The sequence below is a fragment of the Paenibacillus sp. 2KB_20 genome, assembly GCF_052115765.1.
GTDB lineage: Bacteria > Bacillota > Bacilli > Paenibacillales > Paenibacillaceae > Paenibacillus_AQ.
Genome location: NZ_JBFRHH010000003.1, coordinates 402,503 through 517,845, shown reverse-complemented (window position 1 = coordinate 517,845; position 115,343 = coordinate 402,503). Strand labels below are relative to the sequence as shown.

Genomic DNA, 115,343 nt, shown 5'->3' with positions numbered 1-115,343 from the left:
GATTGAAATTGACCGTCATGCGAATGTGAAACTCAATGAAGAGTATGGAGCAGAGCCTTACGTAGACGACCATCAGGATGTTGCTGACAAGTCTTCCGAGACCTGCTGTTTGACCTTTAAGCCGAAGGGCTGACAGGAAAAAAGCCGGATAAAGTCCGGGTGCTGGGCACTTTAGGATGATGGAAATGGAGGAAGCACGTTTATGGATAAAAAACATCGCAAGCACAAAATGAAGGTTGTTGAAGGCAAGCGAAACAGGGTAGACTTCCCGCGCAAAGATCATCGTGAAGAATATGCAACTGAGGTTGCTCCCCCTATGGATGCCTCAACACGAAGAGCAGACGAGGATAAAGCAGACGTTTCTACCGGACGTACTGTCGGATATGTGGGCTTGGTATTGGGCATCGCCTCCTTGTTCATGTGGTCGGTTATCCTGGGGCCCATCGCAGCGGTTGTTGGATATTACGCGTACAGCAAAGGCAGCAGAACGACAGGCGCGTGGTCGATCGGACTCGGCATACTGGCAACGCTCAGTTATTTTATCTTGATTCCTTTCAGTAGGTAATTCATTTTGTAATGATGTGAATATGGGCGGGTCAACCAGTGAGTGGTTGATTCGCTTATTTTTTTGCCGAATAGGTCTAGCAGATTGTTCCAGTTCCATGATAAAATAAAGGACAAGTTTGAAATTTTGCTGCAGAAAGTGAGTTAAACGATGCAAATAGACCCGATATCATGGAAGCAAATGACGGATATACCACAGATGAATACGAATTCCACCGAGTCGGCAACCGGATTTGTCAATGTGCTGAGCAGCTTGCTTGCCGAAGATTCCACCTCCAAGCCGGTTGAACGTTCCATGACACAGCTTGCGCCGGGAGTAACCTTTAAAGATGGACTGTTGTGGCAGCAGCTAGGAGCTGTAGATGAATCCGCCTCGTCTATACCAATGGAGGGGGTCGTGCATGACACGGGGGCAACAAAGCCAACAACCTTTGAGGATTTAATTACAGCGGCAGGGGAACGGTATGGAGTGCCGGTATCGCTGATTAAAGCGGTCATCGATGCGGAATCCTCCTTTAATCCGAATGCGGTGTCCTCTGCGGGGGCCAAGGGCCTGATGCAGCTGATGGACGGCACAGCAAGGGGACTTGGGGTAAGAAACCCTTTTGATCCGGCTCAGAACATCGAAGGTGGTACTAAATATCTGTCCAATCTGATTCAGCGGTTTGGCGGAGAAAAGGCTATGGTACTTGCAGCGTATAATGCAGGTCCAACCCGTATCGCCAATATGGGTGTATCCAGTGATGAAGAGCTGATGTCTGTTGCTCATGAATTACCTGAGGAAACACAGGCATACATTAGTAAAGTCATGAACGCTCAATCAAAATACACTTTATAAACCCGCTTGGGGATAAATAGTAACCTGATAGAGGATCAAACGATAAGCGCCACTTTGTCCGATTTAAGATGGAGTGCGGCTTTACCGTTTGGTCTTTTTGTGTAAATATAAAGGTCTGGAATAATAAGTTCTACAACGTGCAATGCGTATGATGGAAAGGGGAATTTACCTTGATATATTGGGATCACGCTGCAACGACCCCTCCTTATGATGAAGTAGTGGACACAATGGCTGAAATCATGAAAATGCATTATGCTAATCCGTCAGCGCTTCATCGTTCAGGCGAGGCTGCCTCTAAACTGCTGAAGAAGGCAAGAGAGGTGTGTGCAGCCGCACTGGACGTTCAGCCTACGGAGATCGTATTCACATCCGGGGCAACCGAAGGCAATAACATGGCGATTAAAGGGGCTACGATGCAGTACAGCAGCCGGGGTCGGCATATCATCACGACCGGAACAGAGCATCCTTCCGTATTTGAATGCTGCAAACAGCTGGAAACGCTGGGATGGGAAGTGACCTATCTCCCGGTGGATGCCGCCGGCGTGGTGGATCTGGCTGCTTTGACGGAAGCTGTGCGCAAAGATACGGTGCTCGTCAGCATCATGCATGTCAATAATGAGACGGGGGCCGTCCAGCCGCTGGCTGAAGTGGGGCGTATCGTCAAGGAACGAAATTCACGAACGCTGCTGCATATCGATGGCGTACAGGGATTTGGCAAGCTGCCGGTTACTCTTTCCCAGTGGCAGGCCGACTTATACAGCCTGTCTGCACATAAATTCAATGGCCCGAGAGGAATGGGCGTGCTGTTCATTAAGCAAGGCGTGCAGTTGTTCCCGTTGGTATCGGGCGGATCACAAGAGAATGGGCACCGGGCAGGAACGGAGAATGTTGCTGGAGCCGTAGCGATGTCGAAGGCCATGCGGTTATCCAGAGAACGCCAGCCCGAGTTTTATGCAAGGATGACGGAATTAAGGGAGCTTCTGCTCCAGGGCATCGACAAAATTCCGGGATTGGTGTTAAACAGCAGTGAGCAGAGTGCGCCACATATCCTTCATTTTTCTTATCCGGGATTAAAACCCGAGGTGATGGTCCATGCTCTGGAAGAGATGGGCATGCTCGTATCAACCAAATCCGCTTGCTCCTCTAAATTAAGCGAACCCAGCCGGGTCCTGTTAGCGATGGGGAAGGACATGGACGTTGCTTCCTCCGGAATTCGTATCAGTCTTGGCAAAGAGCATCAGCTGGGCGATGCAGCGCGACTAGTCGAAGTCTTGGCAAAAGTATGCGGGAACCTGCGTCCCATTATAGAAAGAGAGGGTAACCGAAGATGACTTACGATAAACTGCTGCTTCGCTTTGGCGAATTTACCCTAAAAGGCAAAAACCGCAACCGATTCGAGAGATCGGTATTAAATCATATTCGAAGCGTGCTCAAACCGTTTCCGGGAGCAAAAATCGTAAAGGAATACGGCCGCTTGTACGTCGAGCTTAACGGGGAGTCACCCGAGGCTCTGATCCAAGTTCTAAAAAAAGTATTTGGTCTTGTTTCCATCAGTCCGGTTCGCGTATGCCCTTCCGAGCTTGACCGCATTATCGAAACAGCGATTGATTTTGTGGGACAGAAGGAACTGGCTGACCCGTCAACCTTCAAAGTCAATGCGAGAAGGGTGTGGAAACAATTCCCCCACTCCTCGCAAGAGATGAACCATTTCGTCGGATCGCCTTTGCTGCGAACATATCCACAGCTTAAAGTAAAGGTAAAGCAGCCCGATATGGAGCTTCGCGTGGAAATTCGGGAGAACGAGACGTATTTGTATTATGAAGTAATCCCAGGCGCCGGCGGGTACCCGATTGGTACGAATGGGAAGGCCATGCTGCTCCTCTCAGGGGGGATTGATAGTCCTGTAGCGGGCTGGTCGGCCATGCGCAGAGGCCTTGAAATTGAATGTGTACACTTCTACAGCTTCCCTTACACGAGCCAACTGGCGAAGGAAAAGGTAATGGAGCTAACCAGGCTGTTATCGGGCTTCACCGGCAAAATTAAGCTGCACCTGGTTCCGTTTACCGATGTACAGACTTCATTTGTCAGTATCGGCCAGGATAATCTGATCATTACGTTTATGCGCAGAGCGATGTTACGGATTGCTTCCTCGCTTGCGGAGCGGGAAGGCGCATTGGCTATCGTGACGGGAGACAGTCTCGGACAAGTTGCCAGTCAGACGCTGCCGAGTATGAATGTGATCGGCAGAGCCACCGAGCTGCCGCTGTTGCGGCCGCTCGTTATGATGGATAAGAACGATATCATCAATATCGCGATGGACATCGGCACATTCGAGACATCGATTTTGCCGTATGAGGATTGCTGTACGTTGTTTGTGCCTAAGTCGCCCACCACCAATCCGAATTTGAAGATCATCGAGAAGGTGGAGGCTTCCATTACCGAGCTACCTGCACGGATCCAAGTTGCGATTGACGGTACGGAGACTGTGATCATAACCCCGGAAAGCAAAATCGGCGAGCTAGGCGAGAAGCATGCGGGGGCCGTGGTAAACGAAGAATGGTTCTAATCGAGGTTCAAGCGAAGGTCAACATAAACAACACCCCAAAGCTTCTTGGAAGCCTTGGGGTGTTGTTTTTATCGCGCTTATGGAGTTTCAATTATGACTGGGTAGATGACTTGCGGCGCCCGGCAGATCTCTTTCTCAGATGACCTGCAGTCAGCACACCGATAATGATGGCAGCTATGAAGAGATATTTTATAAGCTGATGCGCTTCGAAATATCCCAGAAAATGCTTCTCTTCGGTAATCATGGAGGACGCCGTGTACGCAAGCACCGCAGAGCCTACATAGATAATCCATGGGAAACGGCTAATCAGTTTGATAAACAATGTGCTGCCCCATACCACGATGGGTACACTGATGAGCAGGCCTAGCGTTACAAGGATCACATTGTGTTTGGCTGCGCCTGCAACGGCAATGACATTGTCAAGACCCATAGCAGCGTCGGCTACAATGATGGTACGAATGGCAGCACCAAGGCTTTTGCCAGCTTTTATATTGTCGTGGTCATTATTGTCGTCGGTCATCAGCTTGTAGGCAATGCCAATCAGGAGTACACCTCCCACAAGCAGCAACCAAGGGATGTTAAGCAGCCAGACAACGAGGATGGTGGCAATGATACGAAGAATAACAGCTCCGGCAGTGCCGTAGATAATTGCTTTTTTCTGGGTTTCCTTCGGAAGATTACGTGCGGCAAGACCGATCACAATGGCATTGTCCCCGGCCAAGATCAGATCCAAAAAGACAATGTTGATTAATGCAAGAAAAAATTCAGCGGCTGTGGTTTCCATGAATGTCACTCCTCTTAGAATGCGGTTCCACCATTAAACAAAGTGGATTAATTATAGGCCTATTTTTCCCGTTGTGCAAGCATAGCCTGGACCATTACCACATATGTGTAGAGTGGGGGTGTTGTTCTAGTGGAGACGATTTTTTTATTGGGACAGATATTGATGATCAACCTTGTACTCAGTGGCGACAATGCCCTGGTTATCGCGATGGCCAGCAAAGACCTTCCCGAAATACATCGCAGACGGGCGGTCTGGATCGGGACTGCAGGGGCTGTTCTCTTACGGTGTATTCTGACTTTTTTGGCGGTGTTGCTGCTGAAAATCCCATTTTTGCAGGCTGGCGGCGCATTACTGTTGATCTGGATCGCAGTCAAACTCATGATGCAAAAGGAACATGACCGTGCAAGCTTGGCCAAAGCTTCAACGATATGGGCCGCTGTCAATACAATTTTGGTTGCCGATTTCGTGATGAGCCTGGATAATGTCTTGGCCATTGCGGGGCTTGCAAAAGGCGATCTTTCCTTGATTGTCATCGGAATATTATTAAGCATTCCCATCGTTGTATGGGGAAGCGGGATGATCTCAAACCTGCTTCACAAATTTCCCGTGCTGCTTTACATAGGTGCCGGCATTCTAGCTTTTACAGCAGGTGAAATGCTCATACAGGATTCTCGCGTAGGGCTGATTCTGGCTTACTGGATGCCTTATGCCCACAATCTGCTGCCCATTGTCATTGCAGGTGCTGTCGTACTCATTGGCGGATTACAGACAGTAAGACGGCCAGGTATGTAACGGGATTTTACTTCAACAGCCTATTCGCGTAAACGGGAGTGTTTAATCCAAAAATGGACGACTGTCTTGTGCAGTTGTCCATTTTTTGTTAGCTTCATGCAGGTATATGAGGCGGGCCTAGGTTATTTCAAGTGGAACAGCTCGGGATATGGTTTTTTTTGTCGGTTTGGGCTAAAATTAACGTAACTGCTTCTTTTAGAAACCGCTATTTTTGGTGATACATATATTGAAGAGAGGGTGATCAAATGTCCTCCAGAAAAGATTTGGCGTTGGGTATATTCATCGTTGTTGCTGGAGTCGTTATTTTGCTCGGTAAGCTTGGTGTGTTTGGATTTCTGGGAAGAACGTTATGGCCGCTCGTCCTGCTGCTGCCGGGTATTTTTTTGCATATCATGTTTTTTGGTCGCCGTGCATCTGCCGCAATTCTTATTCTAGGCGGTATTCTGACGGTATATGGCCTTCTGTTCTTCATATGTAATATCGGGGGATGGGGACTGATGGCTTCATTATGGCCTGTGTTAATTCTCGGTGTGGCTGTCGGCTTGTATGAATATTATCTGTACGAGAGCCCGCGACCTGGCGCAGCGCTGCCGGTTGCGCTTGGACTGACGATGCTTTCCGTTTTGATTTTCATCTTCACCTGGCTTGAGACAGGGGCGTTCTACATTATTGCCCTGATCTTAATCGCAGCGGGCATTTGGATGATCTTTGGCCGCAATCGTTCCGGGCGCAATAATAAATGGAGCAGAGGTTGGTAATTAGTAAGAGGTAAAAGTTGCTGGAAGTTTTCTGAAAAGACTTGATTTTCCCGCTCGTTTACCTATATTATAGGATGTATGTTGAAGCGTCGGCATGTCGTCCGGCGCTTTCTTTGTGGCTCATTCGAACAGAAGGGATTTGAGATATATTTATGCAATCAAGAGATCAGATTCGCAACATTGCCATTATTGCTCACGTTGACCATGGCAAAACAACACTTGTAGACCAACTGCTGCAGCAGTCCGGTATTTTCCGGGAGCATGAGACGCTGCAGGAACGCGCGATGGACTCCAATGATTTGGAGCGCGAACGCGGAATTACCATCCTAGCCAAGAATACGGCTATTACGTATAAAGATTTCTTGATTAACATTGTGGATACACCTGGACACGCCGATTTCGGTGGTGAAGTTGAGCGTATTATGAAAATGGTCGACGGCGTTCTGCTCGTTGTTGACGCTTATGAAGGATGTATGCCTCAGACCAAGTTTGTGCTAGGTAAAGCTCTTGCACATAACTTGACTCCAATCGTCGTTGTGAACAAGATTGACCGTCCGGCCGCCCGCCCAGCAGAAGTGATCGATGAAGTGCTTGATCTGTTCATTGAGCTTGGTGCGAATGACGACCAACTGGACTTCCCCGTTGTATATGCATCAGCCCTAAACGGTACTTCAAGTCTGGATCCGGAGAAGCAAGATGATAACATGCTTGCTCTTTACGAGACCATTATTGACCATATCCCTTCCCCTACTGAGAAAGTGGACGAGCCTCTTCAGTTCCTCGTCACCTTGATGGATTACAATGAATATCTGGGCCGTATTGCCGTCGGCCGTGTGAACCGCGGTATCATTAAGCAAGGCCAACCGGTTACCGTTATGCTTCGTGATGGTTCCACCAAGAGTGCCCGTATCGAGAAGCTGTTCGGCTTCCAAGGATTGAAGCGGATCGAGGTTGCTGAAGCAGGTGGTGGCGACATCGTGGCGATCGCAGGTATCAAAGACATTAACATTGGAGAGACCATTGCGGATCCACAGAATCCTGAGGCATTGCCTGTCCTTAAAATTGATGAACCAACCCTGCAAATGACGTTCCTTGTTAACAACAGTCCTTTTGCCGGACGCGAAGGCAAATGGGTAACATCCCGTAAGCTGCGTGACCGCCTCTTCAAAGAACTGGAAACGGACGTAAGTTTGAGAGTGGATGAGACGGAGAGCCCTGATGCCTATATCGTATCGGGACGCGGTGAGCTTCACCTCAGTATTTTGATTGAGAATATGCGTCGTGAAGGTTATGAGCTTCAAGTATCCAAACCAGAAGTTATCGTTAGGGAAATTGATGGCGTCAAAATGGAGCCGATCGAACGTCTTATGATCGATGTACCAGAAGAAAGCATGGGTTCTGTTATGGAAAGTCTCGGAACACGCAAGGCTGAAATGGTGAACATGGTGAATAACGGAAATGGTCAAGTGCGTTTGGAATTCCTGATTCCCGCTCGTGGACTTATCGGTTACCGTACCCATTTCCTGACCTTGACACGCGGTTATGGTATTATGAACCACGCATTCGACAGCTACGGTCCGCTTATTGGCGGTCAAGTGGGCGGACGTCACCAAGGTGTGCTGGTTTCCACGGAGAACGGATCTTCAACGTTCTATGGCATGATGTCAGTGGAAGACCGCGGTACCCTGTTCCTGGAACCGGGAACTGAGATTTATGAAGGCATGATTGTCGGGGAGCATACCCGCGATAACGATATTGTCGTAAATATTTGTAAAGAGAAGCAATTGACCAACGTTCGTTCGGCAACGAAGGACGACACGGTTAAATTGAAAACACCGATTATTTTCTCACTGGAACAAGCGCTTGAATACTTGAACGATGACGAGTATTGCGAGATTACGCCGAAGTCCGTTCGTCTTCGTAAGAAGATCTTGAACAAGAGTGAGCGCGAACGTGCAGAAAAGCATCGTAAAATGGCGCAAGCAAATCTATAATAGATAGAGATCTACTTGTCCAAAAGGAGTGAACCTATCATGCAAGAATGGTTTGCCTCGCACCCACTCATCTCTTATATCGTGATTTTTGTGCTGATCACCTACGTTTACAACAAGGTATTCCGGGTGAAGCAGAAGCTCCCTCTGTTGAAGGAGATTCTCCTGTATATCTTGATGGCCTTGGGTTCGGCGATACTGCTTGTGTTTCAGATTGATAAGCTGCCGATTATCCAGTGCTTGTTAGTAGCTGTGGCATTGATGCTGATGGTGCGTATTCGATATTTTGTTGAAGATCGTCAGAAGAAGAAGGCTCAAACCGAGCCGAAGTCATAAGCTTTGTAGAAATTTAGCAACTCAGGTAACAACCATACGGCAACTTTTTGTCAGTCCCCATCGTTTATAAGAGAGAGAAGTCAACCAAGGTCCGGTAAATGCTTCGAAATTTGAAGCGTTTATCGGACATTCATCTAATTTGAATGAAATAAGGTGTTATGATATGAAACCTACTCATACCAATCTCCCTCCGAGAGCCAAAAATGGGGGGAAGGGCAAGAAACAGCCAGTTCCAAAAAAGAAAAAAAGCGCATGGAAATCATTTTTTAAATTCATTCTTATCGTCTTGTTAATCGCAGTAATCTCTGCAGCAGGTTATGCCGGGTACTTGCTCTTGAAGGGTAATGAGATCATTGAGAAAAGCGGGATTGATAAACCTGTAGCTCCAGGACAATCTGCAAAAGAAAAACCGATTACGGTGCTTCTCTTGGGAACGGATCATCGCCCGGAGACGGGAACTTACTTGACGGATGTGGTCATGGTTGCCACCATGCATCCGGAAACTAATACGTCGACGCTGGTTTCCCTGCCGCGGGACACACTGATTGAACTCGAAGGATACAAAGCGAGTAAACTGAACGCGTATTACCCAAGGTTTAAAGCGGCCTACAATGCTGCGGAGAAAAAGGAACCGGGCAGCGGCATATCAGCTGAAGAAGAAATGAAAGTTATGATGAGCAAGTATCTTGGCGTTAATATCGACTATGTAACGGTTATCGATTTCCAGGGATTCCGTGATGTGGTGGACACATTTGGTGGCGTAGATGTTAACGTTCAATACAATATGTGTTACCGCGATACTGCCGACGGGACCGACATTAACCTCACTGTGGGTCCTCAGAAACTGGATGGCAAGAAGGCGCTGGATTATGTTCGTTACCGTAAATCGAGTAAAAGCTGTTCGCCGAAAACGAAGGAGTCAAGCGATTTTGAACGTAATGCTCGCCAAAGCGAAGTATTGCATTCCCTGCTCGATAAGATGAAGACGCTTGGAGGCGTTGCGAAGGTGGGCAATGCTCTAGATGCGGTCAGCGATAACATGACCACTGATTTCGAGCAGGAGCAGATTCGAAATTTGATTGCGACTTATTATGATATCGGAAAAGATGATGTGAAATTCATGCCGGTTACAGGCAATTGGAAGAGCCCTTATGTATATATAAGCAGCAGCGAACTGGATGCAGCTAGACAAGCGCTGAAAGACGAGCTTGCTGGCAAGCATAACGCCGGCGAGCAGGGGACAGAAGCGGATTCTGCAACAACTCCGTGACAATTGAAGGCAAGTTTTATTGTATGCTATAATACAATGTATCAGATGGAGATCATTGTACAGGAGGCCGAAGGCATGTCCTACCTTATGATGCATACGACACACCCATTGATCTGTAATCGGCAGACGGATAAACCTGCCCATGCATTTGTTCGAGCAGATTCCATTTGGGGATGGGAGCCTTTCAGATGTCATCCTTCTGATTCCATGTCTTCTCAGGCGTGTTCATTCGACATGGGTGTCAATTTCACACCAAACAGGCTACAGAACTCCGAATATGATACGGGTCATGTCACTGGCGAAGCAGAAATGCTCGTTAGTCGCGTTGTTATGACCTTAAAAAAAGCCCAGTGAGCTTCACTGGGCTTTTTTGTATGAAATTTGGGGTTAGGTGACAGGCAAACTCGGGTTATGACAGGATTTGTCTTATGCTGATTCGTGAGTTTACCTTCAAGAAGTTCTATTTATTATGGTGCGGGTTGGCTGGTGCATTCCCTCGGTTATTCGGTTTAACCGAGGGAGTACCCTTTTGCTGTACATTCCCGTCTCGCGGCGTTACATCTTTAGGCAGCTGAGGAATGATGCGACCTACGATGTCAGCAAGTTCACTGGCAAGTCCTGAAACAGGATGCCCCTCCTGAATATGCCGACCAAGATCGGCAATCCGGTTTGCAACGTCCACATCGGCCGTAACAAGTGCATTGGCACCTGCCGGATCGGCTTGAAGGGCTTCCGCGACTGTGTATTTTATGGTTCCGACTTCCGCACGATCTAAATTTCCATCTACATTAAGTCCAACAACAGCCGTTTTTCCCATGACAACACAGTTCGCGTTTTTAACGCCGGGCACCCTCTCGGCAAGTGATTTCAGGTGATTCGCGGTTGTAGCGTCGACTCGTCCGTTGTTATCATTTACGTTGCCAACTCGTCCCGTATTCGTGTTATCCGGAGTCCGGCCGTCTACATTGTTAGTGGTATAACCTCTGTTCCCGCTCATGTTGTGAACACTGTTAGCAGTAGTACCATTGGTTTTACCACGAGGAGAGGGTGATGCATTGTGATTGGCGGTCCCGCAGCCTGCGAGCAACAACACCGTTAGCATTATGGATAGAGCAGCTCTCATGGATTGATCTGTCCTTTCGTAGTAGAGTTCACTAAATGACTTCAGTCGCTACGCTTATTATGTCCGGGACAGAAAGGTTTATGTGTGTACCTGATGAAGAAGCAGTGGAGGGATAAGATGAAAAAAATATTTGTGCTGGATACGAACGTATTACTTCATGATCCTCAGTCGATTTATGCATTCGATGAGCATGAAGTCATCATTCCTGCGGTGGTTCTTGAAGAGATTGACTCGAAGAAACGAAATGCGGATGAAATCGGCCGCAACGCCCGTACGGTCTCCCGATTACTTGATGGTATAAGAGAACAAGGCCATCTTCATGACGGAGTTCTTTTGGAGAACGGCGGGACGTTGAAGGTCGAGCTGAATCATCGCAGCTTCGTCAAGGTACAGGAGTTATTTAGCGAAGCATCCAACGACAACCGGATTTTGGCTGTCGCGTTAAATTATAAATTGGAGGAGGAGCCGAAGGAGGGCGGAAGACCTGTCGTTCTGGTCAGCAAGGATGTGCTTGTTCGAATTAAGGCCGATGTGCTCGGATTAACGGCACAGGATTATCTATCGGACCGTACAGCCGATCCCAGTGAATTATATCCTGGATTCTCTACCTTAAAGGTTCACCCTTCGGTGATTGACGAATTCTACAGCTATCGTTATTTGCCGATTAAACCTCTTCAATTGTCTTATCCACTTTATCCCCATGAATTTGTTATCCTGAAGGATGAGATGGGGTCAGGAAAGTCTGCCCTCCTTCATGTAAATGAGGATGCAACTAGATTGGAGCCCCTTCATTTAAGCAATGAACCTGTTTGGGGCATCAGCGCCCGTAACGCCCAACAGCGTATGGCGATTGAGCTTCTTCTGAATGACGAGATTCCGCTAGTCACCATTACCGGGAAGGCCGGAACGGGAAAAACCTTGTTGGCTTTGGCAGCAGGCCTTTCCAAGGTGGAGGATGAGCATAAATACAAAAAACTGCTGATTGCGCGTCCGGTCGTTCCAATGGGGAAGGATATCGGTTATTTGCCTGGCGAAAAGGAAGAGAAATTAAGACCATGGATGCAGCCGATATATGACAATCTGGAATATTTGTTCGACACCAAAAAATCGGGTGATATCGATAAAATATTGATGGGGCTTGGCAGCATCCAGGTGGAGGCTCTGACTTATATCCGGGGCCGCTCGATACCAGGTCAGTTCATCATTGTGGATGAGGCCCAGAACTTATCCCGTCATGAGGTCAAGACGATTGTTTCCCGGGCGGGAGAAGGGAGTAAGGTGATCCTGATGGGAGATCCGGAGCAGATTGATCATCCTTACCTGGATGCTGTGAGTAATGGGCTAACCTATGTGGTTGAACGCTTCAAGCAAGAAAATCTGAGCGGGCATATTACGTTGACAAAAGGGGAACGATCCAAGCTGGCTCAGTTGGCTGCCGACTTGTTGTAATATATATTTCCCGAGAAATGATAACGCAAAGTAAATTGTATGATAAAGACTGTTCAAGACTCATAGGACAGTCTTTTTTCCTTCCCATCGTTAATTAGTAAAATATGGACTAGATAATTAACAAAAAAGATAGGACAAGAGCACTAGAAGTTTGGTAAAATAAGGGCGTGCGACTATTGAAGGAGTGAAGATGGGATATGAAGCGGAAGAAATATTGGTTCTTATTTGCCATTTTACTGTTGTCTTTATCCAGTTTATCTCCCAGCTTTGACTTCACTCACCATACTAGACGAGAGCCCCCGGGGGATGAACCGAAACCTCCGCAGCAAAGACCGGAGGTACCGGAGACTGATCTGGGCCCGATCAAGGTCGGTGTTCAGTTAAACCCGGATGAACTGAGACAACTTAAAGCTCTTAATGAGCTTTTTATGGAAGAGACCGGTGCTGAGATTGAAATCACGCCTCTGGAAACGAGTGAAACACAGAAAGAGTCGTTTCTGCTCGAGATGTCCCTTGGTGAAGGGCCTGATATTGTATTAACGGATTCACACCTTATTAAAGCGCTTGCAATGAGTGGCTGCTTACTGCCTGTTGATGCTTCTCAAGGCACAATGCCAGGCGAAGATATCTTGAATGGTCTTCTGCCGCCGCTGCAGTGGAACGGGTATCAATGGGGAATGCCGTTTGATATAGACCCCTATATTATGACTTGGCAGACCAAGGGAAAGGGCGGCGAACCATTTAAAGTGCCAGAGAGCCGTCAGGCGTGGCAGGAATATTTGGAGCGGCATAAGGTAAGCCCTGTCCTCTCATTTGACTGGAATGATCCTTATGCGTTCGGTGCGGCGGTTCATTTGCTCGAAGGTGATCCCTCCAAGCCGGATCAAGAGGTGCTCGATATGCTGATTCGCAATCATGGAAGAGTGACAGAATCAGCGCAAGGATCGACAGAGGCAGACGTTAATGGCGAAGAGTCGACCATCTCCGGTAAGGTGGAAGCAGCCGTGGTCATTGGGCCGTATTCGAGCTTTTCAGATCAAGAGGACGTTGGAGTGTCACTTGCATTGGCAATGGGGAAGGCGCATCTGGATACACCGGTTGTCCGAACTCGAAGTTTTGCGGTTGCCGCACACACGGAATCATCGGCGCTTGCCATGAAATGGATTACGTATATGACTGGCAAAGCGATGCAGCGTGAATGGAGCAGAGCGGCAGGAACGCTGCCCGTTATTTCCGAGTTGTATGTCATGGGTACAAACCTAAGTGATCGGGGCATTTGGCAAAAAGCGGCCGTTCCAGCCCAGGTGCTGCTCTCTCGAAATGAGCCGGCCGCTTTGAATTTTGGTGATTCGGAAGGTTTTCAAACATATAGCCAAGCAGCAAATCGATTGCTGCTTGGCGAAATCACGATCCAACAATATATGGAATTGTACTCGTCTCCTCAACCTTAAAAAAGCTGCCCAAGTGAAGGGCAGCTTTTTTCTATAAATCCAGCTCCATTTTGACCACTAATCTTTGATCTTGGCTGGATACCTGTGTTGCTTTTAAGAAAGACACCAACTGTTTAGGATAAAAATTCATGTCGAATTCGTCCTGCAGGGCTTTGCGCGTGGTGTCAGGCAATTCCAGTCGATTGAATACAAGTTTGTCGACTTGAAACATGATGGCATTCTCCGGTTCGTTGATCACGGTGTATTTTCCTTCAATCAGCAGCGACAGATTTCCGCTCTCACCCGAAGCTATTACTTTTCCATCGTTAAAATGGAAAGCAAAACTGTTAAAGATTTCATCTTCGGATCTTAAAAATGCGTTGAGATCGTCTTCATGGATATCGATGGTGTACTCCTTGCCGTTTGTTTTCAGCATATTCTTACTTCCTTGGACGAATTGCGGCAAGTTTTCCATGGCGTTAGCCAGAGCCTGGAAATGGCGCTTTACTTCGTACAGCCCCACGTTCTCCCAATAAAGGGTGAATTCCTCAATCAACTTCTTCATAGCATCCGGGTTGCCGCTGGCTGTCAGTGCTCCGTCAACCTGCTGTTCAAGCGCCAGCACTCGTTCACGCTGCTCGACAAGGCTGTCCTTTACTTCGGCGAGTTGAGCAGTATTGCGTGCCGCTTCAGCCTGAGCGGAGGCAAGGGAGCGATACTGATTGTTATATACCGCAAGTGTATCCCGGTCATTTTGAATGATCATATCGTAAAAGTCCATGATCCGGAATAAACCGGCTAAGTCTTTTGCAGACAACAGCATAAAGAATAAATGATCACGTTCACCCATGTAATAAGACCGAAGAACAGCTCCAGCCCGATCGCGCCGGTCTTCGATACGCAAGCCCATATCCTGAATTTTGATTTGCAATTCGCTCTGAAGTAGCTGCAATTCGGCGATGCGTTTGGTTATCCGTTCGATTTCATGGTCGATCTCCACGATGGAGAGACTGTCCTCCAGAAGTTTGCGTGCCTCTTCCGAATCAGGCATAACCGGGCTTACATCCTGCTCGGAATATACCAGAGCGGGAGTCCCTATGAAGCAGAATAACAGGGTTATACACAGCATGACCGGGAGGAGAGTTTTTTTTACTCGTACATTCAAACGGGAGTCCTCCTTGAATGGTTGTTAGTCGAAAGGATTCCAACCACTGTCTGTCCCTTCATTTTAACCAATATATGACGTATACGACTTAATTATCAACCTTCAGGCACTAAAAAAGCGATCTGGCCGCTAAAGCACCTGATCGCTCTTTTAAGTACTCTCGTTCTCTAATTGCAAGGAGAATCCACCAGCGGGCCTCTGTTTGTCCAGGTTGAGCGCCGGTGGATTTCAAGCATCGCTTGCACCATTTACCTATTAGAGTGGTTTGCCCATAATGAAGACCGTCCAATAGCTAAAGCCTGTGAAGGTCACGATCATATAAGCCCAGAAGAGAAGAATATAGGTTCTCTCCGTGAATTTCAAATATCCCAGGATCACGAAAAATGCAGTCTGCAGGAAGAAAAGCAGTGCCATTTCAATATGATCTCCGGCAAAGGCCATCAACCCGATAGTCAGGGTGAAAAAGCCAAGGACTCGAAACATCCGTGCCACGATTATATCCTCCTCTCGTATGTACGCACATAATGCTGCTATCAACATTATAGCGTTATGGCAAAAACGTGTAAACGCCTAACTCAAGAAAACCCTTTATTTTTTATTATTAACCAGAAGTAAGACATTGAATTCGTGAATAATTTGGACGAATCTCCCCCTTTTCCCTTCGTAAGAGTATGATCTGTATTCAAAATGGAAATACATTTTAGTATCAAATAGATTCTATGAACTCTATGAGAGGCATAGAAATGAATTAAGCAGTTTTTATACCCTATTCAGCAGCCGATTTACGGTATTGAAGACGGTTATTTTAGGATGTCGTTAGGAGGGTTTTGTGGTATGTCAGCAGTGAGACAGGATGCATGGAGTGCAGAGGACGACCTAATATTGGCGGAGGTGACTCTTCGTCATATTCGTGAGGGCAGCACCCAATTGGCTGCCTTTGAGGAAGTGGGAGAAAGAATCGGCCGGACATCGGCAGCATGTGGATTTCGTTGGAATAGCTGCGTTCGCAAGAAATATGAGGATGCTATTAGCTTGGCGAAATCTCAGCGTCAAAAGAGAAGTTATTATAAAAAACAGCCTTCGGTAAGTGGACCGCAGGTTGCCGGCTTGGCTGCTCCGGAACTGGAGCACGATGTCTATAAGAATGATGGTGCAAGTGAAGAAACACTGTCCATCGATGCCGTTATCCGTTTCCTTCGTCAGTGGAAGGGCGGGCTTCAGGAAAGTTCACGTCAGTATAAATTGCTTGAGAAGAACTTGCGTGAAAAAGAGGATGAGCTTTCAAGACTCCGCAGTGAGAATCAAAGGTTATTGAAGGAAGTCAGCGAAGTGAAAACGGACTATCATGTGGTCAATGACGATTATAAGGCACTGATTCAGATCATGGATCGGGCACGCAGACTTGCTTTCTTAAATGAAGAAGACGAGGAGCTTAAAACACGCTTCAAAATGGACGCAAACGGTAATCTGGAACGAATCGAATAGGTAAAGGTTATCTTGCTCTAGCCGTAACCCGCATTAGTGCATTCCATGCGCTTTGGCGGGTTATTTGTGCGTATCGAGGATTATTCTGATATATACTAGGACTAGTACTTCGTGGTTGATTACAATAATGGGGGATTATGATGAATATCCATATTATCGGAGCTGGCTCATTGGGGCTATTATATGCGGGTAAACTTGCGAATTCAGGGTGCCGTATCACGTTATGGTGCCGAAGCGAGGAGCAGGCGGACAAGCTTCGGGCTTCCGGCATAACCATCGAGGAGAAGGGGCAGCACCAGGTCGTTGACGCCCATGCGTTCTCGGTCTGTTCATGGTCAACCTTTGCGCAGTCGGGTGGCGCTGGCGATGCGGATTATCTTTTCCTCATGCTGAAGCAGCAAGGGATTGAAGAGATGGCAACGGAGATGCTGGCTCAATATGGTCAAGAACATCGGAGACTAATATGTTTTCAGAACGGTACAGGCCATTTGGAGCGGCTTCAAGACCTGCTGCCGGTATGGACGATCTACGCTGCCATTACTACGGAAGGGGCCAAGCGTTCAAGCAGCGTCTCTGTTTTGCATGCCGGTCATGGAACGACGACAATCGGCAAAATGATGCCCGCTGGGAGCCCATTAGATCCTTTCTCTCAAGAAAATCATGAAATTGAACTGGTTAAACAGCTGAATAGAGCAGGATTTGAAGCTTTTTTGTCGAATCAAATGGATGAGATGATTTATCGCAAGCTGTTGATGAACGCAGTCATTAATCCATTGACTGCATTGTGGCGGATTCCTAACGGAGCGCTGTTATCTTCCCCTGAACGAGTCAGGCTCATGAAGCAGTTATATCATGAAGGCATCGCCGTATATGAAGCGGGTGGAATTCCTTACGGAAGCGGGCTGTGGGAATGGGTTATATCCGTCTGCCAATCGACTTCAGGTAACACGTCCTCCATGCTTAAGGATGTAATGGACGGCAGAACGACGGAAGTTGCCTGGATTAACGGAAGTATTGTCCGTTTGGGCCAAAAATATGGCATTTCTGTTCCAACACACGAGCTGGTCACGCAGCTCATCGAGGGGATGAATACATAGGGGGTCTTAGCATGGGTTTCTTGCAGGGGCTGTTTCAAACATTAAGTTCTTTTCCGTTCATTCCGTTTTTACTGGTTTATTTCATTGTCTTGCAAAGAAATAAAAATCGAAAGCAAGCGCTGGAGCTGGCCATGGATGTTACCACATTTTTTATGCTGTTTTCGGTCTCCGCCTTGTTTAATAATATATTCCAGTCCAAATTCGGTTTCTATCTCATACTCCTCATGCTGCTCATTGCAGCGGGGCTGATCGGCAGTGCGCAGAACCGCTGGAAAGGCAAGGTTAATGGTAAAAGGCTGCTGCGCGCCGTGTGGCGCCTCGGGTTTGTCAGCATGAGTTTCGGGTATATCATATTCACATTTTTTGGTGTCCTCTCCTACATAATTAAGATGATGTAAGAATAATCTAATAACTAGAATTTTATGATAAATCTGTTTGATCTTTGGGTCAGGCAGATTTTTCAATTTATTGATTTCTGGATTTTTTTGACCACTGGTTGTATAATCGATAAGCATATACCTAAAATCTATGAGGGGGATACCGCAAGATGAAGAAACAAAAGAAATTAATGCTTCTTATGACGTTAATTCTTGCTTTCAGCTCAGTTTTAGCAGCATGTGGAGCTGACAAGAACGATGGCGCCAATAAAGGCGGAACGGCGGACAAGCCTAAAGAGCAAGTCTTCCGTATGAACCTTGCTTCCGACCCTCCTACATTGGATCCGGGCTTGGCTCAGGATAACACGTCGAATACAGTAATCAGTGCTGTGTTTGAAGGTTTGGTTCGGAAGGGTGCAGACGGCTCAGAAGAGCCTGGCGTAGCCGAAAAATGGGATGTTTCTGAAGATGGATTGAAATATGTCTTCACCCTTCGCAAAGATGCCAAATGGAGTAACGGCGATGCAGTAACGGCAAAAGATTTTGAGTATGCATGGAAACGCGTACTTGATCCGAACTTTACTCCAGCATCACCATATGCGTATCAGCTCTATTACATTAAGAACGCTGAAGCTTACAATCTTGGAGAGATCAAAGACGCCAACGAAGTCGGCGTAAAAGCAACCGATGATTATACGCTCGAAGTAACGCTGGCAAACCCAACGCCATACTTCCTCAGCTTGATGTCATTCCAAACCTACTTCCCGATTCACAACTCCGTTGAAGGTAATGCTTCTTGGGCAACTAAACCGGAAACATTGATTGGTAATGGTCCGTTCAAAGTTTCACAAATGACCAAAGGTCAAAAGATCGAGCTTGTGAAGAACGACCAATATTGGGACAAGGATGCAATCAAACTTGAAAAAGTTCAAATGAGTATCGTGAACAGTTCTGCAACTGAACTTTCAAGCTATCGTAACGATGAATTGGATTATGCAGGACATCCAACAGGGAATATTCCGACGGATCAGCTGAATGCGATCAAGAAGGAATTGGGCGATGAACTGATGATTAAAGGTATTTCATCGACGTATTTCTATATCTTTAACACAACAGAAGAACCATTTGACAATGTGAACATCCGTAAAGCTTTCGCAATGGCGATTGATCGTCAGGCGATCGTAGAGAAAATCACGCAAGGTGGACAACTTCCTGCACATGGTTTTGTTCCTCCTGGTATCAAGGGTGAGTCCGACGAGTACCGTAAAGAGGTACCGGATACTTACTTCGATGAAAATCTTGAAGAAGCTAAGAAACTGCTCGAGCAAGGTATGAAGGAAAAAGGCTATACCACATTACCGGAAGTTACTTTAATTCATAACTCCGATGACAACCATAAGAAAATTGCGCTTGCTATTGCAGATATGTGGAAGAACAATCTCGGCGTTAGTGTGAAGGTACAAAACCAAGAGTGGGGCGTATTCCTGAAGAACCGTGATGCTTTGAACTATCAAGTGGCACGATCCGGTTGGGGAGCAGACTATAACGACCCGATGACTTATATCGATATGTGGACATCCAACGGCGGCAACAATGACACTGGCTTCAAGAGCGAAGAATATGACCAGCTTGTGAAGGATGCTTATGCAACTAGCGATAACGCTAAACGCATGGAGCTGATGTCCAAAGCTGAGAAAATTCTCGTTGAAGACAACCAAGTTGTTATGCCGATCTACTACTACTCCAGTGTGTCCCTGGTTAAACCATGGGTGAAGAATCTTCATCTGGATTATAAGGGTGATATCGATTTCACACGTGCATATATCGAGTAGTCTTTTGTAAACCATTTATAAAAGACTACGGTTCGGGATATATATGTGGGGCACTTCAAACCTCATATATATCCCGATTTTTTTGTATGAGCACAAGGTTTCCAAATCTTGTGTCCGTTGGTGAAAGTTAAGGGATGCCAGTTCCGTTCTAGAATAATACAATTATATAGACGGCTTGGTTTAGAACAACTGATCAGGAGGCTAGCGAAATGCTGAGGTATGTGGCGAGTAAGTTTTTTTATATGCTTGTATCGTTGTTCATACTGATCTCAGCCACTTTTTTTCTTATGAAAGCCATACCGGGCGATCCGTTTATGGGAGAGAAAAAGCCATCGCCTGAAATTTTGGCGAGGCTGATGGAGCAGTATGATTTAGATAAACCGGTATTTCAACAATATACGAAATACTTGGGCAATATCGTTCAGGGTGACTTTGGTTTGTCTATGAAAAAACAGGGGCAATCCGTCACTGATATTATTGTTGATACATTTGGCCCTTCACTTCGATTGGGTCTTGTCGCGATCGTAGTATCTGTTATTGTGGGTGTCCTGCTGGGGATGCTTGCAGCTCTGTATCACCGCAAGCTGATTGACAACATCGCCATGATTATCTCGGTTCTCGGGATCGCGGTACCGAGTTTTGTACTCGCGTCATTGTTGCAATACGTTCTCGCAGAGAAAGCGGGCATTTTCAATGTTATGGGCTTTGAAGGACCGCTCGACTACGTGCTTCCTGTTATGGCTCTATCTGCTCAGCCGATTGCATTTATCGCGCGATTAACGCGATCCAGCATGCTGGAAGTACTGCATTCGGATTATATCAAGACGGCGAAGGCCAAGGGTCTTAACTGGTTCGCTATTATGTTCCGCCACGTGATCCGAAACGGGATATTGCCGGTCGTAACTTATGTCGGCCCAATGACAGCGAACATCATTACCGGTTCGGTCGTTATTGAACAGATCTTCGGTATTGGCGGCATTGGCAAGCAGTTTGTGGAAAGTATCACAAACCGCGATTATACAGTCATTATGGGGATTACCATATTCTACGGCATCTTGCTGATGCTGGCGCGTTTCATTACAGATATCGTATATGTATTTGTGGATCCACGCATTAAATTGACCGGCGGGAAGGAGGGGTAGACATGGAGAAAGAACAAAGTATGCCTCATCCTGCGGCACTAAACTTGAAGCCTGAAGATTTTCAGAAGATTGGTCCTGATGAGAAACAATCCGAGGTAATACAGCGTGAAAGTTTGTCCTCCTGGAGAGATTCATGGGAAAGATTGCGCAAGAACAAGCTTGCTATGTCCGGCTTGATTATTATGATCCTGATTGTCATCATGGCCATTATCGGCCCGATGATCTCTAACTATGATTATGAAACGAATGATTTGATGAATACGAATATGCCGCCTTCATCAGAACATTGGTTTGGAACCGACGATCTGGGCCGCGACGTTTTTGTTCGTACTTGGATGGGTGCTCGGATTTCCTTGACCGTTGGTCTTGCAGCAGCTGCGATTGACTTGATGATTGGTGTAATATATGGCGGCATCATGGGTTATTTCGGTGGCCGTATCGATGAGTTTATGAATAAGTTTGCCGAAATTTTGTATTCCATTCCGTACCTGCTCGTTACGATTTTGCTGTTGGTTGTATTTGAACCAAGTTTAGGAACGATCATACTCGCCTTAACCATCACCGGTTGGATTAACATGTCCTGGATTGTGCGGGGCGAGATTATGCAGCTTAAGAACAGAGAATATGTCCTCGCTTCACGTTCGATGGGTGCGGGAACCGGGCGCCTGTTGTTCCGGCATTTGATTCCGAATGCGATGGGTCCGATTATCGTTACCTTGACCCTGTCGGTTCCAAGTGCGATCTTTGCCGAGGCTTTCCTGAGCTTCCTTGGTCTTGGAGTTCAAGCACCAATTGCTTCATGGGGCTCCATGATTAATGATGCCCTGTCCGGATGGATGTACTATCCATGGCGGATGTTGTTCCCTGCTCTATTTATCAGCTTGACGATGTTAGCATTTAACATTTTCGGTGATGGATTGCGTGATGCGCTGGATCCGAAATTGAAAAAATAGGAGGTGGGAAGGTATGGAACCGATCTTGCAGGTAAAGGACCTCAACGTATCGTTTCGTGTTCGCGGCGGTGAAGTAAAAGCAGTCCGCGGCATGAATTTTGAAGTCGGCAAGGGGGAGACGGTTGCCATCGTCGGTGAGTCCGGAAGCGGTAAAAGTGTTACCGCCCAGACCATTATGCGATTGATTCCGTCCCCGCCCTCAGAAATAAAAAAGGGTGAGGTCATTTTCCAAGGACAAGACCTTCTCAAAAAAACAAATAAACAGATGGAAGCGATTCGCGGCAAGGATATCGGGATGATCTTCCAGGATCCAATGACGTCGCTAAACCCGACCATTCGAATAGGTAAGCAAATTACGGAGGTGCTGATCAAGCACCAGGGGATGTCTTTCTCCGAAGCCAAAAAACACGCCATAGAAATGCTGAAGCTGGTGGGTATCAAAAATGCGGAGGAGCGCTTCAATCAGTATCCGCATGAGTTCTCCGGCGGTATGCGGCAGCGTGCGATGATCGCCATTGCGCTTGCATGTAAGCCGACGCTGCTGATTGCGGACGAACCGACAACGGCACTCGACGTGACCATTCAGGCACAGATTATGGACGTTATGAAGGAAATGCAGGAACGCTTGGGCACATCGATCATTCTGATCACGCATGACCTCGGCGTTGTTGCCGGCATGTGTGACCGTGTCATCGTAATGTATGCAGGTGAAGTGGTGGAAACAGGAACGAAATGGGAGATTTTCAAAAATCCGCAGCATCCTTACACCAAAGGTTTGCTTCGCTCCATGCCTCGTCTGGATCAGAAGAAAGACGAACCGCTTATTCCGATTATCGGAACACCACCGGATCTGATCAAACCGCCTGTAGGCTGTCCGTTCGCCGCTCGCTGTGATGAAGCTATGCGAATTTGTGAACGGGTGGATCCGGGCGCAACGGAATTTAGCGACACGCATATGGCCCGCTGCTGGAATCTGCATCCGATGGCGAAGGAGGCGCAGGGTTCATGAAGGATAACCACTTGATTGAGGTAAAAGGCTTGAAGAAGTATTTTAACGTGGGCAAAGGCCAGATTCTTAAAGCAGTTGACGACCTGAACTTCTATATCCGTGAAGGCGAAACGCTTGGCATGGTGGGAGAGTCGGGTTGTGGTAAATCAACAGCAGGACGGACGATTCTTCGTCTCTATGAACCTACGGCCGGCAGCGTTAATTTTAACGGAACGGATATTTACAAGCTGTCTCCGGGCAAGATGAAGGCGATGCGCCGCGATATGCAGATGATCTTCCAGGATCCGTATGCCTCGCTGAATCCAAGATTCACGGTGTCGGATATTATCGGAGAAGCTTTGGATATTCACGGCATGGCCGGCAGCCGAGCCGAACGCAAGAAGCGGATTGAGGAGCTGCTGGATATGGTCGGCTTGAATAGTGACCACTCGACGCGTTACCCTCATGAATTCTCCGGCGGTCAGCGTCAACGGATCGGGATTGCTCGTGCTCTTGCGGTAAACCCTAAATTCATCATATGCGACGAGCCGATCTCGGCGCTTGACGTTTCGATTCAGGCACAGGTTGTCAACCTGCTCAAGGATTTGCAGGACCGTTTGGGCTTGACCTATCTCTTCATTGCGCATGACCTGTCCATGGTCAAGCATATCAGTGACCGGGTAGCGGTTATGTATTTGGGTAAAATGGTGGAGCTAGCAGACAGTGAAGAGCTGTATGCAAATCCGATCCATCCTTATACCAAGACCTTGTTGTCCGCAATTCCGATTCCGGATCCAGAAATTGAGGCAAACAAAAAGCGGCTCAAGCTGGAAGATGATATGCAGGGGCCGATTTCAGCTGCCAAAGGCGAAGACGGAACGGTTCAACTGGATGTGAAGGATTCGGAATTGGTCGAAGTGTCCAAAGGACACTGGGTTGCAAAAGCCTACGCTTGAACAACCGGACCTGAATATGAGAAAGCTGCTTCAAGAATAGCCGCTGGCATCGTGCCGGCGGCTATTCTTTTCCTTTGACGCAGAATGCCAACATTCGGTACAATCAAGAAAGGCAAAATGTTATAGAATAAATTAAATTTCATGCACAATCTAGATTTGGTTGCGACGTAGAATAGGAGGAATACCTCATGAATATCGTTCCGGAACCATTATCCCTCGCTTCGCGTCTCGCTCAGGATTATATTCATCACTTCGACCGGGTAAGCGGGTTCTACGGTGAAGATTACCGCGGCGAGCACAGCTATGCAGAGCGGGTACAATGGCTGGATCTTTCGGAAGACAAACGAATTCAGCGTAAAGCGCTGGCAGATTGCCTTCGGACGTATAATCAGAAACACAATGATCATCCCGCTGTACATAAATCACTCCAACTTTTGGAGCAGCCAGGAACGGTTACCATGGTTGGTGGACAACAAAGCGGTTTGTTCACCGGACCTCTGCTTGTCATATATAAAGCAATTACCGTCATTCAAGCGGCCCGCGAAGCGGAAGAGCGCTTGAATCGTCCTGTCGTGCCTGTATTTTGGATCGCCGGGGAGGATCATGATTGGGATGAAGTGAATCATACGTACTTGCTGAGTCAGGATCAGCAGCTTTCCAAGGTCAAGCTTGATGCCAAGGACGGACTCAGGACGTCGGTTAGTTATACTGACGTTGCTGAAGAAGATTGGAATGCAATGCTGGCAGAGCTCCAGATTCAACTGGCAGACAGCGAATATAAGGCGGATCTGCTGAAGATGGCCAGGGAATCGTTTGACGGTTTGGCTGGACTCAGCGAGGCATTTGCTAAACTCATCAGCTGTATGTTCGGCAAATATGGGCTAATACTCCTGGATTCTGCAGATCCGGGACTGCGGGCGTTGGAAGTGCCCGTATTCGAATCACTGATTACCCGCAACGAAACAATGGGACTTTCGTACCAGCAGGCAGCAAGGGATATCGCAGGTTTGGGTTATGAAGTGCAGGCTGATGTATCCGAGAATGGGGCCAACTTGTTCTACTTGCATGAAGGCAGACGCTTGCTGCTTTACCGAGAAGGACGTGTATTCTCAGACCGGAAAGGCATCATTACGCTCACGGAGGAAGAACTGCTTCGGGATTTGCATCAGCATCCTGAACGCTTCAGCAACAATGTGCTGACCCGTCCAATTATGCAGGATTCGCTGCTGCCCGTGCTCGGAACGATACTCGGTCCAGGCGAGATTTCTTATTGGGCGATTACGCGCTATGCATTTTCCGACTTAGGTTTGCAGATGCCGCTGATCATCCCGAGAATGTCATTCTCCATCGTTGATGGAACCGTCCATAAGCTTATGGAGAAATATGGATTGTCCTTCGAGGATGTTCACCTCCGTTTGTCTGAGAAGCGTGAGGCTTGGCTTGCCAGCAAGGATGAGTTGAATCTTGAAGAACGATTCAGTCAAACCCGGGAACAATTTGAAGCATTATATCAGCCTTTAATAGAAGATCTTGGCAAAATGCAAAGTGGACTGTTAAAATTAGGTCTAACCAATAAAGAAAAAATATTGGAGCAGATGGATTACCTGTTAAGTAAATCCCGGAATGCCTTGGAACAGCAGCATGAGGCCGCACTGGCACAGTGGAAACGCATTGAACAGACACTGATGCCGGAAGGGAAACCTCAGGAGAGGGTGTATAATATCCTGGAATACATGAATCGTTATGGATTGAATCTGGTGGATCGCCTGATGGAAATCCCATACGTTGCTTCGGGCATTCACAGGGTCGTTTACGTATAATGATCAGGAATTCAATCATCAGATCATAGGAGGCCGTTAAATGAGCTCATCATCAATACAAACCAGCAATATTACCGACTTGAAACTGGCACCGGAAGGTCATTTGAAAATTGATTGGGTGAAGGCGCATATGCCGGTATTGAACCGGGTGCGTGAACAATTCGAGAAAGAACAGCCATTCAAAGGGTTGAAAGTCGCCATCTCCTTGCATCTGGAAGCCAAGACCGCTTATCTGGCGAAAGTCGTTCAGGCTGGCGGAGCTGAAGTGACAATTACGGGCAGTAATCCGTTGTCTACTCAAGATGATGTGTGTGCCGCATTGGTAGAAGACGGGATCACGGTGTTTGCCAAGTATAACCCGGATCCTGCAGAATACAAGCAGCACCTCATTTCAACACTCGAGACCAGACCCGATCTGATCATTGACGATGGCGGGGATCTCGTAACGATCCTTCACTCGGAACGTACGGATCTGCTTGAAGGAATTCGAGGCGGTGCGGAAGAGACAACGACAGGCATCCTGCGCCTGAAATCTTTGGAGAAGGAAGGCTCTCTGAACTTCCCGATGGTTGCCGTGAATGATGCATACTGCAAATACTTATTCGATAACCGTTATGGTACTGGACAATCGGTCTGGGACGGAATTAACCGGACGACCAACCTGGTGGTTGCAGGCAAGACCGTCGTTGTCGTAGGGTATGGCTGGTGCGGGAAGGGCGTCGCTATGCGTGCCAAAGGTCTTGGTGCCAACGTCATTGTGACCGAGATTGATGCAATTAAGGCCGTTGAAGCTTATATGGACGGCTTCCGCGTCATGCCAATGCACGAAGCAGCCAAATTGGGAGACTTCTTTGTCACCGTCACGGGTAACCGCGATGTCATTAGTGGGGAAGACTTTGATGTCATGAAGGACGGTGCCATTTTATCCAATGCCGGTCACTTCGATGTGGAAGTCAATAAACCGGATTTGTCAGAACGGTCTCAATCGGTTCGGACGGTTCGGCGGAATATTGAAGAATATCATCTGAAAGATGGTCGTAAGATTTATTTGCTAGCCGAAGGCCGTTTGGTGAATCTGGCGGCAGGTGACGGACATCCGGCAGAAATTATGGATATGACGTTTGCGCTTCAAGCTTTGTCTCTCAAACACGTGAATGATCAGTACAAGAACATCGGTAACCACGTAGTAAATGTTCCTTACGAATTGGATGAACAGGTTGCCTTATATAAACTGGAAAGTCTAGGTATTACAATCGACAGTCTGAGCGCTGAGCAAAAGTCTTACTTGGACAGCTGGGCTCAGCACTAAACAGCAGCAGCTTTAGATCATTTGCAAACCTCCTTTCCATCCCCGAGTGGGATGAAAGGAGGTTTTTTGTGCGAATGTCCTGAGAGAAAGTTCCAAAAAAACAAATGCTCGTTAGAAGGTATTTGATTCTTGACGCCGAATCTATTATCCTAAAGTGGTGGAAAGTGGTGCAAAGTGGGGAATCGGGGTTAAGGGGTGGAGTGCCTGATGTTCATGGGGGAGTTTCAACATAGCATCGACGATAAGGGGAGAATCATCATCCCTGCTAAATTTCGTGACCTCCTGGGCACCTCGTTTATCGTAACCCGCGGATTGGACAATTGCCTCTTTGTATACCCCAAAGATGAATGGGCCATCATGGAGCAGAAGCTCAAATCCCTGCCACTCATGAAGTCGGATGCACGCGCATTCACTCGGTTTTTTTTCTCCGGGGCGACGGAATGTGAATGGGATAAACAGGGAAGGGTAAATTTGCCGGGCAATTTGCGCGAGTTCGCCAAGCTCGAGAAGGAATGCGTTGTCATCGGCGTATCGAGCCGAGTGGAGATCTGGAGCAAGGAGCAGTGGCAGAATTACTATCAGCAGTCGGAGGAAGCATTCAACGACATTGCTGAGAAGCTGGTAGACTTTGATTTTGATTTATAACCAGCTAGGAACAACGTATTGAAATGGACAAGTTACACTTAAAAATCATGAATGAGACACAATGGAGGGCTGCAGCTTTGTTCCATCACATCACAGTGCTTAAGCAAGAAGCAACAGAAGGGCTGCGCATCAAACCAGACGGTATATATGTTGACTGTACGCTCGGGGGAGCAGGGCACAGCTCGCTTATTGCTTCCCAACTAAGTTCGAAGGGCCGGTTAATCGCACTGGATCAGGATGACTGGGCATTGAATAATGCCCGGGAAGTCATGAAGCCTTATGTGGACCGGATCACTCTTGTCAAAACCAATTTTCGTGATTTGGAGGAGGTGCTCCGAAACGAAGTGGAGGTTGACGAGAACGGGCAGCCGCAAGTTGACGGTATACTGTTCGATTTGGGCGTATCCTCTCCGCAGTTCGATGAAGGGGAGAGAGGCTTTAGTTACAACCATGATGCCCCGCTTGATATGCGGATGGATCAGTCCGCTGAGCTTACCGCAGCCAAGATTGTAAACGAATGGCCAGAACAGGAAATCGCACGAATATTGTATGAATACGGCGAAGAGAAATTTTCAAGACGAATTGCCAAGGTCATTGTTGAAAGAAGGGCACAGAGTCCTATTCAAACAACGGGTGAGCTTGTCGAAATGATTAAGGAAGGGATTCCGGCCGCAGCTCGGAGAACGGGCGGCCATCCGGCGAAACGAAGTTTTCAAGCGTTTCGGATTGCGGTAAATGATGAGCTTGGCGCATTCAAAGATGCGCTTCACCAAGCCGTGAGATGTCTTGCACCAGGAGGAAGAGTTTCAGTAATCACTTTTCACTCGCTCGAAGACCGGATATGCAAACAGATTTTTAACAGCTACATTCCCAAGTGTACGTGCCCTCCAGACTTTCCGATGTGTGTGTGCGGAGGCGGCCAAGGTGATCTGAAACTGGTGAACCGCAAACCGCTTATGCCCTCTGCGGAAGAGATTGAGAGTAATCCAAGGGCACGATCGGCGAAGCTGCGGATTGCGGAGAAACTGTAGAAACATAAAATCCCTGAAGAAGGAGAATCAGCCATGGCCTACACACGCGGCAATTTAGCCGTACAGGAGAGACAGAAGGAAACGCAGCAGTCCGCTTATCTCGAGAAGACAAAAGTCGTCAAACGTCGTTCCCAGCTTCCGCAAAAAGAAAAGCTGCTGTATATGTTGTCCGTGGTGTTTGTGGTTGCCGTCATGGGCGTCATTGGCATGAGTCATGTTCATTCCTATGACTTAAATCGGCAAATTCATGATACCGACAATAATATACTCAAAGCGAAACGAGATATTGATCAGCTTCAGGTTGAAAAGCAAACACTGGAGACACAAATATTGGACAAGGCAAAAGAGTTGGGTTATGTGCCTATTGAGGATAAAAATACGATCCATCTATCACCCGTCTCGGGTTCATCCGGGACACAGAATTCGGACTCGGGACAAAATGATTGAAGTGTGAGGTTTTGACCGATGATAAAAAAAATCAAACTGCGTACCGTGCTAATAGGGGGATGTATAACCCTCTTTTTTGCTTTATTGATTGGTCGGGTCTTTTGGCTGCAGGTAATCGATAACGACTTCTGGAAGGCCGAGGCTTTGAAGAAGTGGTCTCGGACCCAACCACTGCCTTCTTCTCGGGGTACTATTTTGGATCGGAATGGCAATATCCTGGCTATGGACGCCCCTGCCTTTACAGTTATTGTGAACCCTGCGGTCATCCAGGCTAACGGCTTGGAGAATGAGGTAGTTCAAGGACTGCATGAAATTCTTGGTAAGGATGAGGATCAGCTTCGTGAAATGGTCCAAGCTAAAGGCAAGGATGGGGAATACCTCAAAGGCGTGGAAGTCCGCAATGAGGGATGGAAGATCGACAAGGAAAAGAAGGGCGAGGTTGAAGAGTTTAGTGAAAGCTTGAATCAAAAATTAAAGGCTGCCGGTAAGGTTCCCGATTCGGGAATCGGCTTTCAGCGAGAGTCAAAACGATTCTATCCAAAAGAGACAAGGGCTGCACATATCTTGGGCTATACCGATCGTCAGGGTAACGGTATCGGAGGCATTGAGCAGTATTATGACGACAAGCTGAAGGGAACCGACGGATTCGCTTCTTATAAGAGTGACAAGAAGGGGGTCAAGCTGCCGAGCGAGAACGATTTATATCAGCCTGCAATAAATGGGAAAAATTTAGTGCTGACGACCGACGATACAATCCAGTATTATATCGAGGAAGCGATGCGCGACACATATAACCAATATAAACCAATCAGTATGACGGTAATCGCAGCGGATCCGAACACGATGGAAATACTGGGGATGGCCAACATGCCGACTTTTGATCCCAATACATATTCGAAATGGAATCAAAAGAATTTTAACAATCATGCCGTGCGGTCCATCTATGAGCCGGGATCGACTTTCAAAATTGTAACGCTGGCCAGTGCAGTTCAGGAGAAGCTGTTTAACCCGGGTGCTATTTATCAATCCGGATCCATAAGAGCCGGTGGAAGAACTCACCGGGATATTAACAGCGTAGGCTGGGGCCCTATCACTTACTTGGAAGGTGTCAAGAAGTCGAGTAACGTTGCTTTTGTCAAATTGGGATTCGAAATGCTTGGCAAGGAACGATTTACCAACTACATTCGTGAATTTGGGTTTACGAAGAAAACGGAAATTGACCTTCCGGGCGAAATTCTAGGTAGCGTAAATATGACTTATGATTCCGATATTTCAACCATGACCTACGGTTACGCTGTATCCGTAACGCCTATCCAACAGATTGCTGCGATTTCAGCCGTTGCCAATGGGGGCAAGCTCATGCAGCCTCATATGGTGAAGCAGATCGAGGACCCTAACACGGGTAAGGTTGAGAAAATCGAGCCGGAAGTTGTGCGTCAGGTTATATCTCCTGAGGCCGCAAGAGAAACAGGGACTTACCTTGAGCAGGTCGTAGCCGACCAATCCATTGGTACAGGTAAGCTTGCGTATATTGATGGCTACCGGGTTGCGGGCAAAACCGGTACCGCTATAAAATCCGGCGGCGGATATAAAGACCGTTCGAAACAAGTGGTTTCGTTCATCGGGTACGCTCCCGTCGAGAATCCGAAGATTGCCGTGCTGGTCATTATCGACGAACCGAACGTGGAACAGGGCGGTGGTAAGCTGGCAGCACCGATATTCAAAGAAATCGTCTCCAAGACCTTGAATTATTGGGGCGTTCCCAAATCGAATGAGGCTCAGGATAAAGAAAAATCGAATGCAGGCACGACGGTGAAGGACTCCCTGAAAGCACCAGACTTTACGGGGCTGAAGCTGAGTGACGTAAAAGCCAAGCTGCTGAAGGATGGAGTGGCATTTGAGACCTTGGGCAACGGAAACACGGTGAAAGAGCAATATCCGCCTGCAAATGCGATCATTAGTGCAGGGCAACGGATCTATCTTCTTACTGAGGATAGCCCAACGATGAAAATCCCGAATTTAGAGGGTGAATCGCTCAGGGACGCCATGGAAGTACTCACCTTGATGAAAGTAAAGGTTAATGTTCAAGGTGAGGGCTACGTTGTTTCGCAATTGGAAGCCAAGGAGAATGGCCAGCGAATCGTGCAGTTAACCCTGAAATCGGCGCAAGAGTTAATAACGGGAAGCAGCAGCTCTGATGAAACATCATCCGATGGCAACGAAGATCCTAACGGGGAAGAATCCACCGATGAAGAAACTGAAACAACAGGCAGCGCAGGAGGGGAATAGCTTGTTCTAACCCGGGTTTGTCCCGAATACTCATGTGAAGAACGCATAATCATGAGCTTTCGGGTTCAAACAGGGAGGGAAGCTTAGGTGAAAGTATCCAAGGTATCGCAGCGGAGAAGACTGCTCTGGAGCCTGCTGCTGCTGCTCCTGCTGTTCTCGGCACTGATCATCAGATTGGCATATGTGCAGATTGGGAAAGGCGCGGAGCTGTCGGCGAAAGCGGAGAATCTCTGGCGCCGTGACATTCCGTTTGCGGCACAGCGTGGTGAAATTTTGGATCGTAACGGAACCGCATTGGTTACGAATATAACGACACCGACCATTTGGGCGATTCCTGTACAAATCAAAGATCCGGACCATACGGCCGAGACCTTGGCTGGGCTTATCAGCATGGACAAAGCCGATATCAAGAAAATCATTACGAAACGTTCGAGGTTGGAACGGATAAATCCCGGTGGACGAAAAATTACGATGGAGCTGGCTCAGGAAATTCGTGATTTGAAGCTGCCGGGTATCGTTGTTGCTGAGGATAACAAACGGTATTATCCCTATGGCGATCTCGCAGCCCATATTTTGGGGTTCACGGGGGCCTACAGTCAGGGTCTTACCGGCTTGGAAGCCATGCATGACGACAAGCTGAAGGGCTTTGAAGGCGGAATATCCTATCTGTCCGATGCAGGCGGAAGAATCATGCCGGGCTCCTCGGAGAAGTATGTCGAGCCTCGTGATGGTCTGAATCTGGAGCTAACGATCGATAAATCGATCCAGTCCATTATGGAGCGGGAGCTTGACCAAGCCATGGTGAAGTATCAGGCGAATGGGGCTTGGTCGATTGCCATGAATCCCAAGACGGGCGAGATTTTGGCGATGACTAGCAGGCCGGGTTATTCTCCTGCTAATTACCAGCAGTTTTCAGCGGAGACGTATAATCGCAACCTGCCGATCTGGATGACCTATGAACCGGGCTCGACGTTTAAGATTATTACACTTGCCGCTGCCCTTGAAGAGGACAAGGTCAATCTGAAGAACGATCACTTCTTTGACAGTGGGGCGGTAGAGGTCGGAGGAGCAAGACTGCGCTGCTGGAAAAAAGGCGGTCATGGCAGCCAGACTTTCATGGAGGTTGTCCAGAACTCCTGCAACCCGGGCTTTGTGGCGTTAGGTCAGAAGCTGGGCAAGGAAAGCCTGTTCCAGTATATCCGCGATTTTGGCTTTGGGGCCAAGACGGGCATCGATTTGAATGGGGAAGAGAATGGCATCCTGTTCAAACTCGCTAACGTCGGTCCGGTTGAGTTAGCCACAACGGCATTTGGGCAGGGAGTATCCGTTACGCCGATCCAGCAGGTTGCGGCAGTGTCTGCGGCCATTAACGGCGGCAAATTGTTTAAGCCGCATGTGGCCAAGGCGTGGGTCAATCCGGAGACGGGAGAGACGGTTGAGGAAATCAAGCCGGAGCTCGTCAGACAAGTGATCTCGGAAGAAACATCCAAGCAAGTGCGCGAGGCGCTCGAGAGCGTTGTCGCCAAAGGGACCGGACGTCCGGCCTTCATTGACGGTTATCGCGTCGGAGGGAAGACGGGAACTGCCCAGAAGGTTATTAACGGCCGCTACTCGTCGACCGAGCATATTGTATCGTTTATCGGATTCGCACCTGCCGATGATCCTGAGATTGTGGTGTACACTGCGGTAGATAATCCGAAGGGCATTCAGTTCGGTGGTGTCGTAGCTGCTCCAATCGTACAGAACATCCTGGAGGATGCGCTGCATTATATGAAGGTTCCACCGCGTAAAGATCAGCTTGCCCGCGAGTATAAATATGGCGAGACGCCAACCGTGACTGTGCCGAATCTGGTCGGAGCGACCATTCAGGATCTGTACGAGGATCTGAATATGAATTTCATGCTGGCCAAGTCCGGGACCGGCAACACGGTGATTTCCCAGGCCCCGAAGCCGGGAAGCCGGGTGGAGCGGGGGGCTACCATTCGGATTTATATGGGTGAAGACCCGGAGGAATCCAAGCACGAACATTAAGGCATCATCCGGTTCACGAGCGGGACGGATGATGCAGATATATAGAGAGAGGGATAACAATGAAATTGAAGCAAATATCATCCGTATTGGCTGCTGCTGTTATCAAAGGATCCGGAGATGTTGAAATAACGGGGATTGAAACAGACTCGAGACAAGTGAAAGCGGGGGATTTGTTCATTTGTCTGCCGGGTCATACGGTAGATGGGCACCAGTTTGCAGCCCAGGCCGCCGACCAAGGCGCTGCGGCATTGGTCGTTGAGCGTAAGCTTGAGGTAGACCTTCCGCAAGTCATCGTGAAGGACAGCCGCTTTGCGATGGCGGGTTTGGCGAATGCCTTTTTTAATCAGCCAAGCTCCCGCATGAAGATGATCGGTGTAACCGGAACGAACGGCAAGACCACGACAACGTATTTGATTGAGTCGATCATGAACGATTACGGTCTGAAGACCGGACTCATCGGCACGATTCAAATGAAATACGACGGCCGTTCGTTCCCGATGCCGAGAACAACGCCCGAGGCGTTGGAGCTTCAGCGTTACTTGAACGATATGGCGAACGCAGGCACCGAGTGCTGCGTGATGGAGGTATCCTCGCATGCGCTCGAACAGGGGCGGGTGAAGGGAACGGATTTCCGGACGGCCATATTCACAAACCTGACGCAGGATCATCTTGACTATCATCATACGATGGAAGAATACCGCGGGGCAAAAGGACTATTTTTCTCCCGGCTGGGCAACGCTTTTGCCAAGGATGAATCATCGCGCAAATATGCTGTCTTGAATGCGGATGATGAGGCTTCAGCTTATTTTGCCAAGCAGACGGCAGCGGAAGTGATTACCTATGGTTTGGGAGACGATGCGGATATACGAGCAAGCAACATCTCGATCACCGCTCAAGGGACCTCGTTCCATGTGGATACATTCCGCGGCAGTGCCGATATTTCAATTCGAATGGTAGGGAAATTCAACGTGTATAACGCCATGGCCGCGATTGCTGCCGCGCTTCTTGAGGGAATCCCGCTCGAGGATATCAAGAACAGCCTGGAATCCGTACCCGGAGTCGACGGCCGCGTTGAGGTCGTGGATGAGGGTCAGCCGTACGCTGTGATTGTGGATTATGCACATACGCCGGACGGACTCGAAAATGTGCTGCGTACCGTTAATGAATTTGCTGAAGGACGGGTGCTCACGGTATTCGGCTGCGGCGGCGACCGGGATCGGACCAAACGGCCGATCATGGGTAAAATTGCCGCGAAATATAGCGATGTTGTATTGGTGACTTCCGATAATCCCCGTACCGAAGACCCGAATTTGATCCTGAAGGATATCGAAGCCGGCTTGATTGAGGACGGAGTGGCAACAGAAAGCTACAAGCTCATCGTCGATCGCCGGAAGGCGATTGAAAAGGCTATTGAAATGGCAAGCCCGGGCGATGTAGTATTGATTGCGGGGAAAGGTCATGAGACCTACCAGCTGATTGCGGGCGAAGTGCTAGATTTTGACGACCGCATCGTAGCCAAAGACGCGATAAGGGGCAGACAATAGTGATCCATAAATCATTAAAGAGCATCGCCGACATGTGCGGCGGGACGCTCTCACGTAACCAAGATGACAGCATTATCATTCAAGGGGTCGGTACCGACTCCCGAACCATACAGCCGGGGAATCTGTTTGTTCCGATTGTCGGCGAGAAATTTGACGGGCATACGTTTGCCGAGAGCGTGCTTGCCAGCGGAGCGGGCGCAGTGCTCTGGCAGAGAGATCATCAACCGATTCCCGACGACCTGCCGCTCATTCTCGTTAAGGATACGTTAACGGCACTCCAGTCGCTTGCTGCGGCCTATTTGTCCGAGAGCCGTGCAAAGGTGATCGGCATTACCGGCAGCAACGGGAAAACGACAGTGAAGGACATGGTGTCCGCACTGCTTGAAACCACGTTTAAGGTTCACAAGACGCAAGGCAATTACAACAATCATATCGGTCTTCCGTTAACCGTACTCGCGATGAAGGAAGATACCGATGTGATCGTGCTTGAGATGGGCATGAGCGGACGTCGCGAGATTGAACTGCTTTCGACCATTGCGCGTCCGGATATGACGGTGATTACTAACGTAGGGGAAGCGCATATGCTTCAGCTAGGTTCGCGCGAAGAAATCGCCCGCGCCAAGCTTGAAATCATCAGCGGCATGAAGCCAGGCGGATTGCTGATCTATCACGGGGACGAACCGTTGATCCGTCAGGTGCTTGCTGAAGAAGCTACGGTGAAGCCTGAAGGACTGCGAACGTTTACGTTCGGCAATCAAGAAACCAATGATGATTATCCGACGGGACTCATGTTCCATGCAAGAGGCATCATATTCACTTCGAACCGGCATGCGGGCGAAGGCTTCAGCTTACCGCTTCTCGGTCGTCATAATGTAGTCAACGCGCTGGCGGCGATGGCTGTAGCGGCCCATTTGGGAATCGGCGATGAAGCCATTCGCAGCGGCTTTGCCAATCTGAAGCTGTCGAGTATGCGGATCGAAGCTGTGGAGACTGCGTTCGGGGTCACCGTGCTGAATGATGCTTACAATTCCAGTCCTACCGCGGTCAAGGCGGCAGTGGACGTGCTTGGAGATATGAAAGGCTACCACCGACGGATTGCCGTTCTCGGGGACATGCTGGAACTTGGTCAGCGGGAAGAGGAATTCCATGCCGAGATTGGAGATTATTTATCTCCGGACAATGCGGATCTTGTGTTCACCTTCGGCCCATTGTCGCTTCACACGGCGAAGAAAGCGAAAGATCGCTTCCCTGAAGGGGCTGTGCTTCCGTTTACGGATAAAGAGCAGCTGATCGAGGCTTTGCTGGAGCGGGTAACGGAGAAGGATATCGTATTGGTGAAAGCTTCGCGCGGCATGAGACTGGAACACGTGGTTGACGCCTTGAAGGCCCTGCCTGGCGGCAACAATGGAGTGAGGGGGTGAGCTGATGGACTTTCAATTGCTGTTATTGACAATCGGTGTAGCGTTTGTGCTTGCGGTGATATCGGCTCCGCTGCTCATTCCGCTGCTGCGGAGGATGAAGTTCGGCCAGCAGGTAAGGAGCGACGGTCCGCAGAGTCACTTGAAAAAAGCCGGGACGCCCACGATGGGCGGCGTTGTAATTTTGCTTGCTTTTACACTGACTTATATTAAATTTTCACCTGTCGATACTGATTTCTATGTAATGATCGTAGCCACGCTCGGTTTTGGTTTGATCGGCTTTCTTGACGACTATATTAAGATCGTATTTCGCAGATCATTAGGACTCACGGCTAGACAGAAGCTGTTTGGACAGCTTCTGTTTTCCGGTATTATGTGCTGGTTGTTGATCTCCAACGGCCATAGCACGGCAATAAGCGTTCCAGGAATGGATTGGTCCTTTGATTGGGGGCCGTGGTTCTATTATCCGTTCATCGTGGTCATGATGCTTGCGATTAGCAACGCGGTCAATTTCACCGATGGATTGGATGGTCTTCTGTCCGGTGTGAGTGCAATTGCCTTTGGTGCTTATGCCATTGTGGCGATCCAGTCTACCTCGTTTGCGGCGGCATTCTGTGCAGCAGCGATGATCGGCGCGGTTCTCGGTTTTCTGGTATTTAACGCTCACCCTGCCAAGGTGTTCATGGGAGACACAGGCTCTTTAGGAATCGGCGGTGCCATTGGCGCCATTGCTATCGTAACCAAGAGCGAGCTGCTGTTCCTGATCATTGGCGGAGTCTTCGTCATCGAGATGCTATCTGTTGTGCTTCAGGTGATCTCTTTCAAAACCCGGGGCAAACGAATATTCAAAATGAGCCCGATCCATCACCATTACGAATTATCCGGTTGGTCGGAGTGGCGCGTCGTCTTTACATTTTGGGCCGTGGGACTGATACTTGCGGGACTCGGACTTTATATCAACAAGGGGTTGTAACATATGAAGCAGCTAGATGACTATCGGGATAAGCATATCGTAGTATTGGGCCTTGCCAAAAGTGGAGTACAGGTAGCTAAAGTGCTGCATCAAGCTGGGGCTTTCGTCATTGTAAATGATAGAAAGGAAAGAGAACAGTGTCCTGAAGCTTCGGAGCTCGAGGCTTTGGGTATTTCTGTTATTTGCGGTGGACATCCCGATGATCTTATTCATCCCGGTGTGACGCTTCTTGTCAAAAATCCCGGAATTCCATATTCCGTCCCGCCTGTTCAAAAAGCGCTTGAGCTTGAGATTCCTGTCGTGACTGAAGTTGAAATCGCCTATCACCTGTGTGAAGCTCCGATCATCGGCATTACGGGCTCGAATGGCAAAACAACAACGACAACCTGGGTGGGCAAGCTGCTGGAAAGCGCAGGTCTTTCCCCGATTGTAGCCGGTAATATCGGCACGCCTCTATCTGAGGCTGCAGCAGAAGCAACTGAAAACGACTGGATGGTCGTTGAGCTGAGCAGCTTTCAGTTAAAAGGAACACAGGCGTTCAGACCGCGCATTGCCTGCCTTCTCAACGTTGCGGAAACACATCTTGATTACCATGGCGGAATGGATGATTATATTGCATCCAAAGCCAAGCTGTTCGCCAACCAGACTGCGGATGATACCGCTGTGCTCAATTGGGATGATCCCGTGTGCAGAAACCTTGTTCCGTATATCAAGGCGCGCATCGTGCCTTTTTCGATGAGTGAGAGCCTTCGTGAAGGGGTTCACGTCATGCCGCCGTATGCTGCCGGTGCCCAGGACTCGGACGAAGACGATCAAGGGCGTACCGTGATTTATACAGATGGCGAAGGGTTTACGCATGAGATCATCCGTGTGGAGAACATCGGACTGCCCGGAAGATTTAATGTAGCGAATGCATTGGCAGCTTGTGCAATTGCCATAGCGGCCGGCGTTGCCCCCGATAAGCTGGAAGAAGCTTTGTCCAGCTTCCGAAGCGTTGAGCACCGCCTGGAATACGTTGCCGAACTTAAGGGCGTATCCTATTACAATAACTCGAAGGCAACGAACTCCAAGGCGACGCATATGGCGTTGACTTCGTTTAAGGAGCCTATCGTATTAATCGCTGGCGGGCTTGATCGTGGCTCGGATTACGAGGATTTGATTCCTTCTATGCAAGGAAGGGTGAAAGCCATCGTGCTTCTTGGCGAAACCAAGGAGAAAATCGCGAATGCTGCTGCCAAAGCCGGATTAAAGGACATCTTCCTCGTCGATAATGGAAAGGACGCCGCCGCGACTTTAACCTCGGCTGTCCAGAAGGCTGCCGGGCTGGCAGAGAGCGGGGATATTGTTCTACTATCTCCCGCATGTGCAAGCTGGGACATGTTTCCTTCCTTTGAGGTACGAGGACGCATTTTTAAAGAGGCGGTGCATAACCTTTAAGTAGGGGGGTGGATAAGCCCCTACTTAGGATGTACGAGGTGGCCTTTCCATGAACAAGAACCGCCAGGCGCCCGATCTGTGGCTGCTTATCTGTATTTTGGCCCTGCTGGCCATCGGAATCGTCATGGTATATAGCGCAGGATCCGTCCTCGCATTTCATGACTATGGCGATAAGTTTTATTTTGTGAAGCGTCAGCTGTTTTTTGCCTGTCTGGGGCTTGCCGCAATGTATTTCACATCGAAGACCGACTATCGGGTTTGGAAGAAATACAGCAAGCTTGCACTGCTGGTCTGCTTTTTTATGCTGATTATCGTACTTATTCCAGGGGTTGGCGTTGTTCGCGGCGGGGCCAGAAGCTGGCTCGGCATCAGCTCGTTCGGTATTCAGCCCTCCGAGTTTATGAAGCTGGGGATGATTCTGTTTCTATCACGCTGGCTTAGTAAGCAAGATTATGATATTACGTCTTTTACTAGGGGGCTTTTGCCGCCGCTTGGTTTGATCGGACTGGCATTCGGATTGATTATGCTGCAGCCTGATTTGGGTACGGGTGCCGTTATGCTGGGTGCTGCGATGATGATCGTTTTTACCGCAGGGGCACAGATGAAGCATCTGGGCTTTCTCGCATTAGGCGGGGTAGCCGGTTTCATTGGTTTGATTCTAACAGCCCCCTACCGGCTGAAGCGGATAACTGGATTTCTTGATCCGTGGTCCGACCCGCTTGGCGCAGGCTATCAGATCATCCAATCCCTCTATGCCATAGGGCCGGGGGGACTTGGCGGACTCGGACTTGGCATGAGCCGTCAGAAGTACGCTTATGTACCTGAACCGCAGACAGATTTTATTTTTTCGATCTTGGCCGAAGAACTTGGGTTTATTGGTGGTTTGATTGTCCTGCTCTTGTTCGCGGCCTTGGTGTGGCGGGGCATGAGGGTGGCCATGACCGTATCCGATGGCTTTGGAAGTCTGCTGGCTGTTGGTATTGTAGGCATGGTCGCCATACAGGTCGTTATCAATATCGGTGTCGTTATCGGTTTAATGCCGGTGACAGGGATTACGCTGCCGCTCATCAGTTACGGAGGCAGCTCACTGACGCTGATGCTGACGGCGCTGGGCATTCTATTAAATATTTCCCGTTATGCGAGGTGAAGGGTATGCGTGTCGTATTAACCGGCGGCGGAACGGGGGGGCATATTTACCCCGCCGTTGCCATTGCAAGACAATGTGAAAAAGAAGATCCGAAAACGGAGTTTTTATATATCGGAGGCCAGCGAGGCCTCGAAAGCAAGCTGGTACCCCAAGAGAAGCTGCCGTTTGAGAGCATCGATATCACGGGGTTCCGGCGCAAGCTGTCGCTGGATAACGTGAAGACGATCATGCGTTTTTTCAAAGGCGTGAAGCGATCGAAGGCCCTCCTGAAGGAGTTTAAACCCGATGTCGTGATCGGTACCGGAGGTTATGTGTGTGGTCCGGTGGTTTATGCAGCGGCCAAGCTCGGAATACCGACCATGATTCATGAGCAGAATGCGATCCCGGGCCTCACCAACCAGTTCCTTAGCCGATATGCGGATACGGTTGCCGTCAGCTTTGAGGGATCGGAGTCCTCTTTTCCTAAAGCAAAAAGAACGGTATATACAGGAAATCCACGTGCGACAACGGTATTATCCGCCAATCGTGAACGTGGATTTGCTACGCTCGGCATTCCGGTGGACAGCCAGGTCGTGCTGATCGTCGGCGGAAGCCGGGGAGCCAAGGCGATCAATAACGCGATGATCGGGATGGCACCGTTCATACAGAAGCTGTCAGGCGTACATTTTGTGTTTGTGACGGGCGATACGTATTTTGAGAACACACGGGAATCCATCTTGTCGCAGCTCGGTACTATGCCGAATCATCTTCATATCGTGCCTTACGTTCATAATATGCCGGAAGTGCTTGCGGCTACTTCGTTGATTGTAAATCGTGCTGGTGCTTCATTCCTGGCGGAGATTACATCGCTGGGCATTCCATCTGTACTTATACCTTCACCTAACGTCACCAATAACCATCAGGAGGCGAATGCGAGGCAATTGGAGGAAGCGGGCGCATCCAGCATGATTCTTGAAAAGGATTTGACGGCTGAAACGCTGTTTCGAAAGCTTGAGGAGATCATGACCAGTCGCTCTACCAGAGAGGCGATGTCCGCGGCTTCGAAAAAGCTCGGCAAACCGGATTCGGCTACCGTCATGGTTCAAGAAATCCGCCGGTTAACCGGTAAACGCTAAAACGGCTGGGCGATTGTCACACACCTATGGAGCCTGACATAAGATACTCTATAATCGTGACACACCCATGAGGCCGGCATTACTGACAGCGGCCATCTCTTCATCTAGTTGAAGGAATGGCCTTTTGGTTTTGAAAGTCAAGGGGAGGTTTATTTAAATGCAGCAGTGGAAATCGCTACTATCAGAGGCCAATGTCGGAACCGTATTATGGAATGAACCGCTGGCAAAATACACGACGTGGAAAATAGGCGGACCAGCCGATTGCCTGATTATTCCTGAGAACAAGGAACAGCTCAGGGAACTGGTCACTCTTCTCCATGCCCATCACATACCTTGGACACAACTGGGTCGCGGTTCAAACATGTTGGTTGCCGATAAAGGCATTCGGGGAGCGGTCATCAAGCTGGGCCAGGGATTTGAGGAGCTTCATTTTGAGGGAGAGACGGTAACTGCAGGCGGCAGTCTGTCTTTTGTCAAGCTCAGTGTTCTGGCCGGAAAAGAAGGATTATCCGGTCTTGAATTTGCCGGAGGCATTCCTGGATCGGTCGGAGGGGCCGTCTACATGAATGCAGGTGCCCATGGGTCAGATGTGTCACGCATATTCAAGTCCGCTGACATTGTACTGGAAACAGGGGAATTGGTTACGTATGCTGCGAAAGATATGGCGTTTGATTACCGACACTCCATTCTGCATGAACGAAAAGGGATTGTGACTGAAGCGGTATTTGGGCTCCGACAAGGAGACCGCAAAGAAATTTCAGCTGTTATGGCCTCCTACAAGGACCGTCGCCGGCGTACACAGCCGCTCCAATCCGCAACGGCAGGCAGTGTGTTTCGCAACCCGCCCGGCGACCATGCCGCGAGGTTGATCGAGGCTGCCGGTCTTAAGGGCCTACGGATCGGGGGAGCAGAAGTTTCTTTACAGCATGCCAATTTCATTGAGAACACCGGTCAAGCGACAGCAGAGGACGTGCTTGCTTTGATGGAACGCATCAAGGAAACCATCTCGGAAAAGAACGGAATTCATATGGTGCCTGAGGTGTACGTTCTGGGCGAGCGGTAAACTCGGAGGTGATACATTGGACAAATTGGTGATTGAGGGTGGAAGGCCCCTATCAGGAACCATTCGTATCCATGGCGCAAAAAATGCAGCTTTACCTATTCTAGCGGCAAGTCTTCTGGCAGAAGGAACGGTAAGATTAAGCAATGTCCCGCATCTGCTGGATATTGAAGTGATGCTCAGCATTCTCAGCCGTCTTGGCTCCAAATGCAAGCATGAGCTGGAGACGGTTACCGTGGATACCTCGTCTGCCAATTCGTTTCATGTCCCGGAAGATTTAATGAAGCAGATGCGATCCTCCATCTTTTTGATGGGACCTCTGCTGGCCCGTTTTGGTGAAGTGACGATCTATCAGCCCGGAGGCTGCGCGATCGGAGAACGTAAGATCGACCTCCATCTTCAGGGATTGCAGGCGCTTGGTGCGGAAATCGAGGAGAGTAACGATAAGATCCATTGCAGGGCAAGCCGGCTGGTCGGGACTGATATTCATCTGGATTTTGCCAGCGTAGGGGCAACGGAGAATATCATGATGGCAGCAGCAACGGCGCTTGGCACAACGGTGCTCACCAATGCCGCCAGAGAGCCTGAAATTCAGGACCTTCAGCATTTCCTGAACAAGATGGGAGCGAACATTATCGGCGCAGGAACGGATACCATCACGATCCATGGCGTGGAGCGTCTGGAGCCTTGCGAGTACGAGATCATACCGGACCGGATCGTAGCCGGCACCGTCATGATCGCAGCGGCCGTCACCCGCGGTAGTGTAACGCTTACAAAGACCAATCCATCTCATTTAACTTCCCTTATACATGTGCTAAAGCGCGCCGGTGTTCAAACCAGTATATGCAATGATATAATAAACATAAGCTGTATGAGCCGACCTAAAGCGGTGGAACGTATTGTGACTTCACCGTATCCTTCGTTCCCGACTGATTTGCAATCCCAGGTCATGGTCTTGCTGTCCTTGGCGGACGGATTTAGCGTAATGAAAGAGACGGTATTCGAAGGACGGTTCAAGCATGTGGAGGAACTCTCCCGTATGGGGGCGGACATTTCCACGGATCTGAACTATGCATTTATACGCGGTGTTCAGAGAATTTATGGAGCTACGGTGGAGGCAACCGATCTTCGGGCTGGAGCGGCGCTCGTCATCGCCGGTTTGGCCGCGCAGGGAACAACCGTGGTGGAGCAAGTTCACCATATTGATCGCGGTTATGATCGTATTGAAAACATGTTCCAAGGTTTAGGCGCTCGGATCTATCGTCAATCTCCGGTGCCAAAACCGCTTGATTTAGCCAATTGAGGTCCTGTGCTTCCCCTCCGGAAAAGGAGGGGATAACAGGTCTTTATGGAGAGAGTGGATATGTCCAAGACACATATGCCTGTCCTTAAGCAGGACAAGCCCAAACCGAAAACAGCCAAAAAAATCATAGGGATACTTTTGCTGCTATTCGTAGCCCTGTTGACGATTCTATTTTTCCGGTCGTCAGTCAGCCAAGTTACCGAGATTCATTTTACAGGCAATACGTTTAATACAAATGAGCAGCTTATCAAGCAAAGCGGACTCCACATCGGAGACCAGTACTTTGGCGTTGAGCCGAAAGATGTGCAGGAACGCCTGATGAAGCTGGGAACGATTAAGTCGGCTGAAGTGGTCAAGAGCTTTCCGGGCGAAGTCAGCATCGTGGTGACGGAGCATCCTACGGTGGCCTACGAGTTGTCCGAAAGCGGGGAACTTCAAGCCATATTGGCCAGCGGCACCTCAGTTCCTGTTACAGCGAGCGGTATTGCCGTTGAGAAGCCGATTTTGACCAATTGGGCTCCAGACGATCCCAACAAGGCCGAGCTTAGCGAGGTGCTTGCGGAGATTTCGGGCAGCCTGACCTCCGATATCTCGGAAATCATGCCGTCTCCGACGTTATCTTTTCCGGATCGGATCAAGATGTATACACGTTCCAAGTTCGAAGTCATCACTTCGGTTTCCTTGCTCCGTGACAAAGTAGAGTACCTGAACCAGGTGACCGAAATGGAGCGGCCGGGTATGATTACGATGCTGGAAGCGGACTCTTATGTGCCGTTTGTAGAAGAAGTTGGAGAAGACGCGGAAGAAGGGCAATAACCCCCTACTCAGGGATTGGAATAAATGGTACAATTGAATGTATTGACAACTTGTTTCGGCTCTTCTTTTTTGAATGACTTTTACGGCCTGTTATAGCAAATGTTGGCAGTAAAAAAAATGTTGAAAAAAGAGGGAAAGACCTGCGAGTGTTGAATAAGTAGAAATGTATTCTTTATTATCAAAATTAATTTGCTAAAAACAGGAGGTGCCAGGGCTTGAGCAACAATGACATCATTGTTAGTTTGGACATCGGTACATCCAAAGTTCGTGCTATTATTGGGGAAGTTAATAATGGAACCTTTAATATTATTGGAGTTGGATCTGCCGACTCGGAGGGAATTCGCAAAGGTGCAATTGTAGATATCGACCAGACCGTACAATCCATTCGCAGCGCTGTTGATCATGCGGAGCGTATGGTCGGTATTCAAATATCCGAAGTATATGTCGGCATTTCTGGAAATCATATCGGACTTCAATCCAGCCATGGAGTTGTGGCAGTATCGAACGAGGATCGCGAAATTGGTGAAGAGGACATCGACCGCGTGCTGAAAGCAGCGGAAGTCGTGGCGCTTCCTCCGGATCGTGAAATTATCGATGTGGTTGCTAAACAGTTTGTAGTTGACGGTTTGGAAGGAATCTCTGATCCGCGAGGAATGATCGGCGTAAGACTGGAAGTTGAAGCGACGATTATTACTGGCGCCAAAACGGCAATACATAACCTGTTACGTTGTGTGGAGAAATCAGGCCTGAAAGTAAAGGATCTGGTGCTGATTCCGCTTGGTGCCGGACAGCTATCCTTGTCCAAGGACGAGAAAACGATGGGTTCGGTGCTGGTTGACGTCGGGGCGGGCTCAACCACGTTGGCTGTGTTCGAGGGAGGCAGTATTGCCGCAACTTCGACGCTCCCGGTTGGTGGAGATTTCGTTACGAATGATATCGCTTATGGCCTGCGAACGCTAACGGATCAAGCAGAGAAGGTTAAGCTGAAGTACGGATGCGCGCTGATCGAGAGTGCCGCACACGAAGTAACGTTTAAAGTAACGAGAATTGGAAGCAATGTGGACAAGGAGTTCACCCAAGAAGATCTGGCAGCTATCATAGAACCTCGCGTTCAGGAAATTTTCCAATTGGTGCGCCAAGAAATTAAGCGCTTGGGTTACAGTGAGCTTCCTGGCGGTTATATACTTACTGGGGGCACTATGTCCATGCCTGGTGTGCTGCAGGTGGCACAAAATGAGCTGGCGACTTCCGTACGGATTGCGGTTCCTGATTTCATCGGTGTTCGTGATCCGGGATACTGCAGCGGAGTCGGCATCCTCCATAATGCAATCCGGAATGTACGTGTACGCAATACAGGAGGAAGCAACAACAGCAGCGGAAATAGCAAGAAACCGGTGAACCGCGCTAAGCAGCAAAATCCTGTCGCAGCAACTCAGGAGACCAGCCAGAAGCCGGGATTTATTGAACGCTTGAAAAAGATGTTCAGCGAGTTTATATAGCGGATTCATTCGACTGTGGACGTGCCATCCACGCACATTGAGGGGGAGATGGATTAGATGTTGGAATTTGATTTTGAAATGGAGAGCTTAGCTCAAATAAAAGTAATCGGAGTAGGTGGCGGCGGAAGCAACGCCGTTAACCGAATGATTGAGAATGGTGTGCAGGGTGTTGAATTTATTACAGTCAATACGGATGCTCAGGCACTCCACCTTGCCAAATCAGAACATAAACTGCAAATCGGGGATAAGCTGACTCGCGGTCTTGGTGCCGGCGCCAATCCTGACGTAGGCAAGAAGGCTGCGGAAGAATCCCGCGATTTGATCATGAACACCCTAAAGGGTGCCGATATGGTATTCGTTACGGCCGGTATGGGTGGCGGAACCGGAACGGGTGCTGCACCTGTCATTGCTGAAATCGCAAAGGAATGCGGCGCACTGACCGTAGGCGTGGTGACTCGACCGTTTACCTTCGAAGGCCGCAAGCGTGCTTCCCAAGCGGAGCTTGGCATTGAAGCATTGAAAGAGAAAGTGGATACACTGATCGTCATTCCGAATGATCGCTTGCTGGAGATCGTGGATAAGAAGACACCGATGCTGGAAGCGTTCCGAGAAGCTGATAACGTATTGCGCCAGGCCGTTCAGGGCATTTCTGATCTGATCCAAGTGCCGGGTCTGATCAACCTTGACTTTGCCGACGTGAAAACGATCATGACAGAACGTGGCTCAGCTCTTATGGGTATTGGAGAAGCTACCGGTGAGAACCGTGCTTCTGAAGCTGCCCGCAAGGCGATCATGAGCCCACTGCTGGAAACCTCTATCGAAGGTGCGCGTGGTGTGATCATGAACATTACGGGAGGAACCAATCTCTCCTTGTATGAAGTAAATGAAGCGGCCGAGATCGTAACTTCAGCTTCCGATCCGGAAGTGAACATGATCTTCGGTGCGATTATTGAGGAAAACATGAAGGATGAAATCAAAGTAACGGTTATCGCTACCGGCTTTGAAGGCAAGCCTGCTCCAATCCCTCCTGGACGTCGTCCTGTGCCTCAAGAGGAACAGCAACAACAAAAGCAGTCAGCAACGGACAAGAGTAATGTGAATCTGAAGCCATTTGGCAACCAGAACAGCAATGATCAGCTTGATATTCCCACTTTCCTTCGCAATCGTTCCCGCAATAATGATTAATATAAATAAGCCTGGGCTTCGTCATCATGATGAAGACAGGCTTATTTTTGTATTCAAACCTCGTTCTCTTCCTTTTGTTTCATTTGTAGGATCATACAGCTAATGCTGTCACACTTTCACGAATAAGAACCCGCCAATGGGTAAATACCGTAGAATTTAAGGATATTCCCCAAGCTTTCCTTCCAAGATAGAGATTGCTGATAACGCCAAGTGGCTGCTCTTGGTTCGGGTCTTTTAAAAACTGCCCTTCATCGACAAAAAAAGTCTATAAACCGCCCACAGGTTTAGACAGACTTTGAATTCTATTCTTCTTATACTAGTAACATCTCCCATTGCCCAGCAAACAACAGAAGGATAACCGAAGTGATTCTTCGACTAGGCAGGTGAACAACCTGGTTGTTTATATTGATCTCATATTTTTGGCAAACCTCGTCATTGACGGCATTTTGCTGGCTTTGACCGCCTGGATGCGCAGGGTTCGGCCAAGGTGGTGGAGACTTGCATTATCCTCTGTGGTAGGCGCACTGTATGTCGTCATGATGTTTGTCCCGCAGCTGTCATTTTTGTTTACCTTTCTCATCAAATTTGGACTTTCGTTGATCATGTTATGGATAGCTTTCGGCTTTGCAAGTTTACAGAGTTATCTGCGGAATTTGGGAGCATTTTATATGGTGAATTTTGCCGCGGCCGGAGGCATTATCGGTGTTCATTACTTGGTCCAAAATTCGGGAGAATTGTTCAGCGGGATATGGTATACGACGTCGGGAGGGCTATCGTTTGAATTGAAGGTGGGATTCTGGTTTGCGTGCATTACCTTTTTTGTAGTTGTATTCGCGTTTAAAGCGGTTCAGACCACGAAACGTAAAACCGAGAACCGGGAAGCCTTATTGGGAGAGGTGTCCGTATGGATCGGCAGCGCCAAAATATGCTGTGTGGGGCTTCTGGATACAGGTAACCAATTGAGTGATCCCTTAACGCGTACGCCGGTTATGGTGATGGAAGCAGCACTGTGGGAAGCTCACCTGCCCCAGGGATGGAGTAAACAGTTGATGGAGGGGGAACCGGACAAATTAATCATGGGGCTGGCGGCAGAGGAATTTGAATGGCAAGACCGTCTGCGGCTTGTTCCGTATCGCGGTGTTAACCGGGGGGCTGCCTTCATGCTCGCGCTAAAGCCCGACATGGTACGGATCGAACTAGGAGGATTTGAATATTCGGCATCCAAAGTGTTGATTGGTCTTGATGGCGGGACGCTTTCGGGTGACAGGGCATACAGGGCCATCATACATCCGGCGTTGACGGAAGGAGAAGGTACCCCGAAGATGAATGGACATTCTACCGAAATGGGCGCTTCATCGCTCAATGGAGGAACCGGTCCGGAATCAGGTGAAGCCGAGAATGCAGGATGATAACGGTGAAGCCATTTTCAGCTCACATGCTGCCGTCCTTGCAGCGAACCGCATGGATAAGTCTTTGAAAACCTTTATGACATTTCCAATGCATGCCGAACTAGAAGAATGAAAATTACGCTATGAAGTCAGTTATCCCTACGGGAAAACGTTTAGGAGGATAAGAGATGCCCGTTAAATGGAGATTAGCATTGCAGCTGCAGTATTATCGCGTACTTTTTTTGCTAGGCCTGAAGAGTCAGGAAATCTACTATATCGGAGGAAGCGAGGCGCTCCCGCCGCCGCTTACAAAAGAGGAAGAGGAGTTCTTGCTCAAGAAGCTGCCTACAGGCGATGCGGCCACCCGTGCCATGCTTATCGAACGTAACCTGCGTCTGGTTGTTTACATTGCCCGCAAGTTCGAGAACACCGGCATTAACATCGAGGATTTGGTATCGATTGGTGCCATCGGTTTGATTAAAGCGGTGAATACGTTTGACCCGGAGAAAAAAATCAAGTTGGCTACATACGCCTCGCGCTGCATTGAGAACGAAATTTTGATGTATTTGCGCCGGAATAACAAAACCCGCAGCGAGGTTTCTTTTGACGAACCGCTGAATATCGATTGGGACGGCAATGAATTGCTCCTGTCCGACGTATTGGGTACTGAGAATGACACCATTTACCGTAACATCGAGGAGCAGGTCGACCGGAAGCTGCTGCAAAAAGCACTCGATAAATTAAGCGACCGGGAACGCATGATTATGGAGCTTCGTTTTGGCCTTCAGGACGGCGAGGAAAAGACGCAAAAAGACGTGGCAGATCTGCTTGGAATCTCACAATCCTACATTTCCCGATTGGAGAAGAGAATTATAAAGAGGCTCCGCAAAGAATTCAACAAGATGGTGTAACTGGAAATCGTAAGGAATAAAATAGCCCCCCTCGGAGATAATGTACAGTAATGTTTCTCCTTGGGAGGTTAGTCATCATGACGCGAAACAAAGTTGAAATTTGTGGTGTGGATACGTCAAAACTGCCTGTTCTGACGAATGTGGAAATGAGGGAACTGTTTCATAATCTGCAGCAGAACAATGAACGATCGGCTCGAGAAAAACTGGTGAACGGCAACCTGAGACTGGTGCTCAGTGTCATCCAAAGGTTTAACAATCGGGGAGAGTTTGTTGATGATCTGTTTCAGGTAGGCTGCATCGGATTGATGAAAGCCATTGACAATTTTGATTTATCGCAAAATGTTAAATTTTCCACGTATGCCGTACCGATGATTATCGGAGAAATACGTCGGTACTTAAGGGACAATAACCCGATTCGCGTCTCCCGATCACTGCGTGATATTGCTTACAAGGCGCTTCAGGTCAGGGATCAGCTGACAAATGCGAACTCGCGTGAACCGACGATTTTTGAAATTTCCGAAGCGCTGAACGTGCCCAAGGAAGACGTTGTTTTTGCACTTGATGCTATTCAGGATCCCGTTTCGCTGTTTGAGCCGATTTATCATGATGGTGGCGATCCGATATATGTGATGGATCAAATCAGTGATGATAAGAACAAAGATGTGTCCTGGATTGAGGAAATAGCCCTCCGGGAAGCGATGCACAAGCTCGGACAACGCGAGAAAATGATTTTATCCATGCGCTTTTATGAAGGCAAGACCCAGATGGAAGTTGCGGATGAAATCGGCATCTCCCAAGCTCAAGTGTCCCGCCTGGAGAAGTCAGCGATCAAGCAGATGCAGAAACACGTCAAAACGTAAGTAGACCAGCCATCAATCGAACAGATAACGATCCCGTTCATGGGATCGTTTTTTTAATTTTAAATAAGCTATTTTACCCAATCGGCTCATATATTGAACAGAGGGATATGGAATGAAAACGGATGGACGGCTAACCTTCAAATACATCTAAGGTGTGATGTGCATGATACCTGATAATCAAATGGTGGGGAAAAAGATGAAAATTTCCGATTTTCAAACGAAGGATGTTATTAATATCATTGATGGCAAGCGGCTCGGACAGATCAGCGATCTGGAGCTGGACTTGCGGCAGGGCCGGATTGAAGCGATTGTGGTGCCTAGCTACGGTAAATTTATGGGGCTGTTCGGCGGCGGGAGCGACTTGATTATTCCGTGGCGAAATATCGTCAAGATTGGCTCGGATGTCGTCCTTGTCAAAATGGAGGAATTGCGAAGAACGCCCGATGATCCGGAATCGGTGGAATACCTTGAACGACCGGACCGGCGATCCTTCTAAACAGACAGATGGGTTAATGTGTCTCCGGCGTAGGTTTTCTGTTACACTGGTCATAGAGGTGGGATGCTCATGGAACCGTTTGTTAGGCAAGATCAGCAGACACCGAGTCTGTTTGTGCTCGAAAAATGGAGTGGGGGATCGGGAAGCGCCGCACTCACGGCCGGTTTTACAGGCCGGCATGGCGGCGTTAGCCAGGCCCCCTATGATAGTTTGAATTTAGCCTTTCATGTCGGAGACGAGCCGGGTGACATTGTAGAGAACCGGAAACGGACCGCTGCGGCGCTTGGCTTTTCTCTGGAAGACTGGACTTGCGGTGAACAGGTCCATGATGTTCAGATTGGCGTGGTTCATGATAAGGACAGGGGCAGAGGGAGCTTGGACCGAGCCTCGGCTTTTCAAGACACGGATGGACTTGTAACCAATGTTCCCGGCGTTTTATTGACGTCCTTCTACGCGGACTGCGTGCCGCTGTATTTCTGGGATTCGGTTACGGGTGCTGTTGGTTTGGCACACGCCGGGTGGAAGGGGACCGTGGGAAGCATCGCTGAGAATATGGTCGACAGGATGGCTGTGGAATACGGAAGTTTGCCTCAGCACATTCACGCAGCGATTGGTCCATCCATAGGCGAGTGCTGTTACGAGGTAGATGATCGGGTCATGGATCGTGTCCGTGATATTGGAATCGGGGAGTTTATATCCGAGGAAGTTACAAATTCAGCTGTTTATATCGACAAGGGACACGGGAAATACATGCTGAACTTGAAAGAAATAAACAGACACATTATGATTAAAGCAGGAATATTGGCGGAACATATCGAATGTACATCATGGTGTACAAGCTGCAATCACGATCTGTTCTTCTCCTATCGTAAAGATGGAGGGACGACGGGTCGTATGGCGAGTTGGATCGGGATGAGAAAGAGGTGAGTCGTCCCTTGAGTTTGAAGGAACGTATCGATCAAGTGGAACAGCGAATAACGGAGGCTTGCGCAAGAAGTGGCAGGGACCGAAATGATGTAAATATCATTGCGGTTACTAAATATGTCTCCTTGGATATGACAGCTTCGGTACTGGATCAGGGTCTGCAGCATATTGGCGAGAATCGCTGGCAGGATGCCCAGGCGAAGTGGGAAGCTCTTGGAGATCGCGGCACATGGCATTTCATCGGCCATCTTCAGACCAATAAGGTCCGGGATGTCATTGATAAATTTCAATATATTCATTCGCTCGACCGCTTGTCCTTGGCCCATGAGCTGGAGAAGAGGGCTGCTGCGCTGAATCTGCAGGTATCCGCCTTTATGCAGGTCAATATCTCGGGTGAGGAATCCAAGTATGGCTTGCCTCCTGAGCAAGCAGCCGAGTTTTTGAAGGAAATCAACAGTCTTTCACACGTAAAGGTGACCGGACTCATGACCATGGCTCCATACGAATCGTCGGCGGAGCAGACGCGTCCTGTATTTCGTGGTTTAAGACAACTAAGAGATGAGCTGAACAAGCAGGCGCTTACGGCGGAGCCATTGACTGAATTGTCCATGGGCATGTCCAATGACTTTGAAGTAGCCATAGAGGAAGGGGCGACCTGGGTGCGTCTCGGCTCGATTTTAGTAGGGAAAGAGGAGGATTGACGATGGGCGTGATGAACCGGTTTATGAATTTCTTGGGACTGCAAGAGGAAGAAGAAGTTGTGGAACGCGAGGTTCTGGCCTCGCAGGAAGAGCCGGTGGAGGCAACGCCGTTTGATCATCGGAAGAACCAAAAGAGCGGCAATATCGTTAGCATTCATTCACAGAAGAACGTTAAGGTGGTATTAGTGGAGCCTCGTTCATATGATGAAGCACAGGAGATTGCAGATCATCTGCGCTCCTTCCGAACCGTTGTGGTCAATCTGCAGCGTGTGAGGAATGATCAAGCGCTGCGCATTATCGATTTTCTAAGCGGAACCGTGTATGCGCTTAGCGGCGGAATTTCAAAGGTGGGCGGGAACATCTTCCTATGCACGCCGGACACCGTGGAGATCCAAGGTTCAATCTCGGAGATTCTAGCGGACGAGCATGAATATAACAGAATGAGGTGATTTAGGCTTTGACCTACGAAATTTACAGTATAGTCGGAACACTGTTCCAAATTTATTTTTATATGATCTTGGTCTACGTTTTAATGTCATGGCTTCCGAACGTGAGAGAAAGCTTTATCGGTGAGCTGCTTGGCAAGTTAGTGGAGCCGTATCTATCACCTTTTCGCCGCTTCATTCCGCCGATCATGGGTATGATCGATATTTCCCCGATCGTCGCACTGTTTGTGCTTCAACTGGCACAGCGCGGCGTGTACGCTATTCTCGGATATTTCCTGTAAGCAGGTGAATCAGTGATGAGACTGGACATCTATGATCATTTTCACAAGGATGAACGGGAATTTGTGGACCGGGCTTGGGAGTGGGTTGTCAATGCCGGACAATACCATGAAGCAAAACTGACGGATTTCCTGGACCCTCGGCAGCGATTCATTCTGGAATCGCTTGTGAATCGTCATCCGGATGTGCATGCTATGTTTGATGGTGGACATGCTGATGCAGAACGCGCGCGAGCGTTGATCGCTCCGGATTACCGAGCGCTTGAAGGCGAGGATTTCAAGATGAAGGTGCTCAGCATCTCTTCCGGAGATCAGAAGTTTCTGGAGCTGGAGCATGGCGATTATATGGGTTCGATATTGGGTCTTGGCATTAAAAGATCGAAGATCGGTGACATCCATGTGCTCGCGGACGGCTGCCATGCGGTCGTTGCCGACGACATTAGCGCGTTCCTCCATCTGAATCTCAGCCAGGTCCACCGGGTGCATGTGATGACGGAACTGCTGCCGCTGGACAAGCTTCAGGTTGCCCGCACGAATTTTGAAACGATGGACATTACGGTATCTTCCATGAGACTCGACGGGATCGCCAGTGATGCATACCGCATCAGCCGTACGAAAATCGTGGTGCCGATCAAGGCTGGCCGATGCCGCGTGAACTGGAAAGTGGAAGAGGATCCCTCAACGAATTTAAAAGAAGGCGATGTCGTTTCCATCCAAGGATTTGGGCGGTTTAAAGTTTTGGAGACAGGAAGCCTGACGAAAAAAGGGCGGTACCGTATCAAGGTTGGGAAATATGCCTGACCTTTGAAGGAATTGCCGTTTTTTTGTCGAATGAGTACAAAGTGTCATTCAAAATTACAATGGATTTACCGATAAATCGTAAATGACCGCTATTGTCTTCACGGACGGGTGGTTTGGCTAACACAGCGGATGAACCGTCCTGTAAGGCCCATATATTTAGGAGGTGCACACCATGCCATTGACGCCGCTTGATATACATAACAAGGAATTTGCCCGTCGAATTCGGGGTTATGATGAGGACGAGGTCAACGAGTTTTTGGATCAGATTATTAAGGATTATGAAAGTGTGATCCGGGAGAACAAAGAGTTGGGTAACCAGCTTATGACGATGCAAGAAAGACTGGATCATTTTTCGAATATTGAGGAAACCTTGTCTAAGACCATCATTGTCGCTCAGGAGGCGGCGGATGAGCTGAAGAACAACGCGAAGAAGGAAGCTCAGCTGATCATAAAGGAATCCGAGAAGAATGCGGACCGGATCATTAACGATGCGCTAGGTAAATCCCGCAAAATCGCGCTTGAGGTTGAAGAGCTGAAGAAGCAGGCTTCCATCTACCGCACCCGCTTCCGTTCCTTGGTTGAGGCGCAGCTGGAACTTTTGAAACAAGAAGGCTGGGAGACGCTGGAGAACCGTGAACCGAGTCTTGAACCTAAAGAGGTATACTAGGCGGGTATCCAGTTGACTTTTCTCGCGAAAGAGTCTATAACTAATAACATATTGTTGATTTATACAAGAATTCGTTGATGGGAATAGTACGCGAAGGATCTGTCCCTCAGAGAGCCGGCGGTTGCTGAAAGCCCGGCGTTCAGACCAAGCAGAAGATCATCCCGGAGAAGTGAAGCTGAAGCGTTTAACCGCGTGCGTAAGCTGAACCGTCAGCCGAACGTTACATCGGACCTTGCCTATTACATACAGGCATGGACATTGAGGTGTCGCTTGCGCAGGCTTTTTAGCGAAAAGTCGGTTAAGCGAAATTAGGGTGGTAACGCGAGAACAGGTTCTCGTCCCTTGGGGGATGAGGCCTTTTTTTATTTTCACAGAAGATTTACGAAAAAGGGCGAGTTCAAAATCGGACTTTTTGAACAACCTCGAAAAAGAGTGAAAGGAAGATCTGCATGAACAAAGTAGATGTCAAGGAGAAGGCGCGGGCAAGAGAACTGCGCATCTTAAACAAATGGAACGAGGAGAATACGTTCAAGAAATCAATCGAGCTGCGGGCCGGCAAGCCGAACTATGTATTCTACGAAGGTCCCCCAACCGCAAACGGCGCGCCCCATATCGGTCATGTGCTCGGCCGGGTTATCAAGGATTTTGTGGGCCGTTATCAGACGATGAAAGGCTTCCATGTCGTTCGGAAAGCGGGCTGGGATACGCACGGACTTCCGGTGGAGCTTGGCGTAGAGAAGCAGCTTGGCATTTCCGGCAAGCAGGAGATCGAGAATTATGGCGTTGAAGCTTTTATCAAAAAGTGTAAATCCAGCGTATTTGAATATGAGCATAAATGGCGCGAGCTGACTGAAGCGATCGCTTATTGGACCGATCTGGATCATCCGTACATCACGCTCGAGAACAACTATATCGAGAGCGTATGGAACATTTTGGCGACGATTCATGATAAAGGCCTTCTGTATCGTGGTCACCGCGTAAGCCCATACTGCCCTTGCTGTCAGACCACGCTCAGCTCCCACGAAGTGGCTCAGGGTTATGAGGATGTTAAAGACCTTAGTGCAACGGCGAAGTTTAAGCTGCATGACAGCGGAGAGTATGTACTGGCATGGACGACGACGCCTTGGACGCTTCCGTCCCACGTAGCGCTGGCCGTTAATCCGGATATGGATTATGCCCGCGTCGAGCAGGAGGATGGCATCTATATCGTGGCTAAGAATCTGGTAGAGGATGTCATGAAGGGCGACTTTACCGTTCTATCGACGCTGAAAGGTTCTGAACTGGTCGGCAAGACTTACGATCCTCCGTTCCCGTATGTACAAGCGGAGAAAGCAAATCTCATCGTCGGCGCATCCTTTGTTACCGATGCAAGCGGTACGGGGATTGTACACATGGCGCCTGCACACGGTGAAGATGACTATCGCGTGTGCCGCGAGAATGGCATCAGCTTCGTGAGTGTCGTGAACGGCCAAGGCCGTTACACCGATGAAGTGACGGATTTTGCCGGACGCTTTGTCAAGGATTGCGATCTGGACATTGTGAAGGCATTGTCTGAAAAAGGACTGCTGTACAGCAAGGAGAAATACGAGCACAGCTATCCATTCTGCTGGCGCTGTAAGTCCCCGCTGCTCTATTATGCAATGGAGAGCTGGTTTATCGAAACGACAGCGGTTAAGGATCAACTAATCGCGAACAACAATGAGGTAACCTGGTATCCGGGCCATGTGCGCGACGGCCGCTTCGGCAAATTCCTTGAAGATCTGGTCGATTGGAACATCAGCCGGAACCGTTATTGGGGAACGCCGCTCAATGTATGGGTCTGCGATTCTTGTGAAGGACAATTCTCGCCGCACAGCATTGCGGAGCTTCGCGCCAACGCGGTAGGTGAGGTAGCGGAGGATCTGGAGCTGCATAAACCTTATGTGGATGAAGTGAAAGTGAAATGCCCTCACTGTGAAGGCGGCGTGATGGAGCGGACCTCGGAAGTCATCGACGTATGGTTTGACAGCGGATCGATGCCGTATGCGCAATACCATTATCCGTTCGAGGACAAGGAGAAATTCGAACAGCAGTATCCTGCCGATATGATCTGCGAAGGGATTGACCAGACGCGCGGCTGGTTCTACAGCTTGCTCGCCGTATCGACGCTCTTCACGGGTAAAGCGCCTTATAAAGCGGTTATGGCCACAGGTCATATTCTTGATGAGAACGGACAGAAGATGTCCAAATCCAAAGGCAACGTCATCGATCCTTGGGAAATCATCGAAGAGTACGGCACGGATGCGTTCCGTTGGGCGCTGCTGGCTGACAGTGCGCCATGGAACAGCAAACGCTTCTCGAAGGGAATTGTTGGCGAAGCCAAATCCAAGGTTGTGGATACGCTGGTCAATACTCATGCATTCCTGACGCTGTATGCCGGTATTGACGGCTATGATCCGAAGGAACATGACTTCAAGGGATCGGACCATAAGCTGGACCGCTGGATTCTGTCCCGCCTGAACAGCTTAATTCAAGTGGTTGACAAGGGATTGGCTGTGAATGATTTCCTGAATGCGGCAAAAGCAATTGAAGCTTATGTGGATGAGCTGAGCAACTGGTATATCCGCCGTTCGCGTGACCGTTTCTGGGGCAGCGGACTCGGAGAAGATAAGCTGGCGGCTTATGGAACGCTTACACATGTGCTGCTGACCCTCTCCAAGCTGATGGCTCCATTCACGCCGATGCTGTCTGAAGACATTTTCGTGAATTTGGGCGGAGGAGAAAGCGTGCATCTGGCCGACTTCCCGCAATCCTACGAAGCATTGATCGACAAGGCGCTTGAGCAGGACATGGAGACGGCAAGACAGATCGTAGAGCTCGCGCGCAACGTCCGCAACGAGACAGGGATCAAAACGCGTCAGCCGCTGTCTGAGCTGATTGTGTCGATGGATCGTGAGTTTGATCTCTCCGGTTATCAAGACATCATCAAGGATGAGATTAATGTCAAAGTGATTGAGGTGGAGACCAGCGATAGTGGTTTCGTCGATTTTACACTCAAAATGAACCTGAAGGTCGCAGGCAAGAAATACGGTAAAAATATCGGTTTCCTGCAAGGGTTCCTGAAAGGCATGAGCAGTGACGAGACCCGCAAGGTGGTGCAAACGGGCGGCGTGAACGTTACTTCGCCGGAAGGTGAAGAATTACAGATCACGTCCGAAGAGCTGCTGGTGGAGAAGAAGGCGAAGGAAGGTTTCGCATCTGCTTCAGGTTATGGTTTAACCGTGGCGCTCAATACGGACATCACGCCAGAGCTGGAGCAAGAAGGCTGGGTTCGCGAAGTCGTGCGTGCCGTACAGGATACGCGGAAGAAGCTGGACCTTCCGATCGAGAAGCGGGTCAATCTGACCCTGGATACAGATGATGAGCTTAAAGTTGCGATCACTGCATTTGAAGATGTGCTGCGCGAGAATGTCCTGGTTAACGAATTGCAATTCGGACAAAGCGAAGGCATGGAGCGGGTTGAGCTTGGTAGCAAAACCATTGGCATCCAAATCGCATAAGTAATAAATTGGTTATACAACACTGCCCTTATCTACAAGGGGCAGTGTTTTTTCGTGTTCAAAAAAGTATCGGTTTTCGACAGGTGATTCTCACGAACGAATGGGATTCTTCCAATTGATGCATAATAATCAGCGAAATCAAAAGTAATGATAAACAGACTGCGAGCACACATGGTGATGTAGCTGCTCTTGATCTCATTTATTTGATGTCGATTAGTTTAGGCAAAGGGGCGGTGGACATGGCAGAGAAACCGGAAGCTGGGGTGTCAACTGAACAAAAAAAGCCGTTGGAGGATGAGCGGGACCAATTGAGCGCTATACACCGCATGACCACGGACATTGCAGAGCAGCTGGAGAAGGCCCGAATCGCTGAATACACCCAGCTGCTGAACCGCCCATGGAAATTGATATGGACCAATCTGCTGGCCGGGTCGGCCCGGGGTGTGGGAATCGCGATTGGCTTTACCTTTTTTGCGGCGACCATTATATACGCCCTGCAGGCGCTTGGCGCGTTGAACTTGCCAATTATCGGCGACTACATTGCGGATATTGTTCGGATCGTTCAGCGTCAGCTTGAACTAACGTGAGTTTGTATGTAATGCCCGGCAGCACTGCATCCAATTTTATGCTGCCGGTCATAAAAGTTATTTAGCTGAATGATTCATCATCAGGGTCGGCATGGGGATCCAGCAGGTAACTTCCTTCGCCCCGGTTTAGGTAATCGACATATTGCGGACTTCGAACGATAAACACTTCGGAGCCATCGATATTGGTTGCAACGAAATTTTCATACACTTCAACAAATCCGCCTTGATCATCGCCATTCTCGATATCCATCTCGTTATAGCTGTCAATTTCGTTGCCTTCCGCCAGAGCAGGGGAATTGGAGCTACCCCAGCTTTCGACGATCTGCCAGGCGTCCTCGCCGTCAAACGCAGCATACTCGTGCTCATCCATACTGGATTTTCCAAAAGCGGGAGCAAGGACTTCCTCCTCAACCGGACGATCACGGGAGACTCGTTCACGAGGCGTGTCTTTTATACAATATTGCGTATCCGGGAGAACCTCCAACCGCTCGTACGGAATCGGCTGGCCGCAGGTAAGGCACACGCCGTAACGGCCATGATGAATCGCTTCAAGCGAAAAAATAACTCGCTGCAGCTCCTGATCCACCCTATCCTGAAGGGCGAGGTCTTTTCCTCTTTCAAACATCTCGCTTGCCAAGTCCCCAGGGTGATTATCAATATGGGACAGCTCGCCGGTCATATCTCGCTCCGATTCCCCCAGCCCATGTTGGTCGTTATATACCATGCGCCGTTCAAGCTCAACCTTTCGATCCATCAGCTTTTGTTGCAAATTATTGAGTTGCTCCTGAGTTAGATGCGACATGTCAGGCTCCTTTCATGGTCCGAAGTTGACCTTCTGGTTCATATGTATAGAGTGCACCCATTGAGATGGTTTTACTGACGGAAAATGTTCTCGCCACTGGACAGGAATGGACGGTTTCTGAGCCGCTGTGCTACAATAAGACGAGTTACTGACCGATCAGCGAAGTGATCGCAAGATTGGAGAAGACAAGAACGGAGTGACATAAACAAGTGGTGTATTATTTGATTGCATTTGTTTTATTTCTTATCGATCAGGGAACCAAGTACTTGATTGCCTCGAAGCTGGAGCTTTATGAACAGATCCCTGTGATCGGAGACTTCTTCCTGATTACCTCGAGCCGAAACCGGGGAGCCGCGTTTGGCATACTGCAGGATCAATTATGGTTCTTCATAGTGGTGACGCTAATCGTTGTGGGCGGGATTGTCTGGTACCTGCGGAAGGTATCGAAAGAAGGACGTAAGCTGCTGCCTACGGCTCTTGCGCTTGTACTTGGCGGGGCAATTGGGAACTTCATCGATCGGTTGGTGATGGGAGAGGTTGTCGATTTCCTGCAATTTAATTTTGGCAGCTACACATTCCCGATTTTTAATATTGCCGATTCTTGTATTGTCATCGGTGTAGGATTGATCATATTGGATACGCTTCTGGAAGGAAGACGCGAGAAGATACAGACAACAAGTGAAGTTTCTGGCACAGAAGGGAATGAATAATGTTGCAAGACGGTATGGATACAGATACGGAATGGACAGGCGAAACAGGGCACGAATCCGAAACCTATGAGTGGACGGTAGATGCAGAATCTGCCAAAACCCGTATAGATAAATACATAACAGAGAACCTCGGTGAGAATGTTTCACGCTCCCAGGTGCAGTTATGGATTACCGATGGACATGTCATCGTTAATGAAGGTCCGGTTAAGTCTAATTACAAAGTGAGTCAGGGTGACCGCATCCTGCTGAAGGTTCCTGAGCCATCGGCAGTAGAGATTATTCCGGAGGACATCCCGTTAGAGATCGCGTTTGAAGATGCAGACGTCATTGTTGTGAACAAGCCAAGAGGGATGGTTGTTCATCCGGCTCCTGGTCATTCCTCGGGCACTCTTGTGAACGCATTAATGTTTCACTGCAAGGATTTGTCAGGCATTAACGGTGAACTCCGGCCTGGCATCGTGCATCGGATTGATAAAGATACAACTGGTCTTATTATGGCAGCGAAGAATGATAAAGCTCATGCTTCTCTTGCGGCTCAGTTGAAGGATCACAGCGTGAACCGTCGTTATCTGGCTTTGGTTCATGGCAATATGAGTCATGATCAAGGGACCGTTGACGCGCCAATCGGGCGGGATGCACATGATCGTAAATTGTATACGGTCACGGACCGGAACAGCAAGCATGCGGTAACCCATTTTACCGTCATAGAACGCTTCGGCGATTACACTCTTCTTGAACTGAAGCTGGAGACAGGGCGTACGCATCAAATCCGCGTGCATATGAAGTATATCGGCCATCCTCTCGTGGGGGATCCCGTATACGGCAAGAGCAAGGGCATAAAATTGGACGGCCAAGCCCTTCACGCAGCCGTTTTGGGTTTTGTCCATCCTTCGAGTGGTGAGTATATGGAGTATTCGGCGCCGATGCCGAATGATATGGAAGAACTTTTGACGATTCTAAGGGGCCGCTAGCGGTTCCTTTTTGCATTTATCTGTTTTGGGGTCACCGCAAAGTATTTGGAGTAAGCATCGAAGTATAAGCTCCACTTTGTGGGGCTATTTTTCTTGCCATTCCATCCCGGGATATGTTATAGTGACGATAACTTTTGATGAAGGAGGTGAGCAGGATGAATATCGAGATGGTTAACAACCGTATTAGCCAGCTGCCTTTAGCTATGGCTGGCATTGTTCATGCATTTCTCTACAACGGGAGAGGTCTGTCCAATTTTACAAATACGGTTTGTACCATCGCGAGAAGTCACCTGCCTGCCTGCACGGATTAAGCCTATTTAGGCTTACAACTCTTGAAGGGTCCGCGGAGCTTGCTCTGTGGGCCCTTTTTGCGTTTGCAGTCCGGGTCTTCTCCCTAATCTATACGCTCTTCGAACAGGTTGAATGTTCGCAGCATACAGGAGGAAACCTAGAATGAATATAATCAATGTACAGAAAATGACGCAATACCACGGTGCTCATCTGGTACTGGACCAGATATCGTTTGAAATACAGGAAGGCGAGAAGGTTGCGCTTATTGGAAGGAACGGCAGCGGGAAGTCGACGCTGATGCGCCTGCTTGCCGGTTTGGATCAGCCAAACGAAGGGCAGCTGGCTATAAAGAAGGGGGCAAAAATCGGATATTTAGAGCAGATTCCGAGCCATATGGATACCTGGACGGTGCTGGATGTATTGTCACAGGGGTTGAGTCACTTGAAGGATTACCGAGCGGAAATGACGGAGCTTGAGGAGAAAATGAGTGACCCAGACATTGCTGGAAATGCGGAACTGCTCGATCGAGTGCTGCGGAAATACTCATCACTTCAAGAGCGGTTTGAAACAGAGGGGGGTTATGAGCTGGAAGCGAGCATCGACAAAATCGCTACCGGGCTGCAAATACCCAAGAGCGAGTACGGACTGGCCTTTGGCTCGTTGTCCGGTGGAGAACAAACCCGTGTCGCGCTGGCATCGCAGCTGATCGTACAGCCGGATTTGCTCTTGCTTGATGAACCGACCAACCATCTGGATTTGGCACGTACGGAATGGCTGGAGGAATTCTTACGCGAATATCCGGGAACCTGCGTCTTAATCTCCCACGACCGATATTTTCTGGATCGGGTCGTGTCCAAAACGATTGAGCTTGAAGATGGTGAAGCTTTTACTGCCTATGGTGGCTACACCGCGTTCATGAAAGATAAGGAAGAGCGTTTGCTGCAGCAGTTTGCAGACTATCAGGAGCAGCAGAAAGTAATCAAGAAGATGAAGGAATCCATCAAGCAACTTGAAGAGTTCGGCCGGATTGGCGGCAATGAGAAGTTTTTCAAGCGCGCGGCTTCCATGAGGCGGGCGCTGGAGCGGATGGAGCGGGTAAAGAGGCCCGTGCTGGAACGAAGACAGGCTGATTTTGAACTGAATCCTCAGGATCGTTCCGGTCGCCGCGTGGCATACTTTGAGCAAGTTGAGGTTTCTTATGGGAATCAGGCGGTGCTGAGGGGAGCATCTGGTCTAATCGAATTTGGCGAGAAAATTGCGCTGATGGGCTCGAACGGTAGCGGGAAAACAACGCTGTTCAAAGTGCTGTTGCGCGAGCTTACGCCTGATTCCGGTTCGCTTGAATGGGGTTCGCGTGTCGATGTAGGCTACCTCGCTCAGCAGGAGGAACCGGACAATCCGAAGGAAACGGTGCTTCAATATTTCCGGGAGAAGGCTGGAGTAGAAGAGGGAGAAGCTCGAGGAATATTGGCAAGGTATCTGTTCTATGGTGCGGCCGTGTTCAGATCGGTGGGGCAGTTGTCCGGAGGGGAATGGACACGATTGAGACTAGCGCTGCTAATCCATCAGAAGCCGAACCTGCTGCTTCTGGATGAACCCACGAACCATCTGGATATTGCCTCCCGTGAAGCATTGGAGGACGCACTGCAGGATTATGCGGGGACCGTTCTTGCCATTTCCCATGACCGTTATTTCGTGAATCAAGTGTCTCGCAAAGTGTGGGATTTGAATCAAGGGAAGCTGACTGTCTATCATGGGAATTATGATGATTTCCGAGCTAAGAAAGAACAGCTTGAAGCGGCATTGATAGGAAGGGAGCTATCAGCGGGGAGTGAAGGTATTACCAAACAGAAGGTGGCGCAGCAGCCCCAAGCGAAGGATAGCCCTGCTCCGCTTTCCAAACGCGTAAACGCGGATCGCTCTTCCGCCGTAAGGTCCAAATGGTTGGAGGAGGAAATTGCTCGTATAGAGTTCCGCATCCGGCAGCTTGACGACTGGCTCGAGACGGAAGGCGATGATTTACACGAGGATACAGATCTGTCGCTGCTCGAGCAGCGCTGGAACGAGCGGGAATTGCTATCCACGAGTCGTGACGAGCTCCTTGCGGAATGGCTGGAGCTGACTTAAGCTCCGCCCAGCCGAAAAAGTACAAATCATTTGATATATAATGCATGGCTCCAGTTGTGATTTTCCTGCATATTTAGGATGAGTATGAAAGCATGAGTAGGAGATGAATACAAATCATGAGTATGGATAAATATCAGGAAACGTACATTCAACAGAGCTTCGCCAACCGGATCGGCGGTGCTAGTTATGGCAAAGATACAGCCATTTATAAATTCGAGAAGATCAAAAGAGCGAAGGCAGCTGCGAAGCAGGAACACCCTGGCACGGAGCTGATCGATATGGGAGTTGGCGAGCCGGATGAGATGGCGGATGCAGGCATCGTGGCGAAGCTGGCAGAAGAAGCGGCAAAGCGGGAAAACCGCGGTTATGCGGATAACGGAATTCCGGAGTTCAAGGAAGCGGCTGTTCGCTACTTGAAGAATGTATTTGGTGTTGAAGGCATTGATGCCGCTACAGAAGTTCTGCACTCCATTGGTTCCAAGCCGGCACTGGCCATGCTGCCGTCCTGCTTCATTAATCCTGGGGACATCACCATCATGACGGTTCCCGGATATCCTGTACTCGGCACGCATACCAAGTACTTGGGCGGCGAAGTTTACAATGTGGAGCTGAAAAAAGAGAATGGATTTCTGCCGGATCTCAACTCGATCCCTGAGGACATTGCGCGCCGTGCCAAACTGCTCTACCTGAACTATCCGAACAACCCGACGGGTGCCAGCGCAACGGCCGAGTTTTTCACCGAGGTTGTCGAGTGGGCCCGCAAGTATGGCGTTGTTGTTGTCCATGACGCTCCTTATGCAGCGCTCACTTACGATGGCTTGAAACCCCTCAGCTTTCTCTCCGTCCCCGGCGCGAAAGATGTTGGGGTAGAGCTTCACTCCCTGTCCAAATCTTATAACATGACAGGATGGCGCATTGGTTTCATCTCCGGTAACCCGCTAGTGGTTAAAGCCTTTGGTGATGTGAAGGACAACAACGATTCCGGACAATTCATAGCCATTCAAAAAGCTGCCGCATACGGTCTGGACAATCCGCAAATTACGGAGAAGATTGCTGAGAAGTATTCCCGTCGCCACAACATGCTGGTAGACGTGTTGAACGGACTTGGTTTTACGGCCGAGAAGCCGAAGGGTTCCTTCTTCCTCTACGTTGAGGCTCCAAAAGGCGTTAAAGGCGGACGCCGTTTTGAATCCGGCGAAGATTTCTCACAATATCTGATTCGCGAGAAATTGATCTCCACCGTACCATGGGATGATGCGGGACACTTCGTACGCTTCTCCGTAACCTTTATTGCTGATGGCGAGGAAGAAGAGAAACGCGTCATTTCCGAAATTCGCAGAAGACTTAGCGATGTAGAATTTGAATTCTAATGAACACCATATAAACTCCGCTTGGCACACGACATTACTCGACATGATTGCTGTTGACATCTCCTGTAGGGTCTGTCATAATGGGATCAATCGAATAGCACCTTTAAATCAGTCCCGTGAGGCTGGCAAGGTAACGTGAACCGAGGTTCATTAACAGGAGGCATGGCTCTGTCTGCGGATAGATGCTGCGCTTTCGACACTATCTCTATGAGATCAACTCCTTGTCCAGCCGGGCAAGGAGCTTTTTTGTGTGTAATGAACTCACGGATCGTCTGAACTAAAGAGGGCTAATCAAACGTTTAGAAGGAGGATTTAAGGATGAGCAACGAACAGCATGTGATTATGGACGAGACGGCCATCCGCCGCGCACTAACGAGAATTGCCCATGAAATATTGGAAAAGAATAAAGGGATCGAGGACTGTGTCCTGGTCGGCATTCGCACACGCGGCGTGTTCCTGGCTCAGCGAATCGCTGAGCGAATGAGTGAGATTGAAGGTACGCCGATTCCATGGGGAGAGATCGACGTGACTTCCTACCGCGATGACCGTGACAGTAAAGAAGCCACTGCAGAACGGGTAGAAGGAGCCAAGCGCAGTCTGGAACACCTGAATATTCATGACAAGAAAGTCATTTTATTCGATGACGTGCTGTACACGGGACGGACGATTCGGGCTGCGATGGATGCCCTGATGGACTGCGGGCGGCCTAGAATGATACAGCTGGCGGTTCTGGCAGATCGCGGACATCGCGAACTGCCCATCCGACCGGATTATATCGGTAAGAACGTTCCTACCTCCAAACATGAGGAGATTACGGTTGCATTAACCGAATTCGACGGCAAGGACGAAGTGACCATTAGCCAAAGAGAGGAACGATAATCATGACAACAGCCATTTCATTGAAAGAACGTAGCCTCTTAGGTTTGAAGGATATTAGCAGAGACGAGATTGGATCGATCCTGAGTCGGGCGTCATATTGGGAAGCACAGTCCGAGAAAGTGGTGCCGGTACTTAAATCGAAATTTGCGGTTAATATGTTCTTCGAGAACAGCACCAGAACGAGATTTTCGTTTGAAATGGCTGAGAAAAGACTCGGCGCCGAGGTCATGAACTTTGCAGCGGCAGCCTCCAGCGTCGAGAAGGGCGAGTCCATCTACGATACCGTAAGAACACTGGAATCCATGGGGATCGATGCCGGCGTCATCCGGCTGAAACCCTCCGGAGTGCTTCAGGAGCTTGGGGAGCGGATCTCGATCCCGCTAGTCAATGCGGGTGATGGCAACAACGAGCATCCTACCCAGGCGCTGCTCGATCTGTATACGATGAAGAAAAGCTTCGGAGAGCTTAAAGGATTGACGGTATCCATTATCGGAGACATCAAGCATAGCCGGGTTGCGCGTTCGGACCTGTGGGCACTGCAGAAGTTCGGAGCCCATGTGCAATTCTGCGCACCGGAAACGATGCAGGCTCCAGAGCTAGCTCAGTATGCGCCCTATGTATCAATGGAGAAGGCACTAAAGGCAGATGTGGTGATGATGCTGAGGGTTCAGCTGGAACGCCATAGCGAAGGTGCATTCAAATCCAGCGCGGAATACCGGCAGCAGTATGGTTTGACGGAAGAACGGGCGGCCAAGCTGTCAGAGCACACGATGATTATGCACCCGGCACCGGTGAATCGCAATGTTGAAATCGACGATGCGGTCGTGGAAAGTCCTAAATCGATGATATTCAAGCAGATGGCGAACGGAGTGCCCATTCGCATGGCAGTTATGGAACGGGCGATGGGCTGATTCGAAAACGTGATATACGGTGTATAGAATGAATATGCGCTAATATTTATACACAAAAGTGAATTTTTATTATACAATATACAAAGAAGCGAATGGTGCTTCTGCTGCGGAGGGAATCAAGATGCAAATGCAAGTGATAAAGAATGCCAAAGTGATCAATGAACGAGGACAGCTCGAAGATAAACATATCGTCATTGCAGACGGATTGATTCAGTCGGTTGCAAGTGATATCGCAGCTTTGCCGGAAATGGACGATAACGTTCAACTAATCGATGCCGAGGGCAAACTGGTCACACCGGGATTCATCGATATGCATGTGCACTTGAGAGAGCCGGGTTATGAGCACAAGGAAACGATCGAGAGCGGCAGCCGCTCGGCAGTGAAAGGCGGCTTTACAACCATTGCCTGCATGCCGAACACAAGACCAGTGACCGATTCGCCGGAAACGGTGAAGCTTGTGCTGGATAAGGCTAGCGAAGCGGGTCTGGCCAAGGTGCTGCCTTACGCAGCCATTACCAAAAACGAGCTGGGCCGCGAACTGACGGATTTTGAGGCCTTGAAGGCAGCGGGTGCGATCGGGTTTACGGATGATGGCGTTGGTGTGCAGAACGCACAGATGATGAAAGATGCCATGAACAAAGCGAAGGCGCTGGGCATGCCGGTCATTGCTCATTGTGAGGATGACTCGCTTGTAAAAGGGGCTTGCGTGACGGAAGGCAAGTTCGCTCAGAAGCACGGCCTGAAAGGTATACCCAATGAGTCGGAAGCGATCCATGTCGGACGGGACATTCTGCTTACCGAAGCCACCGGCGTACATTACCACGTATGCCATGTGAGCACAGAGCAGTCCGTACGCTTGATCCGCCAAGCTAAAGCAATAGGCATCTCGGTAACGGCCGAAGTATGCCCGCACCATCTGGTTCTCTCTGACGAAGATATTCCCGGTCTGGATGCCAACTGGAAAATGAATCCGCCGCTGCGCACCCCGCGTGATGTGGAGGCTTGTATAGAAGGTCTGCTGGATGGAACGCTCGATATGATCGTAACGGACCATGCGCCGCACAGCGCGGAAGAGAAGGCGAAAGGCATGGAGCTTGCACCATTCGGTATTGTAGGATTCGAAACAGCATTCCCGCTGCTCTATACCCAATTTGTCGCTACAGGCAAATGGGATCTTGGCTTGCTGGTGAAGCGGATGACCAGCGACCCGGCAAGAGTATTTGGTCTTGCAACGGGTGTGCTGGAAGCTGGTAAAGCAGCAGATTTGACCATGATTGACCTCGAAGCAGAGAAAGAAGTGAATCCGGAAGAGTTCGCAACGAAAGGCCGCAACACGCCATTTACAGGCTGGAAGCTGAAAGGCTGGCCTGTGATGACTTGGGTGGACGGCGAAGTGAAATGGTCGGAGCAGCACGGATTTTAAGTAACACTTAGGCAAAAGACTTATAAAATAAATTACACATAGATGACAGGAGTGATCGGGATGCAGGCAAGATTGTTACTGGAGGACGGAACGCTGTTCAGCGGAAAATCCTTTGGCGCGGATGCTGAAATGACCGGAGAGGTTGTTTTCAATACAGGGATTACAGGATATCAAGAGGTGCTGAGCGACCCGTCTTACTGTGGACAGATCGTGACCATGACGTATCCTTTGATTGGAAACTACGGCATCACGCGGGATGACTTTGAATCCATTCGGCCGTTCGTCCACGGATTCGTTGTTCGTCGTCATGAGCCTGTTCCTAGCAATTGGCGTGCAGAATATAGCGTTGACAGCTTATTGAAGGAATACGGTATTCCAGGGATCAGCGAGATTGATACCCGGATGTTGACCCGGATCATTCGACACTACGGTACGATGAAGGGGATTCTGACCACTTCCAACAAGCCAGTGGAAGAGCTTAAGGAGATGCTCGGTGATACGACGATCGCCGAACTCCGCAACCAGGTGGCAAAAACCTCAACGCCGCAAATGTTTACAAGCCCAGGCTCCAAGGAGCGGATCGTTCTGGTTGACTTCGGTGCAAAAAGCGGAATCCTGCGCGAACTGACTTCCCGCGGCTGCGACGTGATGGTCGTTCCGCATGACACGACGGCCGATGAAATCCGCAGACTTCACCCGGACGGCATTCAGTTGTCCAACGGCCCTGGGGACCCGAAAGACGTTCCGTATGCGGTCGATATGGTCAAAGAACTCCTTGGCGAATATCCGATCTTCGGCATCTGCCTTGGCCACCAATTGTTTGCACTGGCTGCGGGCGCTGATACCGAGAAGCTGAAATTCGGCCACCGCGGCGGGAACCACCCGGTAAAAGAGCTTGCCAGCGGACGCTGTTACATCACTTCCCAGAATCATGGCTATACGGTAAATGAAGATTCCGTCAAAGGGACGGATCTGGAAGTTACACATATCAACAATAACGATAAAACGATTGAAGGCTTGAAGCACTCGAAATTCCCGGCCTTCTCCGTGCAATATCATCCTGAAGCTGCACCTGGTCCGCAAGACAGCAGCTATCTGTTCGATCAATTTCTTGAGATGATAAGAGACCATAAACAGAATGAAATCCGGAAACCGCGCCAAGCGGTTCTGGCGGCAGCCGTGAAAGGAGCTCATTAATATGCCTAAAAATGATACATTGAAAAAAATTCTCGTCATCGGCTCCGGTCCGATTGTCATCGGGCAAGCAGCGGAATTTGACTACGCTGGAACCCAAGCCTGCCAAGCATTGAAAGAAGAAGGTATCGAGGTTGTGCTGATTAACAGCAACCCGGCGACCATCATGACGGACACGAACATGGCGGATAAAGTATATATCGAGCCAATTACGCTCGAATTTGTTACACAGATCATCCGTCAAGAGCGTCCGGACGGATTGCTCCCGACGCTTGGAGGGCAAACGGGCCTGAATATGGCCGTTGAGCTTGCACGCGCAGGTATTTTGGAGCAGGAGAATGTGAAGCTGCTCGGAACGCAGCTGGAGTCCATCGAGAAAGCGGAAGACCGCGACTTGTTCCGTGAGCTGATGCGTGAACTCGATCAGCCCGTACCGGAAAGCACGATTGTAACGACTCTGGAAGAGGCGATTGACTTCGCAAATGAGATTGGATATCCGCTGATCGTGCGCCCGGCATACACTTTGGGCGGCACCGGCGGCGGTATCTGCGCAACCGAAGAGGAACTGCGTGAAACGGTCAGCTCCGGACTTCGTTACAGCCCGATCACGCAATGTTTGGTCGAGAAGAGCATCGCAGGTATGAAAGAAGTCGAGTATGAGGTTATGCGCGACGCGAACGACAACTGCATTGTGGTATGTAACATGGAGAACTTTGATCCGGTCGGCGTTCATACTGGCGACAGCATCGTCGTGGCACCAAGCCAGACTCTGTCCGATCGCGAGTATCAAATGCTCAGATCTGCATCGCTGAAAATCATCCGCGCCCTGAACATTGAGGGCGGTTGTAACGTGCAATTCGCGCTGGATCCAAACAGCTATCAATATTATGTCATCGAGGTAAACCCTCGGGTCAGCCGCTCTTCTGCCCTTGCTTCCAAGGCAACGGGCTACCCGATCGCGAAGATGGCAGCAAAAATTGCGATGGGTTACACCCTGGACGAGATCGTCAACCCGGTAACGGGACAAACTTATGCTTGCTTTGAGCCTACACTGGACTATATCGTCAGCAAAATTCCACGCTGGCCATTCGACAAGTTCATCCACGCAAACCGGAAGCTGGGAACTCAGATGAAAGCAACCGGCGAAGTGATGGCGATTGGCCGCACCTTCGAAGAGTCGATCCATAAAGCAGTTCGTTCTCTGGAGATCGGTGTGCACCGCCTTTACTTGAAGGGCGCTAATGAGCTGAGCGATGAAGTGCTTCAGCAGCGTCTGATCAAAGCCGACGATGAGCGGATGTTCCTGATTGCAGAAGCGTTCCGCCGGGGGTATGGACTCCAGCAGATTCAGGACCTGACAAAGATTGACTGGTGGTTCTTGGACAAGATCGAGCTCCTGATCCAATACGAAGATCACATTCGCAGCGAAGCGTCACTGACTTACGAAACGCTGTACGAAGCGAAGCGACTCGGCTTTACGGATCGTGCGATAGCCGAACTTCGCGCAGAAGGCAATGCCAGCACGCATACAACTGAGGAGTCTATCGGATTCCTGCGTCGCGAGCATGGATTGCGCCCGGTTTACAAAATGGTGGATACTTGCGCAGCGGAGTTTGAAGCAACGACGCCGTATTACTACTCGACGTACGAAACGGAGAATGAAGTCATCGAATCCGCCAAGGAGAAGGTCATCGTGCTGGGCTCCGGACCGATCCGGATCGGTCAAGGGATCGAGTTCGACTACTCCACAGTGCACGCTGTATGGGCGATCCAGAAGGCGGGATACGAAGCGGTTATCATTAATAACAACCCGGAGACCGTCTCCACTGACTTTAATACGTCGGACCGACTCTACTTCGAACCGCTCTTCCTCGAAGATGTCATGAACGTCATCGAGCAGGAGAAACCGATCGGTGTCATCGTACAGTTTGGCGGGCAGACAGCAATTAACCTCGCTGAGCCGCTCAGCAAAGCGGGCGTGAAGATTCTGGGTACCAGCTTGGAAAGCATTGACGAAGCTGAGGACCGTAAAAAATTCGAAGCGCTTCTGTCCAGACTCGAGATTGCCCAACCGAAAGGCAAAACTGTAATTTCAGTTGATGATGCTGTAGAAACTGCGCAATCACTGGGTTATCCCGTTCTGGTAAGACCATCTTATGTACTCGGTGGACGCGCGATGGAGATTGTATACTCCGACAGCGAGCTGCTGAGTTACATGAAAGAGGCGGTTAAGATTAACCCGGACCATCCGGTTCTGATCGACCGTTACATGATGGGTAAAGAAGTGGAAGTAGACGCGATCTGCGATGGCGATACGGTGCTGATTCCAGGCATCATGGAACATGTAGAGCGCGCAGGCGTTCACTCCGGTGACTCGATTGCGGTATACCCTCCGCAGTACTTGTCCCAGGGGCTGAAAGACAAGATTGCCGAAATTACGATCAAAATTGCCAAAGAGCTGAATACACGCGGACTTGTTAACATCCAGTTCGTTATCTATAAAAATGAAGTGTACGTGATCGAGGTGAATCCACGTTCTTCCCGAACGGTTCCGTTCCTGAGCAAGGTAACAGGCATCCCGATGGCGAACCTGGCAACACAGGCGATCATGGGCAGCAAGCTGAAGGATCTTGGATACGAGGAAGGCATGTGGCCGGAAAGCGAGCATGTATCGGTTAAAGTACCGGTCTTCTCCTTTGCTAAACTTCGCCGCGTTGAGCCTACACTTGGACCGGAAATGAAATCCACCGGTGAGGTGATGGGCCGTGACGTGAAGTATGCCAAAGCGCTGTACAAAGGTCTGATCGGTGCAGGCATGAAAATTCCTTCAACGGGTGCGATCATCGCTACCATCGCAGATAAAGATAAAGCTGAAGCTACAGCACTGCTGAAAGGCTTCCATAAGCTTGGTTATAAAATCATCGCCACAGGCGGCACGGCTGCAGCATTGAAAGAGGCGGGTCTTAACGTGACCATCATTAATAAGCTGTCCGAGGGAACACCGAATATTCTGGATATGATCCGCACAGGCGAAGCGAATTTCGTCTTCAACACATTGACTAAGGGTAAAACGCCGCAGCGTGACGGATTCCGAATTCGCCGTGAAGCGGTAGAAAACGGTGTGGTATGTATGACCTCGCTCGATACGGTTCGTGAGCTTCTGACGATGCTGGAGACCATCAACTTCTCCTCTGAAGCGATGCCGGTTTAATCGAGAAGGAGGGATATAGATGAACGCCAGCTACAATGAAATGGCGGGCCGCCTGATGGTGGCCCTGGATTACCCCGATGCCGAGTGTGCGAAAGCATTAGTGCAGCAGTTGGAGGGTATCCCGTGTTATATGAAGGTCGGTATGCAGCTGTTCTACGCTGCCGGTCCCGATTTTGTTAAAGAATTAAAAGCAAAAGGCTATTCCGTGTTCCTGGATGTGAAGATGCATGATATTCCGAACACGGTAAAAGGTGGGTCGAACAGCGTAACGCGGCTGGGTGTGGACATGTTTAATGTTCATGCCAGCGGCGGCGCTCTCATGATGCAGGCGGCAAAAGCCGGGGCGGAGGCCGCAGTGGCGGACACCCCGGGTCTTGCCATGCCTACGATCATTGCGGTAACCCAGTTGACTAGTACGAGTCAGAATGTCATGAATAACGAAATCGGCATCCCGGGTTTGGTAGAGGATGCGGTCGTACGATATGCGAAGCTGGCTCAGCAAGCGGGACTGCATGGCGTCGTCGCTTCATCGCTTGAAGTGGAGGCCATTCGGTCCGCATGCGGCCAAGCGTTTAAGACCGTTATACCGGGTATCCGTCCAGCCGGTGCGGATATCGGAGACCAGACTCGGGTCCTTACGCCAGGGGAAGCCATCCGCAAGGGCAGTCATTATCTGGTTGTCGGCCGTCCCATTACGGAATCCCCGAGCCCGAGACAAGCTGCAAAACAGATTATTGAGGAGATGATTCAAGCATGAGTACACTCGCGAATATTCCACATCAGATCGCATCTTATTTGCTGAAGATTGAGGCCGTTTCTCTTAGACCTCACCAGCCGTTTACGTGGACGTCGGGAATTAAGTCCCCGATCTACTGTGACAATCGCTTGACGATGTCCTATCCCGAGATTCGCGACTACATTGCTGAATCGTTCGCAGCCGTCATCGGGGAGCAATATCCGGAGGCCGAGGCCATTGCCGGTACGGCCACAGCCGGGATTCCGCATGCAGCCTTTGTATCCCAGAAGATGAACCTGCCCATGTCCTATATTCGGGACAAAGCAAAGGGTCATGGCAAGGAAAACCTAATCGAAGGCTTGATCAAGCCAGGTCAGAAGGTGGTTGTGATCGAGGATTTGATCTCCACGGGCGGCAGCTCGCTCAAAGCGGCGCAAGCGGTCAAGGATGCAGGGGCAGAGCCGCTGGTGGTATTGGCTATATTCAGCTACCAGCTGGATAAAGCGGTACAAGCTTTCGCTGAAGCCGGGATTCCGCTGCAGAGCTTGTCCAATTACGGAGCGCTGATTGATGTTGCGCTATCCGAGAATCGGATTCAGGAACAGGATGTGGAGCTTCTTCAATCCTGGAGATCGAATCCAACTTCCTTTGGCGTGTAAACAACTTATACCAGCTAAGATCATCAGGCTGTCGTCTTTGTGAGTTATCGCAGAGCGACGGCTTTTTTTATTGTAATGTGGAGAAGACAATCCATGGTGGGTGCCGGGTTGACAGCGGCAGGCTGGATCGTTACATTAGGACTGTACGCGGCTGGTAGCCAGCCATCGGTGTCCTTATGCTGATATAGAAGGGATATAGTCTAACAGATGAATGCTAAGAAAGAAGCAGTGCTTGAAGCCGGGAAGCGGTTGTTTTTGGAGCAGGGGATTTTACAGACGAGTATGGAGCAGATTGCCGAAGCGGTCCCCGTTTCCAAGATGACGATTTATAACTACTATCAGAGCAAAGAGGGCTTACTGGATCATGTCGTGGACCGGATGGTTGACGAGCTCATGGCGATTTACCGCGATATGATGGACCAGGCAAAAGATCCGCTTGAGGCGTTAACCGTCTTCTACAAGGATCAGCACAAATTTTCGGCGTTTGTCTCGCAGAAATTTGTGGCGGATCTGGCCAAATTCCCGGAGCAGATGGACAAGCTGCTCCAATTCAACCAGAAATTCGTTGTTCCGGAATTTGAAATGCTGATCTTTAAAGGCCAGCAGCTTGGACAGATACGGAAAGACATCTCTCCCCAGGTATTGGTTGCGTTCCTTACTTTTATCAAGGAATTTACAGCCCGGAACGAATGGTACCATGGTCTGGGGAGCCTGAACGTGATCAGTGAACAGCTGATGACGATTCTTTATCACGGTATTATCCAGCAGGAAGATCCGTCTAATCTAACATGAGTACAAGAACATTCCAGAGGTGATTTCGACCCGGGAATGTTTTTTTATGAAATTTTACTGTTGAGCAGTTTGAAAATCGGCTGATTTGAGTATATGTTCCTATAAATTTAGGGCCACGACTTGGTAGAGGGCAAGGAGATGTCTCACCTATAATAGTAATGATAACTTCAGATTTTAACACAAAATAGGCGGGGCTGACCGTAAGGAGGAGAGATCTTTGGAAATTCCGTCAAGGATCCAACTGACCGGCAAACAATTCTTTGTACTTACTGGCATTGTCGGTGCGCGGGCTGTTATTGGGTTAGAGGACCCTTTTCGTGGAACGTTGACCGAGGAGATGCCCATAGAAGTGGCCAAGATTGAGCAGGAGCTGCAGGAGAAAGACTTGATTGATACGGGTGACAGCGAGCCGGTTCTTGTGCAGGAACTGCTGGAATACATAGAAGTATGCAGCCGGACCCTGTTAACGATACATATGAGGGTGTCCGGTTCGGACAAGGAGCCGAAGGAGTGTTTCATTTATTACAGTTCAAGTCTGGTGGTAAAGGCCGATATTGAAAGCGAGCCTGACGGTGAGAGGGTCTATGTGCTGGAAGCGCTGGGAACCCCTTCGGAAGCTTGGCTTAAAATCATCAATCATCTGCAGCTGGAGGACCGGAAGAACCGTGATACAGCTCCATTGGCAATGCCTAAAGGCTGGTTTCAGCAATGGATGAGTGCCGAGCAAGGGGAGCAGGAGCCTCGCAAGTACTTGCTTGCCCAAGGCTACCCGGAATCGGTTGTCTCCGCCTTGGCCGATTGTGTCAGCCATCCGGAGAGATACGCTACCTTTACAGCGTACTATTGTCCGGATCTGAACTGCCGAATACAGGGAATCGAACTGTTAAGAGGACAGCATTCCAATTGGCTAATTCGCAATGAAGGCGAACAGGATCAAATTTGGGGCGCCACGGTAACGGAAATCATACGGGAGCTTGGCGCGGTGATTGAGCGCATTAAGTTTCATCCAGAACAATATGGATAAGCTGAAAGCTCATTATCCCGTACTGGGATTGCCGAAGAAGCAGCGGAACGCCGCGTTTCTGAACAAAATGAACCGGGGCCGTATGCCTGCGGCACCGCACCGGAGGAGCAAGAAAACGAGAGGATAATTACGACGCAACAACAGCAGCTGCCAAACGGATCGATTGTCATTTTGAAAGAAGGCAAGAAGAAGCTGGTGATCTACGGTCTTAAGCAAATTCTGGCGCTTGAGCAGCCGCAAAAGAAGTTTGTTGGATTTCGGTTTTTTTGTGGAAGTTTGGATATAATATGACAGCATTACATTATCATTCGGGTAAGGAGTCGCATAGGATGAACTGGGTATATTACGGAAAGCTGTATACAAGCAAATTTCAGGCGGGCTGCTTCGCTAAACGTTTGGAGCAGGATGGCTGGCTGTTCGGGTACCATGATCCGCGGATGGTGGAGGTTTACCGTTCCAAAAAGGGTCGCTATGGCGTGCGGTTTATGCCTTGAGAAAATTCCATTAAAACAGCACTTGACTTATTATAGGGAAATGGTGTATATTTATTCTTGTCGCTGTTTGATACAGCATTGACGCGGGGTGGAGCAGTTCGGTAGCTCGTCGGGCTCATAACCCGAAGGCCGCAGGTTCAAATCCTGCCCCCGCAACCAATTTTTAAACGATGTATGTATGACGTCCTTATGTTTATGTGTACATGTATGTTCAGGGCCCTTAGCTCAGTTGGTTAGAGCGGTCGGCTCATAACCGACTGGTCGGGGGTTCGAGTCCCTCAGGGCCCACTTTATCGAAAACCCTTGCGATGCAAGGGTTTTTTGCTGTTTATAGGGCTGTTTAGTTGAGTGAAAAACTATGGTGAAAAACGCATTTGCTAACGGCGGCTATTGATCGACAGTATCGTTCATTGAACATTGCTGTGGTCATTCCAAGGCGTTCAACTGCGACTTTCAGATAGCTGAAGGCACTGAGAGTATGGCTAATACGTCCGTTCTTCAAGTAGACCGCGATGTAAAGAACCCCTCCCAGTCCTATTTATGGTACATTAGCACATTCTGATCATGATTGCCGAAATGTCCAGACTAAGTCCGTCTATGTACATAAACTGTACCATTCCACAAAGCAAGGAGGTAAATATCGGTGAGTTACGAAAAATCTTGTTACGGCGGATACGGGAATCCAGTAGGTACTGTTCTGGTTTTATTTATTCTCTTGGTTATTATCTTGGGAACTTTTTGGATTTAACTAAGCACCTGAATGAAGCATTCATTGAATTAATTTAATTCACCAATTACGATACTGCACCCATGCGGTATCCCCAATTCGGTAAACGGGGACGGCCACTTTCCGTCCCCGTTTTTGATTAAGTTCATTGTACATAAACTGAACATCAAACAACGAGGAGATCAGTGCTGTAGTTAAAGGAACTGAAAAAGTTTTTTTTGAAAAAGGCGCACGATCAGGTATTTATTTCAAATGACAAAATTTAAGATGTCTAAGGCGTGTTTATTTGTCTGCGAACATGATATCGTGACAAGGGCAGAAAATAGTAGAGAAGGGGCACAGCGTTGGCGTGTGCCCCTTATTTGTCGTGCATCCATATATAGAAACCAACAGGGCATCAACGGTATAAGATTATGGTTCATGAGCTGGGCTATCAGAGCTGGAGGTGTTAGTTGTTGACCTGGACGATCGGCAAGAACTCTATGTAGCTGGTTTGATTCTATGGTCACCAAGCAAAATGTGAGACAGCTCTCCGTTTTTACGGGGGGGCTATTTTCATTTGAGGAAATTGAGCAATTTGACTAATCATTTGTCCAGATCCATTAAATCCATGGACTTATATATATGTTAAAGATTCGTTGATAATAAAGGAGGAAGCATAAAATGCACAAAAGAACAGTACTAGGAAAGGCAAATAGTACGGCCAAACAACTACAAGCGCCTAGAAGAGAGAGCTAGCTTATTCCTGTCCGTTGATAACTTTGCCATCGTTTTAATAAATGGACGGCCGGTAGTTATCGACAATCCGCAGGACAATGTTTCATTCTTTAATCCGGGAAGATCGTTTAATATTAGGCGTTTCCTTCGGAGAGGTACAAATGATATTGTGATCGCCGCTTTTAACTTCCCGTCAAATGCAAACAGAAGCGGAGATAATCCAGCAGGTGTCCTTGCACGTATCGAAATTGGACTAGAAAATTAGTCCGGTAGTAGCTCTAAGTTCAATCGGTTGCGAACGCTATAACGTTGCCGATGTCGTAATCATCGCCATGTTCGACTTTAATTCGCCGCAACCGGTATGTTGAGGAGTAGACGACTTTTTTGATGACCGATTTTTTTAAAATGATGTGCTCCTCATCGACGTACTTAGCTGACTAAGCAAATGGGACACTATAGTTTAGAACAAACCGCCTAATGATTGGGCGGTTTTTCTTATGCCAAGACATATCAAAAGGAGGACGCTGACACGTCCTCCCCTTAGTCCAGGGTATCCCCCGGCTGAGATAGCGGCCCGCCGCGTGCAATTTATCTGACATCCGCTATCTCGCATTCCATCATAACTGAAAGCCGAGAGGAACGACAATGGGAACACTTGAGAGTAAGAATTTGCTAATGCTGCACGAGCTCTTCAAAGCCGGAATAGCCAAAAGGGTAAAGGATTTTCAGGACGGCCGGATCGAGAATAAGACAGTGGATGATCTTAAGAAGCTGATTGAAATAGATATCGAATTGCAGAAAGATGAACTATAAAAACTATTAGAGTAGTCCTAATAATGGCCTTGCACATAACCATGTATGTCTAAATAGGATGTTGTAAGTCGTTTAAATTTAAGGAGGCATACAACGGATGCAGAAGAAACGGCCAGCAATAAAGAAGGTTAGAATAACATCTACAAAACAGGTGAAGAGACGTGTAAAGGTACAGAGACACGTACATGAATATGAAGGTAGTACCAAGCGGCTGAAGAAGGAGCAGATCGGCACACTACATTAAACGATGGTCACGTACACCCATTCAATTTTGCGACATTGATTCAATCACCTCTCGTATAGGAATTATAAAACAATAAACTTTGACGGCTAGTGGTCTAACGCAATTGCTGACAAAACATTAAAAACACACGAAAACATTTGCAGTTCTAAATCTATATATAATGAAGTAACTAAACTGGCTGTACCCCGCAAAAACGTTTTCCTTAGCTCAGTTGGTTAGAGCGGTCGGCTCATAACCGACTGGTCGAGGTTTCGAGTCCCTCAGGGCCCACTTTATCGAAAACCCTTGCGATGCAAGGGTCTTTTGCTGTTCATAGGGCTGTTCCGTTGAGTAAAAATATTATGGTGAAAATTTAAATGTAGGGTTCTTTTTTGCATTTTAAAAAACGACTATTTTTCGTCCTCGTTTCTCATACTCTTGTAAATTAGTATGCTTACAAATAGCGCAGGGCCAATCGAACCTGTAATGATTCTCATCAACCGTGTTTCGCCAAAATCAAATAGTATATGCCCAATGATGTACAAAGCTAACAGAACAATAAACCATCGAACGATTGCTTTTTTCATTAGCAGTCACCCCTCATTAAAAATAATTATACTCCAAGCAGCAGAACAAACTGTATTTTTATTAACCGTGTTGAATAACCTGAGGAGGTTATCTTGTTCAATGATCGATGTCTCCACAATGCACTTACTTAACTCCACTATGAGTGGAAACACGCAGAAGAACCCTACTGCTTAGGCTGGTGGGGTTATTTTTTGTCCATAGAGCATATCCGCCCTGACATTGCATGAGATTTTGAATACTTTGTATCGTATCGAAAATAAAAAGGCATCGCAAAAAACTTCTTATAAATCGTTAGATGAGACACTTGCATTAATTGAGCAAGCCGTTTCAGGCGAGCGAGAAGACGAGTTGTTTTATGATTATTTAGTTTCAGTGGCTCCGACGACTGAATTCATTTATAGAGGGAGTAGAGAAAGCCTTAATGGGTGAATTAAGGGTAGTGGAAAATACCGTAATATTAGAGCCGGGATGCCATACAGGTACTTTAGGGACATGGTATTTGAGATTTTAACAGACGAATTTAAACATGCAAGTAAGTATAATTTCATTATGAACTTAGAGCTCAAAAGAAAATTAAATGAGATCACCGATTAATTAGAAGTTCAATTAGAGTATATTCTTGAAACTTTGCTATCCTTGCTGCAAATTTTGCTTTCAATGAAAAATTGCAGGTAATACAACTACTCATCTCGCTTGCCGTTTTTACATTTACATCCTATCTTTTATCAAAGCTCGTTGTGAAGAACCGTAAATTCCGTGGGCTGAAGGGACACCGAGTATACTTATAGAGGGTGGGAAGATTCTTGAAGAGAATCTAAAGAAAAATAAATTAACATTAGATACAGTAAATCAGATGTTACGACAAAAAGATATTTTTGATATCTCGGAAGTTGAGTACGGCGTATTAGAGATCAATGGAATGATATCTGTGATGAAGAAAAAGGAATACCAGAATGTAACTTTAAAAGATATGAAAAAGGGAATCAACAGTTTCCGATTGAGCTTATCATGGATGGACAACTTTTAGAGAAGAATCTAAAGGTAAATGATCTCTCCCCCGATTGGGTTCATGATAAATTAAAAGACCGGAACAAAAATATTGAAGATGTTTTTTATACAGTTAAGGGAACGGACGGTCAATTGTATCTCGATTTTTATAAGGATAAGATACAACATCCAATTGACGTAGAGTGAAGCTGAGCGGCATGATCAGGACTTTAGCGAAACAAACATAACCGAAGCGAAAAACTCACCGCGGTTCACTTTAACGTAAGACTCCACCAACAATGCCGGTGGAGTCTTTTTCGATATATATTTTAAGCGAGATTTGTAATCGGGGGCGACATACGGTACATTTTAATAGAATCATTGGGGGATACGCTTATTTATACAACTGCTGCTGGTTGGATGCAGCTCATTTTAGATATAGGATGGGGGATTAAGGTGTCAGAGTGGGTGTTAAATCAGTCGTGGGGATTGCCTGTGTTGCTTGCCTTCTTGATGGTCGTATTCGTATTTGAGTCACGGAAAGCCTTTAAGGCATATAAAGAAAAAAGACGGTTCGAATTGGGATGGGCTCTCTTGTTTGCGCTTGTGGCTTTATTGGCGATGATCGTCCTGGTGGCATATTAAAAATACATAACCAAAAACAAGACACCGCCAGAAGCTTCCGGGGTGTCTTGTTTAATGATTGGCTATAAACGTTGAGGAACGAAGTTATCCTTCGTTACCGTTCACTCATGACAGCCTCTGTTGCGGCCCAGGCTCTGCCGGCACGCATGGCCAGGAAGAAGCAGAGGATGAGGACGATGGACGCGGAGATGTAGGGAAAGTTGATGTCCAAATCAAACAGATACCCTGCTACCAGCGGTCCTGCAATATTCCCCAGGCTGGTATAGGCCGAGTTCAGACCGGCCACGTAGCCTTGCTGATCCTTCGCCAGCTTGGACATTTGCGTACCGATAGCGGGACGTAAGATGTCGATCGACAGAAAGACCAGGAAGGTAACAAGGAATATCAGCCAGTATTTATGCACAAACAGGGTTAACAGGATACAGATTCCTGCGGTAAGCAAGCTGAGCGTAATGACTCTTTTCTCACCGAACCGGTTCAGGATCCAACCGAAAATAGTCGCTTGGACGACGGCACCCGCAATCGATCCAAATGTGATGATCATGGCAATATCTTTAGGGGTGAACCCAAATTTATGATCCACAAACAGGCCGAACACCGTTTCATAATTGGCAAGGCCGAAAGAGAGCACAAATACAATGATCAAACTTAAGAAATAAGGTTCTTTGAAAGAACGTACCAGCTGGACAACCATGCTCTCCTTCTTCCGTCCCAGCACGGTAGGTGCTTCCTGTTTGGTGGATGATTCCGGAAGCAGCAGCAGCGTTACCAGTGCGGCAATTCCTCCCGCAACAGCCGCAGCGTAGAAAGGAACGCGAATGCCAAACTCGGCGATAAACCCTCCGATGCCCGGTCCGATGATGAAGCCTGTCGTAATCGCAGCATTAATGAACCCCATGCCCCTGGCACGTTCCTCATTCGAAGTCACGTCAGCCGTGTAGGCCATAACAGCAGGCATAATGAGCGCAGCGCCAATACCGCCGAGCATTCTCGATGCAAACAGGAGCGGCGGTGTGCTGGCAGCTCCGAACAACCATTCCGATATAGCGAACACAATCATGCCGGAGATGATGATTTTTTTACGACCCATGGTATCCGACAATCTACCCGCAAGTGGCGAGAATAACAGCTGTGTTAATGAAAAAGCGGCAACGAGCATGCCTACCGTGCTTCCGCTGATATGCAGTTCCGTCATATAGGTTGGCATAATAGGTATGACGAGCCCGATGCCGGTGAAGACTAGAAATATATTGAACATGAGGAGCAGGATGGCTCCATTGTTTCGCATCAGTAATGACATGATGATTCCTCCAAAATAAAAGACGATTTAATAATGACATGATGAAAATGATAGTAATTCGATTATTTATATACTGAACGTTCGGTTTGTAATAGAGTGTGAAAAAAGGGTGTTGTTTTTCATGATTTCTTTTCAATACCATGCAGAAATACTTTGATGGCGGCATGATAAAGGGCAAGCGCATTTTCCACCTTCGTTATCCGGGACATCTGGCTTAAACCAACAATGAGGCTCTCAAAGATGACGGATAGCTGCTCCACATTATGATTCTCAAACTCCCCGCGATCAATCCCTTGCTGCAGCAATCTTTGATCGAATTCCAAATGGCTCCGAATAATCTGGACGATTCGCTGCTCTACTTCCTCGGTAACATCTCCATTGCTGTTCATAAATTCATCAAGCGCCTTGGAGAAGGGGTGGTTCAGATCATCAAACACCAATTGATCCGCTATTCCGTATAGCTTGTCAACGGTGGTGGTGTAATGCTGCTCTTTACTGTTCCATTTCTGTTCCCACTCGAGGTCCCATTCCTCGATCAGATACAGAAACAGCCCTTCCTTGCTCTTGAAATGATAATAGATATTCCCTTTGCTGCTGCCGGTGGCTTCAACGATTTCCTCAATGGACGTGGATTTGTAACCCTTCTGCATAAAAAGTGCCTTGGCGGCTTCGGCAATGCGTCGCTTGGTATCTTCCGTTTGTTGTTGTTTTTTATTCACGCATGCACCCCCTTATACCCTTTGCGAGCTTTTCAAAATTTATATACTGAACGTTCGTTCTGTATCTTACCAAATACAATTAATTTATTCAAGACCTCTCGCTGGAGACCTCCATAGGGGCGTTTTTAATTCCAGGATATCGCCCTTGAGCGTAAAGGAAGTAGCGGCCTGCTCCGTAACCTGGGTACGAATATTGTCATTCCGCAGAGGAGGAGCTCCATATTGCTCAGCCGGCGCTCTAGCAAGACATTTCCACTTGAGGAGGATCCGAAATTGGACTCTGTGTTATCGGATCCAGTCGGTTTCAAAAAATAACCGTTACCATCAGTAGGTAGCGGTTATTATAGAACGTGATTTATTTCCTTTAATGGTTTACTTCAATGAACTTACGCGATTTCTCATGATAGGACAGCAGCCCCGAAACGGTCACGAATTCGTAGCCTCTCTTTTGCAGCTCCGGCAGAATCACTTTGAGGGCTTCAACTGTCTGTGTACTACCCGGCACAAAATCGTGCATCAGAACAATGTCTCCATTATGGGCATTATCCAGCACTTTTTTGGCAATCCGATTAACGCCGGGCTTTCGCCAGTCCAGCGTATCCTGGTGCCATGACCATAATACGGTCAGCATACCGAAATCCTTGCTCGTGCGGACAATCGCTTCATTATAACTGCCTCCGGGTGGACGAAACAGAACGGTTCGAATGCCAGTTGCATGAAAAATCGCATCCTGCGTACGGTTCAGTTCGCTCGTTAACTTGCTGACGTTAATATTGTGAAAGGGAGGATGGGAGTATGAGTGATTGCCGATCTCATGTCCTTCCTGCAGCTCTCGCGCTACGATCTCAGGGTGTTTCTCCACCCGGTTGCCAACAACGAAGAAGGTAGCTTTAGCGTCATATTGCTTTAGCAGATCCAGAATTTGAATGGTATTCTGTTCGTCCGGACCATCGTCAAAGGTAAGGGCAATTACTTTGTTTTGTGTGGGGACTTCCCATACAATCTCGCCGCGTTCCTCATAATAATCCCTGCCTTTGGAAGCGGATGGTGCATGCTCGGCGTTAACAACTTTCGGATAGCAAAGAGAAATGGAGAGAGCGATTAATACGACGGTTGAGAGTTTTTTCATGGTGAGGGGTATCCTTTTCTCGGCTGTTCTAGTCTTCGCATATGACAATGCAAGCCTATTTATCATTTGGCGATAACGGTAAAATTATTCTTTATGGCATACGGAAGCCTTTGAATCGATGAATTAAAGCGGTGGTTCAAGCTATTAAGTAAGGTGATGCCAAAAATTATGAGTTTCATATATTGACATCACATGGTTGGACATGGTATTATCAATTTTGTCGCTAAGACGAAATGTGCACACCTAGATATCGGAATGAGATCGCAATATATTGCGATTCCCACGCGTACCTTCGGCTATGTAAGTGAACGTGAACGACGCTAGGAACATGCGCGGATAAATATGCCGGGGTGGCGGAATTGGCAGACGCACAGGACTTAAAATCCTGCGGTAGGTGACTACCGTACGGGTTCGACCCCCGTCCTCGGCATTATAACAGCGTCTGGTAAGATGCAAAATAAGTCGGCCCCCGTATGGGTGCCGGCTTATTTTTTTAAATCGACATAAGGTCAATTCATGATGAGTGTTGTTATTGGATTCAAATTGAACGGAAGATGTTATGGTGTTCCGATTATAGAAATCGCATTCTTTTATGATTCCATGCTGGCCTGTGTGAGAGGAGAGAGGAGACATGCGGATGTTTAACAATGATTGGGACCTTATTCTGCAGGGAGAAATGGATAAGCCTTATTTTCAAGCTTTGATGGAACGGGTGGACGAGGAATACCGGCGCAGCACGGTGTATCCCCCCAAGGAAGATATATTTCGGGCTCTTCAGCAAACATCGTACCAATCGACAAAAGTCGTTATTTTGGGACAAGATCCTTATCACGGTCGTAGGCAGGCGCAGGGACTGAGCTTTTCCGTTTCGCCCGGGGTTACGATTCCTCCGTCTTTACGAAATATACATAAGGAGCTTGCTTCGGATCTGGGAATCTCGATTCCCCGTCACGGTTCCTTGCAATCGTGGGCGGATCAAGGAGTACTGCTGCTCAATGCAGTGCTTACGGTTCGCGAAGGCGAGCCGAACTCGCATAAAGGGATCGGGTGGGAGACATTCACCGATACGGTTATTGCGAAACTGAATGAACGTGATCAGCCAATGGTTTTTATATTATGGGGCAGTTACGCACAGAAGAAAGGTTCTTTCATAGACCGAAGCCGGCACAAGGTGCTTGAGTCCAGTCATCCGAGTCCATTTGCAGCGCATAAAGGATTCTTCGGTAGTCGTCCATTTTCAGCATCGAATGCTTTTTTAATGCAAAAGGGTATGGATCCGGTGAATTGGGACATCCCAAGCACACCGGGCGATGGAGATGAATAATCCGCGAGAGGTGACCTTCATGAAGCATTGGATTGGTCGTCATGTTGTCATTCAGCGTTTAGACGGGGCAAAAAGCACGGTTGAAGGTGTGCTGAAAGGGTGGGATCCCGTTCAGGAAAAAGTGATTCTAGGTCCGGGTGAGCTTGTTATACCGTTTCGCGCCATTCATAGAATTATGCCAAGAAACGCATACCCTGCCTTGAACTCCATCGGTTATGTCGTGAATCATACCATTCAATTCGATAACGCCATCTATTTTGGATCATCCGTGATGATATGGCGGGGCAATCGACTGGTGTTATCACAGGCCATCCTGACTACTCACGATGAGGATACCGTTACCTTGTCAAATGGTATGATATTGCGCAAGGATGAGCATGATTTTGTGGTTCGATCTCTGCGCGGCAATGCGTGATTCTTTAAATAAAGGATGTCCCCAGCAGCCATCGTGAAGTTGGCGGGGACATCCTTTTTTGTACAAATGTCACTTGTATGTCTGAAGTAACTCGAGTTCATTATGCGTCTTCTACTTTTTCGGCAAGGAACAGTTCGTAAATCCGTACCACGATAATTTTGACGATCATGTAGGCGGGAATGGCGAGCAGGATGCCAAGCAGCCCGAAGAAGTCGCCGCCTACAAGAATGAGGACAATCGTGGTCAACGGGTGAATATCCAGCTGTTTCCCGTAGATGACCGGTGTCAGAATATTATCTTGGATCTGCTGTGCGATGACAATGACGACAACAGACCATATCGCAATCGAAGGAGATTCGATAAAACCGATGATCACGGCAGGAATGGTCGCCAGCAGCGCTCCGATATACGGGATGAAATTCAAGAAGAAGGAGATCACCGTCAAGAGCAAAGAATAAGGCAGCCCGATGATCAGAAATCCGATATAGATCATGATGCTAAGTATAAGATTCAGGATCACTTTGCCGATAATAAAATTGCTGAGTGCTGTATCGATCTCACCCAGCACTTCCTTGCCGTCACGGCGGTATCGTCTTGGTAGGACACTGAGCAGCTTGGGCGGAAGCTTGCTCCCTTCCTTCAGCATGTAGTACAGAATAATCGGAATCGTAGCAATAATAACGACAACGCTGGATACAACGGCAATCAGGTTATTGATGGAGTTGCTGATCCAGGTAATGATCCGATTCATGTATTCCGTCAGTGAGGTAGATAACTCGGATTCCGTTGGTATAAAGCGTGACCAGTATGGATTCTGCTGCAGCTGGTCGATCTGTTGCTGCACACCCTCTACCAGAAAGGGGGCATTACTGATAAAATTTTCGATCTGCTCGCGCAGTGTCGGCCACACCACAATGCCGAAGATGGCGCAGAGACCGGCAAACACGAAATACAGCATCAGGACGCCAATGGATCGTTTGATTTTCCGCCGCTCCAGGTAGTCCACAATCGGTCTGAGCAGATAATAGAAGAAGCCGGCCATCGCGACGGGAACGATCAGCATATTGAACATGGAGACGATTGGCCGGAACAAGAAGCTGATTTCGGATCCGAGATAAATGATCAAGAGCAGTGCGATTATGCCAAAGCATGTCCTGAAATATTTGCTCTGCATCATGGGCAGTCCCTCCATACAACGAATAGGTAAATACATTGGTACGATGTAACATTTGTATTTAACCAATTTGGAGGGATTTGAAATCACCAGTTTATGCTTATCAGTTTCGTATGGTGACCCGGGTATGAATCGGCACGAGGGAGGCAAGCTCAATGACGTCCTCGTTATACATTCGAATGCAGCCATGGGAAACGTAGCGGCCGATGGATGAAGGGTCATTCGTGCCATGGATGCCATAATGGGGTTTGGACAACCCTAACCAATAGGCTCCAAAAGGCCCCCCGGGATTTGGCTGTTTGTTGACGATGGTGTAATTGCCTGGCGGCGTCTGCGTAGCCATTTTACCGATGGCAACCGGGAACGTACGTACCACGGTGTCGCCATCCAGCAGGTGGAGCTGAAAATCGGATAAATCGACAATAATGCGGTATTGGGGCATCTTAATTCATCTCCTTCCTGATTATGCTATGAATTAGCGGGAAGAGCGACCCCTAAATCAACTTAAAATAGGCAAATTACATCTTCATGACTGGTAGAAATTTCATCCATTGATAACGCTCTGCTGATGTTATTATTTAATAGGTTAAGCAGTAACAACGTTTACATCAGGAAGGGGAAACCAATGTCTCCTGCTAAGTTTTATCAAAAATATATTAAAAATAATATGTTTACCAAAATGCTGCTGTTAATCTCCTTGATTGCGGTGGTTACCATCGTCACCTTATCTTTTCTCATGTATTACTTCTTGTTTCAATCGGCCGTGCGCAGCGAACTCGACATTCAGCGAAGAGCGGTTGAGCGGGTGGAGCGGCAATTGAATCAAAAATTTGAGAATGAGCAGTCCTATGTAAATGACTTGTACCGCAACAGTTCTCTAGGGATTGACACTTCCTATTTCCTCATGAACTCGTTTGATGAGTACATGGCCAAGCGAATGGATCGGATCGCGGGCGGCGGGCAGTCCAATTCAGACAGTGTGGTTGCTTATTTCAAGCAAAGGCTGGACGACGACCCGGATATTGAGAATATCATGCTGTATAGTGCCGAGAAACAATATGTATATGTATACAAGCAGGGCAGCATGACAAGGCTCTATCAGGCGAATGCCACGCATTCGTACATTCCTGATGTGATGGCGATGGAGAGCCAGAGCGTCACGCTGCCGAATCTCTGGGTACGTAAGCTGGCCGGAGATGTGAATTTGCCGTTATTCTCGATCCGGAGCCCGATTAATGATATGACCACATACAAGAATTTGGGGCAGTTGGTTATTTTATATCGAACGGAAGCACTGGATACTGTCCTGAACAGCGGCGAAGATCCCCTGAAGGGATCCGTGCTGGTCTTGTCGGGTGACGGCCGTGTGATGTTTGATTCTTCCGGCAAATATTACGGGAAGAAGTATCCTTATGCCGACCGGCTGCTGAATTCCAAAGATACCGTGAACCTAGATGAGGAATCGTACATTACAACAGCGGCTCACAATCAGGCAGGGTATACGGTGGTCGGAATCACACCCAAACGTGAGATATCGGAGTCCTTCCATGGTTTGCAGAACACCATCATCATTGCGGCCCTGCTATGTATTGTCGTTGCGGTATTCATTCCTTCGCTGACAATCGTGAATTACTCCAAGCGCACCGATAACATTATCCGTTTTATGCGCAAGGTAGAGAAGGGGGAATTCGTTGCCCGGATGCAGGATACCAAGGAGGATCAGCTAGGGCAAATTGCGGGCAGCTTCAATGAGATGCTGGATGAGCTTTCCCGGTATATCGACAAGGTATATAAGGCAGAGATTAACCAGAAGAACGCGGAGCTGTCTGCACTGCAAGCGAGAATTAACCCACATTTTTTATACAATACGCTTGAAGTGATTCGGATGAGAGCTCTTTCGCAGGGGGCTCAGGATGTCGGTGATATGATCTACAGCTTGTCGATGCTGTTCAAGAATATCGTGCAGCATAAGTCCCACTACACATTAAAGGATGAGCTGGAGGCGTGCAGGCTCTATCTGGAGCTGTTTCGAATTCGCTATAAGGACAAGTATATTTATAAAATGCACTGTGAGGAACAAATCAAACATGTGCCGATGATGAAAATGTCGCTGCAGCCACTGATTGAAAACTACATCGTTCATGGGCTGCGCAGCGACCAGGATGATAACTGGCTAACGGTTAACGCGTCGCAGCAGGATGATGATGTCGTAATCGAGATCAAGGATAACGGGAAAGGGATCGAGCCAGAGCAGCTTGAGGAGATCAAATCCCGGCTGGAAATGGCCGAGTCGAGTGAAGAATCATTTGGTCTGCGGAGTGTGAATGAGCGATTAAAGCTGACGTTTGGAAGTTCGTACGGAATGGACATCCAGAGTGAGCCGGGCAGCGGTACAACGGTGACAGTCAAATTTCCGGTGACAGAAGGGAAGCTGAATAACGATGTATAAAGTGTTTATCGTGGACGATGAACCATTTATTATAGAAGGATTGGTTGACGTCGTGGATTGGTCGAAGTATGGCATTGAGGTGGTGGGGCATGCGGAGAATGGCCGTCAGGCGCTGGAGAAGATGGCGGTCATTCCGGTTGACATTCTCATCACAGATATCTCGATGCCTGTCATGACGGGACTTGAATTGATTGAAGGCGCACGAAAATTGAACCGCAATTTGAAGGTAATCATCCTGAGCGGCTTCGACGATTTTGCCTATTTGAAGGAAGGCATGCGTCTGGGGATCGAGAATTATTTGCTCAAGCCGATCAATCTGAAGGAATTGGAAGAAACGATTGCCAGCACAACGGATAAAATGAACAAATCCAGAAGAGAAATGAGACTGGACGAGTACGACATTAACGTATTGCGGAGCAATATCCTGTACCGCTGGATCACGGACCGGATTGAGCCGGAGGAACTGGAGGAGCGCACGACCCTTCTGGGGCTGAATCTGAATTTGCCGTATGTCATGGCGTCTATCCTGAGAGCGGATTTCACGCCGCTGGAGAATAGCCTGTATCAATTAATGGATCAGGAGCCGGGTGTCCTGTATTTCCGGGACAACGACGGCGATCACGTGGTGATTTTTATGATGAAAGATCCGGACACGGAAAAAGCGAGAGCCATTCGGCTGCTGCAGCAGGTGCGCGAGCAATGCTATGAAGAGGAGCTGTCCATCTCGCTTGGCAGCGTGGAAAGTCTCGGCGGAAATTATAAGGACAGTTATCTTCATGCCAAGGAGGCGCAGGAATACTATCTTGTTCTGGAGCAGCCCTCCTACGTGGATTATGTTGATGTTCAAGCCAAGAAGGGGGAAGCGGCGGAATCCTATTCCGTGCAGTGGCCCGAGTATGCCAAAGGCATCGCCGGTAGGGACAAGCAGGTGCTGTTTGATTTGATCGATAGTGATTTTGATCGGCTTCGCCATACGCAGGGGATGATCCCGACGACACTCAAGAGTATCGCGGTCGAGATGGTCATTCGCCTGAAACTGGAGCTGAACGATATCCAATACACGGCTGCTCCTGATTTTGTGAAAAATACGATTACGGACATTATGGATTCCGTATCGATCGACGATCTGATTACGGCTGTGAAGGATGGGGTAGGCGGGCTGGTTGATTCGCTCAACAATGATGTGAAGAGCCCTGTCATCCAGCAGATTCTGCATCATATCCAGCACCATTATAATGAGGATTTGTCGCTGAAGGTGTTGGGCGCTCAGTATCATATTCATCCCGTCTATCTGGGGCATCTGTTCCATAAAGAGACGGGAGAGAACTTTACGGAGTATATTAACCGGTACCGGATTGAAAGAGCGAAGGAGCTGCTCCGAAACTCTTCAACGAAAGTACAAGATATCGCAAAAAATGTAGGTTATTGGGAAACCGGTTATTTCTATAAACAGTTCAAAAAATTTGTCGGCGTATCGCCGAGGGATTTCCGAGGAATGCTCTGATTGATTTAATCAGAGTTTTTTTCTTTATTTTCACCATAATACCTTTAATTTTTCGCCTATGTGAAACTGCTTTCATGGGATAACCTTATAAGTGTAGAGACACAAGGATTCAAAAGGGAGGATAAACATGAGTAAATCGAAAAAGAAATGGCTCCTGCCCCTAACGCTTTTATTGTCCGCATCCATGCTGTTGTCGGCATGCGGGGGCAACAAAGAGAGTGCAGGAAACGGCGGGGGAACTGCCGAGAAACCGGTTGAGCTGATCTGGTACACCATCGGAACACCTCAAAAGGATGTTGACAAGGTTGAGGAAGAAATCAATAAATACACTGCTGAGAAGATTGGTGTAACCGTTGACATGAAAATGATCGACTTCGGTGATTACAACCAGAAGATGCAAGTCATGGCAGCTTCCGGCGAACCGATGGATATCTTGTTCACAAGCTCATGGGCGTTTGACTATGTGCAAAATGCACGTAAAGGCGCATTTATGGAAATGGACGAGCTGATTGAAAGTCATGGACAAGGCATTAAAGACGCGATTGACCCTGCGTTCCTGGAAGGTTCCAAGGTTGATGGTCACAACTATGCGATTCCGGCAAACAAAGAGCTTCCTGCTCAAGAAGCATGGCGCTTTAACAAAACATTGCTTGATAAATACAACCTCGATATTTCGAACGTGAAATCGATGGAAAGCTTGGAGCCACTGCTGAAAACGATTAAGGAAAAAGAACCGAACGTCGTTCCTTTGGCAATTAGCAAAGACTTCGGTCCATTGCTTCCGTTTGACTACATCATCGAAAAAATGCCAATGGCCGTTTACCTGGATGACAAGGAAGATCTGAAAGTTGTGAACTTCCTCGAAATGCCAGAAACAATGGACATGCTTAAATTGATGAACAAGTACTACAAAGCGGGATACATTTCCCCAGAAGCAGCTACAACAACTTCGACGCAAGATCTGATGACTTCCGGCAACTGGTTCGCAGACCGTGCGGCAACGCAGCCGTTCGCAGATAATCTGTGGAGCCAAAGCTACGGCTATCCGGTAGTGTCCACTTCGGCTGGCGATGCAACGATCTTCAACTGGTCGGTAATGGGTTCGATGCAAGCGATTTCCGCTAACTCGAAATACCCTGAGAAAGCCATGGAGTTCCTGAACCTGCTGAACACAGACGTATATCTTCGTAACCTGGTTGACTCCGGTATCGAAGGCGTACACTACAAAAAGCTTAGCGAGAACGTAATGGAAAACTTGCCAGAATCGAAAAACTACGACATGCCTACCTTCGCGCTTGGTAATGTCATGCTGACTTACTTGAATCCTGAGGATCCTGAGAACAAATGGGAAGAGTTCAAGAAGTTTAACGAGTCCGGCCAGGCTGCTCCGCTTCTCGGTTTCAACTTCGATCCAACCAAAGTATCCACAGAGCTCGCAGCAGTCAACAACGTAAAAGAAGAGTTCTGGGCACCGCTGATGACAGGTACCGTAAATCCTGAAGAGTTCCTGCCAAAAGCGAATCAAAAGCTGAAAGCCGCTGGTCTGGACAAGATCATCGCTGAAGCACAAAGCCAAATTGATGCTTGGAAAGCAAGCAAGTAATAACAATGCATGAAGCGGTCTTTCTTGTCCCAAGGACAGCAGATACCGCTGCAGTATGAACAAGGACGGGGCGGCGGATGTTCACCGCCCTTCTTTTGTTCATTCATGCACATCACGAGGAGGGGTAAGCGTGAGAGCGATCGGACAGTTTTTCAAAAATATTATGACGAATAAGGCCATGCTGTTCATGGTTTTGCCGGGGACCTTATGGTTTCTCTTATTCTCATATTTGCCCATGTTCGGGACCATTATTGCATTTAAGGAATACCGCTTTAGCCGGGACGGCTTCTGGGCAAGTATCGTTAATAGTGAATGGGTAGGATTCCAAAACTTTAAATTCCTGTTCAGTACCAACGATGCTTACATCATTACGCGCAACACCGTACTTTATAATTTCGTGTTCATCATTTTGGGTCTCATTCTATCCGTAGTACTGGCTATCGTGTTGTCCGAAATTGTGAATAAGAAATTGGCGAAAGTCTATCAAACGGGTATGTTTCTGCCGTACTTCTTGTCTTGGGTTATTGTAGGTTATTTTGCATTCAGTTTCCTGAGCATGGATAAAGGGATGTTGAATCAAATCCTGGGATGGTTTGGCATGGAGCCGGTTCAATGGTATTCCGAAGCCAAGTATTGGCCGATATTCCTGACCTTAATCAGTTTGTGGAAATCCGTTGGTTATAACAGTGTCGTTTATCTGGCGGCGATTATGGGGATCGACAAATCCTTGTACGAAGCGGCGATGATTGACGGCGCGAACAAATGGCAGCAGATTAAAGCCATCACGCTTCCGATGCTGAAACCGCTGATGACCATTTTGACTCTTCTTGCGATCGGTAAAATCTTCTACGCTGACTTTGGTCTCTTCTATCAAGTGCCAAGGGATTCGGGAACCTTGTATTCCGTAACGAACGTTATCGATACCTATGTATATCGTGGTCTGAAGACAACAGGCGAGATCGGAATGAGTACTGCTGCGGGTCTGTACCAGTCGGTAGTCGGATTTATTCTCGTTATGGTATCGAACTATATCGTTCGTAAATATGACAAGGATAATGCATTGTTCTAATCGATCAATCTACCAAGAAGGGGGTATGTGACGTGTTCAAATCTAAAAGCAAGATGAAAGATTTCCATCAGCTTTCATCCGGGTGGAATGTCGTGTTCAACCTGATTGCCGGTATTTTCTCGTTCCTGTGTGTATTTCCGTTTTTGTTCGTCATGATCATTTCATTTACGGATGAAGGCGCCCTTGCCCGCAACGGATATCAAATCTGGCCGGAAAAATGGAGTCTGGAAGCCTATAAATATGTATTCCAAACTGGCGATACACTCCTTCGTTCCTATGGCGTTACGATCTTTGTAACGGTAGTGGGGACGTTGATCAGCTTGTTTATTATCTCGTTGTATGCTTATGCCATCTCTCGTAAAGGGTTCAGATATCGGAACTTCTTCGCGTTCTTTGCGTTTTTCACGATGCTGTTTAACGGGGGTCTGGTACCGACTTATATCGTTGCAACGCAATTGCTCGGTCTGAAAGATTCCATCTGGGCTTTGATCCTGCCATTGGCACTCAACGCCTTCTATATTATGATACTTCGTACGTTCTACAGCACCAGCGTTCCGGATGCTATCATTGAATCCGGTAAAATCGACGGTGCGAGCGAGTTTAAAATTTTCTACAAGCTGGTATTGCCGCTATCCTTGCCGGGTCTGGCAACCATCGGGTTGTTCAGCACCTTGGGTTATTGGAATGACTGGTTCAACGCATTGCTCTACATTGATGATCCGAACCTGGTTCCGCTGCAATCCATGCTCATGCGGATTGAAACCAGCATGCAGTTCATCTTGCAGAACTCTCAGAATTCATCCCTTAGCATGGCCGCTCTGCAGAGCATGCCACAGGATACTTCGCGGATGGCGATGGTCGTTCTGGCAACCGGACCGATTATTCTGGCCTATCCGTTCTTCCAGCGCTATTTCATTCAAGGTCTGACCATCGGCGCGGTTAAAGAATAAATTCTTCATGTACCGGAGGGTATGAGATGACTTATAAAGATTCCAGTAAACCCATTACGGAAAGAGTGGAACATCTTCTTGGCCTGATGAACCTGAAGGAAAAGGTTGGGCAGCTGATTCAGCCGTTCGGCTGGAAGACCTATGAAGTGAATAAAGGTCGGATTACATTAACGGATTCATTTAAAGAGCAAGTGAAAAATGGCGGCGTCGGATCCCTTTACGGGACCCTGCGCGCCGATCCATGGACCGGTGTAACACTTGAGACCGGTCTTTCTCCGCGTGAAGGAGCAGAAGCCGTCAATCACATCCAGCGGTACGCCATTGAGGAATCACGTCTGGGTATTCCGATTCTGATCGGAGAGGAATGCTCACATGGGCACATGGCCATCGGCGGCACGGTTTTCCCGGTCCCGCTGTCCATTGGAAGCACATGGAACGTGGATTTGTACCGGGATATGTGCCGTGCCGTGGCGCTCGAAACGCGCAGCCAAGGCGGTGCCGTCACCTATTCCCCGGTCCTCGACGTCGTGCGCGATCCAAGATGGGGCCGTACCGAGGAATGCTTCGGCGAAGATCCATACCTGATCAGCGAATATGCGGTCGCATCGGTTGAAGGCCTTCAAGGCGATTCATTGGACAGCCCGAACAGTGTTGCTGCGACATTGAAGCATTTTGTGGGTTATGGGAGTTCCGAAGGCGGGAGAAATGCGGGTCCCGTGCATATGGGAACACGTGAATTGATGGAAGTGGATATGCTGCCTTTCAAGAAAGCCGTGGAGGCAGGAGCTGCATCCATTATGCCGGCCTATAATGAAATTGACGGTGTGCCTTGCACCGTTAATACCGAGCTCCTTGACGGCATTCTCCGCAAGGAGTGGGGTTTTGACGGCATGGTAATTACCGACTGCGGTGCCATCGATATGCTGGCCAGCGGCCATGATACTGCTGAAGACGGAATGGATGCCGCTGTTGAGGCGCTTCGTGCCGGTATCGATATGGAGATGTCAGGCGAGATGTTCGGCAAGCATCTCCTGAACGCGATCGAGTTAAACAAGCTTGAGATTGCCGTACTGGATGAGGCCGTTCGCCGAGTATTGACCTTGAAGTTCAAGCTCGGATTATTCGAGAAGCCATACGTGGATCCGCAGGTAGCGGAGGAAGTTATCGGCAGCCAGCAGCATGTCGAACTTGCCAGACAGCTTGCGGCGGAAGGCATCGTCCTGATCAAGAATGAAGGCCAGGCGCTGCCGTTATCCAACGAAAGCGGCGTGATTGCCGTCATTGGACCTAACGCCGATCAAGGATACAATCAGCTTGGAGATTATACGTCTCCGCAGCCGCCGGCAAGCGTGACCACCGTACTGGGTGGAATCCGCGCGAAACTGGAGGATGAAGCTGAACGTGTATTATATGCACCGGGCTGCCGCATTAAGGATGACTCCAGGGAAGGCTTTGAATTCGCACTAGCTTGTGCGGATCAGGCCGATACCGTGGTCATGGTACTGGGTGGTTCCAGCGCACGCGACTTTGGCGAGGGCACGATCGATTTGCGCACAGGGGCATCGAAGGTTACAGACGACGCTTTAAGTGACATGGATTGCGGTGAAGGCATCGACCGAATGACGCTGCAGTTATCCGGCGTTCAATTGGAATTGGCTCAGGAGATTCATAAGCTTGGCAAGCGGATGATCGTTGTGTATATCAACGGTCGGCCCATTGCGGAGCCGTGGATCGACGAGCATGCGGATGCCATCTTGGAAGCATGGTATCCGGGCCAGGAGGGCGGTCATGCGGTAGCGGACATTTTGTTCGGCGATGTGAATCCGTCCGGTAAACTGACGATGTCGATACCGAAGCATGTCGGACAGCTTCCGGTTTACTATAACGGCAAGCGGTCGCGCGGTAAGCGTTACCTCGAAGAGGATTCCCAGCCGCGTTATCCGTTCGGATACGGGCTCAGCTATACCGAGTTCAGTTATTCGGATATTCAAATTACCCCAGAAGTAATCAGAACGGGCGAAACGGCTGTTGTCTCCGTGAATGTTACAAATAGCGGCGACAGGGAAGGATCCGAGGTTGTACAATTGTATGTGAGCGATGTGGCCAGCAAATATACGAGACCGGCCCGTGAGCTGAAGGGCTTCCGCAAAATCTCTCTGCAGCCTGGAGAGCGGAGCAAGGTGGAATTTACCATCGGTGCGGAACAGCTTCAATATATCGGTCAAAATTACAAGCAAGTGGTTGAACCTGGCTTGTTCCGTATCATGGTTGGCAGACATGTGAACGATACGCTGAGTGCAGATCTGACTGTACAGGAGGGTTAAGGAATGGAGCGCATTCGACGTTTTATACGCGAACTTTCGGAGCGGCAGTGGCTTGAGTCAGTAGAGCTTGGAGAGTGGAACATTACCCGAGCCACGTACATGGTTCCGGGCGTGTATGAAGATAAAGCCCCTTATACGGAAGGACAAGACTTCAACCGATTCCCGAGCACACAGGGGACAACCTATTTCTTTCGGAGGAACCTTGAATGGCCCACGCACTGGGTGGACGGAGCGGTCGGACTTGTGTTCCACTCCGGGGGCGAGGGCTTACTGCGCATAAACGGAGTATCTTATCAGGGTTTGGATCGTAATCATACCTTCGTCAAGCTTGATCCGAAACGCACCGGCTTGAATATGGAGCTTGAGATCGAGTTGTACGATCCGATTCCGGAGCCGGTGGACCCGCTGAATCAGCAGGCTGTCATTCAGCCTCCGATTACTAAGGTGCAAAGCTTGCTTGTCAAGGTGAACGTGTCCGTTCAGAGCCTGATGTACACCGCGACCGTGATTCGGGATTCACTTATCCTGTTGCCGGATAGCGATATGCGGCGCATCCGCTTAATGGAGGTGCTGTATCAGGCGATGGACCGCTTTGTCAGCCTGGATGACGCCGCCATCCGGGAGGGCGCTCAGGTAACCGGGATTGAGCATGATCTGAAACGGAGCGTTGCTGCCATTGGCGGCCATACTGAAGGCACGGAGCATATGGTGGGTCAATCGCATATTGACATCGCTTGGCTGTGGCCCGTCCGGGAAACCGTACGTAAAACAAGCCGGACCTTCTCCACCATGGATGCGCTGATGAATGAATATCCCGAATTTAAGTACGCGCAGAGCCAGCCTTTGCTATACCAATTCCTGAAGGATCATGATCCTGAGCTGTACGAGAGAGTGAAGGATAGAATCAAGGAAGGACGCTGGGAGCTTGTCGGCGGGATGTGGGTCGAACCGGACCTGAACATTCCGAGCGGGGAGTCCCTCATGCGTCAATTGCTATACGGGCAAGGCTTCTATCAAGAAGAGTTTGGCCGGACATCGCATATTGAATGGCTGCCGGATACATTCGGATATTGTGCATCACTGCCTCAGATCTTGAAGCATGGCGGCATTCGTTATTTCATGACAACTAAGCTTGGCTGGAACGATACGAATGTGTTTCCTTATGACCTGTTCCATTGGGTTGGGATCGATGGAACACCGATGTTATCCTATCTCAATCATGGCGTGAACGAGAACACGCTGCCCAAAGATGTTCACGAGCATTGGCAGTCATACCGCCAAAGAGCCGTTCATCCGGAGCAGATGCTGCTGTATGGACACGGTGACGGCGGAGGCGGCGTAACCCGCGAAATGTTGGAATATATCGACCGTGCCGAGCTTATGGTCGGTCAACCGGCCAGCAAGTATAGCACAGCTGCCGAGTTTTTCGGCGGGATTGAGGATGCACAGCCGAAGCTGCCCCAGTGGCGCGGGGATTTGTACCTCGAGCTTCATCGCGGCACCTATACAACGCATGCGCGGAACAAGCGTCATAACCGGAAAGCGGAAATCCTGTACCGCGAGGCGGAGTTATGGAATTCGGTGGCATTTTCGTCGATGAGCAATGAGCAGCGGCAGGCGATTATGAGCGAGCTGCATGACGGCTGGAAGTTGATTTTGCTGAATCAATTTCATGATATTATCCCGGGCTCTGCCATTACGGAGTCTTACGTCACCTCTGAGAAGGAATACGCAGAGGTGTTCCAAAAAGGAAATCATAGCCTCCGTCTCGGGCTTCAGGTATTGGCGGATCAGGCCGATACAGAAGGGGAAGGCATTCCGTATGTCGTCTTTAATGGACTTGGATGGAGCAGAGATGCCGTCATTTCGATTGAAGCAGAGCAGGGCCTTGCGCCGTATGATTCGGATGGAACGCTGCTGCTGTACGATGCTCGAACAGAAGGAAACAGTAAAACTTCTCACCATTTGAATGTTCATGTTCAAAGCATCCCGGCTTTGGGATACAAGACCATTTGGTTGAAGCCTTTGGCAGGAAACAAGGCGGTGGCGGAGAATTCTACTACAGTGTTCGCAGATTCCTGGGAAACGGATTATTATAAGGTCAGCTTTAATGAGCGCGGGGAAATCACGAGCCTGTGGGATAAAGAGGCTCATCGGGAAGTGGTCAAGCCGGGCGAAGCCGCAAACCGCTTCCACTTCTTCCATGACCGTCCGACGCTGTGGGACGCATGGGACATCGATACCCGTTACGAGGAGCAATTAGCCGGAGAGGCGGAGCTGATCGAGAAGAAGCTCGTGCAAGCGGGTGAGGTACAGGATGTGCTGTGTTTCCGCTGGCGTATCCATAACTCGGAGATTATGCAGGACATGATTTTTTATCATCATGACCGGCGGATCGACTTCAAGACGCAAGTCAGCTGGAACGAATCACACAAACTGCTGAAAGTCGGCTTCCCAATCGGGGTCGTTGCCGATAAGGCTACGTATGAGATTCCGTTCGGGGCCATCGAGAGACCGACCCATCGCAATACAAGCTGGGAACAGGCGCAATATGAAGTCTGTGGCCACCGTTTCGCGGATGTGTCGGAGCATGGATACGGCGTCAGCCTCATCAACGACTGCAAGTACGGGTATGACATTCAGGACAGCACGATCCGGTTATCCCTGCTGCGCGCACCGAAATGGCCCGATGCCACGGCAGACTTGGGGGAGCATGAGTTCACGTATTCCTTATACCCGCATAACGGAGACTGGAGAAGTGCCGGAATCGTCCGTAAAGCTGCCGAGCTCAATCATGAGCTTCCTTGCGTAAGAACAAGTTCGAATCAGGGTACCCGGCCTGCTGTCCATTCATTTATTCCGTTAGAGAGCCATCATGTAATCCTGGATACGGTCAAACCCGCAGAAGACGGTTCAGGGTATATCCTTCGGATGTACGAATCTGCGGGAGGCAGAGATAATGCAGCACTGAGCTGGCCTTATCCTTATGAAAGCGTCCATTTATCCAACGCCTTGGAAGAAGAACTCGAACAACTGGATACCGCAGAAGGAAGGTTAACCCTTCGATTCATGCCGTATGAGATCAAAACCATCAAATTGACTACACATCATACTTAACTAAAGGAGCCAGAACAACCATGGAACAATTCAGACTCCCCAAAATACCAATGCCGGAGCTTGAGCTGCCGCAATCAATTCAGGCAGTTCTGCAAGAGGCTGAAGAAAAGCTTGCGCACCGTCCCAAGCTGCTTCAGCTGTTCAAGAACTGTTTCCCGAACACGCTGGAGACAACAACCAAACTGATGGAGGATGGCACAACATTTGTGATTACCGGTGATATCCCGGCCATGTGGCTGCGCGACTCGGTAGAACAGGTGATCCATTACATTCCGTTTGCGAAGAATGATCTGCAGCTGCAGCGGATTTTAAGCGGATTGATCAAACGCCATTTTCAATATATTCATATCGATCCTTATGCCAATGCCTTTAATGAATCGGCGAATGATTGGCATTGGAACACAACCGACGAAACTGAAATGTCCCCATGGGTGTGGGAGCGCAAATTTGAGATTGATTCGCTATGCTTCTCTGTTCGCTTGGCCTACCTGTACTGGAAGGAAACCGGCCTTACGGATGTGTTTGACGCCAACTTCAAGTCGGCTATGATCAAGATTATTGAGCTGTTTAAAACGGAACAATACCATTTCGAGAAATCGCCTTACCGTTTCACACGGGATAACGGAATTCCAACGGATTCCTTGCGTAATAACGGGCTCGGCATGCCGGTGAATTATACGGGCATGATCTGGTCCGGCTTCCGTTCAAGTGATGACGCTTGCGATTTCCACTACAATATTCCAGGCAACATGTTCGCCGTTGTCGCCCTGCGTCAAATGCAGGAATTCGCGGAATGGGTATTCCGGGATATGAAGCTGCTCGATGAACTGAAACGACTCGAAGCCGACGTGGATCACGGAATTCAGTTGTACGGCATTTACCGTCATCCGGAGTTTGGACCTATTTACGCCTATGAAACAGACGGTTACGGAAATTACTGCTTGATGGATGATGCGGGAACACCTGGATTGATGTCCATTCCTTATCTGGGTTATTGCTCTGCAGATGATCCGATCTACCAAAACACCAGACGGTTTGCGCTAAGCAAAGAAAATCCTTTCTACTACGAAGGCGCTGTTGCCAAAGGAATCGGCAGTCCGCATACGCCGCCGGATTATATCTGGCATATGGCCTTGTCCATGCAGGGAATTACGGCACAGACGGCAGAAGAGAAGCTGCAGATGATTGCATTGCTGGAAGCAACCGATGCCGATACCGGATTTATGCACGAAGGCTTCCATGCCGACGATCCGAAAGTTTTCACCAGATCTTGGTTTGCCTGGTCCAACAGCCTCTTCTCGCAATTGGTGTATCAGGCGATGAAAGCAGGGATTCTATGAGCAGTCGTCTGATTGTATTTTATGATCCGTCCTTTCCGGCAGCAGAAGCTGCCGGTTTGCCGGCTAGTGCGGCGGCTCTGAATGCATTCGTCGTTTGCCGCGCTGAGAATTTGGCTGAAGCACTGGAATCTGCAGGAGGACAGGGCGCAAGCTTTGTCAATTTGCATGCGCCTTACTTCCCGAAAAGCGCCTGGAGAGCGATCCTGGACTTTCTGAGAAATGGCGGCGGCTTGGTCAGCATTGGCGGCGCACCTTTCAAGCGTCCTGTCCGCATGGAGGACGGCGCTTGGGTGGTGGAGCACGAACAGACGGCATACCATCAGCAGCTCCACATACATGAAGTGCTGCCAGTGGACAGCGGACGCGTCGACCATTTGACTTCCAGTGACGTTATTCCCTTTATGGAGAGCAGCCGGGAGCGGTTATCCATAAACGATACGTGGAACCTGGTTCCACATGTCACCAAAAGCAGTGATTTGCCGCATCAGATGGGATCGGCCGGGCCGATGGATACGCGGATTTATCCGCTCCTTAAGGGGAGCACAGCGAAGGGAAGAGAAGTCGCGGCTCCTGTCGTTCTGTGGGAAAATGTCGGCGGGCCGTTCTTGGGCGGACGCTGGCTGTTTGTGAATCAGCCTCTCTCTGCTTCATTCTGGGAACAGGATGGAGGCGAAGAGGTGCGCAGCTGGGCGGCATTCTGTGCGAAGGGGATTACCGAGCTGTGGATCAAGCCGAATTATGCGACCTACGAGTCTGGCGAGCGTGCGATCCTGACCCTGCAGGCACAACGGCTTGGCCGGAAACTTTCCGAACAAGAGCCGCAGAGCTGGACGTTCCGCATCTCCGTCCAACACGACCAAGATGAATCCTTATCATGGAATCATTCCGAGAAGGTGGATGTGACCGGACAATTTCATGTACAGCGCATTCCGGTTATGCTGGATATCAAGCCGGGGTCTTATCGGGTGGTGTGTGAAGCCGAAGGGCCGGATGGAGAAATCCGCAGGCTGAGACAAGGGTTCTGGGGAGCGGATTCCGAGCTTTTGCAGGCGGGTACGCCTGTAACCTGCAATCGGGATTACTTCATCAAGGATGGTCGCCCACTGCCTGTTGTCGGGATGACTTACATGACGTCCGATGTAGCGCGTAAGTTCCTGTTCCTTCCGAATACGGATGTGTGGGATCGCGATATGGCGCAAATGCGGGGTGCGGGCATCAATTGGATTCGTACCGGGATCTGGACCGCGTACCGCAATATTATGCAGGTGGACGGGCATGCATCAGAAGAGGTTTTGCGTTCGATTGACGCCTTCCTGTTAACGGCGAAGAAGCATGATTTGCAGGTAACATTCACGTTCTTCTCCTTCACGCCGGAGACTTGGGAAGGCCAAAATCCTTACCTCGATCCGCGAAGCGTGGAAGCGCAGAAGCGTTTCATACGTTCCATCATTAGTAGACATAAAGATACGAAGAATGTGGACTGGGATCTGATTAACGAGCCATCCATGTTCGATCCGCCGCAGATTTTCTCGGACGGCCCGCGTTCCGCGAAGGATCCGTTTGAGAAACAAGCTTATATCGAATGGCTGAAAAAGCGTCATGGTTCGATTGAGCGTCTGCAGGAACGTTGGAATATGACAGCGGATCAGCTGCCGGGTTTTGACTCCGTGGTTCCGCCGGAACCTCAAGTCATTAATTTTGATGTTCAAGACATGCATCAAGGGAAAAAAGGCACACAATGGCTCGATTATGTACTGTTCTCGATGGACATGCATAACCGCTGGGCCAAGGAGTTATATGACGATATCAAAGAGGTATGCCCTGATCATATGGTTACCGTTGGACAGGACGAGGCCCTTGGGGCACAGCGTCCATCTCCGTTCTTCTATGCCGAAGCCGTAGACTATACGACGGTTCACTCCTGGTGGTTCAACGACTATTTAATCTGGGACGGCATATTTGCCAAAACGCCGGATAAACCGAACCTGATTCAGGAAACAGGCATCATGTACGTGGAGACACCGGATGGCCGGGCGAAGCGAAGCGAAGCCGAGCTTCGGAATCTGCTGGAGCGCAAGTATGCTTACGCCTTCTCCACAGGAGGCGCTGGAGCCATTCATTGGATCTGGAACACGAATTTCTACATGGATAATGCCAATGAATCGCATATCGGAGCTGTCCGCGCTGACGGCACGGAGAAACCGGAAGCGGATGTGTCGTATGATTTCGGTGCCTTCATGGAAGACATCCGGGACATGTTTAAAGGCCGGAAGCTGGAAGAAACCGCGGTCATTTTCCCTTATTCGAACGATTTCTCGAACCGGAAGCTCGCTTTTGAAGCGACGACTAAGGCGACGCGCGCGCTTGCTTACGAGCTGAACGTGCCGTTCCGTGCTGTCGGGGAGTATGATTTAAGCTCGCTGCGTAACCATCCGGTGAAATTCATCATTCTGCCGAGCGCGCACAATGTCGATGACCAGGCGTTTGCTGAGTTGATGGATATCGTGAAGGAAACGGGAGCTACATTGCTTCTGACGGGTCCAATCGGTCTGGATGCATATTGGCATCAGGTCGATCGAATGACAGAGGAGCTGGGCGAGCGGAAGCTGGCGAATGTGCGCCGGGAAGAAAGCTTGCGCATTGGGGACCGTACATGGTCTGCATCGTATGGACATCGGAAGATTGCCGAGCTGACCAAAGAAATTCCGGCAGGCAGCGGGGCGAAACCGGCCGATATGGCTGGCGATTCCATCGTGGACGTGAAGCTTGGGGCAGGACGTCTTCTCTGGAGCCCGCTTCCTGTCGAATTGAATGATCGAATCGACACCATTTCGGCTTTATATCGGTATGCATTGGAGCTATCTGCTGCCGACACAGGGCTCATCTGGAATCAAGGCGGAGAACATTCCGGCGTATATGGACGCAAGGTAACGTTTGAAGAAGGAGCACTCTTCGTATTCGGCTCGGAGCAATCGTGGGACACGAACGTCGAGGTAAAAGATCCTTCAACAGGACTCATCTATTCATTCGTGCTGGAAGCGGATCGTTCGATCTTGTTTGCAGTAGATGCAAGCGGTGACCTGTTATCGGTGTACCGCCCGGATGAGGTCGAAATCACAGTATCGAAGGGCTAACATAAGGGGGACTAAGCAGAGATGGATCAATCCAGAAAAGCACATATTATTTCGCATACTCACTGGGACCGCGAGTGGTATTTACCGTATGAAAAGCACCATGTGCGGCTGATCGAGCTCATGGACAGCTTGCTTGAGACGATGGAGAAGGACTCGGAATACCGCAGCTTTTTCCTTGATGGCCAGACGATTATTATCGAAGATTATTTGCAGGTAAGACCTGAGAAGAAAGAGCAGCTTGAGAAGCTGATCTCGGACGGACGCATCATTATCGGTCCATGGTACATTCTGCAGGATGCCTACCTCACGAGCAGTGAAGCTAACGTGAGAAATATGCAGATAGGACACCAGGATGCCGAGCGATATGGCACGGTTGCCAAAATCGGTTATTTCCCGGATACATTTGGACTTACAGGCCAAATTCCGCAGTTGATGCTGCAGTCCGGCATTGATAATGCCTTCTTCGGCCGGGGCGTAAAGCCAACGGGCTTTAACAATACCGTCTCCGACAGCGGCTATGAGTCTTCATTCTCAGAGCTGATGTGGGAAGGTCCGGACGGCTCCAAGGTGCTGGGCATCCTGTTTGCCAACTGGTACAGTAACGGTAACGAGGTTCCCGTTGATGAAGCGGAAGCGAAGGCATTCTGGGACCGCAAGCTGGCGGATGCCGAGAAGTATGCTTCCACACCTGAGCTGCTCTATATGAACGGGTGTGACCATCAGCCGATACAGACCGATCTTCCGGAAGGCATCCGTACAGCGAAGAAGCTGTATCCGGATACGGAATTCATTCATTCCAATTTTGACGATTACCTGACAGCCGTTCGGGAGAAGCTGCCGCAAGATCTTTCCTCCGTAAAAGGAGAGCTGCGCAGTCAGCGTACCGATGGATGGGGTACACTTGTGAATACCGCTTCGGCACGCGTATACCTGAAGCAGATGAACCAGCGCGGCCAGACCTTGCTGGAAAAAGTGGCCGAACCGCTTGCATCCTACGCCAGCCTGCTCGGCAAGGAGTATCCGCATCATCTGTTCACCTATGCGTGGAAGACGCTGATGCAGAATCATCCGCATGACAGCATCTGCGGCTGCAGCGTTGACGAAGTTCACCGCGAGATGGTGACCCGCTTTGAGAAAAGTGCGCACGTGGCTGAAAATATCGTGGACGATAGCGTTCGCGTCATTGCCGATGCGGTTGACACAACCGCCTTCGAACAATGGGGATCCGATCCGCTGCCGCTTGTTGTATTCAATACGACGGGATGGAGCCGCAGCGGTACGGTCAGCATTGAGCTGGACGCGAAACGCCTTTATTTCCGGGAAGGTTACTCTTTGGAGGAAACCAGCCGCCGGATGAAAGAAATTGACTTGTCCGGCCGTGTGCTGGTTAACGCTCAAGGCCAAGCTGTGCCTTGCACCGTTGAGGATCTGGGTCTTCAGTTCGGATACGATCTGCCGGATGACCGTTTCCGCCAGCCGTATATGTGCCGCCGTGTGAGACTTACCTTCGAGGCAAGCGCGATCCCAGCAATGGGCTTAACTACTTATGCTTGGGTGAAGAGCGAAGTGAAGCCTGCCGAGGTAGCATCCTTAATTAGTAAGTCCAATGTGATGGAGAATGAGCTGATCAAGATTGAGATCGCTGAGGATGGTTCCTTCTCCTTGACGGATAAAAAGAACGGACAAGTATACCGGGATCTGGGCGTCTATGAAAATACCGGAGATATCGGTAATGAATATATGTACAAACAGCCGGATGGCGAAGCAGCATTGACCACGAAGGGCCAAACCGCCCAAGTTTCGGTTCTGGAAGATACGCCTTACCGCGCATCCATTGAAATCGTTCATAACTGGTCCATTCCGGCTATGGCGGACAGCAAGCTGGATGAAGAGCAGCATGAGCTCATCTATTATCCGAACCGCAAAGCGCAAAGATCGAGCGAAATGGTGCCAATGCGCATTCGTACCGTAATCAGTCTGAACCGCAGCGGTAAAGGCGTGGAGATCGAAGCGACAATGGATAATCAAGCGAAGGATCATCGGGTGCGTGCATTGTTCCCAACGGATCTGCTGGCATCGTCCCATAACGTGGATTCCATGTTTGAAGTGGCAACTCGGGATAATGAACCTGCTGCCGAATGGGAGAATCCAAGCTATACGGCTCATCAACAGGCATTCGTTGATGTCTCGACAGCTACTGCAGGATTGACGGTAGCTAACCAGGGCTTGAATGAATATGAAGTCCTGCGTGACGGCCGGAATACCATCGCTGTTACATTGCTTCGTTCCGTAGGCGAGCTCGGTGACTGGGGGTACTTCCCTACGCCTGAAGCTCAGTGCATCGGCGTGCATACGGTACGTATGGAGGTCATTCCGCATCAGGGCGACGGCATGAAGTCAGGCGCATACGCCGAGGCTTACCAATTCCAAATCCCATGGACGGTTGCACAGACCGGTGTTCATGCCGGCGCTGTCGCATCGACTTCCGCACCGTTTGAATGGAGCCATGAAGAACTTGCATTCTCTTCCCTGAAAGTGAATCCGAAGACCGGGGATCTGATGCTGCGCTGGTTCAATATGGCAGGCACGGATACTGAGCTGAAGCTGAAATCTTCTCTACCTTCCCAGGGTGTGTATAAGAGCTCTATTCTGGAAGTAGAGGGAGCGGTTCAAAGCTTTGATGGCGATGGAAGCTTCACGCAGCCGGTTAAGCCTCACGAAATCGTAACACTGGGCGTTAAAGTTTCGGTCAAGTAAGCATTTATTATGATATAGCGCTGGGAATGTTGTTGTACATCCCGGTCCAGCAAAGCCCGATTCCGAAATTACAGGGATCGGGCTTTGCTCCTCTTGCCTAATGACAGGCAGATTCCTGAACGCTCTGAAATATATATAATGAAAAGGCTGCTCTCCCTAGGTCTTTGCGGACGGCTGGAGGGCAGCTCTTTATTGTACTCGGCTTAATTATTGATTTTTCCCTTGGTTTTGGTCTTTCTCGTAAGCAATCAGGGTGATATCTTTGCCTGTAAGCTCGGCAATCTTGGTCTCGGCGTCTTCAATCGCTTTCAAGGTACCTTCATTCCCATTGAGTGAGGCAATTTTATATTCCTCCGAATGGATGTCCATGTGAATCCCCCCTTAGATGGTTGATAACAAATATAATGATAAGTTATCCTATACAAGATGGTTACATACCTGTTATTCAAAGAATTGGAATGAACTTGAGGAATGGAGCGGAGTATGGTTCCTATACGTCCAATTTAAAAAAGCCAGACACATGAAATGTGTTTGGCTTTTTGCGTTCTTATTTTTGGATGAGGACGGGGGTACTCATTTTCACCTTGTCGTAAAGCCAGCGTACGTCTTTATTATGCATCCGTATACAACCTGCCGACACGTACTTGCCGATCGAGTTGGCGTTGTTGTTTCCATGTATGGCGTACGCGTAGCTAACTCTACCGTTCACTTTCACATTAATGCCGAGCCAGCGATCCCCAAGCGGATTGCGCGGGTCTCCTCCCTTGATGCCTTCCTTGTAGTAAGGTCTGTTCTTCACTTTTTCGTGAATTCTGAACAGGCCTTCCGGCGTATAGGAGGGTTTTTTGCCTGTAGCGACGGGAAATGTTTTTATGACCTTACCTTTTTCATAATACGTCAGTTTGTTGGTGGATTTATCAATGACGATAAACTGTGCGTACTTGGTGTACTTACTGTCCAGCTTCTGTCCGGAAGCGCCTTGGGATACGGCGGGGAAAAAGAAAACCAGCAGTAAGGTGAAGATCAGTATGCGGCTGATGCCCTTAATGATGTCCGATCACCTCTTTTCGTTCTCCCCCATATATATGCAGCTATTCGCGAATGTTGACGGAAATGTGCATAAGCCGAAAAATAGAACAAGTTGTTTTCAAAGAGAGATATAAGGGCGCGGAGGGGACATTCTATCGAATATCGGATCGTGGCTTGGTTGTACGCAAATGACCTCCTGAAGGGATTTCTTCAAGAGGGTTTTCGTGTTCATTATGGCAACCACTTGAAATCGACACTAATGTCGTTTATGATGAAATGAGTTAAAAAACGACATTTCTGTCGTTTGTATTGAGGTGAAGTTCATGGAATCGATATTGATGTTAAAGGGCGGAAAGAGGGATGACTTATGTGTCCAAGGGTTAGTGAGGAATATAAACGGGAGAAGAAGTTTGAAATATTGACTGCAGCCAGGCGTGTCTTTATCAGAAAGGGCTACACCCACACCGTGATGCAGGACATTATGGATGAAGCGGGCATGTCCCGCGGAGCCGTGTATGCGTATTTTGATAATGTGGAGCATGTGTTTATAGAGGTTCTGCGTTTTGACGACCAAGAGACGCTCGGTTTTTTTGAACCGGATCCGCAATATCCGATATGGAATCAGTTGATGGACTGGGTTCAGAAACAGCAGGGTGATATTTCGCTAATCCAGCATTCGCTTGTATTGGCCAGGGCGGAATTTTTCCTGTCTTCCTCTTATGTTCATGCCAAGAAGGAGTATCCCTATATAACTGAACGTTATCAGCTGACCGTTGAGGCCATGGGCCGGGTCATTCGGAAGGGCAAGGAGCAAGGGGAGTTTCGGCCACGATTGGAACCGGATGCCATAGCACGTTATATGATTTCGTTTCTGAACGGACTGATGCTGGATACCTTCCAACTCGGACCGACGGTGACTTGCGTGCCGGAGCAGCTGGAAACCTTTATACATTCTCTTAATGCAATGTTAAATCCGATAACACTAGAACCATGATGATGGAAAGGGTGCTTTTTGAATGCTATTTGAATCTGCTAGACTTGCTTGTCGAAAAATGACGATAAACGACGCGGAGCTGTACCATTCCTGGCGCAATGACCTAGAAGTGATGCAATCCACCAGTCCCAACCTGGATACTTATCAACTGGAGGAGACAAAGGACTTCGTTCAGCAGGTGATCCTGGGTTCTTCCTCCTCGAAGAGCTATCTGATCCAGTTGAAGGAAACCGGCAGACCGATTGGCATCATGTCATTGATTCATATCGATACCAAGAACCGGAACGCGGAATGTATCATCGACATTGGCGAAAAGACCTATTGGGGCAAGGGTTACGGCTTTGAAGCGATGACGCTTTTGCTTGATTATGCTTTTTTGGAGCTGAATCTGCACCGGGTAAGCTTGCAGGTATTTTCCTTCAACCATAACGCGATCAAACTGTATGAAAAAATCGGATTTGTCCAGGAAGGCAGCTCCAGACAGAGCTTGTACCGGAATGGCGTCTGGCATGACATCGTACACATGGGGATATTGCAGAGCGAGTATATGCGTCAAAAGGTTGATTTTCCCTCCCTTCCATAATAAGGTAGGTATGTGAAGACAATGAGGGAATGGGAGAATAATATCATGTCTGAAAATGAAGTGTTATTGATTCAAGACCTGCGCATGAAATATGATAATCGTTATGTGCTGAACGGTATCGACTTGGAAGTACGCCGCGGCGAGATGATTGGATATATCGGTCCGAACGGCGCGGGGAAGAGCACGACGGTCAAGATTATGCTTGGGCTGGTTGAGGGGTACACGGGGACAGTGCGCATATTCGGTCAGGATATTTCCGATGGGAATATCGATTATAAACGGAGAATCGGATATGTGCCTGAGGTGGCGGAATTGTACGATCAGTTAACGGCAGCCGAGTATTTGACTTTTATAGGTGAGTTGTACGGACTTACATATGATGCAGCGGATTATAAGGCGAAGCAATTAATGGATTGCTTTGACATGGAAAAGGCTTATCACTCACGGATCGCTACGTTTTCAAAAGGAATGCGGCAAAAGGTGCTGCTGATCTCGAGCCTGCTGCATGATCCTGATCTATTGTTCCTGGATGAGCCCTTAAGCGGGCTGGATGCGAACAGCGTGATGGTAGTCAAGGAAGTACTGGCCCAGCTGTCTGCCCAGGGCAAGACGATTTTTTATTCCTCACATATCATGGACGTCGTTGAGAAAATCAGCAGCCGGATCATTCTGCTCGCTGACAGCCGGGTAGTGGCGGACGGAACGTTCAAAGAATTGCAGCAGCATTCCCATGAGGGGTCCCTGGAAGAAGTGTTTAATCAGCTGACGGGGTTCCATGACCATGCCCGTATTGCAGAACGGTTCGTATCGATCGTTCGGGAGGGAAGCTGATATGGCGGGATCGGATTCATCGTTTCGGATGCTGAAGATACTGGATCGATTTCAGGGAATCATCTCGAGATTGGGTGTCGACTATAAAACGCTGCGCCGGATACTCCATGTCAAATTGTTGATGGATTCGAGGCGCGCACCCGTCATATTATCTTCTAGCAACCGGAAGAAAGAAGAGCAGGACAAGAACCTGTTTGTCAGCTCCCTCTGGCTGTATGGCTTAATCGGGCTTGTCCTGACGCCGTTTGTGTTCTGGAGCGATCCGGAATATTTAATGCCGATGAGCATCCTGTCTGCGATCCTAATGTTCCTGATTATGAGCTCCATGATTTCAGATTTCTCATCCGTTCTGCTGGATGTGCGCGACCGCAGCATTTTGATGACGAAGCCGATCGACGGTCGAACGGTCGGATTGGCGCGATCGATTCATGCAGGAATTTATTTGCTGCTGCTAACCGGAGCGCTCTCAGCAGGCTCACTGGTCGTGGGATTGATCAAGCATGGCGTGCTGTTCTTTCTGATCTATATCCTGGAGTTAATACTGATGAATATGCTCATTCTGGTGAGCACCTCCTTGGTTTATCTGTTGCTGCTCAAGTATTGGGATGGAGAGAAACTGAAGGATCTGATCAATTATGTACAGATTGGACTTTCCGCTACGCTGGCCATCGGCTATCAGTTTGTGATACGTTCCTTCGATCTGATTGATTTTCATCTGGTATTTAAGCCGGCCTGGTGGCAGATTCTGCTTCCGCCGGTGTGGTTTGCGGCTCCGTATGAGTGGTTGTTTGGCGAGGGGAGCAGGTGGCTGGCTGTTCTCTCGTTGCTGGCTATATTCGCCCCGATTGTGCTTATGATCGTCTATGTCCGTTATATTCCTTCGTTCGAGCAGCATCTGGAGAAGCTGGCTCACAGCGAAGCGGGAAAAGGGCGGGAGCGCGGGCGATTGGACAGATTCTTGGCCAAAATGGTATGCGGGTCGCGCACGGAGCAAGCTTGTTTCCGACTATCTGCCAGCATGCTGAAGAACGAGAGAGAGTTTAAACTTAAGGTGTATCCTACACTTGGGTTGTCCGTGTTATTGCCTTATTTATTCTTTGTCTCTACGATCCGTAACTCCTCATTGGCGGAAATCAGCCAGGGATCGTCGTACTATGTACTGCATAGTATGCTCATCATGATTATCACCGTCGTTATGATGCTGAAATTCTCCGGCAAACCCAAGGCCTTCTGGTTATTTGGCGCAGCCCCGATGTCAAGCATGAATCCCTTATACAAAGGGGCTTTAAAGGCTTTTGCCGTCAAAATGTTCGTGCCGCTGTTCTTTGTGAACGCGATCGTGTTTCTGATCGTATACGGTTTCCGTATTATACCGGATATTCTCATCATACTCCTTACCGGATTGGTGTTGATTCCCTTGTCAGCCAAGGCAATTCTGCGCAATCCACCGTTCTCTCAAGCGTTTAATATGGCGCAGCAGAAAGATGGCTGGTGGGTGTTGTTATTCTTTTTTGTTATTGGTGGACTTTGTGGTTTACATTATGCAAGCAGCACGATTCCTTATGGTATGTTGGCCTATATCCTCGCGCTGCTCGTTGCGAATGGCATGGCATGGACCAAGCTGTATAAGTAAATTGGGGAAGGCATCCGATTGGGTGCCTCTTCTTTTATTTTGTCAGATAATTGTATATTTGCGTTTAAAGGTGGTTGAACAAGAACGTAGGTTCGTATATAATGGAAATATAGCAAATTAACTTCCTATTTCACTCTTCACTGCATAAATCCATGATGGATTCCCCCACTTATGTATTTAATTACCTGTTGTTATGCCTTCCGGGCCTTATATAATCAACTTAGATGATGTCAGGATGTTAAATAGTAGGATCTGAGTTTATTCTGGATTAGTCATATTCACAAGGTCGTGGATTCTTGATAACTAATGCTTGGTTTTCGTTTGGTATACGGATTGAACGTTTCAGTGGTTTAATTCGTTTTGGTGTATAAGAAGTTCTAAGTTGTTCTGTTTTAGAATTTTTGAGCCAAGCCGGAGCTATAAACGACGTTTAATGTTTTTGCATTTTCCATCACAGTTTCCAGACATATAAGAAGTGGCAGGCGCCATCGGAATTGACCTCAAGAACATGCATCATTAGGACGACTCGATAGAAACTGAGGGTCTGTCGGTATATCGTTTATTTATGGACGTTATAACCATCAGTGTAATCAGGTTACATCGGGAAGTGGCGTAGCACACATTTAACCATTTCTTATGGTGTAGGGAGGAAATCTTTGAATGGAAGTTATTTGGTTTATGGTGTTTTCAACATTTGAAACACTGGCGATTTATTCACTAATCATGACATTGCTTAGATTTAAGACAACAGAGTACATATGGCAGGCGTTGATTGTCATGATCCTTGCCAATTTGCAAAGTTTCGTTATGCGCAACGAGCTTCACTTGGATTTTCTCGCCCCTCTCATTACCGTATTGATCTTCGTTTTCTTGTTTTCTGCCATTATTAAGATCCCAGTTATCTGGTCGGCGATATGTACCATTCTGGGGTATATGTTTTATGCTCTAATTCAGGCCTTTTACATGCTATCATTGTATGGCTCAATCGAAGCTACACACAACAATGAAGTAGATGGCTATGTACTTCAGCTATTATCGTCAGTGACGGGTTTACTCATTTCTTGGATTATGTATAAGTTTGCAATAGGTTTTACATATGATCTCGAAAAGTTGCGTATTAAATTTGAGCACATCTTACTAATCTCCCTCATCGTAGTCGTTTTGATCTTATTGGCGATATTATTTTATCTTAATCGGTTATGGCTTCTTCTTCTCTTTTTTGGTATAACTTTTGGTATTTTCTTATTTTATGCGATCCAATCAAAGGAGTGACAATTAATGATTGAAAGAGCCGCCCTTTGGATATCGGAAGGTATTAAACGACAAGTGCCTGAACACCCTTCATCTGTTGGAGTTTTAAAGCATGCGATCGCAATTCTATTAAATATACTATTTATTGTTACATTTACTTTATTAATATCCATTTATACCGGACATATGAAGCAGGCTATTACAGGTTTGATCGGTTTTGCACTGCTAAGACAGTTCTCTGGAGGAATCCACGTTAAGACTGGCGCTGGTTGTATTGTTATTACTACTGCTTTGTTTACTGCAGTGTCTTTTGTTGATTTAGGCGAACTGCCTACACAAATTTTGAACATCCTAAGTTTTTTGTTAGTCGTTTTATTTGCCCCTAGTAAGATTGCCAAGCAATCAAGAATACCAAGAAAACATTATCCTAAACTTCGTCTAATTAGCTGTATTATTGTTGGGGTGAACTTTCTCATTCAATCACCAACATTATCCATAGTATTCTTTATCCAGGCACTGAGCCTAATTCATTTGAAGGGAGGTGAGTCAAGTGTCGGTAATCAACAAATCTAAGCATGGCTTATTTTCATTTATCGCATCTGCTCTTACGGTGGTAGCTGTATTCTTTGTTAATACTGCAAGTCCTGTTTTTGTGTATAGTGGTGATACACCCGAAGAGCTCTTGAAATAACCTTTCTAAATATGAATCCATTATTATTCTGTTTATTGAATTCCGGTACCTACTAGGTGCCGGATTTTTCTTTTACTATCAACATCAACAAAGCATGATCATGCAAATTAAACTGTAGTCATCATGACCAGGATTTATAAATTGCTGCGTCCTCCTTTAATCAAGTGCAGTCAGGGTAAAATTGACATTGCTAAAAGAACGAATGTTCGCATATAATACAAACAAACGTTCTGGTTAGAGGTGGTGGCATGATGTATAGAATTACCTGGAGCAAACCATAGAAATCATATATGAAGACAGGAAAGGGAATATCACCCAACGGAAAATACAGATACACAGTATTCGGGATCATCGGATACGGGCAACGTGTCTGGAGACTGGAAAACCTCGGGTGTTTAATGAACATAATATTCTGTCCTGGAGACCCGGGAAAGGAAGGGGAACGCATGCTTCCTGACGGAACGAATATGGCTGAGAATCTCGGTCAACCCAAATAGGCAATAGTATTCGAAAATGAAAAACCCCTGACGCCAATGGCATCAAGGGTTTTCGGTAATGATCTGTAGTGGGCTCGAACCACTGACCCCTACCCTGTCAAGATAGTGCTCTCCCAGCTGAGCTAACAGATCATGAAATATTTAAAAAGGTAATTCATATATTACCAGCAGACAGTGTGGCTGTCAATGGTTTTCTCGTTATAAAAAATCACATTCCGGTTCAGACTAAATACAGCATGATTATGCCAATGGAGGAGTGTGAATGGCATGGCAGGTGGGAAATCCCATCATTTTAATCGAGCCAGTCTGGTGCTCTCGTTGCTGGGGGTATCTGTACTAGGGAGCGGTTGCAGTATCTCGGAGAGAACGTCGGTGCAGCTGGAGCCGCTACATGGGCCTGCGGCGCCTGTAATGCTTGATGTTTACGGACGTTCGATAGATCAGGACGTATATTCTAAGCAGGGAAGCGGATCACTGGAGCCGGTATCCCCGATGGATTCGGTGGATACCTTACGCGATCTCCATCCGTAATGGGTGCAGCAATGTCTATAACAGATCGGTCATACCAATATCCTTATCTTCTGCTAGAACAGCGAGCAGAGCAAACCGCCGGCAGGCAAGCTGGCGATTTGCTGTAAAACGGCCGATGCTATTCCTCATCCCATTTGC

At 48.6% G+C, this 115,343-nt stretch carries 105 protein-coding genes, 5 tRNA genes and 1 other annotated feature (1 of these 111 cut by a window edge); of the genes, 97 read left to right on the top strand and 13 right to left on the bottom strand.

What is annotated here, in order from left to right; genetic code table 11:
• The 5 genes from AB4124_RS11775 to thiI all read left to right on the top strand — a co-directional run.
• Positions 1-133 carry the 3' portion of a DUF1540 domain-containing protein gene (locus AB4124_RS11775; RefSeq protein WP_006209042.1) on the top strand. It extends 92 nt beyond the left edge of the window, so only the last 133 of its 225 coding nucleotides appear in the window; its start codon lies off the left edge, out of view; the stop codon is at positions 131-133.
• A 69-nt stretch (positions 134-202) separates the two neighbouring features.
• Positions 203-565 (top strand): hypothetical protein, encoded by a 363-nt coding sequence (locus tag AB4124_RS11770; RefSeq protein WP_430112704.1) that lies wholly within the window; start codon positions 203-205, stop codon positions 563-565.
• A 150-nt stretch (positions 566-715) separates the two neighbouring features.
• Positions 716-1,402, top strand: coding sequence for a lytic transglycosylase domain-containing protein (locus AB4124_RS11765; RefSeq protein ID WP_076320605.1), 687 nt, complete (start codon positions 716-718; stop codon positions 1,400-1,402).
• A gap of 170 nt (positions 1,403-1,572) precedes the next feature.
• The gene (locus tag AB4124_RS11760) at positions 1,573-2,733 is read left to right on the top strand and encodes a cysteine desulfurase family protein (RefSeq protein ID WP_441972950.1); all 1,161 of its coding nucleotides are present in this window, start codon (positions 1,573-1,575) and stop codon (positions 2,731-2,733) included.
• Entirely contained in the window at positions 2,730-3,968 is a 1,239-nt protein-coding gene (gene thiI / locus AB4124_RS11755; RefSeq protein ID WP_441972948.1) for a tRNA uracil 4-sulfurtransferase ThiI, read from the top strand. Before AB4124_RS11760 ends, thiI begins: the two co-directional genes overlap by 4 nt.
• A 91-nt stretch (positions 3,969-4,059) precedes the next feature.
• Here the strand turns inward: thiI and AB4124_RS11750 are convergent, their stop codons facing one another.
• Positions 4,060-4,752 (bottom strand): TerC family protein, encoded by a 693-nt coding sequence (locus tag AB4124_RS11750; RefSeq protein ID WP_430112710.1) that lies wholly within the window; start codon positions 4,750-4,752, stop codon positions 4,060-4,062.
• A gap of 129 nt (positions 4,753-4,881) precedes the next feature.
• Here AB4124_RS11750 and AB4124_RS11745 point away from each other — a divergent pair, with 129 nt between their 5' ends.
• The 5 genes from AB4124_RS11745 (at position 4,882) to AB4124_RS11725 (ending at position 9,899) form a co-directional block, all read left to right on the top strand.
• Entirely contained in the window at positions 4,882-5,544 is a 663-nt protein-coding gene (locus tag AB4124_RS11745) for a TerC family protein (protein ID WP_441972946.1), read from the top strand.
• 245 nt (positions 5,545-5,789) lie between these two features.
• Positions 5,790-6,302, top strand: a complete 513-nt coding sequence (locus tag AB4124_RS11740; RefSeq protein ID WP_441972944.1) for a hypothetical protein — start codon at positions 5,790-5,792, stop codon at positions 6,300-6,302.
• 152 nt (positions 6,303-6,454) lie between these two features.
• Complete coding sequence (typA, locus tag AB4124_RS11735; protein ID WP_076320611.1) at positions 6,455-8,296, top strand: translational GTPase TypA; 1,842 nt, start codon at positions 6,455-6,457, stop codon at positions 8,294-8,296.
• A gap of 39 nt (positions 8,297-8,335) precedes the next feature.
• Entirely contained in the window at positions 8,336-8,629 is a 294-nt protein-coding gene (locus AB4124_RS11730) for a YlaH-like family protein (RefSeq protein WP_076320612.1), read from the top strand.
• Between the two features lie 163 nt (positions 8,630-8,792).
• On the top strand, positions 8,793-9,899 hold the full coding sequence (locus AB4124_RS11725; RefSeq protein ID WP_430112716.1) for an LCP family protein: 1,107 nt from the start codon (positions 8,793-8,795) through the stop codon (positions 9,897-9,899).
• Positions 9,900-10,359: 460 nt separating this feature from the next.
• Here the strand turns inward: AB4124_RS11725 and AB4124_RS11720 are convergent, their stop codons facing one another.
• Positions 10,360-11,001, bottom strand: coding sequence for a YhcN/YlaJ family sporulation lipoprotein (locus AB4124_RS11720; RefSeq protein WP_430139176.1), 642 nt, complete (start codon positions 10,999-11,001; stop codon positions 10,360-10,362).
• Between the two features lie 138 nt (positions 11,002-11,139).
• On the opposite strand from AB4124_RS11720, the gene AB4124_RS11715 reads away from it, so the two are divergent.
• Positions 11,140-12,471: a PhoH family protein gene (locus tag AB4124_RS11715; RefSeq protein ID WP_076320616.1), complete on the top strand. Its 1,332-nt coding sequence runs from the start codon at positions 11,140-11,142 to the stop codon at positions 12,469-12,471.
• A gap of 197 nt (positions 12,472-12,668) precedes the next feature.
• Positions 12,669-13,922: an extracellular solute-binding protein gene (locus AB4124_RS11710; RefSeq protein ID WP_441972941.1), complete on the top strand. Its 1,254-nt coding sequence runs from the start codon at positions 12,669-12,671 to the stop codon at positions 13,920-13,922.
• Positions 13,923-13,953: 31 nt separating this feature from the next.
• On the opposite strand, the gene AB4124_RS11705 is transcribed toward AB4124_RS11710, so the two are convergent.
• Together AB4124_RS11705 and AB4124_RS11700 are read right to left on the bottom strand one after the other, a co-directional pair.
• Positions 13,954-15,066, bottom strand: a complete 1,113-nt coding sequence (locus AB4124_RS11705; RefSeq protein ID WP_441972939.1) for a coiled-coil domain-containing protein — start codon at positions 15,064-15,066, stop codon at positions 13,954-13,956.
• Positions 15,067-15,321: 255 nt separating this feature from the next.
• Positions 15,322-15,558, bottom strand: a complete 237-nt coding sequence (locus tag AB4124_RS11700; RefSeq protein ID WP_006209059.1) for a DUF2626 domain-containing protein — start codon at positions 15,556-15,558, stop codon at positions 15,322-15,324.
• 342 nt (positions 15,559-15,900) lie between these two features.
• Here AB4124_RS11700 and AB4124_RS11695 point away from each other — a divergent pair, with 342 nt between their 5' ends.
• The 39 genes from AB4124_RS11695 (at position 15,901) to AB4124_RS11505 (ending at position 58,563) form a co-directional block, all read left to right on the top strand.
• Positions 15,901-16,551, top strand: coding sequence for an RsfA family transcriptional regulator (locus AB4124_RS11695; RefSeq protein ID WP_076320619.1), 651 nt, complete (start codon positions 15,901-15,903; stop codon positions 16,549-16,551).
• Positions 16,552-16,688: 137 nt separating this feature from the next.
• Positions 16,689-17,648 (top strand): ketopantoate reductase family protein, encoded by a 960-nt coding sequence (locus AB4124_RS11690; RefSeq protein ID WP_441972937.1) that lies wholly within the window; start codon positions 16,689-16,691, stop codon positions 17,646-17,648.
• 11 nt (positions 17,649-17,659) lie between these two features.
• On the top strand, positions 17,660-18,046 hold the full coding sequence (locus tag AB4124_RS11685) for a DUF3397 domain-containing protein (protein WP_076320621.1): 387 nt from the start codon (positions 17,660-17,662) through the stop codon (positions 18,044-18,046).
• A 149-nt stretch (positions 18,047-18,195) separates the two neighbouring features.
• A complete protein-coding gene (locus AB4124_RS11680) occupies positions 18,196-19,857 on the top strand; it encodes a peptide ABC transporter substrate-binding protein (RefSeq protein ID WP_339271937.1) in 1,662 nt (553 codons plus the stop codon).
• 209 nt (positions 19,858-20,066) lie between these two features.
• Positions 20,067-20,999: an ABC transporter permease gene (locus AB4124_RS11675; RefSeq protein WP_441972934.1), complete on the top strand. Its 933-nt coding sequence runs from the start codon at positions 20,067-20,069 to the stop codon at positions 20,997-20,999.
• A 2-nt stretch (positions 21,000-21,001) separates the two neighbouring features.
• Entirely contained in the window at positions 21,002-21,952 is a 951-nt protein-coding gene (locus AB4124_RS11670; RefSeq protein WP_379406548.1) for an ABC transporter permease, read from the top strand.
• 13 nt (positions 21,953-21,965) lie between these two features.
• Positions 21,966-22,961, top strand: coding sequence for an ABC transporter ATP-binding protein (locus AB4124_RS11665; RefSeq protein ID WP_076320625.1), 996 nt, complete (start codon positions 21,966-21,968; stop codon positions 22,959-22,961).
• Positions 22,958-23,896: an ABC transporter ATP-binding protein gene (locus AB4124_RS11660; protein WP_098742740.1), complete on the top strand. Its 939-nt coding sequence runs from the start codon at positions 22,958-22,960 to the stop codon at positions 23,894-23,896. Before AB4124_RS11665 ends, AB4124_RS11660 begins: the two co-directional genes overlap by 4 nt.
• Before the next feature lie 188 nt (positions 23,897-24,084).
• On the top strand, positions 24,085-25,716 hold the full coding sequence (bshC, locus tag AB4124_RS11655; protein WP_441972931.1) for a bacillithiol biosynthesis cysteine-adding enzyme BshC: 1,632 nt from the start codon (positions 24,085-24,087) through the stop codon (positions 25,714-25,716).
• 40 nt (positions 25,717-25,756) lie between these two features.
• Positions 25,757-27,025, top strand: coding sequence for an adenosylhomocysteinase (locus tag AB4124_RS11650; RefSeq protein WP_076320628.1), 1,269 nt, complete (start codon positions 25,757-25,759; stop codon positions 27,023-27,025).
• A gap of 207 nt (positions 27,026-27,232) precedes the next feature.
• The gene (gene mraZ, locus AB4124_RS11645) at positions 27,233-27,670 is read left to right on the top strand and encodes a division/cell wall cluster transcriptional repressor MraZ (protein WP_009590832.1); all 438 of its coding nucleotides are present in this window, start codon (positions 27,233-27,235) and stop codon (positions 27,668-27,670) included.
• 77 nt (positions 27,671-27,747) lie between these two features.
• The gene (gene rsmH / locus AB4124_RS11640; RefSeq protein ID WP_339273450.1) at positions 27,748-28,701 is read left to right on the top strand and encodes a 16S rRNA (cytosine(1402)-N(4))-methyltransferase RsmH; all 954 of its coding nucleotides are present in this window, start codon (positions 27,748-27,750) and stop codon (positions 28,699-28,701) included.
• A 33-nt stretch (positions 28,702-28,734) separates the two neighbouring features.
• The gene (locus AB4124_RS11635; RefSeq protein WP_076320630.1) at positions 28,735-29,148 is read left to right on the top strand and encodes a cell division protein FtsL; all 414 of its coding nucleotides are present in this window, start codon (positions 28,735-28,737) and stop codon (positions 29,146-29,148) included.
• Positions 29,149-29,166: 18 nt separating this feature from the next.
• Positions 29,167-31,437: a penicillin-binding transpeptidase domain-containing protein gene (locus AB4124_RS11630; RefSeq protein ID WP_441972928.1), complete on the top strand. Its 2,271-nt coding sequence runs from the start codon at positions 29,167-29,169 to the stop codon at positions 31,435-31,437.
• An 87-nt stretch (positions 31,438-31,524) separates the two neighbouring features.
• The gene (locus tag AB4124_RS11625; protein ID WP_441972926.1) at positions 31,525-33,468 is read left to right on the top strand and encodes a stage V sporulation protein D; all 1,944 of its coding nucleotides are present in this window, start codon (positions 31,525-31,527) and stop codon (positions 33,466-33,468) included.
• 59 nt (positions 33,469-33,527) lie between these two features.
• Positions 33,528-35,012: a UDP-N-acetylmuramoyl-L-alanyl-D-glutamate--2,6-diaminopimelate ligase gene (locus AB4124_RS11620; RefSeq protein ID WP_441972924.1), complete on the top strand. Its 1,485-nt coding sequence runs from the start codon at positions 33,528-33,530 to the stop codon at positions 35,010-35,012.
• Positions 35,012-36,433 (top strand): UDP-N-acetylmuramoyl-tripeptide--D-alanyl-D-alanine ligase, encoded by a 1,422-nt coding sequence (locus tag AB4124_RS11615; RefSeq protein WP_379406540.1) that lies wholly within the window; start codon positions 35,012-35,014, stop codon positions 36,431-36,433. The genes AB4124_RS11620 and AB4124_RS11615 overlap by 1 nt, the downstream gene beginning before the upstream one ends.
• A 4-nt stretch (positions 36,434-36,437) precedes the next feature.
• Positions 36,438-37,403 carry a phospho-N-acetylmuramoyl-pentapeptide-transferase gene (gene mraY, locus AB4124_RS11610; RefSeq protein ID WP_076320635.1) on the top strand — a complete coding sequence of 322 codons (966 nt, stop codon included), beginning with the start codon at positions 36,438-36,440 and terminating at the stop codon, positions 37,401-37,403.
• Between the two features lie 3 nt (positions 37,404-37,406).
• Positions 37,407-38,840, top strand: coding sequence for a UDP-N-acetylmuramoyl-L-alanine--D-glutamate ligase (gene murD / locus AB4124_RS11605; RefSeq protein WP_430181683.1), 1,434 nt, complete (start codon positions 37,407-37,409; stop codon positions 38,838-38,840).
• 49 nt (positions 38,841-38,889) lie between these two features.
• Positions 38,890-39,987 carry a stage V sporulation protein E gene (gene spoVE, locus AB4124_RS11600; RefSeq protein WP_076320637.1) on the top strand — a complete coding sequence of 366 codons (1,098 nt, stop codon included), beginning with the start codon at positions 38,890-38,892 and terminating at the stop codon, positions 39,985-39,987.
• A gap of 5 nt (positions 39,988-39,992) precedes the next feature.
• Positions 39,993-41,102 (top strand): undecaprenyldiphospho-muramoylpentapeptide beta-N-acetylglucosaminyltransferase, encoded by a 1,110-nt coding sequence (gene murG / locus AB4124_RS11595; protein WP_076320638.1) that lies wholly within the window; start codon positions 39,993-39,995, stop codon positions 41,100-41,102.
• A 157-nt stretch (positions 41,103-41,259) separates the two neighbouring features.
• Positions 41,260-42,165, top strand: a complete 906-nt coding sequence (gene murB, locus AB4124_RS11590; protein ID WP_076320639.1) for a UDP-N-acetylmuramate dehydrogenase — start codon at positions 41,260-41,262, stop codon at positions 42,163-42,165.
• Positions 42,166-42,181: 16 nt separating this feature from the next.
• Positions 42,182-43,465, top strand: coding sequence for a UDP-N-acetylglucosamine 1-carboxyvinyltransferase (gene murA / locus AB4124_RS11585; protein WP_071222989.1), 1,284 nt, complete (start codon positions 42,182-42,184; stop codon positions 43,463-43,465).
• A gap of 60 nt (positions 43,466-43,525) precedes the next feature.
• The gene (locus AB4124_RS11580; protein WP_339271948.1) at positions 43,526-44,281 is read left to right on the top strand and encodes a cell division protein FtsQ/DivIB; all 756 of its coding nucleotides are present in this window, start codon (positions 43,526-43,528) and stop codon (positions 44,279-44,281) included.
• Positions 44,282-44,496: 215 nt separating this feature from the next.
• Positions 44,497-45,780 (top strand): cell division protein FtsA, encoded by a 1,284-nt coding sequence (gene ftsA, locus AB4124_RS11575; RefSeq protein ID WP_076320641.1) that lies wholly within the window; start codon positions 44,497-44,499, stop codon positions 45,778-45,780.
• 57 nt (positions 45,781-45,837) lie between these two features.
• Positions 45,838-46,965 (top strand): cell division protein FtsZ, encoded by a 1,128-nt coding sequence (gene ftsZ, locus AB4124_RS11570; protein ID WP_441972919.1) that lies wholly within the window; start codon positions 45,838-45,840, stop codon positions 46,963-46,965.
• 392 nt (positions 46,966-47,357) lie between these two features.
• Positions 47,358-48,374, top strand: coding sequence for a sigma-E processing peptidase SpoIIGA (spoIIGA, locus tag AB4124_RS11565; protein ID WP_430113144.1), 1,017 nt, complete (start codon positions 47,358-47,360; stop codon positions 48,372-48,374).
• A complete protein-coding gene (locus tag AB4124_RS11560; RefSeq protein ID WP_441972917.1) occupies positions 48,364-48,486 on the top strand; it encodes a hypothetical protein in 123 nt (40 codons plus the stop codon). Before spoIIGA ends, AB4124_RS11560 begins: the two co-directional genes overlap by 11 nt.
• A 55-nt stretch (positions 48,487-48,541) precedes the next feature.
• On the top strand, positions 48,542-49,264 hold the full coding sequence (gene sigE, locus AB4124_RS11555; RefSeq protein WP_071222992.1) for an RNA polymerase sporulation sigma factor SigE: 723 nt from the start codon (positions 48,542-48,544) through the stop codon (positions 49,262-49,264).
• A 77-nt stretch (positions 49,265-49,341) separates the two neighbouring features.
• Entirely contained in the window at positions 49,342-50,124 is a 783-nt protein-coding gene (gene sigG / locus AB4124_RS11550; protein WP_006209087.1) for an RNA polymerase sporulation sigma factor SigG, read from the top strand.
• Between the two features lie 196 nt (positions 50,125-50,320).
• The gene (locus tag AB4124_RS11545) at positions 50,321-50,620 is read left to right on the top strand and encodes a YlmC/YmxH family sporulation protein (RefSeq protein ID WP_243390607.1); all 300 of its coding nucleotides are present in this window, start codon (positions 50,321-50,323) and stop codon (positions 50,618-50,620) included.
• Between the two features lie 69 nt (positions 50,621-50,689).
• Positions 50,690-51,547 carry a peptidoglycan editing factor PgeF gene (pgeF, locus tag AB4124_RS11540; RefSeq protein ID WP_430112740.1) on the top strand — a complete coding sequence of 286 codons (858 nt, stop codon included), beginning with the start codon at positions 50,690-50,692 and terminating at the stop codon, positions 51,545-51,547.
• 8 nt (positions 51,548-51,555) lie between these two features.
• Complete coding sequence (locus AB4124_RS11535) at positions 51,556-52,245, top strand: YggS family pyridoxal phosphate-dependent enzyme (protein WP_339271950.1); 690 nt, start codon at positions 51,556-51,558, stop codon at positions 52,243-52,245.
• Positions 52,246-52,247: 2 nt separating this feature from the next.
• Positions 52,248-52,694, top strand: coding sequence for a cell division protein SepF (locus tag AB4124_RS11530; protein ID WP_009589651.1), 447 nt, complete (start codon positions 52,248-52,250; stop codon positions 52,692-52,694).
• 8 nt (positions 52,695-52,702) lie between these two features.
• Positions 52,703-52,972 carry a YggT family protein gene (locus AB4124_RS11525; protein ID WP_076320646.1) on the top strand — a complete coding sequence of 90 codons (270 nt, stop codon included), beginning with the start codon at positions 52,703-52,705 and terminating at the stop codon, positions 52,970-52,972.
• Positions 52,973-52,987: 15 nt separating this feature from the next.
• Positions 52,988-53,770: a YlmH family RNA-binding protein gene (locus AB4124_RS11520; RefSeq protein WP_339292861.1), complete on the top strand. Its 783-nt coding sequence runs from the start codon at positions 52,988-52,990 to the stop codon at positions 53,768-53,770.
• Between the two features lie 172 nt (positions 53,771-53,942).
• Positions 53,943-54,437, top strand: coding sequence for a DivIVA domain-containing protein (locus AB4124_RS11515; protein WP_076320648.1), 495 nt, complete (start codon positions 53,943-53,945; stop codon positions 54,435-54,437).
• Positions 54,438-54,502: 65 nt separating this feature from the next.
• Positions 54,503-54,783: a binding site (T-box leader), on the top strand.
• 103 nt (positions 54,784-54,886) lie between these two features.
• The gene (gene ileS, locus AB4124_RS11510) at positions 54,887-57,976 is read left to right on the top strand and encodes an isoleucine--tRNA ligase (RefSeq protein WP_441972912.1); all 3,090 of its coding nucleotides are present in this window, start codon (positions 54,887-54,889) and stop codon (positions 57,974-57,976) included.
• Positions 57,977-58,215: 239 nt separating this feature from the next.
• Positions 58,216-58,563 (top strand): DUF5665 domain-containing protein, encoded by a 348-nt coding sequence (locus tag AB4124_RS11505; RefSeq protein WP_430113145.1) that lies wholly within the window; start codon positions 58,216-58,218, stop codon positions 58,561-58,563.
• A 61-nt stretch (positions 58,564-58,624) separates the two neighbouring features.
• On the opposite strand, the gene AB4124_RS11500 is transcribed toward AB4124_RS11505, so the two are convergent.
• Positions 58,625-59,365, bottom strand: coding sequence for a TraR/DksA C4-type zinc finger protein (locus tag AB4124_RS11500; protein ID WP_430112747.1), 741 nt, complete (start codon positions 59,363-59,365; stop codon positions 58,625-58,627).
• Between the two features lie 209 nt (positions 59,366-59,574).
• On the opposite strand from AB4124_RS11500, the gene lspA reads away from it, so the two are divergent.
• The 24 genes from lspA (at position 59,575) to AB4124_RS11380 (ending at position 80,857) form a co-directional block, all read left to right on the top strand.
• On the top strand, positions 59,575-60,075 hold the full coding sequence (lspA, locus tag AB4124_RS11495) for a signal peptidase II (protein WP_076320652.1): 501 nt from the start codon (positions 59,575-59,577) through the stop codon (positions 60,073-60,075).
• Entirely contained in the window at positions 60,075-61,046 is a 972-nt protein-coding gene (locus AB4124_RS11490) for an RluA family pseudouridine synthase (RefSeq protein WP_076320653.1), read from the top strand. Before lspA ends, AB4124_RS11490 begins: the two co-directional genes overlap by 1 nt.
• Positions 61,047-61,201: 155 nt before the next feature.
• Positions 61,202-61,357, top strand: coding sequence for a hypothetical protein (locus tag AB4124_RS11485; protein WP_179090564.1), 156 nt, complete (start codon positions 61,202-61,204; stop codon positions 61,355-61,357).
• A gap of 142 nt (positions 61,358-61,499) precedes the next feature.
• Complete coding sequence (gene abc-f / locus AB4124_RS11480; RefSeq protein WP_441972908.1) at positions 61,500-63,464, top strand: ribosomal protection-like ABC-F family protein; 1,965 nt, start codon at positions 61,500-61,502, stop codon at positions 63,462-63,464.
• Between the two features lie 116 nt (positions 63,465-63,580).
• Complete coding sequence (locus AB4124_RS11475; RefSeq protein ID WP_441972906.1) at positions 63,581-64,834, top strand: LL-diaminopimelate aminotransferase; 1,254 nt, start codon at positions 63,581-63,583, stop codon at positions 64,832-64,834.
• Between the two features lie 318 nt (positions 64,835-65,152).
• Complete coding sequence (pyrR, locus tag AB4124_RS11470; protein WP_076320656.1) at positions 65,153-65,713, top strand: bifunctional pyr operon transcriptional regulator/uracil phosphoribosyltransferase PyrR; 561 nt, start codon at positions 65,153-65,155, stop codon at positions 65,711-65,713.
• Positions 65,713-66,624 carry an aspartate carbamoyltransferase catalytic subunit gene (locus tag AB4124_RS11465; protein WP_179090579.1) on the top strand — a complete coding sequence of 304 codons (912 nt, stop codon included), beginning with the start codon at positions 65,713-65,715 and terminating at the stop codon, positions 66,622-66,624. The genes pyrR and AB4124_RS11465 overlap by 1 nt, the downstream gene beginning before the upstream one ends.
• Positions 66,625-66,745: 121 nt before the next feature.
• Positions 66,746-68,047: a dihydroorotase gene (locus AB4124_RS11460; protein WP_076320658.1), complete on the top strand. Its 1,302-nt coding sequence runs from the start codon at positions 66,746-66,748 to the stop codon at positions 68,045-68,047.
• A gap of 60 nt (positions 68,048-68,107) precedes the next feature.
• Positions 68,108-69,244, top strand: a complete 1,137-nt coding sequence (locus tag AB4124_RS11455; protein WP_213645330.1) for a carbamoyl phosphate synthase small subunit — start codon at positions 68,108-68,110, stop codon at positions 69,242-69,244.
• Position 69,245: 1 nt separating this feature from the next.
• Positions 69,246-72,452, top strand: a complete 3,207-nt coding sequence (gene carB, locus AB4124_RS11450) for a carbamoyl-phosphate synthase large subunit (protein WP_441972903.1) — start codon at positions 69,246-69,248, stop codon at positions 72,450-72,452.
• Between the two features lie 19 nt (positions 72,453-72,471).
• On the top strand, positions 72,472-73,209 hold the full coding sequence (pyrF, locus tag AB4124_RS11445; protein ID WP_441972901.1) for an orotidine-5'-phosphate decarboxylase: 738 nt from the start codon (positions 72,472-72,474) through the stop codon (positions 73,207-73,209).
• Positions 73,206-73,847, top strand: coding sequence for an orotate phosphoribosyltransferase (gene pyrE, locus AB4124_RS11440; protein ID WP_441972899.1), 642 nt, complete (start codon positions 73,206-73,208; stop codon positions 73,845-73,847). The genes pyrF and pyrE overlap by 4 nt, the downstream gene beginning before the upstream one ends.
• 39 nt (positions 73,848-73,886) lie before the next feature.
• Complete coding sequence (locus AB4124_RS11435; protein WP_179090565.1) at positions 73,887-74,030, top strand: hypothetical protein; 144 nt, start codon at positions 73,887-73,889, stop codon at positions 74,028-74,030.
• A gap of 24 nt (positions 74,031-74,054) precedes the next feature.
• Positions 74,055-74,639, top strand: a complete 585-nt coding sequence (locus AB4124_RS11430) for a TetR/AcrR family transcriptional regulator (protein ID WP_076320663.1) — start codon at positions 74,055-74,057, stop codon at positions 74,637-74,639.
• Positions 74,640-74,856: 217 nt separating this feature from the next.
• Entirely contained in the window at positions 74,857-75,663 is an 807-nt protein-coding gene (locus tag AB4124_RS11425; protein ID WP_441972897.1) for a hypothetical protein, read from the top strand.
• A gap of 329 nt (positions 75,664-75,992) precedes the next feature.
• A complete protein-coding gene (locus tag AB4124_RS11420) occupies positions 75,993-76,157 on the top strand; it encodes a hypothetical protein (protein WP_164817394.1) in 165 nt (54 codons plus the stop codon).
• A gap of 82 nt (positions 76,158-76,239) precedes the next feature.
• Positions 76,240-76,316: transfer RNA gene (locus AB4124_RS11415), tRNA-Met, on the top strand.
• Positions 76,317-76,371: 55 nt separating this feature from the next.
• Positions 76,372-76,445: transfer RNA gene (locus AB4124_RS11410), tRNA-Ile, on the top strand.
• A gap of 349 nt (positions 76,446-76,794) precedes the next feature.
• Entirely contained in the window at positions 76,795-76,905 is a 111-nt protein-coding gene (locus AB4124_RS11405; protein WP_372238779.1) for a YjcZ family sporulation protein, read from the top strand.
• A gap of 1,341 nt (positions 76,906-78,246) precedes the next feature.
• Positions 78,247-78,414: a hypothetical protein gene (locus AB4124_RS11400; protein WP_430112763.1), complete on the top strand. Its 168-nt coding sequence runs from the start codon at positions 78,247-78,249 to the stop codon at positions 78,412-78,414.
• 443 nt (positions 78,415-78,857) lie between these two features.
• Positions 78,858-78,928: transfer RNA gene (locus AB4124_RS11395), tRNA-Ile, on the top strand.
• 1,048 nt (positions 78,929-79,976) lie between these two features.
• Positions 79,977-80,252 carry a DUF421 domain-containing protein gene (locus AB4124_RS11390; RefSeq protein WP_441973038.1) on the top strand — a complete coding sequence of 92 codons (276 nt, stop codon included), beginning with the start codon at positions 79,977-79,979 and terminating at the stop codon, positions 80,250-80,252.
• Positions 80,234-80,419 carry a hypothetical protein gene (locus AB4124_RS11385; protein WP_441972894.1) on the top strand — a complete coding sequence of 62 codons (186 nt, stop codon included), beginning with the start codon at positions 80,234-80,236 and terminating at the stop codon, positions 80,417-80,419. Before AB4124_RS11390 ends, AB4124_RS11385 begins: the two co-directional genes overlap by 19 nt.
• A gap of 261 nt (positions 80,420-80,680) precedes the next feature.
• The gene (locus tag AB4124_RS11380) at positions 80,681-80,857 is read left to right on the top strand and encodes a hypothetical protein (RefSeq protein WP_339292867.1); all 177 of its coding nucleotides are present in this window, start codon (positions 80,681-80,683) and stop codon (positions 80,855-80,857) included.
• Positions 80,858-80,951: 94 nt separating this feature from the next.
• On the opposite strand, the gene AB4124_RS11375 is transcribed toward AB4124_RS11380, so the two are convergent.
• The 3 genes from AB4124_RS11375 to AB4124_RS11365 all read right to left on the bottom strand — a co-directional run bounded on the left by AB4124_RS11375 (position 80,952) and on the right by AB4124_RS11365 (position 84,005).
• Positions 80,952-82,157 carry an MFS transporter gene (locus AB4124_RS11375; RefSeq protein ID WP_379406518.1) on the bottom strand — a complete coding sequence of 402 codons (1,206 nt, stop codon included), beginning with the start codon at positions 82,155-82,157 and terminating at the stop codon, positions 80,952-80,954.
• A gap of 119 nt (positions 82,158-82,276) precedes the next feature.
• The gene (locus tag AB4124_RS11370) at positions 82,277-82,876 is read right to left on the bottom strand and encodes a TetR/AcrR family transcriptional regulator (RefSeq protein WP_430112770.1); all 600 of its coding nucleotides are present in this window, start codon (positions 82,874-82,876) and stop codon (positions 82,277-82,279) included.
• 364 nt (positions 82,877-83,240) lie between these two features.
• Entirely contained in the window at positions 83,241-84,005 is a 765-nt protein-coding gene (locus AB4124_RS11365) for a polysaccharide deacetylase family protein (RefSeq protein WP_076320669.1), read from the bottom strand.
• A 344-nt stretch (positions 84,006-84,349) separates the two neighbouring features.
• On the opposite strand from AB4124_RS11365, the gene AB4124_RS11360 reads away from it, so the two are divergent.
• From AB4124_RS11360 to AB4124_RS11350, 3 genes are all read left to right on the top strand, one after another.
• Positions 84,350-84,435, top strand: a tRNA-Leu gene (locus AB4124_RS11360).
• A 207-nt stretch (positions 84,436-84,642) separates the two neighbouring features.
• Complete coding sequence (locus AB4124_RS11355) at positions 84,643-85,329, top strand: uracil-DNA glycosylase (RefSeq protein WP_215164057.1); 687 nt, start codon at positions 84,643-84,645, stop codon at positions 85,327-85,329.
• A 19-nt stretch (positions 85,330-85,348) separates the two neighbouring features.
• The gene (locus AB4124_RS11350) at positions 85,349-85,744 is read left to right on the top strand and encodes a hypothetical protein (RefSeq protein ID WP_076320670.1); all 396 of its coding nucleotides are present in this window, start codon (positions 85,349-85,351) and stop codon (positions 85,742-85,744) included.
• A 100-nt stretch (positions 85,745-85,844) separates the two neighbouring features.
• On the opposite strand, the gene AB4124_RS11345 is transcribed toward AB4124_RS11350, so the two are convergent.
• Positions 85,845-86,921, bottom strand: coding sequence for an AI-2E family transporter (locus AB4124_RS11345; protein WP_076320671.1), 1,077 nt, complete (start codon positions 86,919-86,921; stop codon positions 85,845-85,847).
• Between the two features lie 100 nt (positions 86,922-87,021).
• Positions 87,022-87,360, bottom strand: coding sequence for a L,D-transpeptidase (locus tag AB4124_RS11340; RefSeq protein ID WP_339271972.1), 339 nt, complete (start codon positions 87,358-87,360; stop codon positions 87,022-87,024).
• Between the two features lie 183 nt (positions 87,361-87,543).
• On the opposite strand from AB4124_RS11340, the gene AB4124_RS11335 reads away from it, so the two are divergent.
• The 10 genes from AB4124_RS11335 to AB4124_RS11290 all read left to right on the top strand — a co-directional run bounded on the left by AB4124_RS11335 (position 87,544) and on the right by AB4124_RS11290 (position 107,165).
• The gene (locus AB4124_RS11335; protein ID WP_441972890.1) at positions 87,544-89,367 is read left to right on the top strand and encodes a cache domain-containing sensor histidine kinase; all 1,824 of its coding nucleotides are present in this window, start codon (positions 87,544-87,546) and stop codon (positions 89,365-89,367) included.
• Positions 89,360-90,871 carry a response regulator transcription factor gene (locus AB4124_RS11330; RefSeq protein ID WP_339271974.1) on the top strand — a complete coding sequence of 504 codons (1,512 nt, stop codon included), beginning with the start codon at positions 89,360-89,362 and terminating at the stop codon, positions 90,869-90,871. The genes AB4124_RS11335 and AB4124_RS11330 overlap by 8 nt, the downstream gene beginning before the upstream one ends.
• A gap of 127 nt (positions 90,872-90,998) precedes the next feature.
• Complete coding sequence (locus AB4124_RS11325) at positions 90,999-92,474, top strand: ABC transporter substrate-binding protein (RefSeq protein ID WP_076320675.1); 1,476 nt, start codon at positions 90,999-91,001, stop codon at positions 92,472-92,474.
• Between the two features lie 139 nt (positions 92,475-92,613).
• Complete coding sequence (locus AB4124_RS11320; protein WP_179090580.1) at positions 92,614-93,543, top strand: ABC transporter permease; 930 nt, start codon at positions 92,614-92,616, stop codon at positions 93,541-93,543.
• Positions 93,544-93,596: 53 nt separating this feature from the next.
• A complete protein-coding gene (locus AB4124_RS11315; protein ID WP_076321299.1) occupies positions 93,597-94,493 on the top strand; it encodes a carbohydrate ABC transporter permease in 897 nt (298 codons plus the stop codon).
• Positions 94,494-94,519: 26 nt separating this feature from the next.
• Positions 94,520-96,817 carry a glycoside hydrolase family 3 N-terminal domain-containing protein gene (locus AB4124_RS11310; RefSeq protein ID WP_441972887.1) on the top strand — a complete coding sequence of 766 codons (2,298 nt, stop codon included), beginning with the start codon at positions 94,520-94,522 and terminating at the stop codon, positions 96,815-96,817.
• 3 nt (positions 96,818-96,820) lie between these two features.
• Positions 96,821-99,934, top strand: a complete 3,114-nt coding sequence (locus AB4124_RS11305; protein ID WP_441972885.1) for an alpha-mannosidase — start codon at positions 96,821-96,823, stop codon at positions 99,932-99,934.
• A gap of 20 nt (positions 99,935-99,954) precedes the next feature.
• Positions 99,955-101,274, top strand: a complete 1,320-nt coding sequence (locus AB4124_RS11300) for a glycoside hydrolase family 125 protein (protein WP_098742788.1) — start codon at positions 99,955-99,957, stop codon at positions 101,272-101,274.
• Positions 101,271-104,408 carry a beta-galactosidase gene (locus AB4124_RS11295; RefSeq protein ID WP_441972883.1) on the top strand — a complete coding sequence of 1,046 codons (3,138 nt, stop codon included), beginning with the start codon at positions 101,271-101,273 and terminating at the stop codon, positions 104,406-104,408. The genes AB4124_RS11300 and AB4124_RS11295 overlap by 4 nt, the downstream gene beginning before the upstream one ends.
• 21 nt (positions 104,409-104,429) lie before the next feature.
• Entirely contained in the window at positions 104,430-107,165 is a 2,736-nt protein-coding gene (locus AB4124_RS11290) for an alpha-mannosidase (RefSeq protein ID WP_441972881.1), read from the top strand.
• A 207-nt stretch (positions 107,166-107,372) separates the two neighbouring features.
• Here the strand turns inward: AB4124_RS11290 and AB4124_RS11285 are convergent, their stop codons facing one another.
• Both AB4124_RS11285 and AB4124_RS11280 read right to left on the bottom strand, forming a co-directional pair.
• Positions 107,373-107,534, bottom strand: a complete 162-nt coding sequence (locus tag AB4124_RS11285; protein WP_179090567.1) for a hypothetical protein — start codon at positions 107,532-107,534, stop codon at positions 107,373-107,375.
• 178 nt (positions 107,535-107,712) lie between these two features.
• Positions 107,713-108,087, bottom strand: a complete 375-nt coding sequence (locus AB4124_RS11280) for a L,D-transpeptidase (RefSeq protein ID WP_256720413.1) — start codon at positions 108,085-108,087, stop codon at positions 107,713-107,715.
• A 474-nt stretch (positions 108,088-108,561) separates the two neighbouring features.
• Here AB4124_RS11280 and AB4124_RS11275 point away from each other — a divergent pair, with 474 nt between their 5' ends.
• From AB4124_RS11275 to AB4124_RS11240, 8 genes are all read left to right on the top strand, one after another.
• A complete protein-coding gene (locus AB4124_RS11275) occupies positions 108,562-109,188 on the top strand; it encodes a TetR family transcriptional regulator (RefSeq protein ID WP_076320683.1) in 627 nt (208 codons plus the stop codon).
• A gap of 22 nt (positions 109,189-109,210) precedes the next feature.
• Positions 109,211-109,771 carry a GNAT family N-acetyltransferase gene (locus AB4124_RS11270; RefSeq protein ID WP_076320684.1) on the top strand — a complete coding sequence of 187 codons (561 nt, stop codon included), beginning with the start codon at positions 109,211-109,213 and terminating at the stop codon, positions 109,769-109,771.
• A gap of 45 nt (positions 109,772-109,816) precedes the next feature.
• Positions 109,817-110,602 (top strand): ABC transporter ATP-binding protein, encoded by a 786-nt coding sequence (locus tag AB4124_RS11265; protein WP_076320685.1) that lies wholly within the window; start codon positions 109,817-109,819, stop codon positions 110,600-110,602.
• Position 110,603: 1 nt separating this feature from the next.
• On the top strand, positions 110,604-112,235 hold the full coding sequence (locus AB4124_RS11260) for a hypothetical protein (RefSeq protein ID WP_441972879.1): 1,632 nt from the start codon (positions 110,604-110,606) through the stop codon (positions 112,233-112,235).
• A 660-nt stretch (positions 112,236-112,895) separates the two neighbouring features.
• The gene (locus tag AB4124_RS11255; protein ID WP_430139080.1) at positions 112,896-113,507 is read left to right on the top strand and encodes a hypothetical protein; all 612 of its coding nucleotides are present in this window, start codon (positions 112,896-112,898) and stop codon (positions 113,505-113,507) included.
• A gap of 6 nt (positions 113,508-113,513) precedes the next feature.
• Complete coding sequence (locus tag AB4124_RS11250) at positions 113,514-114,059, top strand: accessory gene regulator ArgB-like protein (protein ID WP_339271982.1); 546 nt, start codon at positions 113,514-113,516, stop codon at positions 114,057-114,059.
• On the top strand, positions 114,028-114,177 hold the full coding sequence (locus AB4124_RS11245; RefSeq protein WP_379406505.1) for a cyclic lactone autoinducer peptide: 150 nt from the start codon (positions 114,028-114,030) through the stop codon (positions 114,175-114,177). The genes AB4124_RS11250 and AB4124_RS11245 overlap by 32 nt, the downstream gene beginning before the upstream one ends.
• Before the next feature lie 265 nt (positions 114,178-114,442).
• Complete coding sequence (locus AB4124_RS11240) at positions 114,443-114,634, top strand: hypothetical protein (RefSeq protein ID WP_441973037.1); 192 nt, start codon at positions 114,443-114,445, stop codon at positions 114,632-114,634.
• Positions 114,635-114,733: 99 nt separating this feature from the next.
• On the opposite strand, the gene AB4124_RS11235 is transcribed toward AB4124_RS11240, so the two are convergent.
• A tRNA-Val gene (locus tag AB4124_RS11235) sits at positions 114,734-114,806 on the bottom strand.
• Positions 114,807-114,941: 135 nt separating this feature from the next.
• Between AB4124_RS11235 and AB4124_RS11230 the strand changes: the two genes are divergently transcribed.
• Positions 114,942-115,205: a hypothetical protein gene (locus tag AB4124_RS11230; RefSeq protein ID WP_441972877.1), complete on the top strand. Its 264-nt coding sequence runs from the start codon at positions 114,942-114,944 to the stop codon at positions 115,203-115,205.
• The last annotated feature ends 138 nt before the right edge of the window (positions 115,206-115,343 follow it).

Excerpts from the sequence above, each read along its gene's own strand:
- AB4124_RS11770 (WP_430112704.1), top strand. The coding sequence starts at position 203 with ATGGATAAAAAACATCGCAAGCACAAAATGAAGGTTGTTGAAGGCAAG.
- AB4124_RS11765 (WP_076320605.1), top strand. The coding sequence starts at position 716 with ATGCAAATAGACCCGATATCATGGAAGCAAATGACGGATATACCACAG.
- thiI (WP_441972948.1), top strand. The coding sequence starts at position 2,730 with ATGACTTACGATAAACTGCTGCTTCGCTTTGGCGAATTTACCCTAAAA.
- AB4124_RS11750 (WP_430112710.1), bottom strand. The coding sequence starts at position 4,752 with ATGGAAACCACAGCCGCTGAATTTTTTCTTGCATTAATCAACATTGTC.
- AB4124_RS11740 (WP_441972944.1), top strand. The coding sequence starts at position 5,790 with ATGTCCTCCAGAAAAGATTTGGCGTTGGGTATATTCATCGTTGTTGCT.
- typA (WP_076320611.1), top strand. The coding sequence starts at position 6,455 with ATGCAATCAAGAGATCAGATTCGCAACATTGCCATTATTGCTCACGTT.
- AB4124_RS11730 (WP_076320612.1), top strand. The coding sequence starts at position 8,336 with ATGCAAGAATGGTTTGCCTCGCACCCACTCATCTCTTATATCGTGATT.
- AB4124_RS11725 (WP_430112716.1), top strand. The coding sequence starts at position 8,793 with ATGAAACCTACTCATACCAATCTCCCTCCGAGAGCCAAAAATGGGGGG.
- AB4124_RS11720 (WP_430139176.1), bottom strand. The coding sequence starts at position 11,001 with ATGCTAACGGTGTTGTTGCTCGCAGGCTGCGGGACCGCCAATCACAAT.
- AB4124_RS11715 (WP_076320616.1), top strand. The coding sequence starts at position 11,140 with ATGAAAAAAATATTTGTGCTGGATACGAACGTATTACTTCATGATCCT.
- AB4124_RS11710 (WP_441972941.1), top strand. The coding sequence starts at position 12,669 with ATGAAGCGGAAGAAATATTGGTTCTTATTTGCCATTTTACTGTTGTCT.
- AB4124_RS11695 (WP_076320619.1), top strand. The coding sequence starts at position 15,901 with ATGTCAGCAGTGAGACAGGATGCATGGAGTGCAGAGGACGACCTAATA.
- AB4124_RS11690 (WP_441972937.1), top strand. The coding sequence starts at position 16,689 with ATGATGAATATCCATATTATCGGAGCTGGCTCATTGGGGCTATTATAT.
- AB4124_RS11685 (WP_076320621.1), top strand. The coding sequence starts at position 17,660 with ATGGGTTTCTTGCAGGGGCTGTTTCAAACATTAAGTTCTTTTCCGTTC.
- AB4124_RS11680 (WP_339271937.1), top strand. The coding sequence starts at position 18,196 with ATGAAGAAACAAAAGAAATTAATGCTTCTTATGACGTTAATTCTTGCT.
- AB4124_RS11675 (WP_441972934.1), top strand. The coding sequence starts at position 20,067 with ATGCTGAGGTATGTGGCGAGTAAGTTTTTTTATATGCTTGTATCGTTG.
- AB4124_RS11670 (WP_379406548.1), top strand. The coding sequence starts at position 21,002 with ATGGAGAAAGAACAAAGTATGCCTCATCCTGCGGCACTAAACTTGAAG.
- AB4124_RS11665 (WP_076320625.1), top strand. The coding sequence starts at position 21,966 with ATGGAACCGATCTTGCAGGTAAAGGACCTCAACGTATCGTTTCGTGTT.
- AB4124_RS11660 (WP_098742740.1), top strand. The coding sequence starts at position 22,958 with ATGAAGGATAACCACTTGATTGAGGTAAAAGGCTTGAAGAAGTATTTT.
- bshC (WP_441972931.1), top strand. The coding sequence starts at position 24,085 with ATGAATATCGTTCCGGAACCATTATCCCTCGCTTCGCGTCTCGCTCAG.
- AB4124_RS11650 (WP_076320628.1), top strand. The coding sequence starts at position 25,757 with ATGAGCTCATCATCAATACAAACCAGCAATATTACCGACTTGAAACTG.
- mraZ (WP_009590832.1), top strand. The coding sequence starts at position 27,233 with ATGTTCATGGGGGAGTTTCAACATAGCATCGACGATAAGGGGAGAATC.
- AB4124_RS11635 (WP_076320630.1), top strand. The coding sequence starts at position 28,735 with ATGGCCTACACACGCGGCAATTTAGCCGTACAGGAGAGACAGAAGGAA.
- AB4124_RS11630 (WP_441972928.1), top strand. The coding sequence starts at position 29,167 with ATGATAAAAAAAATCAAACTGCGTACCGTGCTAATAGGGGGATGTATA.
- AB4124_RS11620 (WP_441972924.1), top strand. The coding sequence starts at position 33,528 with ATGAAATTGAAGCAAATATCATCCGTATTGGCTGCTGCTGTTATCAAA.
- mraY (WP_076320635.1), top strand. The coding sequence starts at position 36,438 with ATGGACTTTCAATTGCTGTTATTGACAATCGGTGTAGCGTTTGTGCTT.
- murD (WP_430181683.1), top strand. The coding sequence starts at position 37,407 with ATGAAGCAGCTAGATGACTATCGGGATAAGCATATCGTAGTATTGGGC.
- spoVE (WP_076320637.1), top strand. The coding sequence starts at position 38,890 with ATGAACAAGAACCGCCAGGCGCCCGATCTGTGGCTGCTTATCTGTATT.
- murG (WP_076320638.1), top strand. The coding sequence starts at position 39,993 with ATGCGTGTCGTATTAACCGGCGGCGGAACGGGGGGGCATATTTACCCC.
- murB (WP_076320639.1), top strand. The coding sequence starts at position 41,260 with ATGCAGCAGTGGAAATCGCTACTATCAGAGGCCAATGTCGGAACCGTA.
- AB4124_RS11580 (WP_339271948.1), top strand. The coding sequence starts at position 43,526 with ATGTCCAAGACACATATGCCTGTCCTTAAGCAGGACAAGCCCAAACCG.
- ftsZ (WP_441972919.1), top strand. The coding sequence starts at position 45,838 with ATGTTGGAATTTGATTTTGAAATGGAGAGCTTAGCTCAAATAAAAGTA.
- AB4124_RS11560 (WP_441972917.1), top strand. The coding sequence starts at position 48,364 with ATGCAGGATGATAACGGTGAAGCCATTTTCAGCTCACATGCTGCCGTC.
- sigE (WP_071222992.1), top strand. The coding sequence starts at position 48,542 with ATGCCCGTTAAATGGAGATTAGCATTGCAGCTGCAGTATTATCGCGTA.
- sigG (WP_006209087.1), top strand. The coding sequence starts at position 49,342 with ATGACGCGAAACAAAGTTGAAATTTGTGGTGTGGATACGTCAAAACTG.
- AB4124_RS11545 (WP_243390607.1), top strand. The coding sequence starts at position 50,321 with ATGAAAATTTCCGATTTTCAAACGAAGGATGTTATTAATATCATTGAT.
- pgeF (WP_430112740.1), top strand. The coding sequence starts at position 50,690 with ATGGAACCGTTTGTTAGGCAAGATCAGCAGACACCGAGTCTGTTTGTG.
- AB4124_RS11530 (WP_009589651.1), top strand. The coding sequence starts at position 52,248 with ATGGGCGTGATGAACCGGTTTATGAATTTCTTGGGACTGCAAGAGGAA.
- AB4124_RS11520 (WP_339292861.1), top strand. The coding sequence starts at position 52,988 with ATGAGACTGGACATCTATGATCATTTTCACAAGGATGAACGGGAATTT.
- AB4124_RS11515 (WP_076320648.1), top strand. The coding sequence starts at position 53,943 with ATGCCATTGACGCCGCTTGATATACATAACAAGGAATTTGCCCGTCGA.
- ileS (WP_441972912.1), top strand. The coding sequence starts at position 54,887 with ATGAACAAAGTAGATGTCAAGGAGAAGGCGCGGGCAAGAGAACTGCGC.
- AB4124_RS11505 (WP_430113145.1), top strand. The coding sequence starts at position 58,216 with ATGGCAGAGAAACCGGAAGCTGGGGTGTCAACTGAACAAAAAAAGCCG.
- AB4124_RS11500 (WP_430112747.1), bottom strand. The coding sequence starts at position 59,365 with ATGTCGCATCTAACTCAGGAGCAACTCAATAATTTGCAACAAAAGCTG.
- AB4124_RS11490 (WP_076320653.1), top strand. The coding sequence starts at position 60,075 with ATGTTGCAAGACGGTATGGATACAGATACGGAATGGACAGGCGAAACA.
- AB4124_RS11485 (WP_179090564.1), top strand. The coding sequence starts at position 61,202 with ATGAATATCGAGATGGTTAACAACCGTATTAGCCAGCTGCCTTTAGCT.
- abc-f (WP_441972908.1), top strand. The coding sequence starts at position 61,500 with ATGAATATAATCAATGTACAGAAAATGACGCAATACCACGGTGCTCAT.
- AB4124_RS11475 (WP_441972906.1), top strand. The coding sequence starts at position 63,581 with ATGAGTATGGATAAATATCAGGAAACGTACATTCAACAGAGCTTCGCC.
- pyrR (WP_076320656.1), top strand. The coding sequence starts at position 65,153 with ATGAGCAACGAACAGCATGTGATTATGGACGAGACGGCCATCCGCCGC.
- AB4124_RS11460 (WP_076320658.1), top strand. The coding sequence starts at position 66,746 with ATGCAAATGCAAGTGATAAAGAATGCCAAAGTGATCAATGAACGAGGA.
- AB4124_RS11455 (WP_213645330.1), top strand. The coding sequence starts at position 68,108 with ATGCAGGCAAGATTGTTACTGGAGGACGGAACGCTGTTCAGCGGAAAA.
- carB (WP_441972903.1), top strand. The coding sequence starts at position 69,246 with ATGCCTAAAAATGATACATTGAAAAAAATTCTCGTCATCGGCTCCGGT.
- pyrF (WP_441972901.1), top strand. The coding sequence starts at position 72,472 with ATGAACGCCAGCTACAATGAAATGGCGGGCCGCCTGATGGTGGCCCTG.
- pyrE (WP_441972899.1), top strand. The coding sequence starts at position 73,206 with ATGAGTACACTCGCGAATATTCCACATCAGATCGCATCTTATTTGCTG.
- AB4124_RS11430 (WP_076320663.1), top strand. The coding sequence starts at position 74,055 with ATGAATGCTAAGAAAGAAGCAGTGCTTGAAGCCGGGAAGCGGTTGTTT.
- AB4124_RS11420 (WP_164817394.1), top strand. The coding sequence starts at position 75,993 with ATGAACTGGGTATATTACGGAAAGCTGTATACAAGCAAATTTCAGGCG.
- AB4124_RS11400 (WP_430112763.1), top strand. The coding sequence starts at position 78,247 with ATGGGAACACTTGAGAGTAAGAATTTGCTAATGCTGCACGAGCTCTTC.
- AB4124_RS11385 (WP_441972894.1), top strand. The coding sequence starts at position 80,234 with ATGGATGGACAACTTTTAGAGAAGAATCTAAAGGTAAATGATCTCTCC.
- AB4124_RS11375 (WP_379406518.1), bottom strand. The coding sequence starts at position 82,157 with ATGTCATTACTGATGCGAAACAATGGAGCCATCCTGCTCCTCATGTTC.
- AB4124_RS11365 (WP_076320669.1), bottom strand. The coding sequence starts at position 84,005 with ATGAAAAAACTCTCAACCGTCGTATTAATCGCTCTCTCCATTTCTCTT.
- AB4124_RS11355 (WP_215164057.1), top strand. The coding sequence starts at position 84,643 with ATGTTTAACAATGATTGGGACCTTATTCTGCAGGGAGAAATGGATAAG.
- AB4124_RS11350 (WP_076320670.1), top strand. The coding sequence starts at position 85,349 with ATGAAGCATTGGATTGGTCGTCATGTTGTCATTCAGCGTTTAGACGGG.
- AB4124_RS11345 (WP_076320671.1), bottom strand. The coding sequence starts at position 86,921 with ATGATGCAGAGCAAATATTTCAGGACATGCTTTGGCATAATCGCACTG.
- AB4124_RS11340 (WP_339271972.1), bottom strand. The coding sequence starts at position 87,360 with ATGCCCCAATACCGCATTATTGTCGATTTATCCGATTTTCAGCTCCAC.
- AB4124_RS11335 (WP_441972890.1), top strand. The coding sequence starts at position 87,544 with ATGTCTCCTGCTAAGTTTTATCAAAAATATATTAAAAATAATATGTTT.
- AB4124_RS11330 (WP_339271974.1), top strand. The coding sequence starts at position 89,360 with ATGTATAAAGTGTTTATCGTGGACGATGAACCATTTATTATAGAAGGA.
- AB4124_RS11325 (WP_076320675.1), top strand. The coding sequence starts at position 90,999 with ATGAGTAAATCGAAAAAGAAATGGCTCCTGCCCCTAACGCTTTTATTG.
- AB4124_RS11315 (WP_076321299.1), top strand. The coding sequence starts at position 93,597 with ATGAAAGATTTCCATCAGCTTTCATCCGGGTGGAATGTCGTGTTCAAC.
- AB4124_RS11310 (WP_441972887.1), top strand. The coding sequence starts at position 94,520 with ATGACTTATAAAGATTCCAGTAAACCCATTACGGAAAGAGTGGAACAT.
- AB4124_RS11305 (WP_441972885.1), top strand. The coding sequence starts at position 96,821 with ATGGAGCGCATTCGACGTTTTATACGCGAACTTTCGGAGCGGCAGTGG.
- AB4124_RS11300 (WP_098742788.1), top strand. The coding sequence starts at position 99,955 with ATGGAACAATTCAGACTCCCCAAAATACCAATGCCGGAGCTTGAGCTG.
- AB4124_RS11295 (WP_441972883.1), top strand. The coding sequence starts at position 101,271 with ATGAGCAGTCGTCTGATTGTATTTTATGATCCGTCCTTTCCGGCAGCA.
- AB4124_RS11290 (WP_441972881.1), top strand. The coding sequence starts at position 104,430 with ATGGATCAATCCAGAAAAGCACATATTATTTCGCATACTCACTGGGAC.
- AB4124_RS11285 (WP_179090567.1), bottom strand. The coding sequence starts at position 107,534 with ATGGACATCCATTCGGAGGAATATAAAATTGCCTCACTCAATGGGAAT.
- AB4124_RS11275 (WP_076320683.1), top strand. The coding sequence starts at position 108,562 with ATGTGTCCAAGGGTTAGTGAGGAATATAAACGGGAGAAGAAGTTTGAA.
- AB4124_RS11270 (WP_076320684.1), top strand. The coding sequence starts at position 109,211 with ATGCTATTTGAATCTGCTAGACTTGCTTGTCGAAAAATGACGATAAAC.
- AB4124_RS11265 (WP_076320685.1), top strand. The coding sequence starts at position 109,817 with ATGTCTGAAAATGAAGTGTTATTGATTCAAGACCTGCGCATGAAATAT.
- AB4124_RS11260 (WP_441972879.1), top strand. The coding sequence starts at position 110,604 with ATGGCGGGATCGGATTCATCGTTTCGGATGCTGAAGATACTGGATCGA.
- AB4124_RS11255 (WP_430139080.1), top strand. The coding sequence starts at position 112,896 with ATGGAAGTTATTTGGTTTATGGTGTTTTCAACATTTGAAACACTGGCG.
- AB4124_RS11250 (WP_339271982.1), top strand. The coding sequence starts at position 113,514 with ATGATTGAAAGAGCCGCCCTTTGGATATCGGAAGGTATTAAACGACAA.
- AB4124_RS11230 (WP_441972877.1), top strand. The coding sequence starts at position 114,942 with ATGGCAGGTGGGAAATCCCATCATTTTAATCGAGCCAGTCTGGTGCTC.